Here is a 93437-nt window from a genome sequence, read left to right as displayed (position 1 = left end):
CGATTGGAATGCTGCAAACATACTTGCACTACAATCTTGTGGTACAGATAGCTGTGATGCAGATGCGGTCTTTGATGTAACTTCGGATTATGCTTTCACGAACCTTGCTTCCACTTGTGGTGCTGGTGGTACTATTACTGTAATCTATACGGTATCGGATGATTGTGATAACGAAACTACACTGACTGCAACACTTACTCTTGAAGATTCTATCGGTCCAGACCTTACTGCTTGTACGGTTGTAGATGAAACCATAGAATGTAACGGTACAAATAATGAAACCATTGCTAACGATTGGAATGCTGCAAACATACTTGCACTACAATCTTGTGGTACAGATAGCTGTGATGCAGATGCTGTATTTGATGTAACTTCCGATTATGCTTTCACGAACCTTGCTTCCACTTGTGGTGCTGGTGGTACTATTACTGTAATCTATACGGTATCGGATGATTGTGATAATGAAACAACGCTTACTGCGACACTTACTCTTGAAGATTCTATCGGTCCAGACCTAACGGCTTGTACTGTAGTAGATGAAACTATAGAATGTAATGGAACAGATAATGAAACCATTGCTAACGATTGGAATGCTGCAAACATACTTGCACTACAATCTTGTGGTACAGATAGCTGTGATACAGATGCTGTTTTTGATGTAACTTCCGATTATGCTTTTACAAACCTAGTTACTACTTGTGGGCTTGGTGGTACAATAACGGTTGTATATACCGTAGCTGATGATTGTGGTAATGAAACCAATCTTACGGCTATTCTTACTCTTGAAGATACTATCGGTCCTGACCTTTCGGTTTGTAGCGATGTAACGGATGAAAATGTAGAATGTACTGCAGATGATAATCAAACAATTGCGGATGCTTGGAATGCTGCTAATATAGCTGCTCTTGAATCTTGTGGTACGGATAGCTGTGATGCAGATGGCGTATTTACTGTAACTTCTGATTATGACTTTAATAACTTAAACGTAGTATGTGGACCTTGTGGAACACTTCCTGTAACCTATACTGTTGCGGATGATTGTGGTAACGAGTCTACGATTACTGTTACTCTTAGCTTCGGTGATGCTACCGGACCAGACTTAACAAGCTGTGATGTTACTGATGAAACTATTGAATGTGACGGAGATCTTAATGAAACCATTGCTAACGATTGGAATGCTGCTAACATTGCGGAACTTCAAGCCTGTGCTGATGATATTAATGTAACGATTACTTCGGATTATGTGTTCACTAATCTAGTAACTACTTGTGGTGCTGGGGGAACTATTCTAGTAACATATACCGCTACAGATGATTGTTTAAATACTTCTTCAGTAACTGCAACACTTACCCTTGAAGATTCTATCGGTCCTGACCTTACTGCTTGTACGGTTGTAGATGAAACCATAGAATGTAATGGTACAGATAATGAAACCATTGCTAACGATTGGAATGCTGCTAATATATTAGCACTTCAATCTTGTGGTACAGATAGCTGTGATACAGACGCTGTTTTTGATGTAAATTCTGATTATGCTTTTACTAACCTTGCTTCTACTTGTGGAGCTGGTGGTACTATATTAGTTACCTATACCGTAGCAGATGATTGTGGAAATGAAACCATACTTACTGCAACGCTTACTCTAGAAGATTCTATTGGTCCCGACTTAACAGCTTGTACGGTTGTAGATGAAACTATAGAATGTAATGGAACAGATAATGAAACCATTGCTAACGATTGGAATGCTGCTAACATATTAGCACTGCAATCTTGTGGTACAGATAGCTGTGATACAGATGCTGTATTTGATGTAAATTCTGATTATGTATTCACAAACCTTGTAGCTTCTTGTGGTCTTACTGGTTCTATAGAAGTTACTTATGTTGTAAAAGACGATTGTGGTAATGCTACAACACTTACTGCTGCACTTACTATAGTAGATAATACAGCTCCAGATGCAACTAATTGTGTAACCGATCAAACATTAGATTGTGATGGAGAAAATAATGAAGCAATTGCAGACCAGTGGAATGCAGACAACATTGCAGCTCTTGAAGCGTGTGTTACCGATGGTTGTGATTTAGACTTTACGGGTCAAATAACTTCAGATTATGACTTTACTAATTTATCTTCTGCTCCAGGATTAGGCGGTATGCTTGATGTAGAATATATAATTACAGATGATTGTGGTAATGAAACAGAAGTTTATGCTATGTTAACACTACAAAACAATTCTGTTAGTGCAAACAACATAAGTTTATGTAATACGGATGAATTAGAAGCACAAGTTTATGACTTATTTGATTTATTAAATGGTTACTATGATGATGGTGGTACCTGGGAAATTATTTCTGGTGATACTGAAATTATTGATGGGCATTATTTCGATCCATTAAGCATAACTCTTGATGGAGAAAATGTTGGTGTAACTATTGAATTTAGTTATACGGAAAATAATTCGGCTTGCCCTACATACGTTGAAGCTTCTATTGAAGTCCATAATAGATGTTTTGTTTTAAACTGTGGTGAAGATGATGTAGAAATATCGAATGCCGTTACTCCTAATGGAGATCAATACAACGAGTTCTTTGAGGTAACTGGTATAGAACTTTGTAATTACGTTGTAGATGTAAAAATATTTAACCGTTGGGGAGCTTTAATTTATGAATCCCATAATTATCAAAACAATTGGGCTGGAACAGCACATAACAACTCTGTTGGAGGATCGAATACAGTTCCTGATGGTACATATTATTACATAGTGACATTAAAAGAAAGTGGAATTGATCCTATAAATGGATATATCTACGTAGGAACCAAATAATAAAATATTAACCTATGAAACTTATAAAAAACTATATTGTTGCATTTGCGTTATTAAGCTGTACAGTTGGGTTATCTCAACAGTTGCCGCAGTTTACACAATACATGTATAATACAATATCAATTAATCCAGCTTATGCTGGAAGTAGAGAAACGCTAAGTGTTGTTGGTCTGCATAGAAGTCAATGGGTTGGCTTTAAAGGAGGGCCTATTACACAAACACTTTCTGCACATACACCGCTTAGAAATGAAAAAATTGGTGTTGGTTTATCTTTAATAAATGATAAATTAGGTTACCAAGATTTCTCCTATATATATGGCGATTTTTCATATACTATTAATACTGGAGAAAAAACAAAATTAGCTTTTGGTTTAAAAGCTGGTTTTACACAATATAGCCTTAGTGCAACATTAAGAGGTAATGAACCTGACGATCCATCTATTTATGGTGTTGAAGACAGATGGAGCCCAAATATTGGTGTTGGTTTATTTTGGCATACACAAAAATGGTATTTAGGATTATCTGCTCCAAGAATTTTAAATACAGATTATAATAAAGAAGGAAACTCAAGCGGAGTACAATATGAAGCTTTAGAACGAATTAGTTATTATTTCACTGGAGGTTATGTGTTTAATTTAAGTGATAATACAAAATTCAAACCAGCTGCTTTAATTAAAGCTACCAATGGAGCTCCTTTATCTTATGACCTTACTGCAAACTTTTTGTTTCATGAAAAACTTTGGTTAGGTGCTTCATATAGAATTAATAATTATACTTCAGCTATTGGAGGATTAGCAGATTTTCAAATTTCAAAAGAAATAAGAATTGGTTATACTTACGAATATCCTATATCTGATATAAATGCATATACTGGAGGTACTCACGAAATCTTATTAATGTTCGAAGTATTCAAAGTAAAACGTATTAAATCACCGAGATATTTCTAAATAGATATTCAGATAAATCAACATAAATTTGTTACATGTTAATTTATTTCTGACAGTTAAAATGAAAAAGATATACAGATGAAAACAAAAGTTATATTAATACTATTAGTTCTTTGCAATACCATGCTTTTCGCACAAGTAAAAGTTGCAGATAACTTTTTTAGAGACTATGCGTATATAAAAGCAAGTGAACTATATGAAGCTGCTGTAAAAAAAGGAGATAGTAGTGAACATGTTTTAACAAGAATAGGAGATTGTTATTACAATAATTCTAATTCTGAAAAAGCCGCAATGTGGTATGGAAAAGCGGTTAATAAATACAAGAATATTAACCCTGAATTTATTTATAAATATATACAATCTTTAAGAAGTTTAGGTAAATATGAAGATGCTAATACCTGGATAACTAAATTCAAAGAATTACAAACAAGTGATAAAAGAGCCGAAGATTTTGAAATCATGGATCTCGCAAAATACCAAGAATTATCTTCTACCGAAGGAAAATATGTTGAGTTTTCTCCTTTAGCGATAAATACTGAATATTCCGAGTTTGGTGGTTATCTTCATGAAGATACTTTTTATTATGCCTCTACTAAAGTATCTGGAGAAGGAGGTTCTGGAAAAATTTACAAATGGAATGAAGAACCATATTTAGATATTTTTTCAGGAACAATTAATAATGAAAAAGAAGATGCAAGTATTGAAGATATAAAAGCGCTTACCAATGAGATAAATTCCGAATTCCATGAAGCGACAGTTGCAATTACCAATGATGGTAAAACAATGTACTTTACTAGAGATAATATCAATAATCGTAAAAAGATTTCTTATGATGATGAAGGCACCTCATATTTAAAAATATACAAAGCTACTAAATCGGGAGATTCATGGAGTAATGTTGTTGCACTTCCAATTAATGATAAAATATACTCTACAGGTCACCCTGCTCTAAGTGCAGATAACAAAATATTATATTTCGTTTCCGATCGTGAAGGTGGTTATGGAGGAACCGATATATATAGTGTAGAAATTAGAGGCGATAATGGTTATGGTAAACCTGAAAATTTAGGTGAAAAAATTAATACTCCTGGTAGAGAAATGTTTCCTTATGTTGCTAAAGACAGTACCTTTTACTTTTCATCAGATGGACATATAAGTTTAGGTTTATTAGATATTTTTAAATCTAATTTAATTAAAGCTAAAGTTAAAGACTCTATAAAAGAGCCTGAAAACATGGGAGCTCCTTTTAATAGTAGATTTGATGATTTTGCTTTCTTTATTGATTCTGACAAAGAAACCGGTTTTCTATCTTCTAACAGAGAAGAAGGAAGTGGTAGCGATGATATATATCAATTTGGTTCTTTCCAATGTAAACAAGTAATCAAGGGTGTTGTAAGAGATGAAATAACCTCTTTACCAATTCCTGAAGCAAAAGTGAAACTTTTAGACGAAACTGGAAAAGAACTTGAAGAAATAATTTCTGATGAAAATGGAGCATATGAATTTGAAGTCGATTGTGAAAAAAAATATACTTTAATTGGTAGTAAATTAGATTATAGAGAAGATATACAGGAAGTGGAAACAACTGATGTTCCGGAAGAGGAACAAGTACAAGATTTATTATTAACACCTTTTATTGTGAATAATGAAATTGTAATTAACCCTATTTTCTTCGATTACGATAAATCTAACATCAGACCAGATGCTGCTTATGAGTTAGAGAATATTGTAACTGTAATGAAAAATCATCCGAAAATGCATATTAAAATTGAAGCGCACACCGATAGTCGTGGTCGTGATGCTTACAATGAAAAACTATCTGACAAAAGAGCAAAATCAACAAGAGATTATATTATTTCTAGAGGAATTACTTCTAATAGAATTGATAGTGCAATTGGTTATGGAGAGTATCAATTACTTAATGAATGTGCTAATGGTGTAAAGTGTTCTGAAGAGAAACACCAAGAAAACCGAAGATCAAAATTCATTATTACCAACGAATATTAAATATAGTATAAGGTGTTATTTTATATTTTTTTATAAAATGGTCCTAACAACATCATATACTAAAAAAAGCCACTCTAAAAGAGTGGCTTTTCATTTATTTGACAATCTCATTAAATAGAAACGATAATCTATTACATCGCTCCTAATTAGGTTAGATTCGATTTATATTAAAAGGACAATAATCAATTTAAACTTTAATATAACCTTTATCTAAACAGAGCAAAGATTACAATCAATAATAAAAAACTAGCATTAAATATAAATGTACTTGTATAGATAAAAAAAAAACCACTCTTAAATAGAGTGGTTATAATCTATATTAAAAAAGTAAAGTTTATTTTTTTACAAATATATTAGTAAAATACCAATACCCATTTTCATCTTGTTCTGCAGAGATATCAAAATGTGTATAATCTCCTTCTATAGCTCCTCTATGGCTTTCACTATTAATCCAAGCGTTCACCACAGAAGCAGGACTACTATAACCATAAGCTACATTTTCTGAAACTCTATTTGCACCAGCATATTCTCTTAAAAATGCACTTCTTTGCGAAAAGTTATCATGAGAAATATTGCTAGTTTCTACCATATAATCTGTATGAACATAGGCTTGAGATTTAATTAAGTCTAATCCTTCGAGAACACTTAGGCCTTGGTCTATTCTATAATCATTAATAAGTTCTAGAATTTTAATTTCAATAACTTTGGTTGCGGGAACAACATATTCGCTATTTACATCATTTACTTCATGATCATTATTTTCTGTTGAACACGAAAAAGTGGTAAACAAAATAATTAATGCCATAAGCCATAGAGTAGGTTTTTTCATGGTTAGGTTTCTTTAGATTTGGGATGATAAATATACAAACCAAGTCTAAAAAAAATGTTAACAAAATGTTAAAATCGATAAAACACATGCATTTCATCGATTTTTAATACACATAATCGACGAAATGTAATTAAATCACATGAAAACATGTTTTTTATCGATTTTTTATGGAGATAATCTATTTTTAACCCAAAAATATTCTTTATCTAAAACATATCGTATTCTATCATGTAATCTATTTGCTCTGCCTTGCCAAAATTCTATTTCAATTGGTTTAATAATATATCCTCCCCAAAAATTGGGACGTGCTATTTCTTTACCTTCAAAATCTACTTCTAACTTATTTAATTTTTGTTCTAAAATATTCCTATCGGTTATTACCTCACTTTGATTGGAAACTAAGGCTCCTAGTTGACTTCCTCTAGGTCTAGATTCAAAATAACCATCACTTAAATTAGCTGCAATTTTTTCAACTTTTCCTTTAATAATTATCTGTCTTTCTGCGGCTTGCCAAAAAAATGAAATACAAACATTTGGGTTATTAGCAATTGCTTTTCCCTTTTCACTATTGTAATTGGTGTAAAAAATAAAACCTTCGTACGTATATTTTTTTAATAGCACTACTCTACTTTTGGGATAACCATCTATACCAATTGTAGATAAAGTCATCGCGTTGGTTTCATCTTCAGGAAAATGTTTATCGACTTCATGAAACCATTTTTGAAATAACTCCATTGGATTTTCTGGAGTATCTATTAGTAGTAGTGCTCCTTTTTCGTAAGATTTTCTGTAATTTCCTAGGTCTTTTTCCATAACTGCAATTTACACGTTTTTTAAATATTTTAGAATCGCTTCATCCAACTTTATTAAAGATTTAATAAAATATAAAAAATTGATTTTATAATTAAATTATGTAAATTCGTCAACCCTAAATTCTTAAAATGAGATTTGAAAATTCTTCATTAAGCAAACAATATACATATACAAAAGAAACACTTGATTTTGGTGTTTTTTATTTTTTTGATAGTTTCATCATTTCTGAAATGAACTATGGCATACATTTATGTTGGAAAAAAATTCAACAAATAATTAAACTTATCCAAAATCATTATGGATTAGATTGCAAAATTGGATATATTTCTAATAAAGTAAATTCCTATTCTTATGATCCCAATCTTTGGGGTAAATTTTACAAAGAATATGATTTCTTAATTGCTAGTGTATCTGTGTATTATTCGGATATTAATTATATTAATGCTACATTAGAAAAACAATTTTCTAAAAAAAGTATAAAACGTTCCGATTCTATTGAAGAAGCAGTTTCTTGGGTTTTAAATTTAGAAGAACTAAAAGAGAGCAATTAAAACTCAAAAAGTTTTCCATCTTCTGCTAATTCTACATTTTCAAAAATAGCATTTGCTTCTGTTTTAAAATCCTGAACGCCATCGTATCTAGTAGAATAATGGCCAAGAATTAAAGTGCCTACATTGGCTTTATTCGCAATAGATGCTGCTTGTTTAGCTGTGCTATGTTTTGTTGGTGCGGCAAGGCTTTCATTTTTTTCTAAAAAAGTAGATTCGTGATACAAGACATCTACCTCTTTAATTATAGGAATTATAGCTTCAGAATATGCGGTATCGCTACAAAAAGCATAAGTTTTAGGTTTATTAGCTGGCTTAGTAACTTTAGTGTTATCTATTAAAATGCCATCTTCATTTTCTACATCAAAACCCTTTTTTAATTTTCTATAATAGGCAACGTTAATATTGGCCTCTTCGACTTTACTTATATCCAGTTTACGCTCTCCTTCTTTTTCTTTAAATAAAAAACCGTTAGTATATATTCTATGATCTAGTGGAATAGTATGTACTTCTACAAGATCATTTTCAAAAATAATTTCAGAAGTTGTTCCATTTAATTCATGAAAAATTAACGGAAAATTAGTCCATGATTTAGCGATTTTCATTTGAAGCGTAATAATTTCTTTTAAGCCTTTTGGAGCATAAATATGTAATTCTGTTTCGCGAGTAAGTAATCTAAAAGTAGAAATAAGACCTACTAAACCAAAGAAATGATCACCATGTAAGTGCGAAATAAAGATATGTTTAATTCTATTAAACTTTACTTTATGTTTACGCAATTGTACTTGAGTACCTTCGCCACAGTCTATTAAAAACATATGGTTATTAATTTCTAGTACTTGAGCTGTAGGATTGGTGTTTACCCTTGGAGTTGCACTATAACAGCCTAAAATGCGTAGTTTCATTAAAAAAGTGATGCTTTATTTTTTGTTAATTCTTTTAAACTAGAATCAACAAAAAAATTAGAAACCTAAATCGCGTTCCATTTCTTCCATTTCTATAATATCATGCGCTTCTTGTAATGTTGGCACTACAATTATTTCGTCTGGAGTTTCGTTAAGGTTTATTTTATCTGTTACAATGACAAAAGATTTTTTTTCTTTTCTATGTGTATTTGATATTTGTAAAAACTCAACAATATTTTCTAATGTAATTGGGTTTATACTCGTTAAATTTACAATTATATTATCGTTTTTAAATCTTTCATATAACACATTTAGCTTTTTGACTAACTCAATTATTGAAGCTTTTTCTTGGGTTATAATCGTTATGTTTTCTTCTTTATCAAAAATCATAATTTACTGTTTTATTTTAGAAGCTAATAAATAAATTACTGCCATCCTAATAGCTACACCATTTTGTACTTGATCTAAAATAATGGCTTGTTTAGAATCTGCAACATCACTAGTAATTTCTACTCCTCTATTTATTGGTCCAGGATGCATAATGGTTATTTCTTTATCTAAAGCATCTAATATATTTTTATCTACTCCAAACTGTTGTGCATACTCTCTAGTTGTAGGAAAGTAGCTAATATCCATTCTTTCATTTTGTACGCGTAACATATTTGCTACATCACACCAATTTAAAGCTTTTATTAAATCTGTTTCTACTTTTACACCAAGCTTATGTATGTACTTTGGTATCAATGTTTTTGGCCCACAAACCATCACATTTGCACCTTGTAATTGCAATGCAAAAATATTGGATAATGCCACTCTACTATGCAAAATATCACCAACTATAACTACATTTTTACCTTTTACTTCTCCAAATTTTTCTCTTATAGAGTATGAATCTAATAGTGCTTGTGTTGGATGTTCATGCGCACCATCTCCTGCATTTATAATACTTGCATTTACATGTTTAGATAAAAATACTCCAGCTCCAGGATTAGGATGACGCATAACTACCATATCTACTTTCATAGAAAGGATGTTGTTTACTGTATCTATTAATGTTTCTCCTTTTTTAACTGAGGATTGTGCTGCAGAAAAATTAATAACATCTGCAGAGAGTCTTTTTTCTGCTAGTTCGAAAGATAATTTGGTACGTGTAGAATTTTCAAAAAATAAATTAGCTATAGTAATATCACGAAGAGAAGGCACTTTTTTAATTGGTCTGTTTATCACTTCTTTAAAATGATCAGCAGTTTTAAAAATGAGTTCTATATCTTGTTTGTTAAGATATTTAATACCTAATAAGTGATTTACACTTAACTCGCTCATATTGTTGTATTTTTCTCTCTTTAGTAGCAGTATTTAGCGTACTAATATTTTAATTTAAATTCTAATTACTAATTAAATACACGGCATCTTCACCTTCATTTTCTACCCAATTTACTTTCACTTTTTCGTTATTTATAGCATCTACTTGTCTGCCTCTATAATCTGGTTGAATGGGTAAATGTCTACTAAAACGCCTATCAATTAGTGTTAATAGTTCTATTTCTGTTGGTCTACCAAAAGATTGAATTGCTGTTAAAGCAGAACGGATGCTTCGTCCTGTAAATAATACATCATCAATAAAAACTACTTTTTTATCTTCAACTACACAGTCCATCTCTGTAGCGTTAGCTTCTAAAGGTTTATCACTTCGTCTAAAATCATCTCTATAAAAAGTGATATCTAACTGCCCAGATTGTAAGTTTTTAATTTTATAATCCTCTTTTAGTAAGGTAATTAGTCTATTTGCTAAATACTTACCTCTAGGTTGAATACCTATTAAAACAGTATTAGAAAAGTCTTTATGATTTTCAATAAGTTGACAAGCCAATCGATGAAGAATGATGTTTACCTCTTTTTCGTTAAGTAACACTTTTTGACTCATAGAATATCCAAACGTATTTGGTAAACAAAGTTACGGTAAAATTTTAGAAGTTGAAAGACTAATTATATGTATTAAAAAAGCCTCATATTTCTAAGAGGCTTTTTTAATTAAATTATTAACCTTTATTTTTTGATAAACTTTTTAGTGGTTTGTACGCCATTCACTTTTATACTTATAAAATAGACTCCCGCATGTAATTTGGTAACATTAATAGCATTGTTATTTACCGAATATGTATGGTTTAAAATTTTTCTTCCGTTTAAATCAAATATTGCAACCGAAGCTTCCTTTAAAGGATTAGATTCTATTTTTAAATAGTCAGTAACTGGATTGGGATATATTTTAATTTTAACTTCATTAAAAGTAACAGTAGATAAAGTAACATTAGACTCTAAATAATCTGGTATTTCATTACTATTAGTATCATCATCTAAAGGAGAACCATTATTATTATAATCTTCATTTATGGTTAAAACACCATCGCCATCATCATCATCATCTTCGAAGTTTTTTAAACCATCGTTATCGGTATCGTCATCATTAATATTTCCATTTCTGTTTGCATCTTCTCTAACATTATCAATTCCATCTGCATCATCATCTGCAGGAGTACAATTAGTAATATTTAAAATATAATCGAAGATATTAACTTCTGTATTTACTGTGTTTTTTACTTTGCTATATATGTAAGTATCTGTACTAAATGTAAAAACCGGATTAATAGGATTTAAATCATCTACAGCATCTTGGTAAGACAAGTGGTATGTAACTGTTAATTCATTATCGTACAAACCACAAAGCAGTGTATTATAGATTCTCCCTTCTGTTTGGTATAAATTATTTAAATATGCTGTTTCTACTCCGTCATTATCTACATCACAAAAATCGAATTGATATTGGCCATTTGGAGGTGGTGGGCAACAAGTAAATACATTTAAAGCAATAGTAATTTGCGAAGTTGCATACGTTGCGTTTACTGTGTTACTTACTCTTGCGTATACCGTTTCATTATTGGAAGTGTACGTATAAAAACGAGTTAATGGATTTATGTTATTTTGCGCATCTACTAAAGAATTATGATAGGAAACTTCTACATCTACTTGATGTCCTTTTACTGTAGTATTAAGTATAAACAAATCTATACAATCTGTATTATCAAAATTAATAAAAGTGGCATCATAAGCAACGGTTTGCGCATGTATAATTAAACTGTAAAAGAAGGCAAAAAAAAGAAGTACTTTATGTTTCATAATCATTTAGTTATATGGATAAAGGTATAAAAAAAACCTCTCCAAAAGGAGAGGCTTTTATTTATAAAAAAATTTCAGGAAAGACTATGCTTTTCCGTCTAATTTATCTTTAAGTGCTTGTAAAGCTTCATTAGCATCTCCTAAAGTAGGTTTTGCTTCAGCTGCTTGACTTGCTGCTTTTTTAACAGCTTCTTTTACATTCTTGATTTCTTCTTCTCTAAAGATAGCAGTATGCGATGCAACTACTCTTTTAAATTCTTTATTAAATTCGATAATCTTGAATTCTGCTGAATCTCCTTTTTTAAGTTTCTTACCATCTTCTTTTTCAAGGTGACGAGAAGGTACAAAGGCAACGATATCTTCATTAAATTCGATAGTTGCTCCTTTGTCTACAACTTCTGCAATTTCTGCAGTATGTGTAGTACCTAAAGCAAATTCAGTTTCGTATTTATCCCAAGGGTTTTCTGTTGTTTGTTTATGACCTAAAGATAATTTACGTCCTTCAACATCTAACTCAAGTACAACTACATCTAATTTATCTCCAACTGCACAAAACTCCGATGGATGTTTGATTTTCTTAGTCCAAGATAAATCTGAGATGTAAATTAATCCATCAATACCTTCTTCTAATTCTACAAAAACACCAAAGTTTGTAAAGTTACGAACTGTTCCTGAGTGTTTAGAACCTACAGGATATTTAGTTGTAATGTCTGTCCATGGATCTGGAGCTAATTGCTTGATACCAAGAGACATTTTTCTATCTTCTCTATCTAAAGTTAAGATTTGCGCTTCAACAACATCTCCAACAGATACGAAATCTTGAGCAGAACGTAAATGTGTAGACCAAGACATTTCACTTACGTGAACTAATCCTTCAACACCTTCAGCAACTTCAACAAAAGCACCGTAATCTGCAATAACTACAACTTTACCTTTTACTTTATCACCTACTTTTACTTCTTCTCCTAAAGCATCCCAAGGATGTTTAGATAATTGTTTAAGACCTAATTGAATTCTTGATTTGTTTTCATCAAAATCAAGGATTACAACATTTAATTTTTGATCTAACTCAACAATCTCATTTGGATGATTGATTCTAGACCAAGAAAGATCTGTAATATGAACTAATCCATCAACTCCTCCAAGATCAATAAATACACCATAAGAAGTAATGTTTTTAACAACACCTTCTAGTACTTGACCTTTTTCTAATTGACCAATAATTTCTTTCTTTTGTACTTCAATATCCGCTTCAATTAAAGCTTTATGAGATACTACTACGTTTTTAAATTCGTGATTAATTTTCACCACTTTAAATTCCATAGTTTTATTTACATACTGATCGTAATCTCTAATTGGCTTCACGTCAATTTGAGAACCTGGTAAGAATGCTTCAATACCAAATACATCTACAATCATTCCACCTTTAGTTCTGCATTTTACAAAACCGTTTACTATTTCACCAGTGTCATGTGCATTGTTTACTCTATCCCAAGCTTTAATTACACGAGCTTTTCTGTGCGATAATACTAATTGACCAGTTGCGTCTTCACGAACATCAATTAATACTTCTACTTTATCTCCTACTTTTAAACCTGGATTGTAACGAAATTCGTTTAATGAAATTACACCTTCAGATTTTGCGTTGATGTCAATAATTGCATCACGATCTGAAATGTGAATTACTTCACCTTCTACTACTTCATCATCTAAAGTATCTACGAAATTTTCGGATACTAATTTTTCAAATTCTTTTAATTGAGAATCTTCAACCTCATCAATACCTTCTTGGTAATTGTGCCAATTAAAATCTGCTAAGAATTTTTCTGGGTTTGCTTGTGCTTCAGAAACTTGAGGAGTTTCTTTTACTACTGCTTCCGTTGCTTCAACTTCCGCTTGTTTTGCTTTTTCAGCCATTAAATTAATTTAATAATGTAATTGTTTAATTTAAACGTCTTTACATTATGTTTTGTATTCTGTTATGTTTTAAGAAATGAAATGCGAGAACACACAGAAGTGTTAAAATTGTTTTATTTTATCCCTTTTATATTTCTACTATTCGCTAAAAGGAGTGCAAATTTACAATTATATTTTTGATTCTCAAATGTTTTCTAGTTGAAATTGAAGTTGTAATTTAGAAAAATAATCCATCTTAGCTACTTCGCTAAACGGAAGGAAGAACAATTCTACTTTAGCGGAATTCGTTAGGTTAAACAAACGAAGTTTTTAATTTATAATAAACCTAATTTATAATTTAAGATTTTTAACTACTCAGAATCCTTCAAAGTCATGTTAACTAGATCTAAAACTTTATTAAATTGTTCTTCTAAAGAAAGGTTCGAGTTATCTATTTCTACAGCATCCTCTGCCTTTACTAATGGCGAGTCTTCTCTATGCGAATCTATATAATCGCGTTCTTGTACATTATGCAGTACATCTTTATAAGAGACATTATCGCCTCTATTGATAAGCTCATCAAATCTACGTTGTGCTCTAGTTTCGGCAGAAGCAGTCATAAATATTTTTAATTCAGCATACGGAAAAACTACGGTTCCAATATCTCTTCCGTCCATTACTACGCCTTTATCTTTTCCCATTTTTTGCTGTTGTTTTACCAATTGGTAACGTACTTCTGGAATGGTTGCTATTTGGCTTACAAAACTGGATACTTCGAGTGTTCTAATTTGTTTTTCAACATTTACACTATTTAAATACACCTCAGCAAAGCCTAATTTTTCATTAAATAAAAAGCTGATATTAATTTCTGCTAGCTTTGCAACTAAAGCTTCTATGTCAAAATGGTTTTCATCAATAAAATCATGTTGCATTGCATATAGCGTAATAGCTCGATACATTGCTCCAGAATCTACATAAATGTAACCCAAATGTTTTGCTATTTGTTTTGCTACTGTACTTTTTCCTGTGGATGAAAATCCGTCGATGGCTATGGTAATATTATTCATATAATAAATTAGAGATGTCTAAATTATTTTTTATTGTAAATCAATTTGTAAACCGAAAAAGTTAGCATTTGCTGCACTTGTATATTTAGCGTGTGTATAACTAAAACGCAATTTGTTTAATTTGATTGAAATTCCTGCAGATAATCCAGAAAAGTTTCTTTGTTCAACAATTCTAAGTTCTTCTGCTCTTCTAAAGTTATAACCAAATCTAACTTGAAAACCTCCTTCTGGAAACAGCTCTGCTCCTATTATTGTATGACGTAAAACTTGATTAAAAAAACCAACTTCTTCTTGCGTTTGGTTTCCTTCTAGATCTGTTGTAGCTCTTGCTGGGTTTGAAGCTCCTATTGGCCATTTCTGCAAATTCTCGAAAGTTAAATGCCAACGTATTGGAACAAATTCTAATGTTTGCGACATACCAAAGTCTACCTCAAAGGGTAAAGGTTCATTTTGTCCAGCATAGGTAGTAATTTGTAATCCAGCATTTCTAAGAACCAATGTTGCTTGAAACTCTATGTCTTCGTTTATATAAATTAAGCCTGCATCTATAGCAGCTCCAATAGAGCTATATTCTTCTAGTTTTGAGGTGATTAATTTTATATTCCCTCCTAAATAAAAATTGGAATATCCTATTTGTCTTGCATGTCCAAACGAGACTGCTGCTTCATTACCGGAAAAGGAGGAAGTAGCATTACCTTGTTCATCATAACCATCAAAACTTCCATAATTAATATAAGTAACTCCTACATGATAGGTTAGATTTCTTCTATCTACAGTATATGCATATGCAGCAGTACCATAGTTTACACCACCTAAATAGCTAGAATAATTTACCGCTAACTGATTATCCATATCTAAATTAATAGTAGCTGGATTAAATATGGCTTGCGTTACATCGTAATCTACGTTAGTTAACACTTTTCCTCCAAGCGCTGCTTGACGAGGGGAAGACACCAAGTTTAAAAATTGGTATGTTGTTTCTCCTCCTAATTGCGCATTAGAAGTAACAAAGTACAAAAGACAAATACAAGTAAAATATTTCTTAACCATAAAGATGCAAAGTAACTAAATCTATCTTAAAACGTAGATATAAGAAATATATTTTTATTGAAGCTTTAACTTTTGCCCAATACTTAGATTATTGGATTCTAAATTGTTTAATTTTTTAAGGACATCTACTGATATATCATGCCTTTTAGCAATGTTGTACAAGTTGTCACCTTTTTTAACTGTGTAAAAAGAATTTAAAGAATTTTTAGTGGAAGCCTTCACATTTTCAATAATTTCTTCTGTATTTTCAATTTCTTCTGCTTTTTTAGTTACTTCTGTTTCCTTTACAACAGGACTAGATGTAACTACAGTAGGTCTATTTGTAGGAGCAGCATCTAAACCAGTTGGTGTTTGACCTGGACTCAACTTTGCTATAATTGTAGCTTCTTCTTGACTAATAACAGGGCTACTAGATTTTACTACTATTTTTTTAATGATTTTAAGTTGCTGACCAATACTTAATTTAGAATTAGATAATTTATTTTGTTTTATTACCTCTTCCTTGCTTAAACTATAGAGTTTTGCAATTTTAGAAATCGTTTCCTTTTTGGCTACATCATGTGTTTTTATATCTGTATAAATAACACCATTATTAGTAGTCTCTAATTTAGTTGCATCTGTTTTTGCATGTTCTAAAAAAACATATTCTCCTGTTTTAGTAGAAAGGAATGCTTCTTTTCCTTCTAGATTTATAGGAAGAAATTCTTCTTTAGCTTCTGCTTCTTGTGCAAAGGAAGCAAACGAAACGAAACAAGTTAAAATAAAAATTAGAGACCTCATAATTACAGTTTTTTATAATTCTTAACTTTAGAATTTGTTATTGCAATATCGATAACATCTTTCATTTCTGAAACATAATGGAAAGTTAATCCTTTTAAATAATCTGGTTTAATCTCCTCGATATCACGTCTATTATCTTCGCAAAGTAATATTTCTTTTATTCTTGCACGCTTAGCTGCTAGAATTTTTTCTTTAATTCCGCCTACAGGTAATACTTTTCCTCTTAACGTAATTTCACCAGTCATTGCTAAGCTCTTTTTTACTTTACGTTGCGTAAACAAAGATACTAAAGAAGTTAACATAGTAACACCAGCACTTGGTCCATCTTTTGGTGTAGCTCCTTCTGGTACGTGAATATGCACATTGTATTTAGCAAAAACTTCTGGATTAACTCCTAATTCTTCTGCATTTGCTTTAATATATTCCATCGCAATGGTTGCCGATTCTTTCATGACTTTACCAAGGTTTCCAGTAATGGTCATTGCTCCTTTTCCTTTAGAAAGAATGGATTCTATAAATAAAATATCTCCTCCCACTCTAGTCCAAGCTAATCCTGTAACTACTCCTGCTACATTATTATTTTCGTATTTATCTCTTTCTAGTTTTGGTCCCCCAAGCACAGTAATAATATCTTCGTTAGATACTTTTACATCGTATGCTTCTTCCATCGCAATATTTTTGGCTGCATAACGCACCATTTTTGCAATTTGCTTTTCTAAACTACGAACACCAGATTCTCTTGTATATCCTTCCACTATTTTTTCTAATTGCGGCTTTCCTATTTTAAGATGCTTGTCTGTTAAACCATGTTCTTTTAATTGTTTAGGTAATAAATGACGTTTTGCTATTTCTACCTTTTCTTCAATAGTATAACCTGTAACATTTATAATTTCCATTCTATCTCTTAAAGCAGGTTGAATGGTAGATAAACTATTAGAGGTTGCAATAAACATGACTTTAGAAAGATCGAAGCCCATTTCTAAAAAGTTGTCATAAAAGGCACTATTTTGTTCTGGATCTAACACTTCTAACATTGCAGAAGAAGGGTCCCCTTGATGCGAATTAGAAAGCTTGTCTATTTCATCTAAAACAAAAACCGGATTTGCAGTTCCTGCTTTTTTCAAACTTTGAAGAATTCGTCCTGGCATTGCACCAATATACGTTTTTCTATGTCCGCGAATTTCTGCTTCATCACGTAAACCACCAAGTGACATACGTACATATTCTCTACCTAAAGCTTCAGCAATAGATTTCCCTAAAGATGTTTTACCAACTCCAGGAGGTCCATATAAACAAAGAATTGGGGACTTCATATCGTTTCGCAATTTAATAACTGCAAGATGCTCGATGATACGTTGTTTTACATCATCTAAACCATAATGATCTCTATCTAATATTTTTTTAGCTCTTTTTAAATCAAATTTATCTTTAGAAAAATCATTCCAAGGCAAATCTAAAAACAGATCTAGATAGTTACGTTGTATGGAGTATTCTGCAACTTGCGGATTCATACGTTGCATTTTAGCTAATTCCTTTTTAAAATGCGCTGCAACTTTATCATCCCACTTTTTAGTTTTAGCACGAGTACGCATTTCTTCTACTTCTTCTCCAGACGAAACACCACCACCAAGTTCTTCTTGGATCGTTTTCATTTGCTGGTGTAAGAAATATTCGCGTTGTTGTTGGCTCATATCACTTTGAACCTTTAATTGAATATCATTTTTAAGTTCCAATTTTTGAAACTCTAAATTCATATATTTTAATGTTGCAAGAGCACGTTCTTTTAAATCATTATTTTCTAATAAAAGTTGTTTTTCTTTTACAGAAAGATTCATATTAGACGATACAAAGTTTATTAAAAACGAATTGCTTTCAATATTCTTAATTGCAAAAGAAGCTTCGCTTGGTATGTTTGGGCTATCTTTAATTATTTGTAAAGCAAGCTCCTTTATAGAATCTATAATAGCATCAAACTCTTTATTCTCTTTTGCTGGTTTAGCTTCAGGAACTTCACGAATGGTAGCATTCATGTAAGGTTCTTCTGTTATAACTTCTGCAACTTTAAAACGTTTTTTACCTTGAATAATCACTGTTGTATTACCATCTGGCATTTTTAAAACACGTAAAATTCTAGCAACAGTTCCAGTCTCGTGTATATCTCCTGCTTTGGGATCTTCTACACTTTCATCTTTTTGAGCAACAACTCCAATAACTTTACTTCCTTTATTGGCATCGTTAATTAACTTGATCGATTTATCTCTACCTGCTGTTATTGGAATTACAACTCCTGGAAACAAAACCGTGTTTCTTAAAGAAAGAATTGGTAAGGTTTCTGGTAGTTTTTCTTTATTTATTTCTTCTTCATCTTCAGGTGTCATTAATGGAATTAACTCTGAATTTTCATCAAAATCCTGTAATGACAAACTGTCAAGGCCTAATAAACTTGATTTTTTCATATATATATTTAAGTCATAATGTCATTAATTAAAATAATAACAAAATGATTTTTGTTTAAAATTAATACTATTTTTTAACTTATTACAATGAATACCAGCGTGTTGTTAACATTTTCCTAGTATTCATTCTATACATTAAAGTCAATTAATATGCCAATAGACAGAAAAAATAGAAAGTTTTTATTTGTAAACTGTAACAGTTTATCTTTATGCGTATCTATACTATAACAATTTGATTTAATTTTTTTGACACTAACCAACCAAAATATCGAACAGCTCATAGCGCTATGTAGATCTAACAACCAATTTGCGCAATTGGAGATTTACAATAGGTACTATAAAGCAATGTTTAATGTAGCATATAGAATTGTAAAAGATAGATTTGAAGCAGAAGATATTATGCAAGATTCTTTTCTTTCGGCTTTTACAAAACTAGACACTATAAAAGATACAATGACTTTTGGTGCTTGGTTAAAGCGAATTGTAATTAATAATAGTATTTATCATTTTAATAAAAATAATAAGTATCAAGACGTTCCTTTAGATGATGTATTGTATAAAATGGAAGACAATGATGGTATTTCTAGTGATTACGAGTTTACAAACTTAAAAGCGCAACAAGTTTTAGAGACTATGAAATTACTAAAAGACAATTACCGAATTGCGCTAACATTGCATCTTATTGAAGGATATGATTACGAGGAAATAAGTGGAATTATGAATCTTACTTATGCAAATTGCAGAACAACAGTTTCTCGAGCAAAAGAAAGCTTAAGAAAAAAATTAGAACTAGTAGAAAATTAATAAAGATGAAAAAAGACAATTTAGATACACTCTTTGATAATTTAAAAGATGATTTTGATGTAGAAACTCCTACACTAGATCATGAAAAAAGATTTTTAAAGAAACTAAACAAGCAAGAAATTGCATATACATCTAAACCAAAAAATAATTTTTGGAAACCTTTTCTTGGTATTGCTGCCACATTAGCAATTTTAGTTACTGTTTTTGTAACTACACAACAAGAAGAAACGGTTAATGATCTAGCAAGTATTTCTCCCGAAATGGCAGAAACACAAAATTTCTTTACTAATGCTATTGCAAGTGAATTAACAAAAATAGAACAAGAATCTAATCCAGAAACAAAATTATTAATTGCAGATGCAATGATGCAAATGCAACGATTAGAAAAAGAATATCAAGGCTTAAAAGAAGATTTATCGGAAAGTGGAGAAGACAAGCGCGTTATCTATGCCATGATTAGCAATTTTCAAAACAGAATTGATATTCTACAAAACACATTATCACAAATAGAAAACATTAAACAATTAAAGAATAATTATAATGAGAACAGCACAACTATATAAAACCCTTATAGCTTTTATGCTATTACCAATGTTACTTGTTGCAGGTACAAACCCTGTTCATATAGGAAAACATACCAAAGAAAAAGTAATAAAAAAAGAATTTAATGTTACTCCAGATGCTACTTTAAAAGTAGATAATAGTTATGGTAATTTAGACATTATTACTTGGGAAGAAAACCGAATAGTCTTTGAAGTTACCATAACAACAAATGGTAATGATCTAGAAAAAGTACAGGAAAAATTAGACGATATCTCTGTTAATTTTGAAGCTTCTTCTAACCAAGTTTCTGCAAAGACACTTTTTAACAATAGTAAATCTAGCTCTTGGTGGAAATGGAATAAAGGCAATAGCGTTAATATGAAGATTAATTACGTAATAAAAATGCCTATTACCAATAATGTAAACCTATATAATGATTATGGCAATATTAATCTAGATAAATTAAAAGGCAATACTGCAATTAATTGCGATTACGGAAAAATTACTACCAAAGAACTTTTAGGAGACACGAACAATATCAATTTTGACTACTCTAATAATTGCTATTTTGAATACATTAAAAAGGGAAAAATAAACGCAGATTATAGTGGCTTTACAGTAGCAAAAGCTAAAGATTTAGATATTATTGCAGACTACACAAAATCGGTTGTCGAAATTGCAGAAGATGTTACTTACGATTGTGATTATGGATCTATTTATATTGAAAAAGCAAATAATATAAAAGGAGATGGCGATTATCTTACAACTAGAATAGGAGATATTTACAAAAACCTAACTATTAATGCAGATTATGGTTCTATAAAAATTGAAAACATAACTGCAAATGCAAAAAATGTTAATATAGTATCCGATTACGTAGGAATAACTATTGGCTATCATCCTAACTATAACTTTAACTTTAATATAGATTTAGAATATGCTTCATTAAGAGATTATGAAGGATTAGAATTCACTAAAAAAAGAATTGAATCTACAGACAAATATTACGAAGGTTATAATGGGAATACAAATTCTGGAAACACACTTAGCATATCCTCCGATTACGGAAGCGTAACACTAAAGAGAAATTAATAAATAACAATCATCCATCAAAAAACGAAAATTATGAAAACTTTAAAATCATTTCAAAAATCTATTTTAATAGTTGCGACTATTTTATTAACTACGCAAACACAAGCACAATCTTGGTTTGGTAATAAAGTAAAAGGAAACGGTAATGTTACTACCATCTCTAGAACCACTAACGATTATGATGCTGTTGCTTGCACAGGATCTATGGACTTTATTTTAGTAAAAGGACAAGAAGGGAAAATTACTATCGAAGGAGAAGAAAACCTATTAGAACATATTGTAACAGAGGTAAAAAACAATACGTTGGTAGTAAAAGTAGAAAAAGGAGTTAACTTAAGTACTAGCTATAATAAAACGATTAAAATTACAATTCCTTTTGAAGATATAAACAAAGTATCACTAACAGGATCTGGAGATTTATGGAATACTAATACCATTAACACTACCGATTTAGATGTAGATTTAACTGGATCTGGAGATATTGTATTAGATATTAATACCAATAATGCAGAAGGAAGCGTAACAGGTTCTGGAGATGTAACTTTAAAAGGAAAAACGACTAACCTTGAAGCTAGTGTTACAGGTTCTGGAGATTTCAACGGAAACAGCCTACAATCAGAAAACACAGAGGTTTCTGTAACAGGTTCTGGTGATGCAGAAGTAGTTAGCACCGAATTTTTAAAAGCAAGAGTCTCTGGTTCTGGTGATATAGAATATTCTGGAAACCCTAAAAAAGAAGATACTAAAGTTGCTGGCTCTGGAAGTATTAGTCGAAGTTAGAAAATAATGACATAAAAAAAAGCCATTCAAATAGAGTGGCTTTTTTTATGTTTTAAAAAAGATTATTCGTAGATATACTCTCTTGTTGAATCTAAATCTCCTTCTATATAATCATTAGAACTTACAGGATAATTACTAGAGTTATACGTATACTCATAATTCTCATATACAACAGGAGTACCATTAACATCTTCTGTTAATGATATAAGATTATTAAATCCACCATCTATATAGCCTGAGAAATCTATGTTAATTAAGTTTAGCGTACGTAAATTAGAAATATTTTTAAACATCCCATTTCGGGTGTCATAAGCATAAACAGAATCTGTACCATCATCATAGCTTTCTGCTATAATTTGATTATTTTCCATAGTAATTATAGTCTCACTAAGAAAGCTAGTTTGAGATACATGGTCTCCACTATACTTCCTTTCCGTAATGGTTCCGTTGGTATTATAGGTAAGGTCAAATTTTAAACCTTCATTACCATTAGTAATATATACAACGTACGAAATCAATTCATCATCTGCATTGTATTCTGGTATCACATAGTCGAGGATACTACCATCTTCATAACTATTAATTCTAGTTAATACATCACTTTCATATATATACGTATTAACTAAATCTCCGTTTTCTGTAATAGATGTTAATTTATTTCCATCATAAGAGAACGTATCGGTATAGCTTGTACCATCTAATTCTGTCCAGATCATTTCTTTTAATAATAAATCTTCTGAATTAGTAGTTTCACAATCCAACCCATCTAAAGTACTTTGTAAACTTCCATCTGCATCACCACAAAGAGCAATTTCATTTTCTAGAGCAGTTTTATAGGCTAAACATAAATTATTATTTGTAGTATCTGCTGTGTAAGCTAATTCTGCACTACTTGTTGTTTCTTGTGCAGTTGCACAATCTTCTGTAATAGCCGGGCAATTTAACGCATCTAATAGCGTTTGTATTCCTCCAGTATCATCGCCACAAGCTGTAATAACATCTTGTAATGCAGCTGCATACGCATTACAAACAACTGCATAATTAGCATCGTCTGTTGGAGTTGTTCCATAAGCTGCAGAAGCAGTTGAAAGAGTTTGAGTTGCTTCTACACATGTAACATCACCTCCACCATCTGTGACAAAATCCCCTTCTAATGGTTCATCATTACAAGACAAAACAACAAGCATAAATAGTGATAAAATAAAAACACTAGCAATTTTTAAGTTTTTCATAAACATATTGTTAATTTAATTTATAATATAAACAAACTTAGTGAAATAATTTAATTTATATCTTCTTTAGGAACCCTAAACAAGAGAACTATTCCTATTAAAAAGAAAACAAATAAAAATAGTATGGCATTACGCATGCTACCTGTTATTTGGTCTATAGTTGCAAATATTACCATTCCAATAACAATTCCTATTTTTTCGGCTACATCATAAAAACTAAAATACGATGTCGTATCCTCTGTTTCTGGTAGAAATTTAGAATAAGTAGAACGGGCTAAACTTTGAATACCTCCCATTACTAAACCAACAAAACCTGCCGCTAAATAAAACTGAAATGGGGTTTGCATAAAATAGGCATAAAAACACAATGCCATCCAAACAAAATTAACAACAATTAAAGTTTTAATGTTTCCAAATTTAGATGAAGCTTTAGAGGTTAAATAAGCACCAAGTATCGCTACTACTTGAATTACTAATATACTTACAATTAGTCCTGTTGTTTTTTCACCATCAGTTCCCCAAGCTATTTCTTCTTCACCAAAATATACAGCAACTAACATAATAGTTTGCACAGCCATACTGAACACAAAAAAAGCTACTAAATATCTTTTTAGCCTAAGATTTTGTTTTAATTGACTCCAAACAATTTGTAATTCTTTTAAACCATTAAAAACAATAGCTTTAGTTACTTTATGACCAGAAGAAACTCCTTTTGGTAAAATATAAAAAGTGTATTGACTAAATAAAACCCACCATAAACCAACAGTTATAAAAGAGTAACGCATCATTTGCATTTTTTCTTCACCCGTTTCTTGAGTCATAACCATTGCTAAATTGATTATCAATAACAAAACGCTACCAATATAACCAAAGCTAAATCCTTTGGCACTAATACTATCTTGTTGTTCAGGGAATGCAATATCTGGTAAATAGGAATTGTAAAAAACCAAACTTCCCCAATACCCTATTAAGCCCATAAAATAGAACAGTAAACTTAAGTGTATATTTTCTATACTAAACCAGTATAAACCTATGCAACCAAAACCACCAACATAACAAAAGAACTTCATAAAATTCTTTTTATTACCAACATAATCAGCAATACCAGATAGAATTGGTGATGTAAAAGTTACCACTAAAAAAGTAAAAGCTGTAACATAAGTTATTAATGCTGTACTTTTAAAATCCATACCAAAAGCATGTACTGTTTTAATTTCGCTAAGAAATAAGGCAGAATAAAATATAGGAAAGATGGAAGATGCAATGGTAAGTGTATACACCGAGTTTGCCCAATCGTAAAATGCCCAGGCATTTAGAAGTTTCTGACTTCCTTTTTCAAGTTTATTCATAAAAAAAGCTGCTCTTTTTTGGAGCAGCTTCTAAAGTAAACAAATATTTTTAATTAGTACGAAAAACTAGTAATTGGTCGGAATGATTGTACCCCAAACTTTTTAGATTCGGCAATAGCTTGAGGTGCTAATGCTTTTAAGTTAGCAATTCTGCTATCATTAGATGGATGCGTACTTAATATTTCTGGTGGTGCTTCTCCTCCACTGTTTTCTTTCATTCTAACCCAAAGATTAGAAGCTTCTGTAGGATTATACCCAGCAATTCCCATTAAATATAAACCAATTTTATCTGCTTCGGTTTCATGACTTCTACTAAAAGGCAGCATAACTCCTACTTGTGAACCAATACCATAATATTGATTAAAAGTGTTTCTATCTTGCTCATTTTGTATTGCTATATTTCCTGCAATTGCAACTCCTTGTTGTATATAAGCAGCACTCATACGTTGTTGCCCGTGGTTTGCTAATGCATGAGCTACCTCATGTCCCATTATTGCTGCAACACCAGTTTCGCTTTGTGCAATTGGTAATATTCCTGTATAGAATACTATTTTCCCTCCAGGCATACACCACGCATTTACAGTAGCATCATTAATAAGGTTATATTCCCATTTATAATCTGCTAAATACCCTTGATGGCCATTAGCATTTAACCAACGTTCTGCAGCAACAGCAATACGTTGACCGACTCTAGTAATCATATCTGCTCTAGCAGTTCCAGTTTCTACATTACTTTCGGATAATACTTGATTATATTGAGCAAATGCAGTTGGAAACAATTGCGAATTTGGCACTAATGCCATAGTTTGTTTTCCTGTAAAAGGGTTTGTTGCGCAAGACAGAAAAACTACAATTGTACCGCATGCAATTATTGTATTTTTAAATTTCATTTTAGGTAAGTGTTTTAAATATTGACTATAAATTTACAAAAACTGTTCCTAAATCAGTATACAACAACACTATATTAATAGCAACAATATCGATAGAATACAAATAAATCCTATTAACGACTTCCCTTTATATGAATTTCACTAAAATTCTTATCTACTAACATATAAGAAGTTCCATTTTCATGTAAATGATTTAATGGAATTATTTCATTGTCAACCTCTATTTCTTCAATTTTAAAAGGTAGGCCATGAATATTTAATTTGAACGATTGGTAAGATGCTTCATATTTTCCTTCTTTATGTTGTTGCAAAATTAGCTCATTAGATTTACCAGTAAGTTTAATAGTTCTAAAACTATAACGTCCTTTTGTATAATCATAACCATCATGTGCATCATCAAATAATTGTGAACTTTCTTTTCCTTCTGTATAATAAATATCTAGAGTAAGTTCTTCTATATTTTTTTCACCAACATATTGTTGTACCGGATATTTTGGTATAACAGCTCCTGCTTTTATAAAAATTGGCATACTATCTATTTCTGCATCTACCCATTTTTCTTTACCTCCTTCTACGATCTCGTCTGTCCATATATTATACCAATTACCTCTTGGTATATACATGCGTCTTCCTTTAGCATTAGGTTCTAAAATAGGACATGCTAATATGTGATTACCAAAAACAAATTCGTCTGTTCTATAATGTGTTTGCGTATCTTCTTGATCGAACATTACTAAAGATTGAAGAATTGGTGTACCATGTTCTACTAAATTCCAAAAACAGGTATATAAATATGGAAGTAGTTGGTATCTTAATTCAATAAATTTTCTAACAATATCTGTTACATCCTCATCAAAAGCCCATGGTTCTTGATCACCATGATCTCCAGAAGAATGCACACGACAAAAAGGGTGGAAAATTCCTAATTGAATCCAACGTGTAAATAATTCGCCTTGAGGTTGTTCGGCAAACCCTCCAATATCACTACCTGCAAAACTAAAACCAGACATTGACATACGTTGTGCTTGTACGTTTGCAATCCATAGATGCTCCCAAGTTGCAACATTATCACCTGTCCAAGTAGAAGTATAACGTTGAGTACCAGAATATGCAGCTCTAGTAATTACAAATGGTCGTTTTGGATAATTAAACTTTTTTAAACCATGATACGTAGCTCTTGCCATTTGCATACCATACACATTATGTGCTTTTCTATGGCTACAAGGGTTACCATCATAATCATGGCGTACATCGTCAGGAAATGTTTTATTTGGCACTTCCATAACTGCTGGTTCATTCATATCATTCCAAACACCTTGAATACCTACGTCTTCAATAAGCTCTTGAAATAATCCTGACCACCAATCACGAACTTCAGGTTTTGTAAAATCTGGAAAATAACATTCTCCAGGCCAAACTTTACCTTTCATATATGGACCATCTGCACGTTTGCAAAAATAATCTTTATCTAGTGCTTCTTTAAACACCGAATATTCGTCGTCAATTTTTATTCCTGGATCAATAATAGCAACGGTTTTAAAACCATCATCTGCTAATTCTTTTACCATACGCTTGGGATCTGGAAAGTACTCTTTATTCCAAGTAAAGCATCTAAAACCATCCATGTAATCGATATCTAAATAAATAGCATCACATGGTATTTGTAGTTCTCTAAATTTATTGGTGATTTCCTTTACATTAGCTTCCGGGTAATAACTCCATTTACATTGATGAAATCCTAAAGCCCAAAGTGGAGGCAATTGATGTGGTTTACCTGTTAAATCTGTATATTTTTCTACAACTGTTTGAATTTTTGGTCCATAGATAAAATAGTAATCCATTTCTCCTCCTTGCGCCCAAAAACTAGTTACATTTCTTCTTTCTTGACCAAAATCGAAATACGAACGAAAAGTATTATCAAAAAAGATTCCGTAGGCTTTATTGTGATGTAATCCTGTAAAAAACGGAATTGCTTTATAAATAGGATCTGTTTCTTTACCAAAAGCATAAGAATCTGTAACCCAATTTTGAAATCGTTTTCCTTTTAAATTTAAATGTTCTGGTTTATCACCAAGCCCAAAATAACTTTCACGCTCGTTAACCACTTTACTCATTTTTACAATGTTCCCACCAAATTCATAACTTTCTTCCCAGTGAAAACCAATTTCATCTTGATTAACAAGCGTCATATCTAAAGCGTCATATAAAGAAACGCCTAAATTTTCTTTAGAAATTCTACAAATTAATTTTAAAGTAGAAACTTCATAATACTCCTCTTTTTCTTCAATTTCAAGCTTATTATAACCAGTACTTGCATATTTGGTTATAGCATATGAGAAATCGTTTTCAAAAGTTCCAGTTGTTGTATATCGAAAACGAAATACACTATCTCTTAATACTTTTAATTGTAGTATTACATTGTTCTCTGTATAAAAGAATAATGTGTCTACATCTTTTTTAAATTTTATAATTTTCGAAGGAAATAAATTCCCTTTTTGTTCTAATTCTGTATTTACAATCATCAAGTAATCTTTTAAATAGGTATGTAAAAAAACATAAAATAATGGTGAAAAAAAAACTAAAGCAATAGTAGTTATAACTAATTGTTAACTACATCGTTTTAGTTTCATTTTTTTATTAAATATCTAATATGTAAGCCTTAAAATGAGATATATATTTATTGATATTTAAAAGCAACCATGGTTAAAGGAGGAATATTAACTGCAACAGAATGCTTTCTAAACTGCCAATTTTTTGTTTGAGATGTTACTACTTTATTCTTAAAATCTCCAGTTCCAAAATATTCTTTCTCGTTGCTATTAAAAACTTCTTTAAGTTTTCCTTTTTTTGGAAGCCCAATACGATAATTCTCTCTAGGTACAGGAGTCATATTACAAGCAATAATTAAATTATCTTTTGCTTTTTTTCCTTTTCTAATATATACTAGAACCGAATTTTCGGCGTCGTTATAGTCTATCCATTCAAAACCATCTTGTGTGAATTGATTTTGGTGTAAAGCGGGTTCTAATTTATAGAGCGCATTTAAGTCTTTTATTAGTTTTTGTACACCTTTATGAGGTTTGTATTGTAATAAATGCCAATCTAAGCTTGTTTCAAAATTCCATTCTTCACTTTGGCCAAATTCTGCTCCTTGAAACAATAGTTTTGTTCCTGGATGCGTAAACATATAACTATATAACAAACGTAAATTAGCGAATTTTTGCCATTCGTCTCCCGGCATTCTATTTAGTATCGATTTTTTACCATAGACTACTTCATCGTGACTTAATGGTAGCATAAAATTTTCGGAAAATGCATAAGTCATGCTAAAAGTTAAATCGTTTTGATGGTGTTTTCTATATACTGGTTCTTTAGCAAAATACTGAAGTGTATCGTGCATCCATCCCATCATCCATTTCATTCCAAATCCTAATCCTCCTAAAAACACTGGTTTAGAAACACCTGGAAAAGATGTAGATTCTTCTGCTATAGATTGCACATCTGGAAATGTACCGTAAATAGCTTCGTTTAATTCTTTCATGAAAGCAATAGCTGCTAAATTTTCACGACCTCCATATTGGTTAGGTTCCCATTCACCATCTTCTCTAGAATAATCTAAAAATAGCATGGATGCTACAGCATCTACACGTAATCCGTCTGCATGATATTGGTCTAACCAAAACAAAGCATTGCTAATTAGAAAAGATTTTACCTCATTACGTTCGTAATTAAAAATAAGGCTTTTCCAGTCTTGATGATAGCCTTTGCGTTTATCTGGATGTTCGTATAAACAAGAACCATCAAAAAAGCCTAAACCGTGAGCATCTTCAGGAAAATGGGATGGTACCCAATCTAATAAAATGCCGATATCATTTTGGTGTAATTTATCGACTAAAAGTTTAAATTCTTCTGGATAACCAAATCTTGATGTTGGTGCAAAATAGCCAGTAACTTGATAGCCCCAACTTGGATCGTAAGGAAACTCCATAATAGGCATAAGCTCTACATGCGTAAAGTTCATTTCTTTTACATAATTCACTAATTGATCTGCTAATTCTACGTAAGAAAGGAATCGATTTTCTTCGATTTGTTTTTTCCAAGAACCTAAATGCACTTCGTAAACAGAAAATGGTGCATCTAATGCATTTTTTTTCTTTCGAGATTTCATCCATTTAGAATCTTTCCAACCATATTCATCTTCCCAAACTATAGATGCTGTTTTTGGGTTGTGTTCATAGCGTCTAGCATAAGGGTCTGCTTTTTCGGTTTTAATACCATTATTATGGCTTTCAATTTTATATTTATAGGTAGTTCCTTTACCTATGTTTGGAATAAAACCTTCCCAAATACCACTTTCGTCCCAACGTACATTTAATTGGTGTTCTCCTTCTTGCCAATAATTAAAATCACCAATAACCGAAACGTATTTTGCTGTTGGTGCCCAAACTGAAAAATAAGTTCCTTCTACTCCATTTAAAGTGGTTATATGTGATCCAAATTTTTCGTAAAGTTTATAATGTTTTCCGGATTTAAATAAATTAATATCAAAATCTGTAAATAAGCTATGCGCTATTACTTTAGACATATGTTGTTTTTAGGTAAGTATACTATTATTTTATGATTGTTCCTTTTGGAATTGTTGCTCCTTTTTTAATAACAACTATTCCATCTTTTACTAAATAATCATCGGTTTCAATGTCTTTTAAATGTTTACCACCTTCTATTTTAACATCATCACCAATTCTACAGTTTTTATCTACAATACAATTATTTATATAGCATCTATCTCCTATCCCTAAAAGGTTTACAATTTTATTTTCTTCAATTGTTTTTAAAGATTCATAAGAATCGTTACCCATCATATAAGTATTTAAGACAACGGATTCTTTACCAATTCGAGAACGAATACCAATCACACTTCTTTCAATTTTAGCTGCATGTATAATACAACCATCTGAAATTACAGTCTTATTTAAAAGTGTTCCAGAAATTTTAGAAGTAGGCAATATTCTTGCTCTTGTGTATACTCTATCGTCTGCATATAAGTTAAACTTAGGAATATCATCTGTTAGACCTAAATTAGCATCAAAAAAAGATTCAATGGTTCCAATGTCTGTCCAGTATCCTTCATATTGATAACTAAGTGTTTTATGCTCATGAATAGATTGCGGAATAATTTCTTTCCCAAAATCGTTTGTATCAGGATTTTCCATTAATTTGACTAAAAGATCTCTATTAAAAATGTAAATCCCCATAGAAGCTAGATAATTTCTACCTTCTTTTTTCATATCTTCACTAACATCTGATGTCCAATCTGGTAATAAATCGGCAGCTGGTTTCTCTATAAAAGAAGTAATAATATTATCATCATCAGTTTTTAAAAGCCCAAAACCTGTAGCATCACTTGCATTTACAGGATAAGTTGCAATAGTAATTTCTGCATTACTTGCTTCGTGCTTATCGATCATATCTTGCAAATCCATATTATACAATTGATCTCCAGAAAGTATTAAAGCATATTTAAAATCATTACTTAAAACATGATGCATACTTTGTCTTACTGCATCTGCAGTACCTTGAAACCACTTATCACTCTGCATGGTTTGCTCTGCAGCCAAAACATCTACAAAAGCTGAACTAAAGAAACTAAAGTGATAGGTATTTTTTATATGTTTATTTAAAGAAGCTGAATTAAACTGTGTTAAAACATACATTCTTTTAATATCGGAATTAATACAGTTAGAAATTGGAATATCGACCAATCTATATTTTCCTGCTATTGGAACAGCTGGTTTAGATCTGTCTGCAGTTAATGGATATAATCTGGAGCCTTGTCCTCCACCTAAAATAATAGATAACACCTTATCATTAATCATAGTTTTGTTAGTTTATTGAATTATACAATTTAATATATTCTTTTGCTGATGCATCCCAGGAATGATCAATTTTCATTATGTTTTTTCTAATTTCTTTAAATCGTTCTTGATTATTATATAACGAAACACCTCTTTTTATTGCCTGTTCTATTTGCAAAACTGTTACCTCGTTATGGCAAATACCAAATCCGTTTTTATCTTCAATATCTATAACTGTGTCTTTTAATCCTCCTGTACTTCTTACTATTGGAATGGTTCCGTATCGTAAGGAATACATTTGGTTTAATCCACAAGGTTCTACACGAGAAGGCATTAATAAAAAGTCTGCTCCTGCATAGATAATATGCGATAGTTTTTCATCGTAGCCAATAAAAGCATCGTAGTTTCCTTTATGATGTTCTTTTAATGCGTTTAACTGTTCTTCCACTTCATTATGACCTGAGCCTAAAAGAAGAATATTACATTCTTTTTCTTTTAAAATAGTATCAAAAACCTCTGGAAGTAAATCGGTTCCCTTCTCACCTACTAATCTTCCAATAAAAGCAAATAAAGGTTTTGTTTTATCTAAATTAAAAGTTTCACACAACCAGTTTTTATTTTTACCTCTTCCTAAAGTTACGTTTTTTTCAGAGAAATTTTCAATAATATATACATCGGTTTCCGGATTCCATACTTTTATGTCTATTCCGTTTAAAATACCAACACATTTTTGACTTTCTTGTTTTAATAAATCTTGTAAACCATTAGCTTCTACTTTCAATTCTTCCATATAACTTGGAGAAACTGTGGTAACTCGCCATGCGCATTTTATTGCAGCTGCAAGTGGATTAATCATACCATTCCAATCTAATAAACCTGCATTATTCATTTCAAAAGGTGGAATTAAATGCAATTTATTATAAGCAAACCATCCTTGGTATTGTGCATTATGAATGGTAGTAATAACTGGAATTTTATTTAAGGATGTATATTTAAAACTTTCTTGTAACATAAAAGGAACAAGTCCGGTGTGATGATCATGGCAATGTATAATGTTTGGTTTATCTTCTAGAGCAAGCATCCAATCTAGAGCTGCAATTTGAAATGCCAAAAAACGATCAGTATCTTCATACGAATACACATAATCTTTAAAAAGTAAAGTTGGAATATCTATAAAAAAAACATCAAATTCTAATATGTTTTTTTTAAGCTTTAATACTTCAAATTTATGATCATAAATACCGAGTAAAACTTCTGATTTATAGATAGATACAAATTCGTTCTCTTTGCTAAATTTATTGTCATAAAAAGGCATAATAACACTACTTTTTAATCCAAGTTCATTTTGATATTTTGGTAACGCACCAACAACATCTGCTAAGCCTCCAACCTTAGCAATAGGATAACATTCTGCACTAATATGGGTTATATTCATTAAATAATGTTCAATTTTACTCTTCTAATTTAGTAATTTATTATTAATACAATCCTTTTTTTAGGAAATAATAAATATAAAGTTAAAACTAAAACGATTTCGTAATGAAGTCGTTTTTATTACGACCTATTAAAGAAACAAAAACAATATATATTTAAACATGAAAAAGTATTTATTAGTGAGTCTTATTGGTATTTTCTTTAGTTGCAATTCTTCTGCACAGAAAAGTGATTCGAATACTAAAAAAAAGTACCCTGTTACAAAAACAGATATAGAATGGAAAAAGGAGCTAACTGAAGCACAATATTATGTATTGCGAGAAGCAGGAACCGAACGCCCTTTTTCTAGTCCGCTTAACAAAAACTACCAAAAAGGAACTTACCATTGTGCAGCTTGTAATATTGCTTTGTTTAAAAGCGAACACAAATTTGATTCTGGAACAGGTTGGCCAAGTTTTGACAGAGAAATTAAAGGAAATGTTGCATATGGCTCTGATAACAAATTGGGGTATTCTAGAGATGAAGAACATTGTGCTAACTGTGGTGGTCATTTAGGTCATGTATTTAATGATGGCCCTAGAAAAACTACCGGTAAACGCCATTGTATTAATGGTGATGCTTTAGTATTTGTCCCAATAGAATAAAGCAATAACAGAATAAATTCTATAAATAATTCCCTTTCTTTTTTATACCTTTAGATTGTTTATTTTAGGTAATCCATTTTTAATACAATGAAAAACTCCTATTTATCGAGTACTATTAAACAATTTGAATATTATAAGTCATTAGGTGATAAAACCATAAACCAACTTTCTTTTGAAGAATTACAATGGCAAGTACATGTCGATTCTAATAGTATATCTATTCTAATAAAACATATTGTTGGTAATATGTTATCGCGTTGGACTAACTTTTTGACCGAAGATGGTGAAAAAACATGGCGTAAACGAGATGATGAATTTAATGATACTTATACTACAAAAGAACAACTTGTTGCCTCTTGGGAAAGTGGATGGCATTGTTTATTTAATGCAATTACTCCATTAAAGACTATAGATTTAGAATCTATTATCTACATACGAAACCAAGGACATACTGTAACCGAAGCCATTAACAGACAACTTGCACACTACTCTTACCATATTGGACAAATAGTTTTTTTAGGAAAACTTTTAAAAGGAAGCAATTGGCAAACCTTATCTATTGCTAAAGGGGAATCTATTTCCTATAATGAAGAAAAATTTTCGAAAGAAAAAGAAAGAAAACATTTTACCGACGATTTATAAACCATTCTAGCATTCGCGTGAGGGATAGAAACGGCATCCTTTTGCTTTTTTATAGCAAAAGATACAGTGTATAGCCCGACCTTTAGGTCACGCCCAAATAAAAATGAAGCATCAATTTATTATTTCGGCTTTGTTTTGTAAATTCGTTGCTTTATAAAACGATTAAAAAACACACAATGAGTAAATACGATATAATTGTACTTGGAAGTGGTCCTGGAGGCTACGTAGCTGCTATTAGAGCATCTCAATTAGGTTTTAAAACCGCTGTTGTTGAAAAAGAAAGCCTTGGTGGTATCTGCCTAAATTGGGGTTGTATTCCTACTAAAGCACTTTTAAAGTCTGCCCAAGTTTTTGAATATTTGAAACATGCAGAAGATTATGGACTTTCTGTAGCAGGTTTTGATAAAGATTTTGATGCTGTTGTAAAACGTAGTCGTGGTGTTGCTGAAGGAATGAGTAATGGCGTTAAGTTTTTAATGAAAAAAAATAAAATTGATGTTATTGAAGGTTTTGGGAAACTAAAAACTGGAAAAAAGATCGATGTAGATGGCAAAGAATATAGTGCCGATCATATTATAATTGCAACTGGAGCACGTTCTCGCGAGTTACCTAGTTTACCACAAGATGGTAAAAAAGTAATTGGCTATAGAGAAGCAATGGTTTTACCAGAGCAACCAAAGAAAATGATCGTTGTAGGTTCTGGAGCAATTGGTGTAGAGTTTGCATATTTTTATAACTCTTTAGGAACAGACGTTACTATTGTTGAATATTTAGATAGAATTGTACCTGTTGAAGATGATGAAGTTTCTAAACAATTAGAGCGTAGCTTTAAAAAAGGAGGTATAAACATTATGACTTCTGCCGAAGTAACTAGTGTAGATACTTCTGGTAAAGGAGTAAAAGCTACGGTTAAAACAAAAAAAGGAGAAGAAGTATTAGAAGCCGATATTGTATTATCTGCTGTTGGTATAAAATCGAATATAGAAAATATAGGTTTAGAAGACGTAGGTATTGTTGTAGATAGAGATAAAGTTTTAGTTAACGATTTCTACCAAACAAACATTCCTGGTTATTATGCTATTGGAGACATTACTCCTGGACAAGCTTTAGCACACGTTGCTTCTGCAGAAGCTATTTTATGTGTAGAAAAAATTGCGGGACAGCATGTAGAAGCTTTAGATTACGGGAACGTTCCTGGTTGTACTTATTGTACTCCAGAAATTGCTTCTGTAGGTTTAACCGAAAAACAAGCAAAAGAAAAAGGTATCGATATTAAAGTTGGTAAATTTCCATTCTCTGCTTCTGGTAAAGCAAGTGCTTCTGGAGCAAAAGATGGTTTTGTAAAAGTTATTTTTGATGCTAAATATGGCGAATGGTTAGGTTGCCATATGATTGGAGCTGGAGTTACAGATATGATTGCCGAAGCTGTTTTAGGTAGAAAGTTGGAAACTACAGGTCATGAAGTATTAAAAGCTATTCATCCACACCCAACCATGAGTGAAGCGGTTATGGAAGCTGTAGCTGCTGCTTATGATGAAGTGATACATTTGTAGATTATAAAATCTTTAAATAATAAAAAAAGTTCCTGAAAATTCAGGAACTTTTTTTATTTGTAGAGTTTAATTTTTTAACTATCTAGTTATCCGTTATTACTCAACTTCTTGTTGTACTAATTTATAAATTTTTCCTCCTTCAATAAAATTATAATCTCCAAAATACAATTCCTTATTTTTATCGACTCCAAAAGTAGCTATGTTCATTTCTGTTTCAAAAAGTAATTCATTTTCTAGAGAATTTGTATCTAATGCCCAGATTTTTCCTGTAGAAGAATCACTATATATATATTTTCCAACTAAACCTACATTCAAACTTCCTCTATATACATAACCACCAGTAATAGCAATACTTTCTGTTCCAATTCGTTCATACTCATAAATAGGTCCTATTAAATTTGGAGTATCACAAGGACCATCTAAACAATGTGTTCCCTCAAAGATACTCCACCCATAATTGCCTCCACTTTCAATAATATCTATCTCTTCTCGTTGACCATTTCCTACATCACCAGTCCAAAGTTTACCTGTTGTATTATCAAAGCTTATTCTCCAAGGATTACGCAAACCATAAGCAAATATTTCGTTTCGTGCAGAAACATTACCAGTAAATGGATTATCTATAGGTATACCGTAATTCATTCCACTATCAGTATTATCTACATCAATTCTCAAAATTGTTCCTGTTAATGATGAAAGGTCTTGACCATTTTCACGTACTCCTCCATCTCCAGAAGAAATATAAAGATAACCGTCTTGCCCAAAAACTAATTGACCTCCATTATGTAAACCTGTATCTTGATAAAATTCTAAAACAATTAATTCGGTACTCATATTTGCCATGTTAGAATTACTACTTGAAACTTGAAATCTAGAAATTCTTGTTGTTTCTGGATTAGGATTATAATTAACATAAAAATAACCATTGGTTTCATAATCTGGATGAAACGCTAACCCTAATAATCCTTGTTCATAAGATGAAGTATCAACATTACTAGAAATATCAAGAAAAGTGATAGCTTCAATAGGATTCACAATGTCAATTACTTTAATAATTCCTTCTTGTTCAACTATAAATAAACGATCCGTTCCATCATTTGAACTTTGAATATCTAAAGGTAGATTAAAAGTTAATTCAGGAAATGCATTTACATACATTAATTCTGTTAATACACTTGGTGTAATAGTATCGTCATCAGATTTACAGGAAATAAAAATTAAAGGAAGTAATATGAAAATTAATTTAGCGTTATTCATGGTTATAATTTTAGTATTTTATTAATACGTAAAACCTCACAAAAACCATACCACTAAAATCTAAATTGCTTTATAAAAAACTCTGAATAGCAAGTTCATAACTCTGCAATCCAAAACCAAGAATAACTCCTTTCGCATTTGGAGAAACATATGAGGTATGTCTAAATGATTCTCTAGAAAAGGTGTTAGAAATATGCACTTCAACAACAGGAGTTTCAATGGCATTTATAGCATCTCCAATTCCAACAGAGGTATGTGTATAAGCTGCTGCATTTAAAATAATTCCGTCGTAAGAAAACCCTACTTCTTGTAATTTATTAATCAGTTCTCCTTCTACATTAGATTGGTAATAATCTAGATCTGCTTGTGGGTACTTCCCTATTATTTCCTCTAAAAATTCAGTAAAAGATAAACTTCCGTAAATTTCTGGTTCTCGAGTTCCTAATAAATTTAAATTAGGACCATTAATGATAATGAGTTTCTTCATAAAGTAAAAATACAAAAGTTATTGTATAAAAAAAGCCAAAGCAAGAACTTCGGCTTTTACAATATTATAATAATTACTGTTAAAACATATAACCAACAGAAAATTGAATTACTTTATTTTTAACATCATTACCTCCATCGTTAATATTGATTATTCCTAAGTTGTAACGTACAGAAAACAGGATACCGCTATCCATTTTGTAACCTGCTCCAAAATTAATTCCAAAATCTATATCCTTTATGTTATCAAGATCTATAGAATCGGAATCATTTTTCGCTTTTGCATTAACCAAATAACCAATTTGTGGTCCTGTTTCTACACTTAAACCTTCTATTACAAAATATTTAACCATAACGGGAACATTAATATAATCAAAGTTATATTTAAAGTTATCATCACCAATATCTTCCTTACCACCTTGCGAAGAATATAAAATCTCTGGTTGCACACCTAGCTTGTCATTAAACATAATTTCTGCAACACCTCCAACATGAAACCCTACTTTCATATCCGTATTATTACTATCTCCATCTATGGAAGCTAAATTAACACCTGCTTTAGCTCCAAAAGAAACCTCTTGCGCTTGTAAACCAAACGATAAACCAAATACAGCAATAGCTGCAATACATAATTTTCTCATAATTTATAAGTTTTAAAAATTGATTAGTCCAAACTAACACTTTTTTTTAACTTATCATCAAAAAAAACAACTGATTATCAAGTTGTTAGCAAACAATACTATGGTATCGAATTAATACAATGGAATTAAATTAGAACAAAATCTAAATTCCTATTTTTGCAGCAATGAAATGGGAACAAGCACTTTTAGATTATAAAATGTATTTAAAGATAGAACGAGGTTTATCGCAAAACTCTATAGATAATTACGCTTTAGATGTACATAAACTAATTGGTTTTTTAGAAGAAAATAGCATTCAAGAATCCCCTTTAACAATTACTTCAGAAATTATTCAACAATTTATTTATGAAATTGCGAAACATGTTAATGCAAGATCGCAGTCTAGAATAATATCAGGCTTACGAAGTTTTTTTAATTACTTAGTTTTTGAAGATTACATGAAAACAAATCCACTAGAACTAATAGAATCTCCAAAAATTGGAAGAAAACTTCCAGACACATTATCGGAAAAAGATATCAACGCACTTATTAATGCTATAGATTTGAGCAAACCGCAAGGAGAAAGAAATCGCGCCATTTTAGAAACTCTTTATAGTTGTGGATTACGTGTTAGCGAGCTTGTTGGTTTAAAAATTTCGGATTTATTTTTTGAAGAGGGCTTTATAAAAGTCACAGGTAAAGGAGACAAACAACGCTTTGTGCCTATTGTACCAGAAACACAGAAGATAATCAACATCTACAAGAATCAAGTAAGAGTTCACAGTCCTATTAAAGAAGAGTTTCAAGATGTTTTATTTTTAAACAGACGGGGAAAACAGCTTACAAGAGCTATGATTTTTACAATAATTAAACAATTAGCAGTAAAAATTGATTTAAATAAAAATATTTCACCACATACTTTTAGGCATTCTTTTGCAACCCACTTGTTAGAAAATGGAGCAGATTTAAGAGCAATACAGCTTATGCTTGGCCATGAAAGTATTACAACTACAGAAATATATATGCATGTAGACAAAAGTCATTTAAAGGAAGTTATGAATTCCTATCACCCTAGAAACTAGAGCTTTTAGCTCATAATTATTTGTTTTTAGTCGGTGTTTTGTTATATTTGAGTAGACTTATGTAAGTTGAAACTGACTTAAATAATTTAAAAATATCCCTAAAAACATTTTTAAATATAATATCTATGTCTGCTCTAAACCCAAGAATTATAAAAAACAACACTTTAAATGTGCTTAATGACACAAAGTGGAAACTCGCATTAGAATATACTAATATTGGTTTTTGGGAATTTGATGCAGATTTGAATAAAGTTTACTTTTCTAATGAATCCAAAAAGATAATAGGTACTCAAAACAAAACTTCCTTTGGTTCTAATATAAACGACTGGAATGAAAGAGTACATCCAGATGATATAGAAAAATATTATCAAGACTTTCAAGACCATCTCAATGGATTAAAACCTATGTATGAAAATGAACATAGAGTAAAATGTCAAGACGGGAGTTACAAGTGGATTTTAGACAGAGGAAAAATAGTAGAATTCACTAAAGATGGTATTGCAAAACGTGTTATTGGTACACATACAGAAATAACCAATCAAAAAGTTGCTGAAAACAAAGTAATTGAAGCTTTAAGTATTGCAACAGAACAAAATAATAAGCTGAAGAATTTTGCACATATAGTTACCCATAACCTAAAACAACATGTAGCCAATTTTGAAAGCCTCCTTCAATTTCATGATGAAGCCGAAACTTGCGAAGAAAAAGAGAGCTTAATGAATCATTTAAAAACACTTTCCTCCTCTTTAACTAAAACAATACATAATCTAAACCAAGTCGTTTCTGTACAAACAAATAAGAATAAAAAAATAGAAAGAATATACGTTGCTAAAGAAATTAATAATGTTTTAAAAACACTCGATTTTGTTATTAAAGAAAGTAAGGCTACAATTAATAATAATGTAAATGAAAGGTATTTTATCTATTATAATATATCCTATTTTGAAAGTGTAATTCAAAATCTATTAACTAACGCTATTAAATATAAACACAAAGATAGAAACCCTGTAATTAATATAGATTCTATTTTTAAAAAGGACGCTATTGATTTAATTGTCACCGATAATGGTATCGGAATTGATTTAAATAAATTTGGAAACGATATTTTTGGTTTATACAAAACGTTTCACAAGAATGAAGATGCCGAAGGAGTTGGCTTATATCTAATTAAAAACCAAATTGAATCCTTTGGTGGAAAAATTTCTGTAGCAAGTACTGTGAATACAGGAACCGCTTTCACCATTACAGTAACTAATAAATAAACTATTTTCTTCTCTCTCTATTTATGTTATTACTCTTTATTCTAAAGGTTTAAAATAATTACCACCTCAAATACACGTACTTAAACGGAAAAAATTGTATTTAATCGTGTTTTAAAGGTTTTTACACTTTTTAGAAACTAGAATAAACCCTACGAGTATATTTTTGTTTTCCCAAAGCTAATTAAAGACCTCTAATGGAAAACAATAATAATTCGAATACTACAGTTTCCAACCCCAACGAAAAAAGTACAAAACTAAATATTAAAGAACAAGTTTTAAGGTTTGCCCTAGAAAATTCTAATATTGGCACATGGGATTATGATGCTAGTACACAAAAAGTTATATACTCTAAAGAATCTAAAAACATTTTAGGCTTTAAAGATCATGAAATTGGATCATCTGCTGAAGAATGGAATAATCGTGTTCACCCAGAAGACAAAGCGCATTATTTTAAAGAATTTAACGACCATCTTAATGGGATAAACCCTTTTTACGAAAGTGAACATAGAATACAATGCAAAAATGGTACATATAAATGGATACTAGATAAAGGCAGAATAGTTTCGGTAGGAGAAAATGGTAAACCTAAAAGAGTAATAGGCACACATACTGATATAACAAAAATAAAACTTGCAGAAAAGAAAACAAAAGAGGCATTAAACTTAGCTACTGAATTAAATAATAAATTAAGAAATTTTGCGCACATAGTTACACATAATTTAAAACAACATGCAGGTAATTTTGAAAATTTAATTGAGTTTTATAACGAAGCGGAAACAGTTAACGAAAAAGATGAATTAGTAAAGCATATTGAAACTACTTCTAATTCTTTAACAAAAACGATTAAAAATTTAAACCAAGTTGTATCAGTACAAACAAATAAAAACAAAAGGGTAGAAAAAATATTTATCGCTCAAGAAATTAATAATATTCTAAATAACCTTGAATTTGTTGTTTTAAATAACAATGCCATAATAAACAATAATGTTCCTGAAAATATATATATAAACTATAATCCTATTTATTTTGAAAGCATTGTACAAAACATGTTAACGAATGCAATAAAATATAAACATCCTGAAAGAGATCCTGTAGTAAATATAGATTTAAATATATTAGAAAAAAGGATGGAGTTATTAATATCGGATAATGGAATAGGTATAGACTTAGAAAAATACGGTAATACTATTTTTGGTTTATATAAAACGTTTCATAATAATGAAGATTCTGAAGGTGTAGGTTTATATCTAATAAAAAATCAAATTGAATCCTTTGGCGGCAAAATTACTGTAGCCAGTAAAATAAATACAGGTACTACTTTTACGGTTACTTTAACTAATTAAGTTAAAGTATAATTCTTCAAAAACGCACTATGATAAGGTTACCTGCTAATTTTCCCTTGCAACAAAAATACAATGAAAGTAACAAGCTCGTGCTAAAACTTTACTTGCAAAAATTATTTGTTTAACCGCAAATTAACCATGAACTATTATAGTTTAGAGCAATCTGAATAAAAAAAACATGTATTTAGACGCTTTTATTTGCTTTTAATCGTATATTCGCAAGAATTACCGATTAAATGTTATGATGAAAGTCAATAACTTATTTTTGGAGTCCCAAATTATTATTTCTACTAAATGAAAACTACTTTAACTTCAAATCAAGATATTTCAAATATTGTTGATTACGATTCAAAATTAATATTAGAAGAATTCGTTTCTAAATTTGCTTTAGAAAACTCTAATATTGGTGTATGGGATTTTAATGTAATTAATAAAACAGTTAACTACTCTAAAGAAGCTAAACAAATACTTGATCTTAAAAACACAGACCATAATGCCGAAACTTATAATTGGCAAGAAAAAGTACATCCGGATGATTTGGATAATGTAATTGAAAATTTACTAAATCATTTAAACTACAAAACACCTAATTATATAAGCGAACATAGAATACTTATTAGTAATGGTAGTTACAAATGGATAAAAGATATTGGTAAAGTTGTAAAACGTGATGAAAATGGAAATCACACCCGTATGATTGGTACAACAATAGATATTAGTGAAAGAAAAAAACAAGAAGCTAAATTAATAGAAAAGAATAATATTATTAAAGATCAAAATACAAAACTTAAAAATTTTGCTCTAATTGTTTCACATAATTTAAAATCACATACTGCAAATTTTGAAAGCCTTTTAAGTTTTCATGATGAAACAGAAGATGAAGATGAAAAAAAGGATATTATTAATCATTTAAAAACGGTTAATAACTCACTATCTAAAACAATTTCAAATTTAAACAAGATTGTTAATGTAAGTAACTCTAAAAATAAAAGCTTACAAACAATAAATTTAAATAACATTGTAAAGAACACTTTACAGCTTTTAGCAGTAAAAATTATTAGCTCTAATACTATTATTAACAATCAAATTGATAGTGATTTGTACCTAGAATTTAATTTGTCCTATCTTGAAAGTATTATTCAAAATTTACTCACTAATGCAATTAAATACAAGCATCCAGAGAGAAATCCGATAATAAATATAAGTTCAGAAAAAACTAACGAACATATAATTATTACTTTTTCAGATAATGGTTTAGGAATAGATTTAGATAAATTTGGAGATGCTATTTTTGGACTGTATAGAACATTCCATAAAAACGCAAATTCCGAAGGTGTTGGTCTTTATCTTATAAAAAGTCAAATTGAAGCTTTTAATGGCACTATAGATGTTACTAGCACAGTAAATGTTGGAACTACTTTTAACATTAAGTTACCAAACAAAAAAGTCTAACTAAATAGTTAGACTTTTTTTATATAAATATTTATTATTACTTACTTCGCTATATTTACTGCTCTAGTTTCACGTATTACTGTCACTTTTACTTGACCAGGATAAGTCATATCTGTTTGTATTTTTTGCGAAATATTAAACGATAAATCCGCAGCATTTTGGTCAGAAACTTTTTCGCTTTCTACAATGACTCTTAGCTCACGTCCAGCTTGAATAGCATAAGCTTTCTTTACCCCTTGAAAACCAAAAGCAATATCTTCTAAATCTTTTAAACGTTGTATATAACTATCTAATACTTGACGTCTTGCACCAGGTCTAGCTCCAGAAATAGCATCACATACTTGTATAATTGGCGATAATAAAGAAGTCATTTCTATTTCATCATGGTGTGCACCAATAGCATTACAAACATCTCCTTTTTCACCAAACTTTTCTGCCCATTGCATACCAAGAATTGCGTGAGGTGTTTCCATATCTGCTTCTGCATCAGGAACTTTACCTATATCATGTAATAAACCAGCACGTTTCGCTAATTTAGGGTTTAAACCAAGTTCTGCTGCCATCACACCACAAAGTTTAGCAACTTCACGCGAATGCTGTAGTAAATTTTGTCCATAAGAAGAGCGGTATTTCATTCTACCTACCATTTTTATTAACTCAGGATGCAAGTTATGAATACCTAAATCGATGACAGTACGTTTACCAACTTCAATAATTTCTTGCTCTATTTGTTTTTGCGTTTTCTTAACTACTTCTTCAATTCTAGCAGGATGTATACGTCCATCGGTTACTAGTTTATGTAAAGATAATCGTGCAACTTCACGTCTTACCGAATCGAAACAAGATAAAATAATTGCTTCTGGAGTATCATCTACAATAATCTCTACTCCTGTTGCAGCTTCAATAGCTCTAATATTTCTTCCTTCTCTACCAATAATACGCCCTTTAACATCATCAGATTCAATATTAAATACAGAAACACAGTTATCTACTGCTTCTTCTGTACCAATACGTTGTATGGTATTTATTATCACTTTTTTAGCTTCTTGCTGTGCCGTCATTTTTGCTTCTTCCAGCGTACTTTGCACAAATGCCATAGCATCATTTTTAGCCTCTCCTTTTAAAGATTCCACAAGTTGTTCTTTTGCTTCTTCGGCAGAAAGACTAGATATAACTTCTAATTGTTGTATTTGACTCTTATGTAACCTATCTACTTCTTCTTGCTTTTTCTCAATAATATCCAACCTATGGTTGTAGTCTTTTATTTTAGCTTCAACTTGCGTATTTACTTTTTTACTTTTAGAAAGTTCGTTAGAAATTTGTGACTCTTTATCACGAATACGTTTTTCTGTTTCTGCCATTTTCTTATCGCGAGATAAGATAACTTTTTCATGTTCCGATTTTAATTCAATAAACTTTTCTTTTGCTTGAAGAATTTTATCTTTTTTTATAGACTCTCCTTCAATATTTGCTTCTTTAAGAATAGAAGTTGCAGATTTTTTTGCTTCTTTAATTAGTTTTGATGCATTACTTTTTTCTAATGCTTTAGCTATAATGTATCCTATAATTACACCTACTACAATGCCTATTATTGCTAATACAATTGGGTTTTCCATGTTTAGTTAATTAGTTTTAATGTATAAAAAAGCCTACATTAATTTATGGTTTTGTATAAACTCCTTAAAAACAAGTTTAGGGCTAACAAGCTGATCAAGTATCTACTCAAGGTAGCTCGCTTTTACAACTTCAACTCACCCTTTTTAAAGAATTAACGTTGAGTTTATCAAAAAAAATAACTAATGCAGGCAGTAACCTTTATTTTATTTAAAGAACGAATTATAAATTTAAATGCTCCTGTAACAAATCATTCAAAGCACTAAGCTTATCTTGTACATGTTCGTTAACATTTTCTTTATCTATAGTTTTTTGTTCTGTTTGTGATGCAAATTGTAAAGCACACATGGCTAATACATCTTGTTTATCTCTAACAGAATAACTTTGCTCAAATTGTGTAATCATAGCTTCAATATTTTTGGCTGCTTTACGTAAACCTTCTTCCTGACTTGGATTAATGGTTAAAGGATATACTCGATTTGCTATAGATAGCTTTATTTTAAGCTGTTCTGCCATTTAACTATGTGCATTATTCAGAAAGTTGAGCGATACAATGATCTATCTCTCTAATTAATGTATTTATTTTAAGCTTAGTTTCTCTTTTATTATTATCACTGCCAAGCAAAGAATTTGCCATTTTGAGTGCTTCATATTTTTCTTGCCAAACAACAATGTGTTGTTTCTCCTTTAAAAGCTCTTGATTGGATGCTTGTAAATCTTTCTCTAGTTTAATATTAGCTTGTTTTAAAACTTCTAGTTTATGTAATACTTTGCTAATTTTATTCTCTAAAGCATCTACAATATCTTCAATATGACTCATTTACAAATTCAATACTTATCTCACAAAGTTAACATACCTAACGCAAATTAGCAATTGTTTTTTATAATAAAATTAAAAAACATTCAAATGTGCTAGATATCAATACAATGCAGTAGTATTTGTAAATATTCTTCCATAATAAAAAAAAATAATTATATTTATAGAAAATATTCTACATATGTTTTTTTTGAATATTTTATAACTTTTTGGTTATGCTCATTTCAATTTAATACTTTAGCAACACAAATTATTTTATGAAAATTCTATTTATTTTAATGCTCTTTTATACTTCGCTTTGCAATGCACAAAGTATATATCCTACAGATTATTTTAGGTCTCCTTTAGATATCACACTAATTGCCGCTGGTACTTTTGGAGAGTTACGATCTAATCATTTTCATTCTGGAATGGATTTAAAAACACAACAACGTCAAGGTTTACATGTTTATGGCGCTGCAGATGGATATATTAGTAGAATTAAAGTTTCGCATTTTGGATATGGTAAAGCTTTATATGTAACACACCCAAATGGATACACTACGGTTTATGGTCATTTACAAAGTTTTTCTAAAGAAATTGAAGCGTATGTAAAAAAACGGCAATATGAAGAGGAATCGTTTGAAATTCAATTATTTCCTAATCCCGAAGAATTAAAAATAAATAAAGGAGAAATTATCGCTTATTCTGGAAATACCGGTAGTTCTGGCGGTCCTCATTTACACTACGAAATAAGAGATAACCAAGAAAGACCTATAAATCCATTACTTTTCGGCTTAGATATTAAAGATAGTACAAAACCAATTATCACAGAGGTATACGCATATGCCATTGGAGAAAATGCACATATAAACAAATCAAAGAAAAAGCAAAAACTCCGTTTAATAGATAATAAAAACGGCACATATTCTGTAGAAAACATAGAAGCTTATGGCAAAATTGGCTTTGCTATTGCTACTATAGATAGACAAGATTTAGCTGCCAATAAAAATGGTGTTTACAACATACAAGCTAGATACAATGGTGATTTATGCTTTGAATTAGATTTTAAACGATTTTCATTTAACGAAACTAAACATTTAAACAGATTAATAGATTACGACCTTTATAAAACGAAAAAACAAAGGCTTCAAAAGTTATTCATAGAAGAAAACAATCCATTGAGTATGTACAATAACAGCTCTAATGATGGTTATGTTGAAGTAGAAGACAACACATCATCTGTTTATAAAGTGCGTGTTAAAGATATTGAAGATAACGACGCTTGGCTGCAAATTAATATTAAAGGTGTAAAATCTAATGATATAGAACCTTTGGAAGATACCACTACTCCATTTTATATATATGCAAACCAGGATGAAAATTTAAACGAAGGTCGCGTTCATGTAAATATTTCTAAAAACACTTTTTATGATGATTTTTTTATCGATTTTAAAGTGGAAAAAGATACATTAACACTTCATAAAAATACAATCCCTGCAAAAAAGAATTTCGACATTAGTTATGATATAAGTGGTTATACAACCGAAGATGCTAGCAAATTATATATTGCCAGATTAGTTGGTTGGAATGATTATCCGCTATATTCCACTACAAAAAGAAAAGGAAATATAATAACCACTAGTACAAAAACCTTAGGGAAATATGCATTAGCAACAGATACTATTGCTCCTACTATTAAACCAAAAAACTTTTCTAAAGGAAAATGGTTAAGCAAATACAGGTTTTTAAAAATTAAAATTGAAGATCAAGGCTCTGGAATATCCAATTATAGAGCCACTATTAATGGAAAATGGATTTTAACTGAGTACGATTATAAAACAAAAACATTAACTTACGACTTTAATGATGGGGTTTCCACAGAGACTAAAAATAATTTAAAGCTAATTGTTACGGATAATGTTGGAAATAATTCTACATTTGAAACTATGTTTTACCGAAAATAAAAACGAACTATCTTGAATACTAAATTTCGATTCCTAACTTCATTCTTTATTCTTTTACCTTTTTTCATGTTCGCACAAACAGGAACATTAAGAGGTGTTATTCTTGACGAATTTAACAAGCCAGTAGATAATGTAAATATTAAAACGGAAGATTCTGGAACCACTACCAATGCAAATGGATTTTTTATTATAAAAATACCTGCAAACCAAGACATAACAGTAACCTTTACTCATATTTCATTAAAAAAAATAACTGCTACTTTTAATCTAAAAAATGGCGAAGAGTTAGAGTTTAATCCAGTAATGCAAACCAATATTGAGCAAATTGCAACAGTTGTTATTTCTAGTAGAAAAAGGAAAGATGTTCAAGGTGTTCTTACTTTAAAACCAGCAACTATTAGAAAAATTCCTGGTGCAAATGCAGGTGTAGAAAACTTATTAAAAACACTTCCCGGTGTAAATAGTAACAATGAATTAAGTACGCAATATTCTGTTCGTGGTGGTAATTACGATGAAAACTTAGTATATGTAAATGGCATTGAAGTTTACAGACCATTTTTAATTCGTTCTGGCCAACAGGAAGGTTTAAGTTTTGTAAATACCGATTTAGTTCAAAATGTAGACTTTTCAGCTGGAGGATTTCAAGCCAAATATGGAGATAAACTTTCTTCTGTTTTAGATATTACTTATAGAAAACCTACAGATTTTGGAATTGCTGCAGATTTAAGCCTACTTGGAGGAAGCCTAGCTATTGAAGCCGTAAGTAATGACAATAAACTAACTGGAATTGTTGGTGTACGTTATAGAGATAACAGCTTGTTGGTAAATGCAAAAGAAACAGAAACCAATTACGACCCAAAATTTTTAGACGTACAATCGTTTGTAACATATAATTTTACCGATAAGTTTAGCCTGAGCTTTTTAGGAAACGCTTCTCTAAACAAATACAATTACGAGCCACAAACAAGACAAACCAATTTTGGTACACTTACAGATCCTATTGCATTACTTGTTTTTTATGAAGGACAAGAAAAAGATGCTTACCAAACCCTTTTTGGTGCATTACAAGGTACTTATAAAGTTAATGACGATTTAAATTTAAGTTTAGTAGCTTCTACATATCACACCACAGAAGAGGAATATTTCGACATTTTAGCGCAATATAGACTTGGTGAAGTAAATACCAATATTGGTGACGAAGATTTAGGAGAAGTTGAATTTAGCGAAGGTATTGGAGGACAATTAAATCATGGTAGAAATGATTTAGATGCACTTATTACAACAATAGAACATAAAGGAGACTATGAAATAAATGAAAACAACTTCGAGTGGTCTGTTAAATATACCAACGAAGATATTAGGGATCGATTAGTAGAATGGGAAGTTATTGATTCAGCAGGATTTACAATCAACCCTCCTAGCCTAGATGATTTTAACACACAACCTTACCAACCAAACGAAGGTCCTATTACTGCATACCAAAACGTTAGAGCAACCAACAATACATCTATAGATAGAATTCAAGCCTACCTACAATGGAGCAGACGGTTTGATGTTGGAGATAGTAAACTTTGGGTAAATGCAGGAGCAAGAATGCATAATTGGAATGTAGAAGGTGACGGAATTGAAAGTAGTTCACAAACCGTTTTTAGTCCAAGAGCTCAAGTAGCAATTAAACCTAATTGGAAAAAAGATATGCTTTTTCGATTTGGAACTGGTTTATACTACCAACCTCCTTTTTACAGAGAATTACGTGACCAAAACGGAGAGGTACAACCTAATGTAAAAGCGCAACAATCTATACATTTTGTTCTAGGAAATGATTATAGTTTTGAAATGTGGGATAGACCTTTTAAACTAACTACTGAAGCTTATTACAAAAAAATAAATGATGTAAATCCATACACTGTTGAAAACGTAAGAATTCGTTATAGAGCAAATAATTCTGCCGAAGCATATGCCTATGGTTTAGATTTAAGATTAAATGGAGAATTTGTTCCTGGTACAGAATCTTGGTTTAGTTTTGGGTATCTTAAAACCGAAGAAAACATAGATGGTCGAGGGTATATTGCAAGACCAACAGACCAACGTTTAAAATTTGCTGCACTGTTTCAAGACTACGTGCCAACCATGCCTAACTTAAAAATGTATTTAAACTTAGTTTATAATACGGGACTTCCTGGAGGTTCCCCAAGTTATGCAGATCCTTATGTGTATCAAAACCGTTTACCAGATTATAAACGTGCCGATTTAGGTATCCAATATGTAATTGTAGACGATAAAAAACAATTTAATTCTGGTTGGCGTAAACCATTTAAAGAACTTACTTTAGGTTTAGAAATTTTTAATGTTTTCGATGTGCAAAACTCAATTACCAATACTTGGGTTAGAGACGTATATAGCAAACGCCAGTATGCAATACCAAACTACTTAACGCCTAGAGTTTTTAATGTAAGAACAACAATGAAGTTTTAACATTTCTTTTTATTGTTGCTTTTTACAACTTAGCTAAATTTGCACTTATGAAACAAATGTTTAGAAATATAATGGCATTAAGCCTGCTACTTGCTTATAGTTTAAGCATGAGTATTTCTATGCAAAATCTAATTATCGATGTTGTTTCAGATAACAGTAAACAGCAAGATGTTGCTTATCATACTTCCGATTCTAAAACACCAGAGTTAGCTGCTTTTCCGAGCTTAGAACCACTTGCAGATTTAGCAAATGACACCAATTTTAGTTTTAAAACGGAAAAGTTAAAATCGAAGTTTATACTTTTCAAATACGTTGAAAACTATACCGTAACTAAAAACAATCAATATCTTTTCCGAAGTGTTCATATTCAACCTGGATTAGATAAGGACGCACTACTCTATCCTTTTCACCGTTTTACATAAAATTATTTTTTATTTATTCGAACAGCAAGTGCATAAAACTGCATTCGTTGTTACACTATATTACTCTTGGTTTTTCACCAAGAAAAATTACTTATAATCAAATAAAAAATAAAATTATGGAATCTACAAGCACCATTATTGGAGTTATAATAACACTTATCATATTATTACCTATTATAGGTATTCAAAGATCACAAACGAGTAAAAAGAAAAAATCAAAAAAGCGATTTATAGATGAAGCTATAAAAAACAATTTAAATATTATAGAACCAGATTTTTGGGGAACATACTATGCTATTGCTATAGATGAAAGTAAAAACAAATTAATATATTCTAAAATAATTAATGAAGTATACAACACCAAAATCTTGGATTTAAATACAATTAATTCTTGCGAAATTATTAGAACCAATAGAACTTTTAAAAATAATAAGGTTTTTAAAACAGAAACCGATAAAATAGACTTAGTTATTAGTTTTACTACAAACAAGGATATAGAAATCTTAGAATTTTATAATGTAGATGTAAATCTTGAAATGACAAATGAAATTACTCTTTTAGAAAAATGGGAAACTAAAATTAAAAGTAAAGCACATAAAAACGAACAGGCCGCATAAACCGGAATCAAATGGAATAAAAAACCTTCAGAAAAAATCTGAAGGTTTTTTTATATTTAATAACATAACTGCGGTTTAAACAAACTCCTTCAATACACCAACAGCATAGTCGATCTCTTCTTTGGTATTGTATTTACAAAATGAAAAACGAATAGAAGGTTTTAGCATATCTTCTTCATCTAAAATTTGCGCCAAAACATGAGAGCCTTTTCCGCTTCCACTCTGGCAAGCAGACCCTTTAGAACATGCAATTCCTTTTAAATCTAATTGAAACTGTAATGTCAATGCCTTTTCTGGATTCATTGGCAAACACACATTAATTAATGTATAAGTACTTTTTACTTGGTCTTCGCAGTTTCCATTATACTTAACTTCTGGAATCTCTTTTTTAAGAATAGCTTTAAAATAATCTTTTAAATCTTGTACATAAGCACGTTCTTCTTCTAAATTCTCATAAGCTAATTTAAAAGCGGTTTCTAACCCCTTTATCGCATGTACAGGTTCTGTTCCTGCTCTATAACCACGTTCTTGAGATCCTCCAAAAATAAGTGGTTTAAAATTACTATTCTTTCGTATGTATGCAAAACCAATACCTTTTGGCCCATGAAATTTATGTGCTGCAGCAGTCATAAAATCAATAGGAATTTCTTCAACATTCCACTCATAATGACCAATAGATTGTACCGTATCACTATGAAAAAGCGCATTATTAGTCTTACACAAATTTGCTACTTTATCTATGTCTAAAATATTACCAATTTCATTATTTATATGCATTAAACTAACTAGTTTTCGTTCATCGTTAGCAGCTAGCAATCGTTCTAAATCTTCATAATCTGGTGTACCACAATGTTGTAGCTTTACATACTCTACAGTAACATTATATTCGTTCCTTAATTCTTCTACAGTATGCAAAACGGCATGATGTTCTATTGGAGAAGTAATTATAGTTGTTACATTTCCATCTCTAACCGCACAACGTAAAATCATATTATCTGCTTCAGTACCACCAGAAGTAAAAATAATTTCTTGCGGTAATGCATGTAATTGCTTTGCAATGGTTTTTCTAGCTGTTTCAATAATAGATTTTGAAGCACGACCAAATGCATGTGTTGAAGAAGGGTTACCATAATGTACAGCAAGAACATCTTGCATATCTTTTATTACTTCATCACGTACTTGTGTGGTTGCAGCACTATCAAAATAAACAGTTTTCATAAATAAAATTGTGTGTTAGAAACAACAAAAATAGTGCAATTAAAATTATTTGCAAGAAGCATCGTTATAAGTTTAACAATTATATTATTTTTGATTAAAATTACAATACTATGAAAAAATTACTTTTTGGTTTTCTATCTGCTTTTTTGCTTATTTCTTGTAATGATGGAGATATAATTACCGAAGAACTTGATTTTGAAGATACCTTTTTAGCTTGTGGTGAATTAGTATTTTATAAAATTAAAGAAGATCCAGCAGAATCCCTTTCTTTACAAATAACATCGGAAGAATTATCTCTTGCAGATTTGTTAATCCAAACAGATGGTGTTCTAGAAACTACAGAAGAAGAATTCTCTATTAATGGAACTACTAATACTTTTAATTACAGAAGATATAATACTACACCAACAGATTTCTTTTGCAACGATGTACCTTCCTCTGATATAACAATTACACATGACGAAGAAAGTACAACCGGTACAGCAACAGTTTATATTGCTTTAATTGAAGATGATAATGATGGTATTGAAGCAGATTTAGAAGATATTAATGGTAATGGAGACTTAACAGATGATGATACCGATGGTGATGGGTTACCAAATTACTTAGATGAAGATGATGATGGTGATAATGTATTAACACGCTTAGAAATAGATACAGAGGATGAGGATGGAGATGACGATCCCACAACAAATGCATTAGACACAGATATTGATGGCATTCCAGATTACTTAGATACAGATGACGATAATGATGGTGTAGCTACTATTGATGAAGAAAACGATAGTCAAGACGAAGATCCTAGTAACGATTTTACATCGACCAATCCTGCGATTACAGTTGCCGATTTTTTAAACGCTGAAGTTGCAAATACGGTTCTTGCAACTGCTTATAAAGACCATGATATCCAACAAACATTTGAAGTAACCGTAGAAATAACAAGCTTAGAACTGCCTTCTAATGTGACTTTTGATTATTTAGATTTTGGAACTCTAGAAGATGATAGTTTAATTGATGAACGAACAGTAGAAATTCCTTTTTAAGATTTCGCATTTTGGTAAATGTATACCTCCGTTGCTCCTAATCCATATTTTTGGTAATTAGCTTCATAGTATTTCACATTATATCTACCAAAAAGGTATTCTAGTTCCATTTTTAAAACACCTTCTCCTACTCCATGAATAAAAACCATTTTTTGCATACGTTTATGTATAGCAAATTCTAACTGACGTCTCGCTGTGTCTAATTGCAAATTTAACATGTCATGGTTAGACATGCATCTAGAAGATTTTGTTAAATGATGAATATGTAAATCTACTTCAAAAGTAGGTTCGTAACGTTCTTTAGACTTTCTTATAATGGGCTTTCGTTTTTTACTTTCTTTTTCTGTAACTACCGATTGGAGAGAAGCTTCACTAAAAACATTTGCTTTAAATGCGGAAGTATCCTCTATTTTAACCAACTCTTTTTTATTAAAATCTAATGGGAAACCATCTTCCGTTAAAACGGTAACACTTTCTCCTAAAATTGCTGTTATTTTTCCAGAGAGATTATCGTCTAAAACCATAACAGAATCTCCAACATTAAATATTTTCATTTTCTTCCTCCTTTTTTTTATTTGGAATAGTTCTAGAAATTCTAAACAAACCAAACATTAAAACAACAATCCCCACAACTAAAATTAGTGTGTTTTGTTTTGATTCCGCACTAGCATAAATTGCTACAATACAACCTATTACCACTAACAGATAATCGTATTTTTTTGTCATACCTCATTTACTTTTAACAACATTATCCCCACATTTTTACATTACATCGAAAATACTGATTATAAATTAATTAAGTATAACTTTTTTTATAGTTTTAAAATTAAAACCCAATAAAACGCTATTTATATGGAAAAGATTACAAAACTTTTAAACTCCCTATTTCTACTGTTTTTTATTATATTTACAACTACTGCTTCTGCTCAAATAGGTATTGGTACAACTACACCTAGTTTAATGCTTGATGTGGAAACTAATGCTTTAGCAGATGGTATTCAAATAAACAATACTCGTGGAAATGGAGATCCCATATTACAATATCAAGTAAATGGAAATTCACAAATTACTATGGGTATTGATGATAATGATGATGATAAATTTAAAATTGGTACAACCGGAATTACAGCTAATACTAGATTAACAATTCAAACTAATGGCTATATTGGTGTTGGTTTGACTGCTCCTGCATATCATTTTCATTTGGTTAACAATAGAAATAATTACTTAGCTTATTTCGAAAACACAAACACAAATGGTTCAAGTTTAGCAGGCTATGTAAATGGGACATATAATGCTTTAGGTGGAATAACAAATAATAATAATGGATTAGGTATTTATGGTGTTCATCTTCCTGCTACTGGCTCTGGAACTTCCATTTGGGGAACTTCAAATAGTTCGGATGCTATTGGTGTTTATGGTACTATTCCAACAACTGGTTCATGGCTTGGTTTTGGCGGATTATTTACTGGAGCATTAGGATATGCAAATGGCCTTTATAATTTATCTGATGAAAGAGTAAAATCTAATATTTTAACTATTGATAATGCTATTAACAAACTTAAACAAATTCGTGGTGTTTCTTACACATATAATTTAGATGAATATAATTATTTAGCTAAAGGAGATACAAGAACTTATTTAGGTTTTTTGGCACAAAATATTAAAGAAACTTTTCCTGAAGCTGTTGCAGAAAAAAATCTAATTGTTGACGGTCCTGATAAAGTATCATCAACAATTAATAATTCTGAATTTAAAAGAGAAGTCTTTAATGTAGTAGACTATACTTCATTAATTCCTGTAACTGTTGAAGCTATTAAAGAACAACAAGAAATCATTGAAAATCAAAACAATAAAATCGATACTCTTGAAGACAAAATTACCGTGTTAGAAAATAAATTAAATGAATTGATTGATAATCAAAATTAATATATTTTTATTTATACCTATCCGTAATTAAATAATCCGTTAAAATTAAAATTTTATGAAATATTCCCTCTCTATATTATTGCTAACCATATCTAGCATAACATTTGCTCAATCTGATTTATTTGTCAGTAATGGTAGTTATGTCTATGTAGATGGTACTGCATTTACAAGTGGACCAAATGTTGCTCCATTATATGTAACAGACGATGTTAATTTAGATACAAATGGTCATGTATATTTACGTAATGATGCGCAATTATTACAGAGTAATGCAACTCTAGCTAGTACGAATACTGGTACAGGACAACTTAGTGTATACCAAACAGGTAATTCTAATACTTATATGTATAATTACTGGGCTTCTCCTGTTGGTCAAAATAGTGGAGCAACGGGTAATTCTGCTTTAATGCCATCCAATAATATGTATCGCGAAACTGGTGCACCTATAACAAGTACTCCTTATGGATTTGTAGCTGGTTATGATGGTACTACAACTCAAATAGCAAGCTATTGGCTTTATACATTTATTGGATTGCCATCTACAACTAATGCTTATGAGGATTGGATTGGTCTTGGTGGTGGTTCTTTACCTGTTGGTGGAGACCCAAATGGTACATTAGCTTCAGGTTATGGTTTTTCTATGAAAGGGAATGCTACTGGAGCAATGCAATACGATTTTAGAGGAAGACCTAACAATGGAGATATCACAGTAACATTACACCCAAATAGAGAAACTCTAGTTGGCAATCCTTATCCTTCTGCTATAGATGCTCTAGAGTTTATTCATGACACAAATACGCAAGCTAATACCACTGGTGTTCTAAAATATTGGGAACAAGCTCCTGGTGCTACTTCACATGTATTATCGAACTATGTTGGAGGTTATGCATTATATACCATTTCTGCAGGAGGTGTAGACTCTTTTACTCCTGCTGTTTTTAGAATGTATTTATTAAATGGCAATGTTGCTGGTGGACCATCTCCAGGAACTGGATCTAAAACAGGAAGAAGATATATACCTATTGGACAAGGGTTTATGATGGAGGGAACCGCAAGTGCAACTAACATTTCTTTTTCTAACTCGCATAGAGTATTTTATAAACAATCTAGTCCTAATAGTGAATTTTTTAGAACATCAAATTCAAGTTCAGATACAAATAGTGAAACACTAACCCAATCTAGATACAACGAAGATGGTAACAATATCGTTCCTGCAGATTTTAAACGCTTTAGAATAAATGTTGGATTTGATAATAATGGAAACGATTCCTACACTAGACAACTATTACTAAATTTTCATGCAACTGCTACAGATGGTTTTGACTATGGTCTAGAAGCACAAATAGCGGAACAAGTTTCATCGGATGCAAATTGGGTTTTAGATGGAACTCCATATGCTATTCAAGCTTTTAATTATGACGAAACATTGAAAATACCACTAATTGTAAATATTAACAACCAACAATTAGTAAGATTTGGTATTTATGATGTTCAAAATTTTAATGAAGAGCAACCTATATACATTCACGATAAAATCAATGATTCCTATATTAATTTACAAGATCAAGCCTATGAAATAACGCTCGAAACCGGAAATTACACCGATCGCTTTGAAATTGTATTTCAATCGCAGTCTTTATCTACAGAAGAATTTAATGAGGAGGACTTCTTGGTTATGCAAAACAATAATACAGCGCAATTAATTGTTTTAAACCCGAAACAATTAGAAGTACAATCAATATCTTTATTTGATGTCTCTGGAAAAAGAATTTTTAATGAAGTAAATTTATCTACTCAAGATAGCTACCAATTTTCTACTCAAGGTTTAAGTGATGGTGTTTATATAACTAAAGTAACTTTTACAAACCAAAGCACTAGTAGTAAGAAAGTAGTTATTTCACAAAAAAATTAAACAACACCAATTTATAATCTAAAAAGCCAATTGTATACAATTGGCTTTTTAATACATTTGCATTATATAAAACAAACAAATTTATGTCTTCATTTGAAGATTACATGCTACCTTGTTTAAACAAAAAACTATTTGGTATAGACTGCCCAGGTTGTGGTATGCAACGCTCTGTTGCACTAATAGTTCAGGGAGATTTTACTGCTGCATTTAATATGTATCCTGCAATTTTTACCATTATTTTAATGCTAATTTTATTAGTATTACATATTAAGTTTAAAATAAAAAACGGACATAAATACTTAATGCTTTTATTTATTATAAATATTCTAATTATCTTTATTAACTATATCAACAAATTTATTTAAACTAACTATGGAAAAACAAACATTACCAAACTCGACACTTATTTTAGTATTTGGAATATTATCTATTTTAACCTGCTGGTGCTATGGAATTATTGGATTAGTATTAGGAATCGTTGCAATAGTACTATCCAGCAAAGCAACTGCTTTATACAAGGAAGCTCCTGAAAATTACTTAGGATATGGAAATGTAAAAGCTGGTAAAATAATGGCAATAATTGGCATTATTTTATGTATTGCTACTATAATTTTTATGATTTGGGCAGTAATGTTTATTGGTTGGGATGCTATGCAAAACCCAGAACTTATGCAACAAAGAATGGAAGAGTTACAACAAACAAACCAATAATATATATTATTTTGAAATAAAAAAAGCGACCAATTGGTCGCTTTTTTTATTACTTATATTTCACTTCTATATTAGTTTTCAAATTGCTTTAAAGTTTTTATAATAATAGCAACACAATCTAATAATTGCGCTTCGGTCATAACTAAAGGTGGAGCAAATCTAATAATGTTTCCATGTGTAGGTTTTGCTAATAACCCATTATCACGTAAAGCTATACATATATTCCAAGCTGTTTCACTTTCTTCATCATCATTAATTAAAATAGCATTTAACAAACCTTTACCTCTTACACCATTAACAATATTAGATGTTTCTATAAATTTAGAAAGTTCTGTTCTAAATAATTTTCCTAAAGCTTGTGCATTATCGGCTAGGTTCTCGTCTTTAATCACTTGTAAAGCAGCCATACCAACTGCAGCAGCTACAGGATTACCGCCAAATGTGCTTCCATGATTTCCTGGTTTAATAACATTCATAATAGCATTGTTCGCTAAAACTGCAGAAACTGGATAAGCTCCTCCAGACAATGCTTTTCCAAGAATTAAAATATCTGCCTTAATATTTTCATGATCAATTGCGAGCATTTTTCCAGTTCTTGCAATTCCTGTTTGCACTTCATCTGCAATAAATAAAACATTATACTTTTCGCACAATGCTTTTGCTTTTGTTAAATATCCTTCGGTTGGTACATAAACACCAGCTTCACCTTGAATTGGTTCTACTAAAAATCCTGCAACATTTTTATTGCTAGAAAGTACTTCTTCTAAAGCTATAAGGTTGTCGTATTCAATTTTAATAAACCCATTCGTATAAGGTCCAAAGTTTTTTCTAGCTACTGGATCGTTAGAAAACGAAATAATTGTAGTAGTTCTTCCGTGAAAGTTATTTTCACAAACAATAATTTCTGCTTCATTTTCGTCTATTCCTTTTACCTCGTAAGCCCATTTTCTACATAGTTTTAAAGCTGTTTCTACAGCTTCAGCTCCCGTATTCATTGGTAATAACTTATCGTACTTAAAAGTTTCTGTTGCATACTTTTCGAACGCTCCTAACATATCGTTATAAAACGCACGAGAAGTTAGTGTAAGAGTTTGTGCTTGGTTTACCATTGCTCCAATAATTTTTGGATGACAATGCCCTTGGTTTACTGCAGAATAAGCGGAAAGAAAATCGTAATATTTTTTTCCTTCTACATCCCAAACATATACACCTTCTCCTCTACTCAGTACTACTGGAAGCGGATGGTAATTGTGTGCGCCATACTTGTTTTCTAAATCCATCGCTTCTTGCGATGTTAATTGGTCTAAAACAGCCATTTTTAATAATTTTTAATTTATAAAATAACCATTCCTTATCTACCTTTATCCTTTCGAAGTGTCGAAAATTCAGCGTGGGAAAGAAATCATCCCTAAAGACTTGCAATTTAATAAATATTAATACTTATTAAAAATAATGTTTAGAATTAATCGCTAGCACTAAAAATACTAAGTATTTCATCCATAAAAATCAACATTTAAACGTTAAATATCAAGTTGTTAATTTGATAAAATAGAATTGATGATTTAGGATTTAATTTTACGATATAACTAAAAACAACTTTATCGTATTATGGAATTTTTAAACAATATTACAGATAGTCTTTCTAATTCTTTAGGAAGCAATTTTACTAACGTACTTGGTGCATTAATTATATTGATAATTGGTATGCTAATTGCCAAATTCGTTAAAAAAATTATTACCAAACTAATATCAAAAACTGGTGTAGATAATAAACTAGGAAAAAGTAAAGTCGTATTATCAAAACTCATCGGAAAATTAATTTACTTCTTTTTAATGATTATTGTATTTATGATGTCATTAGAAAAGTTAGGAATGACAACAGCTTTAGAACCTTTAAGAGAAATGGTTAGTAAGTTTTCCAACTTCATACCTAATGTAATAGCTGCAGGTCTCGTTGGCTATATTGGTTATATGTTAGCCAATGTAGTATCTGAACTTGTTGGACTCTCTGGAGATACCATTCAAAAATTTGCTCCAAAGCTTCAATTACCTGAAAATATTAACTTAGTGACAATACTTAAAAAAGTAGTTTTCATTTTTATATTTATTCCGCTTTTAATTGCTGCATTAAATATTTTAAGTTTAGAGGCTATATCTAGTCCTGCTACAAATATGCTAAATAGTTTTTTTGAAGCAATACCAAGAGTATTAGTTGCAACTCTTATTCTAATTTTATTTGTAGTTGGAGGTCGTTTTTTAAGTGGTTTAATTAAAGATTTATTAGATAGTTTAAATGTAAATGAAGTATTAAAAAGTGCGCATTTAGATTCGTTTTTCGGAAAAATTAATGTTGAAAAATTGATTGCAAATATTGTTTATGCCTTTATTATCTTATTTGGTTTGATGACTGCAATTGAAAAATTACAATTTGTAAAACTTTCTGAAGTTATGGAAACCATCGTTTCTCTTGGAGGTAATATATTATTTGGATTAATAATTCTTGCTATAGGAAATTGGATAGCAAATATTGCTTACAAAAATTTTAATAAAAATGGAGATAACCAATTTGTTGGTAGTATACTTAAAGTGGCAATAATTGCAATGTTTTTAGCTATTGGTTTAAGAACCATGGGGATTGCTGATGATATTATAAACCTTGCTTTTGGAATTACATTAGGAGCTGTAGCTTTAACTATTGTTTTATCCTTTGGACTTGGTGGTCGTGAAGCAGCAGGAAAACAAATGGAAAAGATCTTAAATAAATTTAATAAAAATTAGAAAAAAATAATCCTAAAATTTTATAAGCTGCTTGTATATTCAAGCAGCTTTTTTTTGATACTTTTGCAACATGTCAAGAAGAAAAAACAGAAAACAAGTTTTCACAAACGTGGAAGTTATAGATGCAGGAGCAAAAGGTAAAACCGTTGCAAAAGCACCAGATGGAAAAGTAATTTTTTTACCAAACGCAGTTCCTGGAGATGTTGTAGATGTACAAACATTTAAAAAACGTAAAGCATATTACGAAGGAAAAGCAACCGTTTTTCATAAATTATCAGACAAACGTACAGCACCTGCTTGCCAACATTTTGGAACTTGTGGTGGTTGTAAATGGCAAGACATGGCATATGAGCACCAATTGTTTTATAAACAAAAAGAAGTTACCAATAATTTAACTAGAATTGGGCATATAGAACTTCCAGAAGTTACTCCTATTTTAGGAGCTGCTGAACAATATTTTTATAGAAATAAAATGGAATTCTCTTTTAGCGATTCTCGTTGGTTAACGTATGAAGAAGTTGAATCTTCAGACGATTTAGGAGATAGAAATGCTTTAGGTTTTCATATTCCTGGTATGTGGGACAAAATTCTAGATGTTAAAAAGTGTCATTTACAAGCAGATCCTTCAAACGCTATTCGTAATGCTGTTAAACAGTTTGCTTTAGATAATGATATGGAATTCTTTAATACCAGAAATCAAACAGGTTTGCTTCGTACGTTAATGATTCGTACCTCTTCAACTGGAGATATCATGGTAGTAGTTCAGTTTTTTAAAGACGATAAAGAAAAACGAGAATTATTATTAGATTTCCTTTCCGAAGAATTTAAACAAATTACATCCTTACAATATATCATTAACCAAAAAGCTAATGATACTATTTACGATCAAGAAGTTGTTTGCTATAAAGGAGAAGATCATATCTTTGAAGAAATGGAAGGTTTAAAGTTTAAAATTAATGCTAAATCTTTTTACCAAACCAATTCTGCGCAAGCGTTCGAATTATATAAAATAACACGTGATTTTGCTAAATTGTCTGGCAATGAGTTAGTATACGATTTATATACAGGAACTGGAACTATTGCGCAATTTGTTGCTAAAAAAGCTAAAAAAGTAGTTGGTGTAGAGGCTGTTCCAGATGCTATTCTTGCTGCAAAAGAAAACGCCAAACTAAATAAAATTGATAATACCGATTTTTATGTAGGCGATATGAAAAACGTATTTAATCAAGAGTTTATTGAAACACACGGTAAACCTGATGTAATTATTACAGATCCTCCTAGGGATGGAATGCATAAAGATGTTGTTAATCAAATATTAAACATTGCGCCAAATAAAATAGTTTATGTAAGTTGCAATAGTGCAACACAAGCTAGAGATTTAGCTTTAATGAAAGACATGTATAAAGTGACTAAATTACAATCTGTAGATATGTTTCCGCAAACTTTTCATGTTGAAAATGTTGTACTTTTAGAAAAAAGATAAATTTAATGCGATTTCCGTTTTTTCGGAAAATAAATATGAAAAAATTAAAAATCATACTAATACCAGTACTTATCCTTTTTACCATTTTTTTAAGTTGTGAAAGAGATGATTTATGTTCCGACGATACTTCTACCACAGCACATCTTTATATGCAATTTTATAATAGTGCAAATACAGAAAACCTAAAAAATGTACTAAATTTTAGAGCACAGGGCGTAGACAATGATGCTGTTTTAAGTGATTATGATGTAGTTACTGCTAATAGTGTTTATTTGCCATTAAAAACTACAGAAACTTCTACGCAGTTTAAATTACATAATGATTATTCTATTAATGATAATGGAACTCCAGATGATGATACAGATGATTATGTAGACGGAAATGAAGATATAATAACCATTCATTATGTTACTAAACTAGAATATGTATCTAAAGCTTGTGGCTATAAAACCGTTTTCGAAAATGTTACTATAAGCATAGAAGACGATGGAGATAAATGGATAGACTACATACTATCAACAACAGATAACGAACCAATTAGCAACGAAGATGAAGCGCACTTTAACCTTTTCCATTAATATATTTCTCTTTTTCATGCTCTTTTGTGTATCTGCTAATGCACAAAATGACAGTATTGCTAAAGCAAAGAAAGATTCTATTAAACATATTCAAAAATACGGACTTCGTATTGGAGGAGATTTAAGTAAACTAATAAGAACTGTCCTCGAAGACGACTATAAAGGTTTTGAGATTATGGCAGATTTTAGACTAACAAAACGTTTATATGTTGCTGGAGAATTAGGTACAGAAGAAAGAACTTTAGGTAACGACAATATTAACGCAACAGCTTCTGGTTCTTATTTTAAGGCTGGAGTAGATTACAACACATACACCAATTGGTTTGGTATGCATAATATGATTTATGGAGGTTTACGTGTTGGTGCAAGTACTTTTAGTCAAACTAGAAATAGCTACTCGGTATATTCTCAAGACCAATATTGGGATCCTGAAATTTCTAACGAATCCAAAAAATTTAGTGGACTTACAGCAATATGGGCAGAATTAATAATTGGTATTAAAGCAGAAATATTACCAAATTTATTTATCGGGCTTAATGCGCAATTAAAAAATATTTTTAGTCAAGACCAACCAGAGAACTTTGAAAATCTATATGTTCCAGGTTATAATAGAACTTATGATGGTAGTAGCTTTGGTGTTGGCTATGGCTATAATATTTCTTACCTTATTCCTTTATTTAAAAAAGGATAAACTAATGAACAAGGAAGATATTGTAAGCAATTTAGAAGAAAAACATACTACACTTTTAAATTGGTTGCAAAATCAAGAAGACGATAAATGGCAAAAAGGCCCAGAAGGAAAATGGACCTCTGGTCAACAAGCATTGCACTTGCTTCAAAGCATAAAGCCGCTAAATGATGCGTTAAGTATGCCAAAAATTTTATTAAAATTTAAATTTGGTAAAGCAAATAGAGACTTAAGAGATTATGATACAATTGTAAATCGGTATCATGAACGTTTAAAAAACGTAAAAGGAAGCACTTTTAAAGGATCGCAAAACATGAAAACCCCTACTTTAAGTGAAAAAGAATACATTCTTAACAGATTACAAGTAGAGAATAAAAAACTACAATACAAAACCTTAAAACGCTGGAACGATAAACAACTGGATAGCTATATTTTACCACATCCTTTAATGGGAAAAATGCCAGTAAGAGAAATTATTATGTGGACAGCATATCATATAGAACATCATACTAAAATACTTCAAGAAAAATATTAGCTATAAAACTGACAAATATCATAGTTAAACACTTTTTAAAGAAAGACCTTTAAGGTATAATACTTATATCATGAGATCTTTAATCGTTTTAAAATTTTTAAGCCTTTTTACAGTTATTCTTTTATTTGGTTGTGCTGTAACAGAAGACATTATCTCCGATTATGATGATAAAATAGATTTTAATTACTACGAAACATATGTTCTTTGTTTAGATGATTTTCAAGTTGACAATACCAAGTATACAAATTTAGATAATGCTTTTGTACGTCAATTAATAGGAAATGAATTAGATAATCAAATGGCTGCTTTGGGATACAAAACCAATGTATTTAAACCACAATTACAGGCTGGTTTTAAAATCTCAATTATTGAAAAAGAAAATATAGTGCGAAACTGTGAATTCGAAAGTGAATTCGACTATTGGAGAACTTGCACTATAAATACCGTAATTTATACGCAAGAAGCACTTATTATTTATGTTTCCGATATTGAAAAAAATCAAGTGATATGGCAAGCTTCCATTCCTTGTGAATTAAATAAATCTAAACATGCTTTAAAAAAGTACACAAAAGAATTAGTAGACCAATTGTTTTTAGAATATCCTGAAATTAGCAAATAAAAACATGAAAAGTTATACGCTGTAAAAAAGCTATTTGCAACGCAAAAATACTAGTTTTCCTTATTCATATATTTACCTTTCTTACTCCCAGCATACATTTCATATTTCACCAAACGCGCTTCCAGCTTTGCATTAAATACTTTTATTTTTCGTGAAGGACGTAAACCTACAAACTTTAGGGCCTCTAAGTTTGAAGTAACCAACCAAGCATCGGTTCCTGGATAGCCTTGCTTTAAGGTATCTCCTATTTTACTATAAAAATCTTCTACATCTAAATTATCTAAACGTTCACCGTAAGGAGGATTAAATACCATGTGTAATTTTTCCTCTCCTCCCTTTTGAGTTTTAAAAAAATCTTCATGTTTTATAGTGGCAAATTCATCTAAATGTGCATTTTTTAAATTCTCTTTTGCTTTGGTAACTGCACTTGGTGATTTATCAAAACCTAATAATCTATGATGAAAATCTCTAGTTTTACTTAATAAAGATGCTTCAATTTTTTCAAAAAGTTCTACATCCCAATCGTTCCAACGTTCAAAACCAAATTCTTTACGCATTAGGTTTGGCGGTATATTACAAGCAATCATTGCTGCTTCTACAAGCATAGTTCCAGAACCACACATTGGATCCATAAAATCGGTTTGTCCATCCCAACCAGAAAGCATAATTAAACCTGCAGCAAGAACTTCGTTAATTGGCGCAATATTAGTTGCTGTTTTATATCCACGTTTGTGTAACGATTCTCCAGAAGAATCTAAAGAAAGCGTACACATTTGTCTATCTATATGTACATTAATCTTTAAATCTGGAAAACGTAAATCTACATTTGGTCTTTCTCCGGTAGTATCTCTAAACTTATCTACAATAGCATCTTTTGTTTTAAGCGAAATATATTGTGAGTGTGTAAACTGCTTAGAATTTACCGTAGAGCTAATAGCTAAAGTTCCAGAAGATTTTAGATATTCACTCCAATCCATTTTATACACTTGCTTGTACAAATCCTCTTCGTTTACAATTCTAAAAGTCTTTATAGGTTTTAAAATTTTAATTGCAGTACGCAGTCCTAAATTCGCTTTGTACATAAAGCCTTTATCACCAACAAATGAAACACTTCGCACTCCTATTTTAACTTGTTGTGCACCAAGTTGTGTTAGCTCTTTTGCTAATAAATCTTCAAAGCCAAATAAAGTTTTGGCTAGCATTTTATAATTATTCTCCATGTATTACGACAAATAGATTGCAAAAATAGATTATTTTTGTGCTGATATATAACAATACATGATAAAAAGCGAAAAAGAATGGTTTGCTTCGTGGTTTGATTCGCCATTTTACCATATTCTTTACAAAGATAGAGATTATACCGAAGCCCAACAGTTTATGGATAATCTTACCAATTATTTAAATATTCCAGAAGGTGGAAGCATACTAGATCTTGCCTGCGGAAAAGGCAGACATTCCATATACTTAAACACTATAGGTTATACTATAACTGGAGTAGATTTGTCTGCTAATAGCATAGCACATGCAAAACAGTTTGAAAATGAGACCTTAAAATTTAAGGTGCACGATATGAGTAAGTCATATCCAGATCAATTTGATGCAGTTTTTAATTTGTTTACCAGTTTTGGTTATTTTGATAAAGAAGAAGACAACTTAAACACTATTAAAGCTATTAAAGCAGAATTAAACGAGTTTGGTTTTGGTGTAATCGATTTTATGAATAGTGAATATGTAATAGATAACCTAGTTGCTGAAGATGTTAAAACCGTTGAAGGGATAGCTTTTACTCAAAAACGAAGTGTTGTTGATGGTTATATTATTAAAGATATTTCTTTTACTGTAGATGGTAAAGATTATTCTTTTCAAGAACGTGTTAGAGGATTTACTTTAGCTGACTTTGAATCTCTATTTAATCAAGCAGGAGTTTATTTATTAGATGCTTTTGGCGATTATAAACTCAATCCCTTTCACGCCAAACAAAGTGAAAGATTAATCTTAATTTTTAAATAATTAGAAAATTGTTACTCTAAGCTTGTCTAAGAGTCATTAATTAAAATATTGCTTTAAATAGATGCAAAACATATTATTACCAATATTAAGTGTTCTTTTAGGTTATGCTTTTGTTTTAATTTTAAAACCATCGCGAAATAAAAACTTAAAACTATTACTCGCTTTTAGTGGAGCTTTCCTCCTATCTATTACTGTTTTCAACTTTTTACCTGAAGTATACCAACACACTAATAAACCAATAGGATTGTTTATTATGATTGGTATTTTACTTCAAATAATTTTAGAGTTTTTCTCTAAAGGTGCAGAACATGGTCACGTGCATTTAAATAAAAGCGCAACTGCTTTTCCCTGGCTATTATTTATAAGCTTAAGTATACATAGCGTTTTAGAAGGTATACCAATACACAACCACAATAGTTTACTGTTTGGTATTATTATACATAAATTACCAGTTGCTATTATTCTTGCATCCTTCTTTTTTGCATCCCAATTACCAAAAACAAAAATTGCCTTTTTCTTAATTTTATTTGCATTAATGACACCTTTTGGTGTTTTGCTTTCTGAAAATTTTAGCTTTATACAAGAATATTATTTTGAATTTTCAGCAATAGTAATTGGTATATTTTTACATATTTCGACAACTATTTTGTTTGAAAGTAATGAAGATCATAAATTTAATATCACTAAATTAATAACTATTGTTGCAGCTATTGCAATTGCTTATTTTGTGTAACCATATATGTTTAGCAAAGAAGAATCAAGACAGATAAAACAGTTATTTTGGACCAGCTTTGGAAAATCTTTTCCAAGAAAGTGGATTTTATATAACACCAAAATAAAAGGATTTAGCTTTAAGTTTCATTTTGATAACAAAAAAGCATTAGTCGCACTAGATCTTGAAGATGATTTAGAAAATCGAATAACCTATTGGGAAAAACTAGAATCCCTCCAAAATATTTTAGTTAACGAATACCTACCAGAAGCGATTTTTGAAGAAGAATACTTTTTAGAAAATGGAAAAGAAATTTCTCGTATCTATATTCCTTTAGGTAAAAAAGTATCTATACACAACAAAAATACATGGCAAGAAGTTATGGTATTTTTTAATGAAAACATGCATCAATTTGAAGCCTTTTTCAACGAATATCAAGATATTATAAAGGTTTAACTTGCCTTTAATAAAAGTTTCTACTAACTTCGTTAAACGACTGACAAGGAACTTATTATACTTAAAGATTATTCAATATGAAATTACGTCGTCTGGTTTATTCTAGCCAAGCTACAACTCCGTTTAGTAAACGTGATTTATTAAATTTGTTACACGATTCACGCGGTTATAATACTATAGATAACATTAGCGGAGTATTAATGCATAGCAAAGGATTCTTTATTCAAGTGATAGAAGGAGAACCAGAAATTATTGATGATCTTTTATTTAGAATACGAAAAGATTCTAGACATACCAAAATAAAAATAATTTATGATAATTTAGTAAACAATCGTCTTTTTAAAAACTGGGCTATGGGTTGTGCAGATTTTGATGATCCATCTTTAAGTATGTTGCCAGGAATTACAACAGAATTTTCTAATCCAAAAGTAATGGAAGACTTAATAAATAAACTACCAGAAACAGCAAATTTTTTAATAGAAAACCTTACCGAAGAACAAATACATGGATAATAAGTCTTTTATTATTTTGTGTTTATATAAAAAAACAACTATTCTTTTACTAATTTACTTAATTGGATTTTTGTATAGAAAGTATAGGCATATCAAAAAATGCATTACCCATGGATTTACCTACAAACAAACAATTGTTTATAAGGTGTTAGCTTAAGTAACTTTTTCATTAGTTATAAGTTAAATAAAATAGAATTTACTTAATATATTTACTCCTTTTTAACCCAATAAAAATCAACCTTGAAACTATTAACTAACTATATTATAATTATTTTTATTATTTTCTTCTGTACATCCACTTATGGTCAAAGTGATTTTGCTACAATAAATATTTATAGACCAAAGATGACTTATGGTTCTGGAGCTAGGCATCATATTATTATGAATGGCGAAAAAATTTGCTACCTAAAAAATGGAGGACATTTAGAATATAAGATTTTCAATTCAGACAGTATTACAATTGGTATTTATGCTTCTGCTATTGGCTCAAAAAGTAAAGTTCAAAAATATGATGTTTATTTAGAAAAGGGGAAAAGTTACTATTTTCAAACCATCCCTAAGTTTAGCAAGACTATAATGGAACAAATAGATTCGCCAATTTCAGATAAAAAATTAAATTATAGACATTTTAAAATGTATTCCGATTTTAAAGACAATTCGATTTTATTAAATACATCCAGTAATGAAAAATCTAGTGCAGACAAATTGAGAGAATTAAAACAATTACTAGATGATGGAATAATAACTTTAGATGATTTTGAAAAGAAAAAAGAGGAATTATTAAATAAATATTAGTGACTGTTTATAACCAAAAACATTCGCTACATACTATTAATACGCTACTCTAAACTTCCTTTTTAAAATTTTTAAAATCTATTCTTTATTTCGTTTCCTAAGCATAACTAGTTGCTCCTGAACAAAAGCTACATGTTGTTCTTTTACCTGTGTTTTTGTAAGTCCTTTTAGACCACCAACATAACCAGTAAAAATATGACTAATATTTAGAGGTGTAATACTTTTTTTATGAGTTGCACCATGACAAAGAAAACAATTTACAAGATTACTATCAATGGTAGTATGTATTCCTTTAGAAGTAAAACCTACTTGCACATAGGTTTCCATAGTTATATTATATGCAGCAACAGAACCTCTAGTAAAATCTCCTTTTTTTGAATTTTGAAGTGCAAATTTTTCAGATAACGAATCAATTAATTTAGCCTGTGCTTCTATACCTTTATAACCTTCGGTATTAATCCATAAAGAACCATTGTAAAAGTAATTATTCCAAATTCCAGATAGCTGGCTCTTTACACTAGTATTTATGTTTTGTATGTTATTAAAGTTTTCCGAACCATTCTGGCTAGTTTCCATATACGATTGCACATTTTTATTATCAATGCTTTTTATCTCAATTGGTGTTCCATATTTATACACCGAAAAGACATTCGTGTTTATACTATTTGGCGATGTAATGTTTTTTACGCTAGAGGTGTTACTTTTATCAAAAAGCGGATAATCTATTGTACTAGTAACTGGTGCATCTGTAGTAGCTGTAGCTTTACTCCAATCGTAATAAGGTGCAAGTGCATCATGTTCAAAAGTTGCCCAAACAAACTCTGGATGGTTTTCTACTACTCCAACAACATGCATTCCTAAAAGTGCTACTTTAGTAGGTATATCATTTATTAATGCATCGGTTACAAAATAAGAAGAAGCATCACTTAAAGCATTTACATCTACCCAAGAAGTTTTAAGCTCTAATGCACCAACAGGAAAAGCAACATTTTTCGCACTTAAAGGATCTGCTTTCACTTTCGGACCATATTCTATCATTGTACTATAACTAATATCATTCATATAAATCGCATAATATATAGTGCTTGATACTGGTTTTCCTGAAGTAAAAACTGGTGTTTTTAAAATATCTTGTTTATTACTTGCTTGCGACGTATCTGTTAATACAATCGTTTTATTTTTAGGATATTTTTCTCCTATAGATGAAACTTGGTGCAAACTATCTAAAAACATTGGTCTTTCATTATATTCATTAGTTAACCATAAAAATTTTTGCCAGGACCATTGATGAAAATTACAATTAGAAACCGTAACATTATTTGCAAATACACTAGTTTGTCCTTCATTTGGTGCTGGAGTTCTACGCGAACCATTTACCATAGTAAACCAACTAGGATCTGGTGAACAATTCGAGTTTTCAATATTTGAAATCTGTACATACTCAGACAAAGTATTATTATTTTTAACATCTTGCTTTACTTCTTTTTTACAAGCATACATAATGACTAAAGCAACAAAAATTAAAATGAATTTTAAAGATTTCATAATACAGGTTTTTAATAATTAGACTAGTTCGTTTAACAATATAAATATCTGATTTATAATTAAATACAAACAGCGTAAAAACACCTGAATATAAAAGAAGTTATAAATACTTGATAAAATATTTTAATTTTCAAAACATTAATCGTAATATTGCAATGAACAAATTAATACTAAAAAATGGGACTAGCGAAAACGGAAATATTTACAGATCAACAAAACGAAATTGCCCTATTTGCTAAAGTATTTGGGCATCCTGCTCGAGTTGCAATTTTACAGCATTTATTTAAGATTAACACTTGTGTTTGTGGCGATTTAGTTAACGAAATTGGTTTAGCACAACCAACCATTTCGCAACATTTAAAAGAACTTAAACTACTAGGATTAATAAAAGGAAATGTTGAAGGCACTAGCGTTTGCTATTGTATAGATAAAGAAAACTGGACAAAAATGAAAAATGTAATGCTTCTGTTTTTAGATCAGGATATTAATATTGCCAATTGCTGCTAAAAAAAATTTGAATTCATTAATCGTATAATCGCAATAAACAAATACAACTGTAAAACATTCATAACAAAGACCTGAAAATCAAGTAAAAAAATAAAATATGAAACTATCTGAAATTAAAAACATCTTAAAAGAATTAAAAACGATTGCTTTTCAATTACCAAATGGCGAGTTAGTACCTAATCACTTTCATGTAACTGAAGTTGGAAAAATAACTAAACACTTTATAGATTGTGGAGGAACTGTTAGAAAAGAAGAAGTAGTAAACTTTCAACTTTGGAATGCAAATGATTACGATCACAGATTACATCCTGAAAAATTGGTGCATATTATTTCTCTATCTGAAAAAACACTTGGAATCGAAGATTTAGAAATTGAAGTAGAATATCAAGCGGAAACCATTGGTAAATTCGGATTAGATTTTGATGGAAAAAACTTCTTATTAACAACAAAACAAACCGATTGCTTAGCAAAAGATAATTGCGGTATTCCTACAGAAAAACCAAAATTGCAATTTTCAGAAATACAAACAGGAAACACTTGCGAACCAGGAAGTGGTTGTTGTTAATTAATAAAATCAATCAAATACCAATAAAATGTCCATATTTAAATCTATTGAAAAATCTATTGCTTCGCTAGATGTAGAAAGCATAGATGCTACTCGAAAAGAAATACTACAACCATTAGTTACTTACCTTGAAGATAAAGTGAAAGCAAATCAAGAAATTCGGTTAAACTTTATTTGCACACACAACTCTAGAAGAAGTCATTTATCACAAGTTTGGGCGCAAACCATGGCAAACCATTTTAGTATTAGAAATGTATTTTGTTATTCTGGAGGAACCGAAGCTACTGCTCTATTTCCAATGGTTACTGAAACCTTAAAGAATGCCGGTTTTAAAATTCAAAAAATAGCAGAAGCAAGCAACCCAATATACAGTATTAAATATACAGATAATGCACATCCAATAATTGGTTTTTCCAAAAAGCTGGAAGCTGATTTTAATCCGAAATCCGAATTCGCAGCAATCATGACCTGCTCGCAGGCAGATGGAGGTTGTCCTTTTATAGCTGGAGCAGAAAAACGAATTCCAATTACTTTCGAAGACCCAAAAGCTTTCGATAATACACCACTACAAGCAGAAAAATATAAAGAAAGAAGCTTACAAATTGCTACCGAAATGTTTTACGTATTCTCACAAATTCAATCTTAAAATGGCAAATAAAAAACTAAGTTTTCTAGACAGAAATCTAACCTTATGGATTTTTGTAGCAATGGCTATTGGTGTTTCTATAGGCTATTTTTCACCAAGTTTTCCAGATTTTATTAATTCGCTAAGTAGTGGTACCACAAACATTCCAATTGCAATTGGTTTAATTTTAATGATGTACCCGCCTTTGGCAAAAGTAAATTATGCACTATTACCTAAAGTATTTAAAAATACCAAAATCCTTTCCATTTCCTTAATCCTAAATTGGATTATTGGTCCTGTTTTAATGTTTATTCTAGCCATTACTTTTTTAAGGGATTATCCTGAATATATGGTTGGACTTATTTTAATAGGTCTTGCAAGATGTATTGCTATGGTTTTAGTGTGGAACGACCTTGCCGAAGGCAGCAGCGAATATGGAGCAGGTTTAGTTGCCTTAAACAGTGTTTTCCAAGTGTTTGCCTATAGTTTTTATGCTTGGCTTTTTATTACTGTACTTCCTCCCTATTTTGGTTTTGAAGGTGCTATTGTAGATATTTCAATAACTACTATTGCAGAAAGTGTTGCCATTTATTTAGGAATTCCTTTTGCTTTAGGAATTTTAAGTCGTCTTATTCTTGTTCCTTTAAAAGGAGAACATTGGTATACAACCAAGTTTATTCCTACTATTTCACCAATTACTTTAATTGCTTTACTCTTTACTATTATTGTTATGTTCTCATTAAAAGGAGAACTTATTGTACAAATCCCAATGGATGTTATAATTATTGCCATACCACTACTCATTTACTTCACCTTAATGTTTATTATAGGCTTTTTCTTTACTAAAGCTACAGGAGCAACTTATGACAAAACAGCTTCGGTTGCATTTACAGCAGCAGGTAATAATTTTGAATTAGCTATAGCGGTTGCTATTGCTGTTTTTGGATTGAATTCCGGACAAGCATTTGCAGGTGTAATAGGCCCTTTGGTAGAAGTTCCTGCATTAATATTGTTAGTTAAAGTATCCTTTTGGTTACGAAAAAAATATTATGGCAAAGGAAGTATTTAAAAAGTTATAGATTTAAAAATTTCCTATTTTGAAAACCAGAATGTCACAAAAAAAGAAGTTAAAGAAGTTGCTAAACTATTTTTAACCTTTTAAGCATTGCAGTTATTGTTTAGTTGGTCTTCGTGCTAATTTAGACGAGCTATTTTAATACAGCTTCAACTAATAAAAATTAAAACCTCTTCTTTTTAATCTCTAAAGAAGAAGTTTTTAGGTATATAATAAACCAACACACAAAAAATTAAACTAAAACTCCAACATCTAAAAAGAAGTAGTACCTTTGCACTCGATTTAGAAAACAGCTTTATACATGAAACGCATCAACGAATACAAGAAATTATTTAACGTAGAAAAAGAAATGACTTTAAAAAGTTTAAAAACTACGTATAGAAGTTTAGTAAAAGAATGGCATCCAGATAAGTTTCAAGAAGGAGATGAAAAGGCTGTAGAAGCAGAAATCATGAGCCGTAAAGTTATTGATGGTTACCACTTTTTAGTAAGTATGGCACCAGAAACTATTGCTGCAAATAAAGAAGAATACACAACTACTATTTCTAGTCCAATAGTAGACTGGCAACATAAAGGATTGTTGTTAGAGGTTTCTTTTTTAGATGGTAACACCTATGAGTACTTTGGTGTAAACAAAGGTTTATATATTAAATTCTCACAAAGCGATAAGCAATCTCGTTTTGGAAAACGCAGTATTTTTAACTCATTTCCATACCGAAAAATTAAAAAGAAAGACGTTGTGGCTTAATACTACAAAGCGTTATTAAATAAAAACAAGGTCCCATTACAGACCTTGTTTTTTTATGCCTTCGTTGGACTAATAATAAATGGCAAAGAGGATTGTTTAATTAATTTAGACTAACTTCGTTTTGCAACTTATAAAAACCTAACGAATTCTATTTGAAGACAATTAAGAAAATACTATTTCCTCTAATATCTGTTTTTTTATGCTATCAAACAATTGCTATGCTAAAACTTCTAATAGCGACGCAACCTGATGATTATAGTCTTTTAGCGAATTTTATAATTGCCTTTTTAATTACTTTATTTGTTACAGGTATTTTTGCCTTTATTGGATTTGTATTCCCAACGCATCGCATTCTTCCTAACTGCTACTATCGACTTAAAAATGTAAAAGCGCTAACAACTATTAGTAATATTCTTGGTGTTAAATATTTTAAATACCTACTACTCATTGCTTTCTGGGGTACTAAAAAAAATAAAACAAAATACTTTAATGGGACTAAAAAAGGATTGACAAACTTTGTATATCAAACCAAGCAATCCGAATTTGGACATTTTGCCGCTTTGGTTATCCTCCTTATTTTATCTATAGGTTTATTACTACAAGGTTATTTACTTTTGGTAAGCATTATCACTATAATAAACATAATAGGAAACTTTTACCCAATTCTGCTACAACGCCTACACAGAATTAGAGTGGATAGAATAAGAAATTCATTTAAAACTCCCATATAATCAAAAGAATTACTAGCTCATATAGTAGATAAAAACTTACAGCTAATACAAACAAATGCGAAATACATTATTGCATTTCGCATTCATAAAAATTAAATGTACTGTGTTTAATTATGATTTAACATAATTATAATTTGCAACAGTATATTTATAGTCATAAGAGTAATGATCTGTGCTAACACATAAAACATCAACAAACCATTGGCTTGTTTCTGCAGAAGAGAACACATATTGAAAGCTTGTTACAGGCACTTCTAAAACTGGCATTACAGATATTAAACCTACAACTACACCAAAAGTATCTGTTACAGTATTCTTTTTTACTTGTGCTTGCACATCTCCCATTTGTGTTGTTAAATATTTAAGCATAGGTGCAACGTCACCTGTCAATCCTCCCAAAACTACTTGAAAAAATTCTTTAGTAATACCTACTGCAGTTCCAGAACCTTGATTTTCATGTTGCGCACTTGCGGTTAACCCCATTCCATCAATAGAATTCATTGCTTTTGTCATTGCTGGTTGATCTAAAAGATACAAACCATCTACTACAGCTTGACCACTAGTCGTTTTTACCGCATCTTTAATTTTTGTAGACATTTTAAGAGCTTCTTTAAAAGCGTCTGTTACCGCTTTTGTAGTACTAGGATCCCAATCATTATCTAAATAAGCGAATAAAAAATCTGATCCTGGAGCATGCATCCATGATCCTTTTTCTGTTACTAAAACATGATAAGTTAAATGTTTTACTGGTTTTGTTTGTGTTTCCATAATTTTTGATATTTAAAAAATTGATAATTGCGTTTTTAAAATCAAAAAAAAGATAGTAGCTACTCAATCTGAATATGTAGTTTTTGATTTCAATACAAATTTAAAAGGAAACAAAGGGAATAGTAAGAGTATAAATACGCGATTAAACAATCACGTATATTACTGAAAAACAGATAGATATACGCTAAATAATTAAAATTATATCACATAAAAATATACCATAAAGAAATGAAAAATAGCTCCCGCTAATACAAACAAGTGCCAGATAACATGATTGTATGGTATTTTATTTATAATATAAAAAATAATTCCTCCCGTATATGCTAATCCACCAGCAAAGAGTAGTGAAATTCCTGTACTACCAATAACTTCACTCAAATGACTAAAATCGAAAACTACTAACCACCCCATTGCTAAATATAGGATTACCGAAAAAGCTTCAAAACGTCCTGTAAAAAATATTTTTAAGATTACACCAAAAGCAGCAATACTCCAAACTGTATAAAACAAAGGCCATCCTAAACTATTTTGTAAAGATATTAATAGAATTGGCGTGTACGTTCCAGCGATTAAGATATAGATACTAATATGGTCTAAAACTCTAAAATAATGCTTCTTCTTTTCATCTAATACAAAATGATACAAAGTAGATGCTGCAAATAAAATAATAATAGAAATGCCATATACAATAACACTAAAAAGGCTCCAATCGCTTTTATGCGACTCTTTAATTATTAAGAGCACCAAGGCTGCAATACCAAATAAAACACCAAAACTATGTGTTATTGCATTTAGTTTTTCTTCAAAAGGAGTTTGAATACGCATTATGGTAGGTTTTTAGAAGATAACCATTTATTAGAAAGCGCATAAAAATCGAAAGATATCGCAGGTTTTTGTTTTTCTAAAATTCCGTTTTGAAAGTTTCTTTGTAATATATCTTCAATAAGATAGTCTTCTTTTTCATTTTCTGGATCAAATTCCCTTTTTAACGAAATATCAAATAAGTTTGCTGTACTATTAAACCAAAAAGCTCTCCAACCACTTCGTAATTCTTTTATTAAATCGAAAGCAGTACTACCTGTTTGTCTGTGTATTAGTTTTACGAGTATTTGTCCTTCGGTACGTGTTAACTTTTTTAACTCTTCAGAAAACTCTTCTTCAATATATTTCTGTACTCGTTTAGCATATTTTTTCTTTAAATTTTTTCTTTCAATGGCATCCATTCTTTCTTGCATGGTTTGTAAACGTTCTGCTGCAAGTTTAGCATAAGGATATACTTTTATGGTTTTTCGTCTTAAAATAAGATAACGTTTTCTATCTGCTCTACTATCAAATTTTAATTTATTTAATAACATGACTTCGTCTAAATCGATTGACGATGTTGCAATAGAATCTCCTTCAACAATAATATATTCATAATCTGTTGTATCCTTTGCTACTTCTTTAATTTGTGCAAAGAGAAACATTGGAAAAAGTATAAAAAGGGAACTAAAATATTTCATTTGTATTTCTGTGAAAACGGAATTATTTTGATTTTTAATACTAAATGCCAAAATCATTCCAAACCTAATAAGAAACTTTTTTTCTTAAAATTATAGCATATTAGATACGTACAAAATTAACTAATCTATTCTTTATAACAAACAGAGTAAAATTAATAATTTACACTTTGTAAACCCTTAAATTATTATTAATATTCTTAATTTAGACAAAAATTAATTCAAATGGCAAAAAAGAGCATACTTAACAAAAAGTCTATAGACTTTTTAGAAAAATATTTAAACAATGCAGCTCCTACTGGTTACGAATGGGAAGGACAAAAAATATGGATGGACTATTTAAAACCGTATGTAGATGATTTTATTACAGATACTTATGGTACTGCAGTTGGTGTTATTAACCCAAAAGCAAAATACAAAGTAGTTATTGAAGGACATGCAGACGAAATTTCATGGTATGTAAACTACATTAGTGATGATGGTTTAATTTATGTAATTAGAAACGGAGGAAGCGATCACCAAATAGCACCAAGTAAAATTGTAAACATTCATACCAAAAATGGAATTGTTAAAGGTGTGTTTGGCTGGCCAGCAATACATACTAGAAATAGAGCTAAAGAAGAAGCTCCGAAACCAACAAACATTTTTATAGATTGTGGTTGTACTACTAAAGAAGAAGTTGAAAAACTAGGGGTACATGTTGGTTGTGTTATTACATATCCTGATGAGTTTCATATACTAAACAAAGACAAATTTGTATGTCGTGCTTTAGATAATAGGATGGGCGGATTTATGATTGCTGAAGTTGCTCGTTTACTTAAAGAAAATAAAAAAACACTTCCTTTTGGTTTATACATAACCAATTCGGTACAAGAAGAAATTGGCTTACGTGGTGCCGAAATGATTACACAAACCATCAAACCTAACGTTGCGATTGTTACAGATGTTACGCATGACACAACGACGCCAATGATTGACAAAAAGAAAGAAGGTCATTTAGAACTTGGCAAAGGTCCTGTGGTTGCTTATGCGCCTGCTGTACAACAAAAACTAAGAGATTTAATTACAGAAACTGCCGAAGCTAACGAAATACCTTTTCAACGTTCTGCTTTATCAAGAGCTACCGGAACAGATACAGATGCTTTCGCGTATAGCAATGGTGGTGTTGCTTCTGCCCTAATCTCATTACCTTTACGTTACATGCATACCACAGTCGAAATGGTTCATAGAGACGATGTAGAAAATGTAATAAAAATGATTTATGAAACGCTTCTTAAAATTGAAGATGGAGAGACATTTTCATATTTTAAATAAAGTTTTAAGAATAATAAATACTAAATAAAAAAGTCTCTCTTTAAGAGGCTTTTTTTATTTAATATAAAAAATGAGTAATACTTTTAACAGCTTACTTAGTTGATTATATTACTTTTAATATATATTAACTAAAATTACATTATAATGTATACTTCTAAATATATTTTTGTTTTATTTATTATACTGATTTGTCTTTTCAATTGTAAAGATGATGAATACACAGAAAATAATACTTCCATTTCTTTAACTAGTAATGTTGAAATATTTAATAACGAGAAATTAGATAATAGTCTAACTCTTGCTATTCTAAAAGGTGAAAAATCGGCCTTTTTAGTAGACAAACAAGGCTACAAAAAATATGAATGGGAATTTGAAGACAATTTGGGTAATGATTTGGAAATTATGCCAAATGGTAAATTATTAGGTATTTTTAAAGATGAAAACGCACAAATTACTTTTGGCGGTTATGGTGGTAAATTAAAAATTATTAATCCCGATCATACTGTTGATTGGGAATATACTATAAGTTCACATGATTATATTTCGCATCACGACATAGAAATGCTACCAAATGGAAATGTCTTGTTTTTAGTATGGGAAAAAATTGAGGAAGAAATTGCAGAACAAAATGGAGCCATATCAAGTGGTAGTATCTATCCTGAAAAATTAATAGAAATCAACCCAAATACAAATCAAATTGTATGGGAATGGAGAAGCTGGGATCATATTATACAAGATAATGATAGCAATTTTCCAAACCATGGCGTTGTAAGCGAAAACCCGCAATTAATTAATATAAACTATAATGCTGCATCTAATGGAGATATTATGCATGCCAATGGAATAGACTATGATGAAAATAAGGATGTCATTTTTTTAAGTATCAATTTTTTTAATGAAATATGGGTCGTAGACCATAGTACTTCTACTTTAGAAGCTTCAACTAATTCTGGTGGAAATTATAATAAAGGCGGAGATTTAATTTATAGATTTGGTAACCCGCTAGCATATGATAATCTTCAAGGAGAAATACGTTTTGATAGAAACCATTTTCCAAATTTATTAGAGAATGGCGTACCTGGTGAAGGAAATTTATTAGTATATGTTAATGGAAAAAGCGAAAATAAATCTAAAATATACGAATTAGAACTACCTGAAACTTTTAATTTATTACCTAATACAGATAACGAACCTGTTGTTGCTTGGGAGTTTCAAGATGAAGCTTTATATGATGATAATATCTCTGGAGCTGTAAGACTTACAAATGGGAATACTTTAATTTGTGAAGGAGATTATGGAATCTGGGAGGTCACTCCAAATAAAGAGGTTGTATGGAAATATAATAATTTAGGAGGTGAACTTTGGAGATGCTATAATTATGATTTAAACGCTACAGAATTAAGCTATTATAATTTAATTGATTAATGAATGACCTACATTTATTAAAATCTGTCTTTTGTATGTAGTAAGATAAATCAAATACAACTCTATTTTTATCCTAATAAATCTAATGCATTATGAGATTTACTAAAATAGATTATCCTTAGTATTAATAAACACATTATTATGAGCTTAGCAAACCAAAAAAAGCATTTCGATATTCCTGAAAATATTACGTACCTAAATACTGCTTCACAAGCTCCTGCTTTTAAAGCAATCTATGAAGCTGGAATAGAAGGTTTAAAACAGAAGAGCAGACCGTATACTATTAAGGGATCCGATTATTTTGAACCGGTAGTAGAACTCAAAAAATTGTTTGCTGAATTAATAGATGTTTCCAATTATAATAGAATAGCTTGTATACCTTCTGCTTCCTATGGAATTGCAACGGTTACAAATAATATTGTTTTAAAGGAAGGGGATGAAATTTTAGTAATCGACGAACAGTTTCCTAGTAATTATTATTCATGGAAAAATTTAGCAGAAAAATATGATGCTACAATTAAAACAATTTCTAAAAAGGAAGGAGAACTTTGGAACACTAATATTCTAAATGCAATTACAAACAAAACAGCAGTTGTTGCCATGGGTCATATTCATTGGTCTAATGGAAGTCTCTTTGATTTAAAAGCTATCAGTTCAAAAACAAAACAACATAAAGCCTTATTCATTATAGATGGTAGCCAAACCATTGGTGCTTTACCTTTTTCGGTTAAAGAAATACAACCAGATGCACTAATTTGTGCAGGATACAAATGGTTATTTGGTCCTTATGGTTGTGCTTATGCATATTTTGGGGAACACTTTGATCATGGTAACCCAATTGAAGAAAACTGGAGTAATCGATTAGATAGTGAAAACTTTGCTGGGCTAACTAATTACCAAGAAGAATACAAACCCTTAGCGAATAGATATTCTGTTGGTGAAAGTGGAAACTTTATATATGTAAAAATGCAAATTGCTGCACTAAAACAAATTATAGCATGGACTCCTAATGCAATTCAAGAATATTGTAAAAATATTTCATCTGAAGCTGTAAAAGAATTAAGAAATCTAGGTTGTCAAATTGAAGAAGAATCCATTAGAACACATCACCTTTTCGGAATAAAATTACCAGAAAACATAAACATAGAAGCTTTAAAAGCAAGTTTAGCACAACAACAAATCTTTGTTTCGTTTAGAGGGAATTACATTCGTGTATCTTGCCATTTATTGAATACTACAGAAGATTTTTCTAGATTGGTACATTGTCTAACTTCCGTTTTAGCCAAATAATATTTTAAGTTGTTTTTTTTGAAAACAAACTTTGGATTGTTATTATATTTAGAGGAAACTCTAACATCACATGAGATACGCTCAAAAAAACAGACAACACTAAACCTAATCGGAAGTCATATAAATAACATAATAATATTCCTATCCAAACACCTAAAATAATTATTGTTTTCCTATTGGTTAATTGTTTATGCCATCCAATAATTGTTGTTTTTGAAAACCAATTAAGATAATGGTATATATATGCAAAGGCTATAAATATTTGAATTTTTAAATCTATTTTCTCATAGAAAAAGAACTTTAGATCCTCATAGACACCAAATAGTTTAGCTAAATTAGCGTTAAGTAAATGAAAATTATTACTTAAATAGGTGTTTTTTACTTCAGAAGAAAATTGATAATTAAATATACCAACATCTAAATAAACTAAGCTTAAAGGTAAAACAATAATTAAAACGATATTTAATAAACCATATATCGTTTTTTTATTTTTCACTCCATAAACCATAAAAAGAATTGTAAAAATATATACATGTATAATTGTTGGTAATAAAACGCCAATAATTAAAAGATAAACACTGGTAGTATATGTCCAAATAGATAATAATAATGTTATTAAAAAACTAATAACAAATGCTTTATACGTTTTATAAACCAAAGCTAAAATAGCCGAAATTAGTATAAAAAAGAGAACGAAATTCGTGTATTTCCCAATTTTATAAGTTAAGAATGTAATTGTTGATTCGCTTAAAAATTCTAACATGATAGGTAAACTAAAAATGTAGGGTATAGAATAAATAATAGCAGCTACTAAAACTAAATACTTCCAGTTTTTGTTTGCAACAAAATAGTTTTTATCTGCAATCCAATTTGTTTCTGTTAAATAATGTAAAGGCCCTAAAAATGCATATGCAAAAAGAAATAATTCAAAAGGAAGGAAACAAGCAAGAGCAAAACTAATAAGTAATAATATTAAATTTAACTTATCTATATAAAGAGTTTTCATACGTAGTGGTTTAAAGATATATTTAAAGACATTAAATATATAAACATAAAAAGCTACACATGAAGTGTAGCTTTTGTATGTTTAATTTTTAGATCAATTACTCTATAATCATCTTTTTAGTATCAAATTTTCTACCATCAATAAATAATGTGTAATAATACATACCAGATGCTAAAGATTCACTATTAAAAAATATTTCATGATCTCCTAACTGCTTCAGTGCAACATTATCTATTATTTGACCAGATGTATTACTAAATACAATCGCAGCACTCTTATTAGATGCAGGAACATAATACTTTATAGAAGTAGTCCCATTAAATGGGTTTGGAATATTTTGATATAATATTGGACCACTTTTACTATTTGCTGGGTTAGAATCTTCAACAGATAGTGTTTGACAAGCACAAGCTTCTAATGTTTCTAATCTAGTAGTTAAATCTGCAACTTGAGCATCTAATGTTGCTAAAATAGGAGCTAAATCAACATTTACCGACGTTCCTCCTTCTATAGCTACTGTTAAAGTATTTCCAGATAATGTAGCAGAAGTTAAATTTTGATCATCTGTTCCTGCTCCATCTTGTAAAGCAGACAAATCTACTGTTGTAGGGTTTCCTGTTATTGCTAATGTTGTTCCTGTTAAGGACAACTCTTGCGCATCGGTTCCTGTTCCATCTTGTAAAGCAGACAAATCTACTGTTGTAGCATTTCCTGTTATAGCAAGTGTTGTTCCTGTTAAAGACAATTCTTGTGCATCGGTATTATCTAAATAAGGAGCTAAATCTACGGTACCTGCATCCCCAGTAATACTTAAAGTATTCGTAGTTAAAGAAATAGCCTGAGCATCTGTGTTATCTAAATAAGGAGTTAAATCTACCGTATCTGTACTTCCTGTAATACTCAATATATCACTAGCTACCGAAAGGTCTTGAGCATCTGTATTAATGCCACTTAACCATGCTGTACCATCCCAAACGTATAAAGCGGTATCTTCTGTATCATATACAGCTAAACCTTCGTCTGTAGTTCCTAAAGAAGTACCTAATGCAGTTCTTTCCGTGGTAAGCATACGGTTTAATTGTAAACCTTTTGTTGTTCCGGATAAATCTAAAGACGCATTCGGATTTGGAGTATCTGTACCAATACCAACACTTAAAGGGTTAGTAAAACCACCAAGTACCATGGTATTATCATTAATTGCAGTTGCTGCATTTCCAATAGCAACTGAGTTTATTCCTTGTACATTTGCTGCATATCCAATTGCAATATTATTTGTTGGATCTAAAGCAGATGGATCTGTAGAAGAAGCGGTATAACCAATAACAATAGCTCCATCATTTTGCGCTATTGTTGTAGAACCAATAGCTACAGCTTGTTGATTGTCTACATCTACACTACGTCCAATACCTACTACATCATTTTCTTGAATATCTATTCGATCACCTATACCAACAGAATAATCTGCTAATGTACTCATGTTTCCTAAGTATCCCATCATCACTGAGTAATCACCTCTAACATCATGGTCGTGTCCTAAAGAAATTGAATATTGTCCATCTACAAAAGCTCTATTTCCAAATCCCATTACGTTATTATTACTAGCAGTTATATCATATCCAAAAAACATCGTGTTAGAACGGTTTGTATTGTCAAAATCTGCTAATGATCCCATACCAACATTGTATTGTCCTTCTCTGTTTGAAAAACCAGTAGAGAAACCTACATAGGTATTGTGGTTTGCATTACTTGTATTATTTGTACGGTTATTATCCCAACCCGATTGCGCACCTATAAACGTGTTATAATCTGCATATTCTGTTGCAACTCCAGAGGCAGCTCCGACAAAAGTATTATAAATACCATCCCCAACATCAATACCTGCAGAATCACCTAATGCAGTATTGTGATGTCCATCGTCTACATCACTCATAGATTCACTACCAACAGCTGTGTTTCTATATCCTACATCTGATGAAATTCCAACTTCGTTTCCAATAAAGGTTTGTTTATACCCCGTTGTATTGCTAAAACCAGCATCTTCTCCAATAAACGTATTTTCGTAACCTGTAGTATTATTTGCTCCAGACTCTTCCCCAACAAAAGTATTGTCGTAACCCGTTGTATTATTTTCTCCAGATTCTGCACCAATAAAAGTATTATCTCCACCATTAATGTTTAATCTACCTGCTTCATAACCAATAAATGTATTATCAAAACCTGTAGTATTTGAGTATCCCGCAAGATACCCAATGGCAACTAGCTCACTAGTAGTAACACTTCTTCCGGCGCTATAACCATACAATGTGTTTCTAGATCCTGTAGTTGTAAAAGATCCTGTACTGTCTCCGTAATAGGTGTTAAAATCTCCAGATGTTATGGATACTCCAGAGCCTGTACCCATTGTTTCGTTTAAAGTTTGTGCTTTCATCCCTAACATAGAGAAAAAGAAAACACATAAATAAATGTAATAGTTTTTCATGATTTAATTATTTTGGTTTATGGTTTTATGGTTTAATTACTTTATACTTTACTTAAAACAGCTTTTTGTAATAAAATTACATTAGACAATTTAGCCGCATCTTTTTCTAACTCCTTAGTTCTTTTATTATTTATTTTTTTAGATAAAATAATGTTTAATTTAACTTTTCCGTTGTTAGTAAATTCTAATGCTGTAAACATTATGTTTTCATTAATTTCGAACGTACTATATAGCGTATTATCTATTAAGGTTGCTGTAAACTCTAAGCCCATGTCATCTTTTATAGCATAAAATCCTTTTTCTTGATCGATTATAAATACTTTATATGTGCTACTTTTTTTATCTTTACCTTGTAAATAAGATAAAGAATAGACAAATTCATCTTTAACATCTGTTTCTTTAAATGAAAATTCTGAGGGAAGATTAGCAACAACACCTGTATAATCTGAAACTCTTAAGTTTCCAGAATAATTGCCAAAATAATCGTAAGGGAAAGATATTGGGGTTGGAAATTCTTCATCTATTCTATTTTCTCTTTTCTGAGCAAATGCAGATATATTAAAGAGAACTAAAACAAATAAAATCTTTTTGTAATGCTTAAAATTCATTTATATTCTGATTTTTCAACAATATTTTACACCAAATATTGATTAAATAGACTATAAAATCTTACGGAACACCTTTTTCATCCTGAATTAGACAAAAAAATCACACGAAACAAGTGTTTTCATGCAGGTTAAGAAAGATTAATAGCTTTTACGAATATAATAAATATTTTTAATATAATTTTAAAAATTAAACCTTTACCTATTTATGACGCAAAGATATTTAGTATTGCTTCTAATTTTATTTAGTAATTTATTATTTAGTCAAAAAAAAAATAATTCTAATAAAGAAGAAATAACTACTCGCTCGTTAGATTTTCAATCCGTTACTTTTAATGGAATTTGGAGTTGGTTTTCAGATCCCAGAGCTGTTTATTATGAAGGAAAACATAAAAGAACATATACTGGTTGGGTTGATAATTATGGAGACATCCATATAGCATATTATGACCATGATAATAAAAAAATTAAATCTAAAGTAATTTTTGATAACCTCGAGATAGATGATCATAATAATCCATCTCTATTAATAGACAAAAACGGGTATATAACCGTCTTTTTTAACTCGCACCTACAAAATGAAAAACCTTTGTACATGGTTAAATCTAGTACTCCAGAACGTATCGATAATTGGAATACAGTAAAAGAGTTATTTCTAAACGATGAAACACACTATAAAAATGCAAAAAACTTAAATCATACCTACACCAATCCTATTCAATTAAGTGCCGAAAATGATAAAATATTTCTATTTTGGAGAGGAGTGGACTTAAAACCTAATTTTGCAACATCTATAGACAATGGAGAAACATGGAGTTCTGGCAAAATTCTTTTTAAGCCTAATGAAGTCGCTTCTTTAAAAGTGCCTTATACAAAAGTGTATTCGGATGGAGTGTCTAAAATCCATTTTACTTTTACTAATGGGCATCCAACTCAAGAAACTTCTAACGCGATCTATTATATGTATTATGAAGCTGGCGCTTTTTATAAAGCAGATGGAACAAAAATAAAGACTATAGACGAGTTACCTATTCAAGAACAAGATTTGGATGTTATTTACAAACAAACACCTGAAAACAATAAAGTTTGGAATTGGGATATTGCGCAAAGTAAAAACGGAAACCCAATAATTGTCTACGCAAAATTTCCTGATAGCGAAAACCATATTTACTGTTATGCTATATGGAAAAACAATAAATGGCATAATTATGACTTAATAAATTCTGGCACTAGTTTTCTTGATATCCCAGAAGGGGACAAAGCTTCAGAACCAAATTACTCTGGAGGAATTACTATAGACCATGAAACGCCAAACACATTATATTTATCGGTTAAAAGGAATGATTTTTTTGAAATAGAAAAATGGATTACCAAAGACGATGGAAAAACTTGGAAAGTGAAGCATATAACTAATAATTCTACTAAAAATAATATTAGACCATTTGCCATTCGAAATGCAAAAAAAGATCAGTATCCGCAAATTTTATGGATTCAGAATACAAATTACATTAATTACTCCTTGTTTTCTGTAAATAAAAACAGAGCGCTTCACTTTGAAGACAGGTATAAAACAGCCATAAAAATGGATGTTAAATATCCTAAAACAGACATAAAAACAACAAAAGAAGGAATACTTCAAACCATGCGTGAATTAGCAGATTGGCAGTTAGAAAACCCTTCTGCTTTAAAAAAAGGAGAACATGAATATGGTATCTTTTTAGATGGATTAAAAGCTTTTTACACGATTACTAATGAAAACCGATACAAAAATGAAGTGCTTAACATACTTCAATATGAGGAAGAAGTTGAATTTGATGTACTTTCACTAGAAAACCTTATTTGGAACTTTAACTTAGGAGATAATCGAACGGTAGTAAATAGATTAAATGCATTAAACACAGAAGATATAGAACAAATAAACCCAGATATTAAAGTAGTTACCTTATCGAAGCTATTAAGCTTAATTAATGAAAATGATAATTTAGAAAAGGAAAATCTATCGCAATTATACCTTAAACATGTAGCCGATTTATTGAAAATCCAAAAAAACGTTACAAATTATAAACAGCTATACACAAATGCACTTTCTATTTATACAATTGCTAAAGGAATTAATGATGGTGTTATTCCAATTAGCCACAAGCAAAAAACAATAGAGTCTTGGATATTATTAATGCAACCCATATTTGAAAAAAAATATAAAAGTGAAGAATGGAATATTGGCATCTCTGGAGCCATTCTTTTAGCTAGTAATGAAATATATAATTTATTAGATTAAATTATATATCCAATTTATATTTCTCCTATCTTGCCATTAATTTTAAATAAATTACTACTGTTAACATGATAAAAGTTGAAAGAATTGTAAGCTTTATTCTTTTTATAATTGTATTTATTGTATACTTTATTTCTGCACCAAGAACCATCACTTTTTGGGATAGTCCAGAGTTTCTAGCTAGTAGTTATAATTTACAGGCAACTCATCCTCCTGGATCCCCTTTTTACACGATGCTTTGCAGTATTATTTTACAGTTTTTTCCTGTAACAAAAGTTGCTTTTATTTCTAACTTAATATCCGGTTTTTTTGGAGCACTAACCGTAACTTTCCTATTTAAAATAACCTATTTTATAACCACTAAAATACAAATAAATTCATCGCTATTTGAAACTAAATACTTACCCTTTTTTACTGGTATTACAGCTGCCTTAACATTAGCATTTTCTAATAGTTTTTGGGTTGCCGCAACAGAGACTGAAGTCTACACACTTTCATTTGCATTAATGACAATAATGATTTATGTAATGCTAAAATGGGAGAATACTTCTAATAAATATATTGAAAGGAGACTTCTTTTATTATTTGCTTTGCTTTTAGGAATAGCAAGTAGTGTTCATTTAATAACCATTTCTATAATTATTCCATTATCGCTTCTATTTACGCATAAAAAATATGGTTTAACTATTAAAAACATCGTTTTATCCTTAATTATTGGGACTGTACTCTTTTTTAGTATTTACTTATTTGCTATACAAGGTCTTATTAAATTAAGTTATACCATAGATTTATGGTTAGTAAATACTTATAATGCAAATGTAAATACAGGTGTGCTAATTACAATTCTATTATTAGTCCTATTCTTTTCGGTTACATTATGGATTACCTATAGAAAACAAAAAATCATAATACACTATTGTACTTTAGCTTTTCTGTTTTTTTTAATTGGTTTTAGCTCCTATATTATGCCACTTCAAAGAGCGAATGCTAATACATTAATTGCAAATGGCGTAAGTACTAGTAATAGAATGTTACAATACATTAAAGGAGATCAATTTGGAATTGGACATATACCACTTCTTAAAGGATATACATATAATGCTCCTTTAGATAAAAATGTACCTTTTACAGATGGAAAACCTATTTTAACTTATAATACTTCCAAAAAAAAATATATTACAATAGACGATGGGAAATATAATCAGGTAAACTATTCGGAAGAATTTTCCATGTTATTTCCTAGATTATTTGACGCTGGTAATGCAGGAAATTATAAATCTTGGACTACAATAAAAGGAGCGCCTATTAATTACCCAGTTAATGGGGAGAACAAAACACTTTATAAGCCTACCTATAAAGAAAACTTCCACTTTTTTATAAATTATCAAATCTCTTGGCTAAATCTAAGGTATTTATATTGGAATTTTATAGGGAAACAAAACAACAATCAAGGCTTAGGTTATATAAAAGATGGGAATTGGGTAAGCGGAATTAATAGTATCGATAAATCAAGAGTTGGCGACTACTCCATCATGCCAGATCGTTTTAAAAAAGATAAAAGTAGAAACACCTATTATTTTATTCCTTTTCTTTTCGGAATTTTAGGATTGCTTTCCCTACTAAAAAGTAAAAAATATTTATTAACAACACTTTTTATTTTCTTAGCTTTTGGTGTAGGTATTACCATTTACATTAACCCAGTTCCATCTAGTATTTTAGTTCGAGAACGGGATTATATTTTTATGGGGGCATTTGTAATTTTTTCACTTTGGGTAGGACTATCCATTCTTTATATCTACAACGCTTTTAAATTTATTTTATCTAGTAAAACGAGACTGCTAATTGTAGCTAGTATTGTTTTTATTGGTGCACCTATACAACTAGTAGCTAAAGGATGGAATGATCACCAACGTAGTTATGACACTTTTGCATACGATTTTGCTAAAGCGTATCTAGATTCATGCCCAGAACAATCCATACTTATTACTAATGGAGACAACATGACTTTTCCTTTATGGTACTTACAAGAAGTTGAAAAATATAGAACAGATGTGAGAGTTCTAAATTTTGATCAAATGAATTTAGATACACATATCGATAAACTGAAACATAAAATATACAATTCCAATCCAATTGAAATTAGCTTAGAGAAAGATTTTTATGTAAATGGTGTCGATAAATTAATTCCACTTCAAAAAGAAACCAATACTGCAGCTGTATTGCCTGTTTTATTTGAATTTTTTAAGAATAGCAACACAAAAATTAATTGGAATGGAAAGTTAAGACATTACATACCTGCAACCAAATTTGCTATCCCTATAGATACTGCAAAAATAAAAAGCAAACACCTAAGAGCTAAAGCATTAAATGCTCAATATACCAATAAGATAGCATGGGAATATGCTAAAGACTTTTACGGTTTAAACGAGATTGTATTACTAAATATAATTAATAATAATATTGAAAATAGATCAATATGCTTTGCCATTAATGGAAAAACTAGTCATTATTTAGGCCTGCAAAATTACTTTATTCAAAATGGCTTAGTAGAGGAGTTAGCTCCCATTCAAAGAAAAAACCCTCTAGCAAACCAGAAAATTGTTAATACAAAAATGATGTATCCTTTTTTAATGGAGAAAGTACAATTTAATAGACTAAATGATGATACAAAATTTATTACTTATGAAAATAGAACTTATGCGCAAGATATTTTAAGGCGTAATTATTATTTTTTAGCACAAGCATTATTAGAAGAAGGCAAAAAACAACAAGCCATAGCTGTTTTAGACAAATCTTTTTCTGTTTTACCTAATAACACTATTGCTTATAAGCAATATGCATATGCATTAGGTAAATTATATTTTAGAGCTGGTCTACCTAATAAAGGCACTAAAATATGTGTTTTAGCTATTAATAATCTCTGGGAAGAACTGCAATGGACAACCTCTTTTAACCCGCCAAATCCAATAATAAATGTAAAACATGCTGAAAAATTAAAAAACATGTATTTACAAATGATAAATCAATTCCCTGGCGATAAAGAAATTATTATATCTAACAAACAACGCTTTAAAAATTTTGAACCAAATTATATACAATGGCAAAAGATAAATTGGCCATATTAACCTAATTATTTAAAATGTTTTCATTTTCAACCGAGATTACCTCTTCCCAAATAACTTCAGACCAACCATTATTTCAAAGAACATTAAAAGCATATCATTTAATAGCTGAAAAAATACATGGAAATGTTTTAGAAATTGGATGTGGAGAAGGCTATGGCTTAGATCTTATTCTAAAAAAAGCAAAGAATATAACTGTTATAGATAAATCTAAATATGTATTAGATAAAATAAAATACAGACATCCAAAAACCACAATTCTACATCAAAACATACCTCCTTTAAGTAATTTAAAAGACAATAGTTTTGATGTGGTTATTTCATTTCAAGTAATCGAACACATAAAAGATGTCAATCTTTTTATTAATGAAATTCATCGAGTTTTAAAACCTAATGGAAAAGCATATATAACTACCCCTAACGCAAAAAAATCGATAGCAAGAAACCCTTGGCATGTTAAAGAATATAAGTATTCGGAATTAAACGACCTAATTAAAAAAAAATTTATAAAATATACTATTGAAGGTATTCAAGGTAATAAAAAAACAGATCAGTATTATTTTAAAAACGAACAATCTGTTAAGCGAATTATGCGCTTTGATATTTTTAATATACAATATAAACTGCCTAAAACATTACTTAAAATACCTTATGAAATAGCAAATAGAATGAATAGAATTACGCTATTAAACAAAAATAGAGAATTAGTTAACAACATAAAATTAGAAGACTATTCACTTCAAAAATACTCTAAAGACACCTTAGATTTTTTCTGTATATTAACAAAGTAATATTTATTAAATGCAAGACGAACAAATAGACATTGTTTCAAAAACAGGTGAAGCTACTGGGAAATCTGTAGCAAAATCTATAATTCATCAAAAAGGCTACTACCATAACACAGCACATATTTGGTTTTATACTCCAAAAGGCGAGATTTTATTAGCACAACGAGCTGCTTCAAAAGTAATTTGTCCTTTACTTTGGGATGTTTCGGTTGCTGGCCATGTAGATGCTGGCGAAACCATAGAGCAAGCTGCTATTAGAGAAATACAAGAAGAAATAGGATTAAGTATTTCAAAAAAAGATTTACAAAAAATTGGTGTTTTTAAATGTTTTCAGACTTATGAAAACGGTATTATAGATAACGAATTTCACCATACTTTTTTAGCAGGTTTAAATGTAAATATTTCCGCTTTAAAATTCCAAAAAGAAGAGGTTGAAGGACTTAAACTTGTTCATATTACTGAATTTAACGAGTTATTAAAACACTCGAAAAGTAATAATCATTTCGTTGCAAGCAATAAAGCATACTACACTAAAATTATAGCTGAAATTTTAAAAAGAATACCTTAATTTAGCCAAATGCATTTACTCGCTTTAGCAATAGCTCCGGTTTTTTTAATCATATTGTACATTTATTACAATGATAAATACGATAAAGAACCCAAACTTCTACTTTTTTATAGTTTCTTACTTGGTGCAATTGTAAGTATACTAGTTACAACCATACTTTATGTGATTTCCGATTATACAATTCCTATTGCTATTGCTGGTAATACAAGTGTGCTACAACTTTTTATAAAAGCTTTTTTTATCGTTGCTTTAATTGAAGAGTTTAGCAAGTACATCATTGTACGCTATTTTGCACAACCAAATAAAGCTTTTAATGAGCAATTTGATGGCATTGTTTACGCGGTAATGGTATCCATGGGTTTTGCAGCTACCGAAAACATTATGTATGTCCTTCAAGGAGGCATAGAAACTGCACTTTTAAGAGCTTTTACTGCAGTTCCTGCACATGCTACATTTGCTGTATTAATGGGCTATTTTATGGGGAAAGCAAAGTTTTCCAACAATAGAATGATCCTAAACCTATTAGGTTTACTACTAGCAATACTATTTCATGGTGCTTATGATTTCTTTTTATTCCTAGAGTTTATTCCTGGTATCTGGATTGGTGCTTTTATTTCGCTGTTTATTGGTGTACTACTTTCTCGAAAAGCAATTAAAAAACACTCTAATAATTCTAGATTTAAAGATTCTTCAACAATATAAAACTTAAAACTATAACAAATTAGCAGAAATATAATCTTCCAACTAAATCGTTTTCGTAATTATACATATCTTTGCTTGCATTTAAATTTATAATAATGAACACATCTTATACAGTAAAAATCAATGACGCTTCAGAAATTGATATTACAAAAAATGACGCATTAGCATTAGATAATATAAAAATTGCTCCTTCAAAATTTCATATACTTCAAGAAAACAAATCGTATAAAGCAGAAATCACAGAAGCAGATTTTAACAAAAAAACGTATAAAGTAAAAGTTAACAACAACACATACAAAATACTAATTAACAAT

The 93437-nt window shown here is 30.4% G+C and carries 87 protein-coding genes and 1 other RNA gene (1 of these 88 cut by a window edge); 50 read left to right on the top strand and 38 right to left on the bottom strand.

What is annotated here, in order from left to right:
- The 3 genes from ACVC3Y_RS04675 to ACVC3Y_RS04665 form a co-directional block, all read left to right on the top strand.
- A partial coding sequence (locus ACVC3Y_RS04675; protein WP_452226249.1) for a gliding motility-associated C-terminal domain-containing protein occupies positions 1-2824 on the top strand: 2824 nt, incomplete at its 5' end.
- Positions 2825-2838: 14 nt separating this feature from the next.
- On the top strand, positions 2839-3771 hold the full coding sequence (locus tag ACVC3Y_RS04670; protein ID WP_303424666.1) for a PorP/SprF family type IX secretion system membrane protein: 933 nt from the start codon (positions 2839-2841) through the stop codon (positions 3769-3771).
- 78 nt (positions 3772-3849) lie between these two features.
- Positions 3850-5778, top strand: a complete 1929-nt coding sequence (locus ACVC3Y_RS04665; RefSeq protein WP_303424664.1) for an OmpA family protein — start codon at positions 3850-3852, stop codon at positions 5776-5778.
- Between the two features lie 334 nt (positions 5779-6112).
- Here ACVC3Y_RS04665 and ACVC3Y_RS04660 read toward each other — a convergent pair whose 3' ends face one another.
- Positions 6113-6607, bottom strand: a complete 495-nt coding sequence (locus ACVC3Y_RS04660; protein ID WP_452226248.1) for a CAP domain-containing protein — start codon at positions 6605-6607, stop codon at positions 6113-6115.
- Between the two features lie 165 nt (positions 6608-6772).
- Positions 6773-7420 (bottom strand): pyridoxamine 5'-phosphate oxidase, encoded by a 648-nt coding sequence (pdxH, locus tag ACVC3Y_RS04655; RefSeq protein WP_452226247.1) that lies wholly within the window; start codon positions 7418-7420, stop codon positions 6773-6775.
- A 128-nt stretch (positions 7421-7548) separates the two neighbouring features.
- Between pdxH and ACVC3Y_RS04650 the strand changes: the two genes are divergently transcribed.
- Positions 7549-7971, top strand: coding sequence for a hypothetical protein (locus ACVC3Y_RS04650; RefSeq protein ID WP_452226246.1), 423 nt, complete (start codon positions 7549-7551; stop codon positions 7969-7971).
- Here the strand turns inward: ACVC3Y_RS04650 and ACVC3Y_RS04645 are convergent.
- The 10 genes from ACVC3Y_RS04645 to lon all read right to left on the bottom strand — a co-directional run bounded on the left by ACVC3Y_RS04645 (position 7968) and on the right by lon (position 19296).
- Positions 7968-8873 carry a ribonuclease Z gene (locus tag ACVC3Y_RS04645; RefSeq protein ID WP_452226245.1) on the bottom strand — a complete coding sequence of 302 codons (906 nt, stop codon included), beginning with the start codon at positions 8871-8873 and terminating at the stop codon, positions 7968-7970. The two genes, ACVC3Y_RS04650 and ACVC3Y_RS04645, sit on opposite strands and share 4 nt — an antisense overlap.
- Positions 8874-8930: 57 nt before the next feature.
- The gene (locus tag ACVC3Y_RS04640) at positions 8931-9263 is read right to left on the bottom strand and encodes a ribonuclease Z (RefSeq protein WP_303424656.1); all 333 of its coding nucleotides are present in this window, start codon (positions 9261-9263) and stop codon (positions 8931-8933) included.
- A 3-nt stretch (positions 9264-9266) separates the two neighbouring features.
- Positions 9267-10196, bottom strand: coding sequence for an aspartate carbamoyltransferase catalytic subunit (locus ACVC3Y_RS04635; RefSeq protein ID WP_303424654.1), 930 nt, complete (start codon positions 10194-10196; stop codon positions 9267-9269).
- A gap of 61 nt (positions 10197-10257) precedes the next feature.
- Complete coding sequence (gene pyrR / locus ACVC3Y_RS04630) at positions 10258-10797, bottom strand: bifunctional pyr operon transcriptional regulator/uracil phosphoribosyltransferase PyrR (protein ID WP_303424652.1); 540 nt, start codon at positions 10795-10797, stop codon at positions 10258-10260.
- 122 nt (positions 10798-10919) lie between these two features.
- A complete protein-coding gene (locus ACVC3Y_RS04625) occupies positions 10920-12047 on the bottom strand; it encodes a T9SS type A sorting domain-containing protein (protein ID WP_452226244.1) in 1128 nt (375 codons plus the stop codon).
- A gap of 84 nt (positions 12048-12131) precedes the next feature.
- Positions 12132-13964: a 30S ribosomal protein S1 gene (gene rpsA / locus ACVC3Y_RS04620; protein ID WP_303424649.1), complete on the bottom strand. Its 1833-nt coding sequence runs from the start codon at positions 13962-13964 to the stop codon at positions 12132-12134.
- Positions 13965-14314: 350 nt separating this feature from the next.
- Positions 14315-15010, bottom strand: coding sequence for a (d)CMP kinase (gene cmk / locus ACVC3Y_RS04615; protein ID WP_452226243.1), 696 nt, complete (start codon positions 15008-15010; stop codon positions 14315-14317).
- A 30-nt stretch (positions 15011-15040) separates the two neighbouring features.
- Positions 15041-16060 (bottom strand): type IX secretion system protein PorQ, encoded by a 1020-nt coding sequence (porQ, locus tag ACVC3Y_RS04610; protein ID WP_303424646.1) that lies wholly within the window; start codon positions 16058-16060, stop codon positions 15041-15043.
- 54 nt (positions 16061-16114) lie between these two features.
- Positions 16115-16840: a LysM peptidoglycan-binding domain-containing protein gene (locus ACVC3Y_RS04605; protein WP_303424644.1), complete on the bottom strand. Its 726-nt coding sequence runs from the start codon at positions 16838-16840 to the stop codon at positions 16115-16117.
- 2 nt (positions 16841-16842) lie between these two features.
- Positions 16843-19296 (bottom strand): endopeptidase La, encoded by a 2454-nt coding sequence (gene lon, locus ACVC3Y_RS04600; RefSeq protein WP_452226242.1) that lies wholly within the window; start codon positions 19294-19296, stop codon positions 16843-16845.
- 246 nt (positions 19297-19542) lie between these two features.
- Between lon and ACVC3Y_RS04595 the strand changes: the two genes are divergently transcribed.
- The 4 genes from ACVC3Y_RS04595 to ACVC3Y_RS04580 are packed head-to-tail and all read left to right on the top strand — an operon-like array spanning position 19543 to position 22515.
- A complete protein-coding gene (locus tag ACVC3Y_RS04595) occupies positions 19543-20100 on the top strand; it encodes an RNA polymerase sigma factor (protein WP_303424639.1) in 558 nt (185 codons plus the stop codon).
- Positions 20101-20105: 5 nt separating this feature from the next.
- Complete coding sequence (locus ACVC3Y_RS04590) at positions 20106-20663, top strand: hypothetical protein (protein ID WP_452226241.1); 558 nt, start codon at positions 20106-20108, stop codon at positions 20661-20663.
- Positions 20641-21735, top strand: a complete 1095-nt coding sequence (locus ACVC3Y_RS04585) for a hypothetical protein (protein WP_452226240.1) — start codon at positions 20641-20643, stop codon at positions 21733-21735. Before ACVC3Y_RS04590 ends, ACVC3Y_RS04585 begins: the two co-directional genes overlap by 23 nt.
- Before the next feature lie 33 nt (positions 21736-21768).
- Positions 21769-22515, top strand: coding sequence for a head GIN domain-containing protein (locus ACVC3Y_RS04580; RefSeq protein WP_452226239.1), 747 nt, complete (start codon positions 21769-21771; stop codon positions 22513-22515).
- Between the two features lie 62 nt (positions 22516-22577).
- Here the strand turns inward: ACVC3Y_RS04580 and ACVC3Y_RS04575 are convergent, their stop codons facing one another.
- The 7 genes from ACVC3Y_RS04575 to ACVC3Y_RS04545 form a co-directional block, all read right to left on the bottom strand.
- The gene (locus ACVC3Y_RS04575) at positions 22578-23747 is read right to left on the bottom strand and encodes a hypothetical protein (RefSeq protein ID WP_303424633.1); all 1170 of its coding nucleotides are present in this window, start codon (positions 23745-23747) and stop codon (positions 22578-22580) included.
- A gap of 50 nt (positions 23748-23797) precedes the next feature.
- Positions 23798-25096: an MFS transporter gene (locus tag ACVC3Y_RS04570; protein ID WP_303424632.1), complete on the bottom strand. Its 1299-nt coding sequence runs from the start codon at positions 25094-25096 to the stop codon at positions 23798-23800.
- 53 nt (positions 25097-25149) lie between these two features.
- Positions 25150-25986 carry a M48 family metallopeptidase gene (locus ACVC3Y_RS04565; protein ID WP_303424630.1) on the bottom strand — a complete coding sequence of 279 codons (837 nt, stop codon included), beginning with the start codon at positions 25984-25986 and terminating at the stop codon, positions 25150-25152.
- Positions 25987-26099: 113 nt separating this feature from the next.
- Positions 26100-28508 (bottom strand): glycoside hydrolase family 31 protein, encoded by a 2409-nt coding sequence (locus ACVC3Y_RS04560; protein ID WP_303424628.1) that lies wholly within the window; start codon positions 28506-28508, stop codon positions 26100-26102.
- Positions 28509-28663: 155 nt separating this feature from the next.
- Positions 28664-30571 (bottom strand): 1,4-alpha-glucan branching protein GlgB, encoded by a 1908-nt coding sequence (glgB, locus tag ACVC3Y_RS04555; RefSeq protein WP_452226238.1) that lies wholly within the window; start codon positions 30569-30571, stop codon positions 28664-28666.
- 25 nt (positions 30572-30596) lie between these two features.
- Positions 30597-31862: a glucose-1-phosphate adenylyltransferase gene (locus ACVC3Y_RS04550; protein ID WP_303424626.1), complete on the bottom strand. Its 1266-nt coding sequence runs from the start codon at positions 31860-31862 to the stop codon at positions 30597-30599.
- Positions 31863-31869: 7 nt separating this feature from the next.
- A complete protein-coding gene (locus tag ACVC3Y_RS04545) occupies positions 31870-33276 on the bottom strand; it encodes a glycogen synthase (protein ID WP_452226237.1) in 1407 nt (468 codons plus the stop codon).
- A 160-nt stretch (positions 33277-33436) separates the two neighbouring features.
- Here ACVC3Y_RS04545 and msrB point away from each other — a divergent pair, with 160 nt between their 5' ends.
- The 3 genes from msrB (at position 33437) to lpdA (ending at position 36114) form a co-directional block, all read left to right on the top strand.
- Positions 33437-33919 carry a peptide-methionine (R)-S-oxide reductase MsrB gene (gene msrB / locus ACVC3Y_RS04540; protein ID WP_303424623.1) on the top strand — a complete coding sequence of 161 codons (483 nt, stop codon included), beginning with the start codon at positions 33437-33439 and terminating at the stop codon, positions 33917-33919.
- An 87-nt stretch (positions 33920-34006) separates the two neighbouring features.
- Complete coding sequence (locus ACVC3Y_RS04535; RefSeq protein WP_303424621.1) at positions 34007-34561, top strand: DUF1572 family protein; 555 nt, start codon at positions 34007-34009, stop codon at positions 34559-34561.
- A gap of 176 nt (positions 34562-34737) precedes the next feature.
- Complete coding sequence (lpdA, locus tag ACVC3Y_RS04530; protein ID WP_303424619.1) at positions 34738-36114, top strand: dihydrolipoyl dehydrogenase; 1377 nt, start codon at positions 34738-34740, stop codon at positions 36112-36114.
- 96 nt (positions 36115-36210) lie between these two features.
- Here lpdA and ACVC3Y_RS04525 read toward each other — a convergent pair whose 3' ends face one another.
- The 3 genes from ACVC3Y_RS04525 to ACVC3Y_RS04515 form a co-directional block, all read right to left on the bottom strand.
- On the bottom strand, positions 36211-37371 hold the full coding sequence (locus ACVC3Y_RS04525) for a PQQ-dependent sugar dehydrogenase (RefSeq protein WP_452226236.1): 1161 nt from the start codon (positions 37369-37371) through the stop codon (positions 36211-36213).
- 70 nt (positions 37372-37441) lie between these two features.
- Entirely contained in the window at positions 37442-37858 is a 417-nt protein-coding gene (locus ACVC3Y_RS04520; protein ID WP_452226235.1) for a type II 3-dehydroquinate dehydratase, read from the bottom strand.
- Between the two features lie 79 nt (positions 37859-37937).
- Positions 37938-38498, bottom strand: a complete 561-nt coding sequence (locus ACVC3Y_RS04515; RefSeq protein WP_452226234.1) for a porin family protein — start codon at positions 38496-38498, stop codon at positions 37938-37940.
- Positions 38499-38662: 164 nt separating this feature from the next.
- On the opposite strand from ACVC3Y_RS04515, the gene xerD reads away from it, so the two are divergent.
- The 4 genes from xerD to ACVC3Y_RS04495 all read left to right on the top strand — a co-directional run bounded on the left by xerD (position 38663) and on the right by ACVC3Y_RS04495 (position 43616).
- Complete coding sequence (gene xerD / locus ACVC3Y_RS04510; RefSeq protein WP_303424612.1) at positions 38663-39559, top strand: site-specific tyrosine recombinase XerD; 897 nt, start codon at positions 38663-38665, stop codon at positions 39557-39559.
- A 125-nt stretch (positions 39560-39684) separates the two neighbouring features.
- Positions 39685-40821: a sensor histidine kinase gene (locus tag ACVC3Y_RS04505; RefSeq protein WP_303424609.1), complete on the top strand. Its 1137-nt coding sequence runs from the start codon at positions 39685-39687 to the stop codon at positions 40819-40821.
- Between the two features lie 194 nt (positions 40822-41015).
- The gene (locus ACVC3Y_RS04500) at positions 41016-42164 is read left to right on the top strand and encodes a sensor histidine kinase (RefSeq protein WP_452226233.1); all 1149 of its coding nucleotides are present in this window, start codon (positions 41016-41018) and stop codon (positions 42162-42164) included.
- Positions 42165-42458: 294 nt separating this feature from the next.
- A complete protein-coding gene (locus ACVC3Y_RS04495) occupies positions 42459-43616 on the top strand; it encodes an ATP-binding protein (protein WP_452226232.1) in 1158 nt (385 codons plus the stop codon).
- A 41-nt stretch (positions 43617-43657) separates the two neighbouring features.
- Here the strand turns inward: ACVC3Y_RS04495 and rny are convergent, their stop codons facing one another.
- The 4 genes from rny to ACVC3Y_RS04475 all read right to left on the bottom strand — a co-directional run bounded on the left by rny (position 43658) and on the right by ACVC3Y_RS04475 (position 46050).
- Complete coding sequence (gene rny, locus ACVC3Y_RS04490) at positions 43658-45232, bottom strand: ribonuclease Y (protein ID WP_303424601.1); 1575 nt, start codon at positions 45230-45232, stop codon at positions 43658-43660.
- Between the two features lie 57 nt (positions 45233-45289).
- Positions 45290-45396, bottom strand: a non-coding RNA gene (ssrS, locus tag ACVC3Y_RS04485) — 6S RNA.
- A gap of 56 nt (positions 45397-45452) precedes the next feature.
- Positions 45453-45746 carry a cell division protein ZapA gene (locus ACVC3Y_RS04480; RefSeq protein WP_303424598.1) on the bottom strand — a complete coding sequence of 98 codons (294 nt, stop codon included), beginning with the start codon at positions 45744-45746 and terminating at the stop codon, positions 45453-45455.
- A 13-nt stretch (positions 45747-45759) separates the two neighbouring features.
- Entirely contained in the window at positions 45760-46050 is a 291-nt protein-coding gene (locus ACVC3Y_RS04475) for a hypothetical protein (RefSeq protein ID WP_303424595.1), read from the bottom strand.
- A gap of 254 nt (positions 46051-46304) precedes the next feature.
- On the opposite strand from ACVC3Y_RS04475, the gene ACVC3Y_RS04470 reads away from it, so the two are divergent.
- The 4 genes from ACVC3Y_RS04470 to ACVC3Y_RS04455 all read left to right on the top strand — a co-directional run bounded on the left by ACVC3Y_RS04470 (position 46305) and on the right by ACVC3Y_RS04455 (position 51507).
- Positions 46305-47993, top strand: a complete 1689-nt coding sequence (locus ACVC3Y_RS04470; RefSeq protein WP_452226231.1) for a M23 family metallopeptidase — start codon at positions 46305-46307, stop codon at positions 47991-47993.
- Between the two features lie 66 nt (positions 47994-48059).
- Positions 48060-50468, top strand: coding sequence for a TonB-dependent receptor (locus tag ACVC3Y_RS04465; protein WP_452226230.1), 2409 nt, complete (start codon positions 48060-48062; stop codon positions 50466-50468).
- A gap of 56 nt (positions 50469-50524) precedes the next feature.
- Positions 50525-50890, top strand: coding sequence for a hypothetical protein (locus tag ACVC3Y_RS04460; RefSeq protein WP_452226229.1), 366 nt, complete (start codon positions 50525-50527; stop codon positions 50888-50890).
- A gap of 116 nt (positions 50891-51006) precedes the next feature.
- Complete coding sequence (locus ACVC3Y_RS04455; protein ID WP_452226228.1) at positions 51007-51507, top strand: hypothetical protein; 501 nt, start codon at positions 51007-51009, stop codon at positions 51505-51507.
- A 75-nt stretch (positions 51508-51582) separates the two neighbouring features.
- Here the strand turns inward: ACVC3Y_RS04455 and ACVC3Y_RS04450 are convergent, their stop codons facing one another.
- Positions 51583-52725 (bottom strand): cysteine desulfurase family protein, encoded by a 1143-nt coding sequence (locus ACVC3Y_RS04450; protein ID WP_452226227.1) that lies wholly within the window; start codon positions 52723-52725, stop codon positions 51583-51585.
- 110 nt (positions 52726-52835) lie between these two features.
- Between ACVC3Y_RS04450 and ACVC3Y_RS04445 the strand changes: the two genes are divergently transcribed.
- Entirely contained in the window at positions 52836-53768 is a 933-nt protein-coding gene (locus tag ACVC3Y_RS04445; protein WP_303424580.1) for a hypothetical protein, read from the top strand.
- On the opposite strand, the gene ACVC3Y_RS04440 is transcribed toward ACVC3Y_RS04445, so the two are convergent.
- Positions 53765-54322 (bottom strand): DNA mismatch repair protein MutS, encoded by a 558-nt coding sequence (locus tag ACVC3Y_RS04440; protein WP_452226226.1) that lies wholly within the window; start codon positions 54320-54322, stop codon positions 53765-53767. The two genes, ACVC3Y_RS04445 and ACVC3Y_RS04440, sit on opposite strands and share 4 nt — an antisense overlap.
- A complete protein-coding gene (locus tag ACVC3Y_RS04435; protein WP_303424576.1) occupies positions 54309-54494 on the bottom strand; it encodes a hypothetical protein in 186 nt (61 codons plus the stop codon). Before ACVC3Y_RS04435 ends, ACVC3Y_RS04440 begins: the two co-directional genes overlap by 14 nt.
- A gap of 126 nt (positions 54495-54620) precedes the next feature.
- Here ACVC3Y_RS04435 and ACVC3Y_RS04430 point away from each other — a divergent pair, with 126 nt between their 5' ends.
- The 4 genes from ACVC3Y_RS04430 (at position 54621) to ACVC3Y_RS04415 (ending at position 58320) form a co-directional block, all read left to right on the top strand.
- Positions 54621-55697, top strand: coding sequence for a tail fiber domain-containing protein (locus tag ACVC3Y_RS04430; RefSeq protein WP_452226225.1), 1077 nt, complete (start codon positions 54621-54623; stop codon positions 55695-55697).
- Between the two features lie 55 nt (positions 55698-55752).
- Positions 55753-57609, top strand: a complete 1857-nt coding sequence (locus ACVC3Y_RS04425; RefSeq protein ID WP_452226224.1) for a T9SS type A sorting domain-containing protein — start codon at positions 55753-55755, stop codon at positions 57607-57609.
- Between the two features lie 83 nt (positions 57610-57692).
- Positions 57693-57974, top strand: a complete 282-nt coding sequence (locus ACVC3Y_RS04420) for a DUF2752 domain-containing protein (protein WP_303424569.1) — start codon at positions 57693-57695, stop codon at positions 57972-57974.
- A gap of 7 nt (positions 57975-57981) precedes the next feature.
- Positions 57982-58320 (top strand): CCC motif membrane protein, encoded by a 339-nt coding sequence (locus tag ACVC3Y_RS04415; protein WP_303424567.1) that lies wholly within the window; start codon positions 57982-57984, stop codon positions 58318-58320.
- A gap of 71 nt (positions 58321-58391) precedes the next feature.
- On the opposite strand, the gene rocD is transcribed toward ACVC3Y_RS04415, so the two are convergent.
- The gene (gene rocD / locus ACVC3Y_RS04410) at positions 58392-59636 is read right to left on the bottom strand and encodes an ornithine--oxo-acid transaminase (protein WP_303424565.1); all 1245 of its coding nucleotides are present in this window, start codon (positions 59634-59636) and stop codon (positions 58392-58394) included.
- Between the two features lie 292 nt (positions 59637-59928).
- Here rocD and ACVC3Y_RS04405 point away from each other — a divergent pair, with 292 nt between their 5' ends.
- The 6 genes from ACVC3Y_RS04405 to ACVC3Y_RS04380 all read left to right on the top strand — a co-directional run bounded on the left by ACVC3Y_RS04405 (position 59929) and on the right by ACVC3Y_RS04380 (position 65001).
- The gene (locus tag ACVC3Y_RS04405) at positions 59929-61098 is read left to right on the top strand and encodes a mechanosensitive ion channel (protein WP_452226223.1); all 1170 of its coding nucleotides are present in this window, start codon (positions 59929-59931) and stop codon (positions 61096-61098) included.
- A gap of 70 nt (positions 61099-61168) precedes the next feature.
- The gene (gene rlmD, locus ACVC3Y_RS04400; protein WP_452226222.1) at positions 61169-62581 is read left to right on the top strand and encodes a 23S rRNA (uracil(1939)-C(5))-methyltransferase RlmD; all 1413 of its coding nucleotides are present in this window, start codon (positions 61169-61171) and stop codon (positions 62579-62581) included.
- A 35-nt stretch (positions 62582-62616) separates the two neighbouring features.
- Positions 62617-63159, top strand: coding sequence for a DUF6452 family protein (locus ACVC3Y_RS04395; RefSeq protein ID WP_303424554.1), 543 nt, complete (start codon positions 62617-62619; stop codon positions 63157-63159).
- Positions 63160-63175: 16 nt separating this feature from the next.
- Complete coding sequence (locus tag ACVC3Y_RS04390) at positions 63176-63850, top strand: DUF6048 family protein (RefSeq protein WP_452226221.1); 675 nt, start codon at positions 63176-63178, stop codon at positions 63848-63850.
- A 4-nt stretch (positions 63851-63854) separates the two neighbouring features.
- Positions 63855-64382, top strand: coding sequence for a DinB family protein (locus tag ACVC3Y_RS04385; RefSeq protein ID WP_303424549.1), 528 nt, complete (start codon positions 63855-63857; stop codon positions 64380-64382).
- A gap of 70 nt (positions 64383-64452) precedes the next feature.
- On the top strand, positions 64453-65001 hold the full coding sequence (locus tag ACVC3Y_RS04380) for a DUF4136 domain-containing protein (RefSeq protein WP_303424546.1): 549 nt from the start codon (positions 64453-64455) through the stop codon (positions 64999-65001).
- A gap of 50 nt (positions 65002-65051) precedes the next feature.
- On the opposite strand, the gene ACVC3Y_RS04375 is transcribed toward ACVC3Y_RS04380, so the two are convergent.
- Positions 65052-66221: a THUMP domain-containing class I SAM-dependent RNA methyltransferase gene (locus ACVC3Y_RS04375; protein ID WP_303424544.1), complete on the bottom strand. Its 1170-nt coding sequence runs from the start codon at positions 66219-66221 to the stop codon at positions 65052-65054.
- A gap of 58 nt (positions 66222-66279) precedes the next feature.
- Between ACVC3Y_RS04375 and ACVC3Y_RS04370 the strand changes: the two genes are divergently transcribed.
- The 5 genes from ACVC3Y_RS04370 (at position 66280) to ACVC3Y_RS04350 (ending at position 69486) form a co-directional block, all read left to right on the top strand.
- A complete protein-coding gene (locus tag ACVC3Y_RS04370) occupies positions 66280-67011 on the top strand; it encodes a class I SAM-dependent DNA methyltransferase (RefSeq protein ID WP_303424503.1) in 732 nt (243 codons plus the stop codon).
- A gap of 61 nt (positions 67012-67072) precedes the next feature.
- Complete coding sequence (locus ACVC3Y_RS04365) at positions 67073-67744, top strand: ZIP family metal transporter (protein WP_452226220.1); 672 nt, start codon at positions 67073-67075, stop codon at positions 67742-67744.
- A 6-nt stretch (positions 67745-67750) separates the two neighbouring features.
- Complete coding sequence (locus ACVC3Y_RS04360; RefSeq protein ID WP_303424499.1) at positions 67751-68179, top strand: DUF4268 domain-containing protein; 429 nt, start codon at positions 67751-67753, stop codon at positions 68177-68179.
- A 77-nt stretch (positions 68180-68256) separates the two neighbouring features.
- The gene (locus tag ACVC3Y_RS04355) at positions 68257-68691 is read left to right on the top strand and encodes a BLUF domain-containing protein (protein ID WP_452226219.1); all 435 of its coding nucleotides are present in this window, start codon (positions 68257-68259) and stop codon (positions 68689-68691) included.
- A 240-nt stretch (positions 68692-68931) separates the two neighbouring features.
- Positions 68932-69486, top strand: coding sequence for an SHOCT domain-containing protein (locus ACVC3Y_RS04350; RefSeq protein WP_452226218.1), 555 nt, complete (start codon positions 68932-68934; stop codon positions 69484-69486).
- Between the two features lie 78 nt (positions 69487-69564).
- On the opposite strand, the gene ACVC3Y_RS04345 is transcribed toward ACVC3Y_RS04350, so the two are convergent.
- The gene (locus ACVC3Y_RS04345) at positions 69565-71031 is read right to left on the bottom strand and encodes a hypothetical protein (RefSeq protein WP_303424492.1); all 1467 of its coding nucleotides are present in this window, start codon (positions 71029-71031) and stop codon (positions 69565-69567) included.
- Between the two features lie 177 nt (positions 71032-71208).
- Between ACVC3Y_RS04345 and ACVC3Y_RS04340 the strand changes: the two genes are divergently transcribed.
- From ACVC3Y_RS04340 to ACVC3Y_RS04315, 6 genes are all read left to right on the top strand, one after another.
- The gene (locus ACVC3Y_RS04340) at positions 71209-71538 is read left to right on the top strand and encodes an ArsR/SmtB family transcription factor (protein WP_303424491.1); all 330 of its coding nucleotides are present in this window, start codon (positions 71209-71211) and stop codon (positions 71536-71538) included.
- Positions 71539-71635: 97 nt separating this feature from the next.
- The gene (locus ACVC3Y_RS04335) at positions 71636-72103 is read left to right on the top strand and encodes a DUF6428 family protein (RefSeq protein ID WP_303424488.1); all 468 of its coding nucleotides are present in this window, start codon (positions 71636-71638) and stop codon (positions 72101-72103) included.
- Positions 72104-72131: 28 nt separating this feature from the next.
- Complete coding sequence (locus ACVC3Y_RS04330) at positions 72132-72749, top strand: arsenate-mycothiol transferase ArsC (RefSeq protein WP_303424486.1); 618 nt, start codon at positions 72132-72134, stop codon at positions 72747-72749.
- Position 72750: 1 nt separating this feature from the next.
- On the top strand, positions 72751-73797 hold the full coding sequence (arsB, locus tag ACVC3Y_RS04325) for an ACR3 family arsenite efflux transporter (protein WP_303424483.1): 1047 nt from the start codon (positions 72751-72753) through the stop codon (positions 73795-73797).
- A 307-nt stretch (positions 73798-74104) separates the two neighbouring features.
- Positions 74105-74551 (top strand): KTSC domain-containing protein, encoded by a 447-nt coding sequence (locus ACVC3Y_RS04320; RefSeq protein ID WP_303424481.1) that lies wholly within the window; start codon positions 74105-74107, stop codon positions 74549-74551.
- Between the two features lie 218 nt (positions 74552-74769).
- The gene (locus tag ACVC3Y_RS04315; protein ID WP_452226217.1) at positions 74770-75282 is read left to right on the top strand and encodes a glycosyl-4,4'-diaponeurosporenoate acyltransferase CrtO family protein; all 513 of its coding nucleotides are present in this window, start codon (positions 74770-74772) and stop codon (positions 75280-75282) included.
- Between the two features lie 111 nt (positions 75283-75393).
- On the opposite strand, the gene ACVC3Y_RS04310 is transcribed toward ACVC3Y_RS04315, so the two are convergent.
- The 3 genes from ACVC3Y_RS04310 to ACVC3Y_RS04300 all read right to left on the bottom strand — a co-directional run bounded on the left by ACVC3Y_RS04310 (position 75394) and on the right by ACVC3Y_RS04300 (position 77552).
- Positions 75394-76050, bottom strand: a complete 657-nt coding sequence (locus ACVC3Y_RS04310) for a hypothetical protein (protein WP_452226216.1) — start codon at positions 76048-76050, stop codon at positions 75394-75396.
- 198 nt (positions 76051-76248) lie between these two features.
- The gene (gene trhA / locus ACVC3Y_RS04305; protein ID WP_452226215.1) at positions 76249-76875 is read right to left on the bottom strand and encodes a PAQR family membrane homeostasis protein TrhA; all 627 of its coding nucleotides are present in this window, start codon (positions 76873-76875) and stop codon (positions 76249-76251) included.
- A complete protein-coding gene (locus ACVC3Y_RS04300) occupies positions 76875-77552 on the bottom strand; it encodes a DUF4294 domain-containing protein (RefSeq protein ID WP_303424469.1) in 678 nt (225 codons plus the stop codon). The genes trhA and ACVC3Y_RS04300 overlap by 1 nt, the downstream gene beginning before the upstream one ends.
- A gap of 222 nt (positions 77553-77774) precedes the next feature.
- On the opposite strand from ACVC3Y_RS04300, the gene ACVC3Y_RS04295 reads away from it, so the two are divergent.
- From ACVC3Y_RS04295 to ACVC3Y_RS04285, 3 genes are all read left to right on the top strand, one after another.
- Complete coding sequence (locus ACVC3Y_RS04295) at positions 77775-78863, top strand: M42 family metallopeptidase (RefSeq protein ID WP_303424468.1); 1089 nt, start codon at positions 77775-77777, stop codon at positions 78861-78863.
- Between the two features lie 144 nt (positions 78864-79007).
- Positions 79008-80288 (top strand): aryl-sulfate sulfotransferase, encoded by a 1281-nt coding sequence (locus ACVC3Y_RS04290; RefSeq protein WP_452226214.1) that lies wholly within the window; start codon positions 79008-79010, stop codon positions 80286-80288.
- A 141-nt stretch (positions 80289-80429) separates the two neighbouring features.
- Positions 80430-81578, top strand: coding sequence for an aminotransferase class V-fold PLP-dependent enzyme (locus ACVC3Y_RS04285; RefSeq protein WP_452226213.1), 1149 nt, complete (start codon positions 80430-80432; stop codon positions 81576-81578).
- Between the two features lie 4 nt (positions 81579-81582).
- Here ACVC3Y_RS04285 and ACVC3Y_RS04280 read toward each other — a convergent pair whose 3' ends face one another.
- The 3 genes from ACVC3Y_RS04280 to ACVC3Y_RS04270 form a co-directional block, all read right to left on the bottom strand.
- Complete coding sequence (locus ACVC3Y_RS04280; protein WP_452226212.1) at positions 81583-82584, bottom strand: hypothetical protein; 1002 nt, start codon at positions 82582-82584, stop codon at positions 81583-81585.
- A gap of 97 nt (positions 82585-82681) precedes the next feature.
- Positions 82682-85063 (bottom strand): beta strand repeat-containing protein, encoded by a 2382-nt coding sequence (locus ACVC3Y_RS04275; protein ID WP_452226211.1) that lies wholly within the window; start codon positions 85061-85063, stop codon positions 82682-82684.
- 41 nt (positions 85064-85104) lie between these two features.
- A complete protein-coding gene (locus tag ACVC3Y_RS04270) occupies positions 85105-85671 on the bottom strand; it encodes a hypothetical protein (RefSeq protein ID WP_303424458.1) in 567 nt (188 codons plus the stop codon).
- A gap of 205 nt (positions 85672-85876) precedes the next feature.
- On the opposite strand from ACVC3Y_RS04270, the gene ACVC3Y_RS04265 reads away from it, so the two are divergent.
- From ACVC3Y_RS04265 to ACVC3Y_RS04240, 6 genes are all read left to right on the top strand, one after another.
- Positions 85877-87946 (top strand): BNR-4 repeat-containing protein, encoded by a 2070-nt coding sequence (locus ACVC3Y_RS04265; RefSeq protein ID WP_452226210.1) that lies wholly within the window; start codon positions 85877-85879, stop codon positions 87944-87946.
- A 65-nt stretch (positions 87947-88011) separates the two neighbouring features.
- Positions 88012-91068: a protein O-mannosyl-transferase family gene (locus ACVC3Y_RS04260; protein WP_452226209.1), complete on the top strand. Its 3057-nt coding sequence runs from the start codon at positions 88012-88014 to the stop codon at positions 91066-91068.
- Positions 91069-91082: 14 nt separating this feature from the next.
- On the top strand, positions 91083-91856 hold the full coding sequence (locus ACVC3Y_RS04255) for a class I SAM-dependent methyltransferase (RefSeq protein WP_303424449.1): 774 nt from the start codon (positions 91083-91085) through the stop codon (positions 91854-91856).
- A gap of 10 nt (positions 91857-91866) precedes the next feature.
- The gene (locus ACVC3Y_RS04250) at positions 91867-92421 is read left to right on the top strand and encodes an NUDIX hydrolase (RefSeq protein ID WP_452226208.1); all 555 of its coding nucleotides are present in this window, start codon (positions 91867-91869) and stop codon (positions 92419-92421) included.
- Positions 92422-92430: 9 nt separating this feature from the next.
- Positions 92431-93123: a PrsW family intramembrane metalloprotease gene (locus ACVC3Y_RS04245; RefSeq protein ID WP_452226207.1), complete on the top strand. Its 693-nt coding sequence runs from the start codon at positions 92431-92433 to the stop codon at positions 93121-93123.
- A gap of 95 nt (positions 93124-93218) precedes the next feature.
- Positions 93219-93437, top strand: the start of a protein-coding gene (locus tag ACVC3Y_RS04240) for an acetyl-CoA carboxylase biotin carboxyl carrier protein subunit (RefSeq protein ID WP_452226206.1). It continues 270 nt past the right edge of the window; 219 of the gene's 489 nt are visible here — the first part of the coding sequence; the start codon lies at positions 93219-93221; its stop codon lies beyond the right edge, outside the window.

The sequence above is a fragment of the Lacinutrix cladophorae genome, from assembly GCF_053604645.1.
The sequence above is the reverse complement of the archived record's forward strand: the minus strand, read 5'-3'. Positions and strand labels throughout refer to the sequence as shown.

Coding starts and splice junctions, on each gene's coding strand:
- ACVC3Y_RS04670 (WP_303424666.1), top strand. CDS start 2,839: ATGAAACTTATAAAAAACTATATTGTTGCATTTGCGTTATTAAGCTGT.
- ACVC3Y_RS04665 (WP_303424664.1), top strand. CDS start 3,850: ATGAAAACAAAAGTTATATTAATACTATTAGTTCTTTGCAATACCATG.
- ACVC3Y_RS04660 (WP_452226248.1), bottom strand. CDS start 6,607: ATGAAAAAACCTACTCTATGGCTTATGGCATTAATTATTTTGTTTACC.
- pdxH (WP_452226247.1), bottom strand. CDS start 7,420: ATGGAAAAAGACCTAGGAAATTACAGAAAATCTTACGAAAAAGGAGCA.
- ACVC3Y_RS04650 (WP_452226246.1), top strand. CDS start 7,549: ATGAGATTTGAAAATTCTTCATTAAGCAAACAATATACATATACAAAA.
- ACVC3Y_RS04645 (WP_452226245.1), bottom strand. CDS start 8,873: ATGAAACTACGCATTTTAGGCTGTTATAGTGCAACTCCAAGGGTAAAC.
- ACVC3Y_RS04640 (WP_303424656.1), bottom strand. CDS start 9,263: ATGATTTTTGATAAAGAAGAAAACATAACGATTATAACCCAAGAAAAA.
- ACVC3Y_RS04635 (WP_303424654.1), bottom strand. CDS start 10,196: ATGAGCGAGTTAAGTGTAAATCACTTATTAGGTATTAAATATCTTAAC.
- pyrR (WP_303424652.1), bottom strand. CDS start 10,797: ATGAGTCAAAAAGTGTTACTTAACGAAAAAGAGGTAAACATCATTCTT.
- ACVC3Y_RS04625 (WP_452226244.1), bottom strand. CDS start 12,047: ATGAAACATAAAGTACTTCTTTTTTTTGCCTTCTTTTACAGTTTAATT.
- rpsA (WP_303424649.1), bottom strand. CDS start 13,964: ATGGCTGAAAAAGCAAAACAAGCGGAAGTTGAAGCAACGGAAGCAGTA.
- cmk (WP_452226243.1), bottom strand. CDS start 15,010: ATGAATAATATTACCATAGCCATCGACGGATTTTCATCCACAGGAAAA.
- porQ (WP_303424646.1), bottom strand. CDS start 16,060: ATGGTTAAGAAATATTTTACTTGTATTTGTCTTTTGTACTTTGTTACT.
- ACVC3Y_RS04605 (WP_303424644.1), bottom strand. CDS start 16,840: ATGAGGTCTCTAATTTTTATTTTAACTTGTTTCGTTTCGTTTGCTTCC.
- lon (WP_452226242.1), bottom strand. CDS start 19,296: ATGAAAAAATCAAGTTTATTAGGCCTTGACAGTTTGTCATTACAGGAT.
- ACVC3Y_RS04590 (WP_452226241.1), top strand. CDS start 20,106: ATGAAAAAAGACAATTTAGATACACTCTTTGATAATTTAAAAGATGAT.
- ACVC3Y_RS04585 (WP_452226240.1), top strand. CDS start 20,641: ATGAGAACAGCACAACTATATAAAACCCTTATAGCTTTTATGCTATTA.
- ACVC3Y_RS04580 (WP_452226239.1), top strand. CDS start 21,769: ATGAAAACTTTAAAATCATTTCAAAAATCTATTTTAATAGTTGCGACT.
- ACVC3Y_RS04575 (WP_303424633.1), bottom strand. CDS start 23,747: ATGAAAAACTTAAAAATTGCTAGTGTTTTTATTTTATCACTATTTATG.
- ACVC3Y_RS04570 (WP_303424632.1), bottom strand. CDS start 25,096: ATGAATAAACTTGAAAAAGGAAGTCAGAAACTTCTAAATGCCTGGGCA.
- ACVC3Y_RS04565 (WP_303424630.1), bottom strand. CDS start 25,986: ATGAAATTTAAAAATACAATAATTGCATGCGGTACAATTGTAGTTTTT.
- ACVC3Y_RS04560 (WP_303424628.1), bottom strand. CDS start 28,508: ATGATTGTAAATACAGAATTAGAACAAAAAGGGAATTTATTTCCTTCG.
- glgB (WP_452226238.1), bottom strand. CDS start 30,571: ATGTCTAAAGTAATAGCGCATAGCTTATTTACAGATTTTGATATTAAT.
- ACVC3Y_RS04550 (WP_303424626.1), bottom strand. CDS start 31,862: ATGATTAATGATAAGGTGTTATCTATTATTTTAGGTGGAGGACAAGGC.
- ACVC3Y_RS04545 (WP_452226237.1), bottom strand. CDS start 33,276: ATGAATATAACCCATATTAGTGCAGAATGTTATCCTATTGCTAAGGTT.
- msrB (WP_303424623.1), top strand. CDS start 33,437: ATGAAAAAGTATTTATTAGTGAGTCTTATTGGTATTTTCTTTAGTTGC.
- ACVC3Y_RS04535 (WP_303424621.1), top strand. CDS start 34,007: ATGAAAAACTCCTATTTATCGAGTACTATTAAACAATTTGAATATTAT.
- lpdA (WP_303424619.1), top strand. CDS start 34,738: ATGAGTAAATACGATATAATTGTACTTGGAAGTGGTCCTGGAGGCTAC.
- ACVC3Y_RS04525 (WP_452226236.1), bottom strand. CDS start 37,371: ATGAATAACGCTAAATTAATTTTCATATTACTTCCTTTAATTTTTATT.
- ACVC3Y_RS04520 (WP_452226235.1), bottom strand. CDS start 37,858: ATGAAGAAACTCATTATCATTAATGGTCCTAATTTAAATTTATTAGGA.
- ACVC3Y_RS04515 (WP_452226234.1), bottom strand. CDS start 38,498: ATGAGAAAATTATGTATTGCAGCTATTGCTGTATTTGGTTTATCGTTT.
- xerD (WP_303424612.1), top strand. CDS start 38,663: ATGAAATGGGAACAAGCACTTTTAGATTATAAAATGTATTTAAAGATA.
- ACVC3Y_RS04505 (WP_303424609.1), top strand. CDS start 39,685: ATGTCTGCTCTAAACCCAAGAATTATAAAAAACAACACTTTAAATGTG.
- ACVC3Y_RS04500 (WP_452226233.1), top strand. CDS start 41,016: ATGGAAAACAATAATAATTCGAATACTACAGTTTCCAACCCCAACGAA.
- ACVC3Y_RS04495 (WP_452226232.1), top strand. CDS start 42,459: ATGAAAACTACTTTAACTTCAAATCAAGATATTTCAAATATTGTTGAT.
- rny (WP_303424601.1), bottom strand. CDS start 45,232: ATGGAAAACCCAATTGTATTAGCAATAATAGGCATTGTAGTAGGTGTA.
- ACVC3Y_RS04480 (WP_303424598.1), bottom strand. CDS start 45,746: ATGGCAGAACAGCTTAAAATAAAGCTATCTATAGCAAATCGAGTATAT.
- ACVC3Y_RS04475 (WP_303424595.1), bottom strand. CDS start 46,050: ATGAGTCATATTGAAGATATTGTAGATGCTTTAGAGAATAAAATTAGC.
- ACVC3Y_RS04470 (WP_452226231.1), top strand. CDS start 46,305: ATGAAAATTCTATTTATTTTAATGCTCTTTTATACTTCGCTTTGCAAT.
- ACVC3Y_RS04465 (WP_452226230.1), top strand. CDS start 48,060: ATGTTCGCACAAACAGGAACATTAAGAGGTGTTATTCTTGACGAATTT.
- ACVC3Y_RS04460 (WP_452226229.1), top strand. CDS start 50,525: ATGTTTAGAAATATAATGGCATTAAGCCTGCTACTTGCTTATAGTTTA.
- ACVC3Y_RS04455 (WP_452226228.1), top strand. CDS start 51,007: ATGGAATCTACAAGCACCATTATTGGAGTTATAATAACACTTATCATA.
- ACVC3Y_RS04450 (WP_452226227.1), bottom strand. CDS start 52,725: ATGAAAACTGTTTATTTTGATAGTGCTGCAACCACACAAGTACGTGAT.
- ACVC3Y_RS04445 (WP_303424580.1), top strand. CDS start 52,836: ATGAAAAAATTACTTTTTGGTTTTCTATCTGCTTTTTTGCTTATTTCT.
- ACVC3Y_RS04440 (WP_452226226.1), bottom strand. CDS start 54,322: ATGAAAATATTTAATGTTGGAGATTCTGTTATGGTTTTAGACGATAAT.
- ACVC3Y_RS04435 (WP_303424576.1), bottom strand. CDS start 54,494: ATGACAAAAAAATACGATTATCTGTTAGTGGTAATAGGTTGTATTGTA.
- ACVC3Y_RS04430 (WP_452226225.1), top strand. CDS start 54,621: ATGGAAAAGATTACAAAACTTTTAAACTCCCTATTTCTACTGTTTTTT.
- ACVC3Y_RS04425 (WP_452226224.1), top strand. CDS start 55,753: ATGAAATATTCCCTCTCTATATTATTGCTAACCATATCTAGCATAACA.
- ACVC3Y_RS04420 (WP_303424569.1), top strand. CDS start 57,693: ATGTCTTCATTTGAAGATTACATGCTACCTTGTTTAAACAAAAAACTA.
- ACVC3Y_RS04415 (WP_303424567.1), top strand. CDS start 57,982: ATGGAAAAACAAACATTACCAAACTCGACACTTATTTTAGTATTTGGA.
- rocD (WP_303424565.1), bottom strand. CDS start 59,636: ATGGCTGTTTTAGACCAATTAACATCGCAAGAAGCGATGGATTTAGAA.
- ACVC3Y_RS04405 (WP_452226223.1), top strand. CDS start 59,929: ATGGAATTTTTAAACAATATTACAGATAGTCTTTCTAATTCTTTAGGA.
- rlmD (WP_452226222.1), top strand. CDS start 61,169: ATGTCAAGAAGAAAAAACAGAAAACAAGTTTTCACAAACGTGGAAGTT.
- ACVC3Y_RS04395 (WP_303424554.1), top strand. CDS start 62,617: ATGAAAAAATTAAAAATCATACTAATACCAGTACTTATCCTTTTTACC.
- ACVC3Y_RS04390 (WP_452226221.1), top strand. CDS start 63,176: ATGCTCTTTTGTGTATCTGCTAATGCACAAAATGACAGTATTGCTAAA.
- ACVC3Y_RS04385 (WP_303424549.1), top strand. CDS start 63,855: ATGAACAAGGAAGATATTGTAAGCAATTTAGAAGAAAAACATACTACA.
- ACVC3Y_RS04380 (WP_303424546.1), top strand. CDS start 64,453: ATGAGATCTTTAATCGTTTTAAAATTTTTAAGCCTTTTTACAGTTATT.
- ACVC3Y_RS04375 (WP_303424544.1), bottom strand. CDS start 66,221: ATGGAGAATAATTATAAAATGCTAGCCAAAACTTTATTTGGCTTTGAA.
- ACVC3Y_RS04370 (WP_303424503.1), top strand. CDS start 66,280: ATGATAAAAAGCGAAAAAGAATGGTTTGCTTCGTGGTTTGATTCGCCA.
- ACVC3Y_RS04365 (WP_452226220.1), top strand. CDS start 67,073: ATGCAAAACATATTATTACCAATATTAAGTGTTCTTTTAGGTTATGCT.
- ACVC3Y_RS04360 (WP_303424499.1), top strand. CDS start 67,751: ATGTTTAGCAAAGAAGAATCAAGACAGATAAAACAGTTATTTTGGACC.
- ACVC3Y_RS04355 (WP_452226219.1), top strand. CDS start 68,257: ATGAAATTACGTCGTCTGGTTTATTCTAGCCAAGCTACAACTCCGTTT.
- ACVC3Y_RS04345 (WP_303424492.1), bottom strand. CDS start 71,031: ATGAAATCTTTAAAATTCATTTTAATTTTTGTTGCTTTAGTCATTATG.
- ACVC3Y_RS04340 (WP_303424491.1), top strand. CDS start 71,209: ATGGGACTAGCGAAAACGGAAATATTTACAGATCAACAAAACGAAATT.
- ACVC3Y_RS04335 (WP_303424488.1), top strand. CDS start 71,636: ATGAAACTATCTGAAATTAAAAACATCTTAAAAGAATTAAAAACGATT.
- ACVC3Y_RS04330 (WP_303424486.1), top strand. CDS start 72,132: ATGTCCATATTTAAATCTATTGAAAAATCTATTGCTTCGCTAGATGTA.
- arsB (WP_303424483.1), top strand. CDS start 72,751: ATGGCAAATAAAAAACTAAGTTTTCTAGACAGAAATCTAACCTTATGG.
- ACVC3Y_RS04320 (WP_303424481.1), top strand. CDS start 74,105: ATGAAACGCATCAACGAATACAAGAAATTATTTAACGTAGAAAAAGAA.
- ACVC3Y_RS04315 (WP_452226217.1), top strand. CDS start 74,770: ATGCTAAAACTTCTAATAGCGACGCAACCTGATGATTATAGTCTTTTA.
- ACVC3Y_RS04310 (WP_452226216.1), bottom strand. CDS start 76,050: ATGGAAACACAAACAAAACCAGTAAAACATTTAACTTATCATGTTTTA.
- trhA (WP_452226215.1), bottom strand. CDS start 76,875: ATGCGTATTCAAACTCCTTTTGAAGAAAAACTAAATGCAATAACACAT.
- ACVC3Y_RS04300 (WP_303424469.1), bottom strand. CDS start 77,552: ATGAAATATTTTAGTTCCCTTTTTATACTTTTTCCAATGTTTCTCTTT.
- ACVC3Y_RS04295 (WP_303424468.1), top strand. CDS start 77,775: ATGGCAAAAAAGAGCATACTTAACAAAAAGTCTATAGACTTTTTAGAA.
- ACVC3Y_RS04290 (WP_452226214.1), top strand. CDS start 79,008: ATGTATACTTCTAAATATATTTTTGTTTTATTTATTATACTGATTTGT.
- ACVC3Y_RS04285 (WP_452226213.1), top strand. CDS start 80,430: ATGAGCTTAGCAAACCAAAAAAAGCATTTCGATATTCCTGAAAATATT.
- ACVC3Y_RS04280 (WP_452226212.1), bottom strand. CDS start 82,584: ATGAAAACTCTTTATATAGATAAGTTAAATTTAATATTATTACTTATT.
- ACVC3Y_RS04275 (WP_452226211.1), bottom strand. CDS start 85,063: ATGAAAAACTATTACATTTATTTATGTGTTTTCTTTTTCTCTATGTTA.
- ACVC3Y_RS04270 (WP_303424458.1), bottom strand. CDS start 85,671: ATGAATTTTAAGCATTACAAAAAGATTTTATTTGTTTTAGTTCTCTTT.
- ACVC3Y_RS04265 (WP_452226210.1), top strand. CDS start 85,877: ATGACGCAAAGATATTTAGTATTGCTTCTAATTTTATTTAGTAATTTA.
- ACVC3Y_RS04260 (WP_452226209.1), top strand. CDS start 88,012: ATGATAAAAGTTGAAAGAATTGTAAGCTTTATTCTTTTTATAATTGTA.
- ACVC3Y_RS04255 (WP_303424449.1), top strand. CDS start 91,083: ATGTTTTCATTTTCAACCGAGATTACCTCTTCCCAAATAACTTCAGAC.
- ACVC3Y_RS04250 (WP_452226208.1), top strand. CDS start 91,867: ATGCAAGACGAACAAATAGACATTGTTTCAAAAACAGGTGAAGCTACT.
- ACVC3Y_RS04245 (WP_452226207.1), top strand. CDS start 92,431: ATGCATTTACTCGCTTTAGCAATAGCTCCGGTTTTTTTAATCATATTG.